At 55.3% G+C, this 115,343-nt stretch carries 81 protein-coding genes and 1 pseudogene (1 of these 82 only partly in view); 41 read left to right on the top strand and 41 right to left on the bottom strand.

What is annotated here, in order from left to right; genetic code table 11:
- The 7 genes from SV7mr_RS10620 to SV7mr_RS10590 all read right to left on the bottom strand — a co-directional run.
- Window positions 1–948, bottom strand: partial view of an alpha/beta hydrolase gene (locus SV7mr_RS10620; protein ID WP_145271796.1) — the 5' portion only. Its footprint begins 126 nt before the window's first position; only the first 948 of its 1,074 coding nucleotides appear in the window; the start codon lies at window positions 946–948; its stop codon lies off the left edge, out of view.
- Between the two features lie 45 nt (window positions 949–993).
- Window positions 994–1,212 (bottom strand): hypothetical protein, encoded by a 219-nt coding sequence (locus tag SV7mr_RS10615; RefSeq protein ID WP_145271793.1) that lies wholly within the window; start codon window positions 1,210–1,212, stop codon window positions 994–996.
- 104 nt (window positions 1,213–1,316) lie between these two features.
- Window positions 1,317–1,670: a hypothetical protein gene (locus SV7mr_RS10610; protein ID WP_145271791.1), complete on the bottom strand. Its 354-nt coding sequence runs from the start codon at window positions 1,668–1,670 to the stop codon at window positions 1,317–1,319.
- Between the two features lie 139 nt (window positions 1,671–1,809).
- Window positions 1,810–2,055 carry a twin-arginine translocation signal domain-containing protein gene (locus SV7mr_RS10605; protein WP_145271789.1) on the bottom strand — a complete coding sequence of 82 codons (246 nt, stop codon included), beginning with the start codon at window positions 2,053–2,055 and terminating at the stop codon, window positions 1,810–1,812.
- Between the two features lie 56 nt (window positions 2,056–2,111).
- On the bottom strand, window positions 2,112–3,311 hold the full coding sequence (locus SV7mr_RS10600) for an alpha/beta hydrolase fold domain-containing protein (protein ID WP_145271787.1): 1,200 nt from the start codon (window positions 3,309–3,311) through the stop codon (window positions 2,112–2,114).
- Between the two features lie 78 nt (window positions 3,312–3,389).
- Complete coding sequence (locus tag SV7mr_RS10595; protein ID WP_145271785.1) at window positions 3,390–4,433, bottom strand: hypothetical protein; 1,044 nt, start codon at window positions 4,431–4,433, stop codon at window positions 3,390–3,392.
- Complete coding sequence (locus SV7mr_RS10590; protein ID WP_145271783.1) at window positions 4,433–4,969, bottom strand: sigma-70 family RNA polymerase sigma factor; 537 nt, start codon at window positions 4,967–4,969, stop codon at window positions 4,433–4,435. The genes SV7mr_RS10595 and SV7mr_RS10590 overlap by 1 nt, the downstream gene beginning before the upstream one ends.
- Before the next feature lie 713 nt (window positions 4,970–5,682).
- On the opposite strand from SV7mr_RS10590, the gene tmk reads away from it, so the two are divergent.
- On the top strand, window positions 5,683–6,345 hold the full coding sequence (gene tmk, locus SV7mr_RS10585) for a dTMP kinase (protein WP_419188376.1): 663 nt from the start codon (window positions 5,683–5,685) through the stop codon (window positions 6,343–6,345).
- Here the strand turns inward: tmk and SV7mr_RS10580 are convergent.
- Window positions 6,318–8,396 carry a hypothetical protein gene (locus tag SV7mr_RS10580; protein WP_145271779.1) on the bottom strand — a complete coding sequence of 693 codons (2,079 nt, stop codon included), beginning with the start codon at window positions 8,394–8,396 and terminating at the stop codon, window positions 6,318–6,320. The two genes, tmk and SV7mr_RS10580, sit on opposite strands and share 28 nt — an antisense overlap.
- A 196-nt stretch (window positions 8,397–8,592) precedes the next feature.
- On the opposite strand from SV7mr_RS10580, the gene SV7mr_RS10575 reads away from it, so the two are divergent.
- Entirely contained in the window at window positions 8,593–9,261 is a 669-nt protein-coding gene (locus SV7mr_RS10575; RefSeq protein ID WP_145271778.1) for a PEP-CTERM sorting domain-containing protein, read from the top strand.
- 37 nt (window positions 9,262–9,298) lie between these two features.
- Here the strand turns inward: SV7mr_RS10575 and SV7mr_RS10570 are convergent, their stop codons facing one another.
- Window positions 9,299–10,102: a metallophosphoesterase family protein gene (locus tag SV7mr_RS10570; protein WP_419188375.1), complete on the bottom strand. Its 804-nt coding sequence runs from the start codon at window positions 10,100–10,102 to the stop codon at window positions 9,299–9,301.
- 575 nt (window positions 10,103–10,677) lie between these two features.
- Between SV7mr_RS10570 and SV7mr_RS10565 the strand changes: the two genes are divergently transcribed.
- Window positions 10,678–12,840 (top strand): vWA domain-containing protein, encoded by a 2,163-nt coding sequence (locus SV7mr_RS10565; RefSeq protein WP_419188374.1) that lies wholly within the window; start codon window positions 10,678–10,680, stop codon window positions 12,838–12,840.
- A gap of 168 nt (window positions 12,841–13,008) precedes the next feature.
- Here the strand turns inward: SV7mr_RS10565 and SV7mr_RS10560 are convergent, their stop codons facing one another.
- From SV7mr_RS10560 to SV7mr_RS10545, 4 genes are read right to left on the bottom strand one after another with little or no spacing between them, the layout of a single operon-like run.
- Entirely contained in the window at window positions 13,009–14,016 is a 1,008-nt protein-coding gene (locus SV7mr_RS10560) for a sigma-54 interaction domain-containing protein (RefSeq protein ID WP_145271775.1), read from the bottom strand.
- Window positions 14,017–14,051: 35 nt separating this feature from the next.
- Window positions 14,052–14,504, bottom strand: a complete 453-nt coding sequence (locus SV7mr_RS10555; protein ID WP_145271773.1) for a hypothetical protein — start codon at window positions 14,502–14,504, stop codon at window positions 14,052–14,054.
- The gene (locus tag SV7mr_RS10550; RefSeq protein WP_145271771.1) at window positions 14,494–15,693 is read right to left on the bottom strand and encodes a tetratricopeptide repeat protein; all 1,200 of its coding nucleotides are present in this window, start codon (window positions 15,691–15,693) and stop codon (window positions 14,494–14,496) included. Before SV7mr_RS10550 ends, SV7mr_RS10555 begins: the two co-directional genes overlap by 11 nt.
- Window positions 15,694–15,731: 38 nt before the next feature.
- Window positions 15,732–18,185, bottom strand: a complete 2,454-nt coding sequence (locus SV7mr_RS10545) for a tetratricopeptide repeat protein (RefSeq protein ID WP_145271769.1) — start codon at window positions 18,183–18,185, stop codon at window positions 15,732–15,734.
- A 213-nt stretch (window positions 18,186–18,398) separates the two neighbouring features.
- Here SV7mr_RS10545 and SV7mr_RS10540 point away from each other — a divergent pair, with 213 nt between their 5' ends.
- The 6 genes from SV7mr_RS10540 to SV7mr_RS10515 all read left to right on the top strand — a co-directional run bounded on the left by SV7mr_RS10540 (window position 18,399) and on the right by SV7mr_RS10515 (window position 26,564).
- The gene (locus SV7mr_RS10540) at window positions 18,399–18,674 is read left to right on the top strand and encodes a flagellar biosynthesis anti-sigma factor FlgM (RefSeq protein WP_145271767.1); all 276 of its coding nucleotides are present in this window, start codon (window positions 18,399–18,401) and stop codon (window positions 18,672–18,674) included.
- A 93-nt stretch (window positions 18,675–18,767) separates the two neighbouring features.
- On the top strand, window positions 18,768–20,180 hold the full coding sequence (locus SV7mr_RS10535; RefSeq protein ID WP_145271765.1) for a flagellin N-terminal helical domain-containing protein: 1,413 nt from the start codon (window positions 18,768–18,770) through the stop codon (window positions 20,178–20,180).
- 240 nt (window positions 20,181–20,420) lie between these two features.
- Window positions 20,421–21,842, top strand: a complete 1,422-nt coding sequence (locus SV7mr_RS10530) for a flagellin N-terminal helical domain-containing protein (RefSeq protein ID WP_145271763.1) — start codon at window positions 20,421–20,423, stop codon at window positions 21,840–21,842.
- A gap of 287 nt (window positions 21,843–22,129) precedes the next feature.
- Window positions 22,130–23,548 (top strand): flagellin N-terminal helical domain-containing protein, encoded by a 1,419-nt coding sequence (locus tag SV7mr_RS10525; RefSeq protein ID WP_145271761.1) that lies wholly within the window; start codon window positions 22,130–22,132, stop codon window positions 23,546–23,548.
- Window positions 23,549–23,904: 356 nt separating this feature from the next.
- Window positions 23,905–25,911, top strand: a complete 2,007-nt coding sequence (gene fliD, locus SV7mr_RS10520) for a flagellar filament capping protein FliD (RefSeq protein WP_145271758.1) — start codon at window positions 23,905–23,907, stop codon at window positions 25,909–25,911.
- A gap of 242 nt (window positions 25,912–26,153) precedes the next feature.
- The gene (locus SV7mr_RS10515; protein WP_145271757.1) at window positions 26,154–26,564 is read left to right on the top strand and encodes a DEAD/DEAH box helicase family protein; all 411 of its coding nucleotides are present in this window, start codon (window positions 26,154–26,156) and stop codon (window positions 26,562–26,564) included.
- Between the two features lie 126 nt (window positions 26,565–26,690).
- On the opposite strand, the gene SV7mr_RS10510 is transcribed toward SV7mr_RS10515, so the two are convergent.
- Entirely contained in the window at window positions 26,691–28,352 is a 1,662-nt protein-coding gene (locus SV7mr_RS10510; protein WP_145271755.1) for an SHD1 domain-containing protein, read from the bottom strand.
- Between the two features lie 825 nt (window positions 28,353–29,177).
- On the opposite strand from SV7mr_RS10510, the gene SV7mr_RS10505 reads away from it, so the two are divergent.
- Both SV7mr_RS10505 and SV7mr_RS10500 read left to right on the top strand, forming a co-directional pair.
- Window positions 29,178–29,879 (top strand): ATP-binding protein, encoded by a 702-nt coding sequence (locus tag SV7mr_RS10505; protein ID WP_145271753.1) that lies wholly within the window; start codon window positions 29,178–29,180, stop codon window positions 29,877–29,879.
- 35 nt (window positions 29,880–29,914) lie between these two features.
- Window positions 29,915–30,511, top strand: a complete 597-nt coding sequence (locus SV7mr_RS10500) for a hypothetical protein (RefSeq protein ID WP_145271750.1) — start codon at window positions 29,915–29,917, stop codon at window positions 30,509–30,511.
- A gap of 27 nt (window positions 30,512–30,538) precedes the next feature.
- Here the strand turns inward: SV7mr_RS10500 and SV7mr_RS10495 are convergent, their stop codons facing one another.
- From SV7mr_RS10495 to SV7mr_RS10485, 3 genes are all read right to left on the bottom strand, one after another.
- Window positions 30,539–31,807, bottom strand: coding sequence for a PQQ-binding-like beta-propeller repeat protein (locus tag SV7mr_RS10495; RefSeq protein WP_145271748.1), 1,269 nt, complete (start codon window positions 31,805–31,807; stop codon window positions 30,539–30,541).
- A 229-nt stretch (window positions 31,808–32,036) separates the two neighbouring features.
- Window positions 32,037–33,797 (bottom strand): divalent metal cation transporter, encoded by a 1,761-nt coding sequence (locus SV7mr_RS10490; RefSeq protein ID WP_145271746.1) that lies wholly within the window; start codon window positions 33,795–33,797, stop codon window positions 32,037–32,039.
- Between the two features lie 359 nt (window positions 33,798–34,156).
- A complete protein-coding gene (locus SV7mr_RS10485; RefSeq protein WP_145271744.1) occupies window positions 34,157–35,224 on the bottom strand; it encodes an NAD(P)/FAD-dependent oxidoreductase in 1,068 nt (355 codons plus the stop codon).
- A 427-nt stretch (window positions 35,225–35,651) separates the two neighbouring features.
- Here SV7mr_RS10485 and SV7mr_RS10480 point away from each other — a divergent pair, with 427 nt between their 5' ends.
- Complete coding sequence (locus SV7mr_RS10480) at window positions 35,652–37,499, top strand: carbon starvation CstA family protein (RefSeq protein WP_145271742.1); 1,848 nt, start codon at window positions 35,652–35,654, stop codon at window positions 37,497–37,499.
- Between the two features lie 46 nt (window positions 37,500–37,545).
- Here SV7mr_RS10480 and SV7mr_RS10475 read toward each other — a convergent pair whose 3' ends face one another.
- Complete coding sequence (locus tag SV7mr_RS10475) at window positions 37,546–38,448, bottom strand: carbonic anhydrase (RefSeq protein WP_419188373.1); 903 nt, start codon at window positions 38,446–38,448, stop codon at window positions 37,546–37,548.
- Between the two features lie 512 nt (window positions 38,449–38,960).
- On the opposite strand from SV7mr_RS10475, the gene SV7mr_RS10470 reads away from it, so the two are divergent.
- The 4 genes from SV7mr_RS10470 (at window position 38,961) to SV7mr_RS10455 (ending at window position 44,711) form a co-directional block, all read left to right on the top strand.
- Window positions 38,961–40,001 carry a hypothetical protein gene (locus SV7mr_RS10470; RefSeq protein ID WP_419188372.1) on the top strand — a complete coding sequence of 347 codons (1,041 nt, stop codon included), beginning with the start codon at window positions 38,961–38,963 and terminating at the stop codon, window positions 39,999–40,001.
- A 169-nt stretch (window positions 40,002–40,170) separates the two neighbouring features.
- Window positions 40,171–41,757: a sulfatase family protein gene (locus tag SV7mr_RS10465; protein WP_145271740.1), complete on the top strand. Its 1,587-nt coding sequence runs from the start codon at window positions 40,171–40,173 to the stop codon at window positions 41,755–41,757.
- Window positions 41,729–42,976, top strand: coding sequence for a sialidase family protein (locus SV7mr_RS10460; RefSeq protein WP_473163685.1), 1,248 nt, complete (start codon window positions 41,729–41,731; stop codon window positions 42,974–42,976). The genes SV7mr_RS10465 and SV7mr_RS10460 overlap by 29 nt, the downstream gene beginning before the upstream one ends.
- Window positions 42,977–43,481: 505 nt before the next feature.
- Window positions 43,482–44,711 (top strand): DUF1015 domain-containing protein, encoded by a 1,230-nt coding sequence (locus tag SV7mr_RS10455; protein WP_145271738.1) that lies wholly within the window; start codon window positions 43,482–43,484, stop codon window positions 44,709–44,711.
- A gap of 55 nt (window positions 44,712–44,766) precedes the next feature.
- On the opposite strand, the gene SV7mr_RS10450 is transcribed toward SV7mr_RS10455, so the two are convergent.
- Together SV7mr_RS10450 and rimI are read right to left on the bottom strand one after the other, a co-directional pair.
- Window positions 44,767–45,825: an exonuclease domain-containing protein gene (locus tag SV7mr_RS10450; RefSeq protein ID WP_145271736.1), complete on the bottom strand. Its 1,059-nt coding sequence runs from the start codon at window positions 45,823–45,825 to the stop codon at window positions 44,767–44,769.
- A gap of 338 nt (window positions 45,826–46,163) precedes the next feature.
- Window positions 46,164–46,637, bottom strand: a complete 474-nt coding sequence (rimI, locus tag SV7mr_RS10445; protein WP_419188463.1) for a ribosomal protein S18-alanine N-acetyltransferase — start codon at window positions 46,635–46,637, stop codon at window positions 46,164–46,166.
- Window positions 46,638–47,079: 442 nt separating this feature from the next.
- Between rimI and SV7mr_RS10440 the strand changes: the two genes are divergently transcribed.
- From SV7mr_RS10440 to SV7mr_RS25285, 3 genes are all read left to right on the top strand, one after another.
- Window positions 47,080–47,766, top strand: a complete 687-nt coding sequence (locus SV7mr_RS10440) for a response regulator (protein ID WP_419188371.1) — start codon at window positions 47,080–47,082, stop codon at window positions 47,764–47,766.
- A 97-nt stretch (window positions 47,767–47,863) separates the two neighbouring features.
- Window positions 47,864–48,274 (top strand): response regulator, encoded by a 411-nt coding sequence (locus tag SV7mr_RS10435; RefSeq protein WP_419188370.1) that lies wholly within the window; start codon window positions 47,864–47,866, stop codon window positions 48,272–48,274.
- Window positions 48,275–48,595: 321 nt separating this feature from the next.
- Complete coding sequence (locus tag SV7mr_RS25285; protein WP_419188369.1) at window positions 48,596–48,766, top strand: hypothetical protein; 171 nt, start codon at window positions 48,596–48,598, stop codon at window positions 48,764–48,766.
- A gap of 503 nt (window positions 48,767–49,269) precedes the next feature.
- Here SV7mr_RS25285 and SV7mr_RS10430 read toward each other — a convergent pair.
- Together SV7mr_RS10430 and SV7mr_RS10425 are read right to left on the bottom strand one after the other, a co-directional pair.
- Window positions 49,270–50,517 (bottom strand): DUF1559 family PulG-like putative transporter, encoded by a 1,248-nt coding sequence (locus tag SV7mr_RS10430; protein ID WP_419188368.1) that lies wholly within the window; start codon window positions 50,515–50,517, stop codon window positions 49,270–49,272.
- A gap of 130 nt (window positions 50,518–50,647) precedes the next feature.
- Window positions 50,648–53,659: an FG-GAP-like repeat-containing protein gene (locus SV7mr_RS10425; protein WP_145271728.1), complete on the bottom strand. Its 3,012-nt coding sequence runs from the start codon at window positions 53,657–53,659 to the stop codon at window positions 50,648–50,650.
- 427 nt (window positions 53,660–54,086) lie between these two features.
- On the opposite strand from SV7mr_RS10425, the gene SV7mr_RS10420 reads away from it, so the two are divergent.
- From SV7mr_RS10420 to SV7mr_RS10405, 4 genes and pseudogenes are all read left to right on the top strand, one after another.
- On the top strand, window positions 54,087–55,541 hold the full coding sequence (locus SV7mr_RS10420; RefSeq protein WP_419188367.1) for an FG-GAP repeat domain-containing protein: 1,455 nt from the start codon (window positions 54,087–54,089) through the stop codon (window positions 55,539–55,541).
- 453 nt (window positions 55,542–55,994) lie between these two features.
- Entirely contained in the window at window positions 55,995–56,780 is a 786-nt protein-coding gene (locus SV7mr_RS10415; RefSeq protein ID WP_145271724.1) for a sulfotransferase family 2 domain-containing protein, read from the top strand.
- Between the two features lie 224 nt (window positions 56,781–57,004).
- The gene (locus tag SV7mr_RS10410) at window positions 57,005–58,111 is read left to right on the top strand and encodes a hypothetical protein (protein WP_419188366.1); all 1,107 of its coding nucleotides are present in this window, start codon (window positions 57,005–57,007) and stop codon (window positions 58,109–58,111) included.
- Window positions 58,112–58,599: 488 nt separating this feature from the next.
- Window positions 58,600–58,821: pseudogene (locus SV7mr_RS10405) on the top strand (IS256 family transposase); the annotation flags it as partial.
- Between the two features lie 39 nt (window positions 58,822–58,860).
- On the opposite strand, the gene SV7mr_RS10400 reads toward SV7mr_RS10405, so the two are convergent.
- The 3 genes from SV7mr_RS10400 to SV7mr_RS10390 all read right to left on the bottom strand — a co-directional run bounded on the left by SV7mr_RS10400 (window position 58,861) and on the right by SV7mr_RS10390 (window position 63,193).
- A complete protein-coding gene (locus tag SV7mr_RS10400) occupies window positions 58,861–59,313 on the bottom strand; it encodes a DUF6985 domain-containing protein (protein WP_145271718.1) in 453 nt (150 codons plus the stop codon).
- Window positions 59,314–59,335: 22 nt separating this feature from the next.
- Window positions 59,336–60,883, bottom strand: coding sequence for a polymorphic toxin-type HINT domain-containing protein (locus SV7mr_RS10395; RefSeq protein ID WP_145271716.1), 1,548 nt, complete (start codon window positions 60,881–60,883; stop codon window positions 59,336–59,338).
- 729 nt (window positions 60,884–61,612) lie between these two features.
- On the bottom strand, window positions 61,613–63,193 hold the full coding sequence (locus tag SV7mr_RS10390) for a hypothetical protein (protein ID WP_145271714.1): 1,581 nt from the start codon (window positions 63,191–63,193) through the stop codon (window positions 61,613–61,615).
- Between the two features lie 42 nt (window positions 63,194–63,235).
- Here SV7mr_RS10390 and SV7mr_RS10385 point away from each other — a divergent pair, with 42 nt between their 5' ends.
- The 6 genes from SV7mr_RS10385 (at window position 63,236) to SV7mr_RS10360 (ending at window position 71,580) form a co-directional block, all read left to right on the top strand.
- On the top strand, window positions 63,236–63,901 hold the full coding sequence (locus SV7mr_RS10385; RefSeq protein WP_419188365.1) for a pentapeptide repeat-containing protein: 666 nt from the start codon (window positions 63,236–63,238) through the stop codon (window positions 63,899–63,901).
- Between the two features lie 219 nt (window positions 63,902–64,120).
- Window positions 64,121–64,936 carry a hypothetical protein gene (locus tag SV7mr_RS10380; RefSeq protein WP_145271711.1) on the top strand — a complete coding sequence of 272 codons (816 nt, stop codon included), beginning with the start codon at window positions 64,121–64,123 and terminating at the stop codon, window positions 64,934–64,936.
- 166 nt (window positions 64,937–65,102) lie between these two features.
- On the top strand, window positions 65,103–67,202 hold the full coding sequence (locus SV7mr_RS10375; RefSeq protein WP_145271709.1) for a sensor histidine kinase: 2,100 nt from the start codon (window positions 65,103–65,105) through the stop codon (window positions 67,200–67,202).
- Complete coding sequence (locus SV7mr_RS10370) at window positions 67,202–68,404, top strand: S1C family serine protease (protein WP_145271707.1); 1,203 nt, start codon at window positions 67,202–67,204, stop codon at window positions 68,402–68,404. The genes SV7mr_RS10375 and SV7mr_RS10370 overlap by 1 nt, the downstream gene beginning before the upstream one ends.
- 117 nt (window positions 68,405–68,521) lie before the next feature.
- The gene (locus SV7mr_RS10365) at window positions 68,522–69,403 is read left to right on the top strand and encodes a DUF4261 domain-containing protein (RefSeq protein WP_145271705.1); all 882 of its coding nucleotides are present in this window, start codon (window positions 68,522–68,524) and stop codon (window positions 69,401–69,403) included.
- A 590-nt stretch (window positions 69,404–69,993) separates the two neighbouring features.
- Window positions 69,994–71,580 carry an outer membrane protein assembly factor BamB family protein gene (locus SV7mr_RS10360; protein ID WP_419188364.1) on the top strand — a complete coding sequence of 529 codons (1,587 nt, stop codon included), beginning with the start codon at window positions 69,994–69,996 and terminating at the stop codon, window positions 71,578–71,580.
- A 186-nt stretch (window positions 71,581–71,766) separates the two neighbouring features.
- Here SV7mr_RS10360 and SV7mr_RS10355 read toward each other — a convergent pair whose 3' ends face one another.
- The 8 genes from SV7mr_RS10355 to SV7mr_RS10320 form a co-directional block, all read right to left on the bottom strand.
- Window positions 71,767–74,067 (bottom strand): hypothetical protein, encoded by a 2,301-nt coding sequence (locus tag SV7mr_RS10355; RefSeq protein ID WP_145271701.1) that lies wholly within the window; start codon window positions 74,065–74,067, stop codon window positions 71,767–71,769.
- A 393-nt stretch (window positions 74,068–74,460) separates the two neighbouring features.
- Window positions 74,461–75,948: a hypothetical protein gene (locus SV7mr_RS10350; RefSeq protein ID WP_419188363.1), complete on the bottom strand. Its 1,488-nt coding sequence runs from the start codon at window positions 75,946–75,948 to the stop codon at window positions 74,461–74,463.
- Window positions 75,949–76,009: 61 nt separating this feature from the next.
- Window positions 76,010–76,960, bottom strand: coding sequence for a TIGR00266 family protein (locus SV7mr_RS10345; protein ID WP_145271699.1), 951 nt, complete (start codon window positions 76,958–76,960; stop codon window positions 76,010–76,012).
- 21 nt (window positions 76,961–76,981) lie between these two features.
- Window positions 76,982–77,665: a TIGR00266 family protein gene (locus SV7mr_RS10340; RefSeq protein WP_145271698.1), complete on the bottom strand. Its 684-nt coding sequence runs from the start codon at window positions 77,663–77,665 to the stop codon at window positions 76,982–76,984.
- A gap of 133 nt (window positions 77,666–77,798) precedes the next feature.
- Window positions 77,799–78,455, bottom strand: a complete 657-nt coding sequence (locus tag SV7mr_RS10335; protein WP_145271696.1) for a TIGR00266 family protein — start codon at window positions 78,453–78,455, stop codon at window positions 77,799–77,801.
- Between the two features lie 318 nt (window positions 78,456–78,773).
- Window positions 78,774–79,898 carry a M48 family metallopeptidase gene (locus SV7mr_RS10330; RefSeq protein ID WP_145271694.1) on the bottom strand — a complete coding sequence of 375 codons (1,125 nt, stop codon included), beginning with the start codon at window positions 79,896–79,898 and terminating at the stop codon, window positions 78,774–78,776.
- A gap of 333 nt (window positions 79,899–80,231) precedes the next feature.
- A complete protein-coding gene (locus SV7mr_RS10325; RefSeq protein ID WP_145271692.1) occupies window positions 80,232–81,809 on the bottom strand; it encodes an aldehyde dehydrogenase (NADP(+)) in 1,578 nt (525 codons plus the stop codon).
- 15 nt (window positions 81,810–81,824) lie between these two features.
- Window positions 81,825–82,679, bottom strand: a complete 855-nt coding sequence (locus tag SV7mr_RS10320; RefSeq protein ID WP_145271690.1) for a fumarylacetoacetate hydrolase family protein — start codon at window positions 82,677–82,679, stop codon at window positions 81,825–81,827.
- A 37-nt stretch (window positions 82,680–82,716) separates the two neighbouring features.
- On the opposite strand from SV7mr_RS10320, the gene SV7mr_RS10315 reads away from it, so the two are divergent.
- The 3 genes from SV7mr_RS10315 (at window position 82,717) to SV7mr_RS10305 (ending at window position 91,747) form a co-directional block, all read left to right on the top strand.
- A complete protein-coding gene (locus SV7mr_RS10315; RefSeq protein ID WP_419188362.1) occupies window positions 82,717–86,619 on the top strand; it encodes an FG-GAP-like repeat-containing protein in 3,903 nt (1,300 codons plus the stop codon).
- A gap of 361 nt (window positions 86,620–86,980) precedes the next feature.
- Complete coding sequence (locus SV7mr_RS10310; protein ID WP_145271686.1) at window positions 86,981–89,788, top strand: multiheme c-type cytochrome; 2,808 nt, start codon at window positions 86,981–86,983, stop codon at window positions 89,786–89,788.
- 96 nt (window positions 89,789–89,884) lie between these two features.
- Window positions 89,885–91,747, top strand: a complete 1,863-nt coding sequence (locus SV7mr_RS10305) for a CRTAC1 family protein (protein WP_145271684.1) — start codon at window positions 89,885–89,887, stop codon at window positions 91,745–91,747.
- Between the two features lie 47 nt (window positions 91,748–91,794).
- On the opposite strand, the gene xseA is transcribed toward SV7mr_RS10305, so the two are convergent.
- The 4 genes from xseA to SV7mr_RS10285 form a co-directional block, all read right to left on the bottom strand.
- Window positions 91,795–93,045, bottom strand: a complete 1,251-nt coding sequence (gene xseA, locus SV7mr_RS10300; protein WP_145271682.1) for an exodeoxyribonuclease VII large subunit — start codon at window positions 93,043–93,045, stop codon at window positions 91,795–91,797.
- 162 nt (window positions 93,046–93,207) lie between these two features.
- Window positions 93,208–93,957: a TVP38/TMEM64 family protein gene (locus SV7mr_RS10295; RefSeq protein WP_419188361.1), complete on the bottom strand. Its 750-nt coding sequence runs from the start codon at window positions 93,955–93,957 to the stop codon at window positions 93,208–93,210.
- A gap of 114 nt (window positions 93,958–94,071) precedes the next feature.
- Window positions 94,072–94,287, bottom strand: coding sequence for a hypothetical protein (locus SV7mr_RS10290; protein WP_145271678.1), 216 nt, complete (start codon window positions 94,285–94,287; stop codon window positions 94,072–94,074).
- A 60-nt stretch (window positions 94,288–94,347) separates the two neighbouring features.
- Window positions 94,348–95,334 (bottom strand): D-2-hydroxyacid dehydrogenase, encoded by a 987-nt coding sequence (locus SV7mr_RS10285; protein WP_145271676.1) that lies wholly within the window; start codon window positions 95,332–95,334, stop codon window positions 94,348–94,350.
- A gap of 351 nt (window positions 95,335–95,685) precedes the next feature.
- On the opposite strand from SV7mr_RS10285, the gene SV7mr_RS10280 reads away from it, so the two are divergent.
- The 7 genes from SV7mr_RS10280 to SV7mr_RS10250 all read left to right on the top strand — a co-directional run bounded on the left by SV7mr_RS10280 (window position 95,686) and on the right by SV7mr_RS10250 (window position 107,736).
- Window positions 95,686–97,191, top strand: a complete 1,506-nt coding sequence (locus tag SV7mr_RS10280) for a sulfatase family protein (protein ID WP_419188360.1) — start codon at window positions 95,686–95,688, stop codon at window positions 97,189–97,191.
- Window positions 97,192–97,515: 324 nt separating this feature from the next.
- On the top strand, window positions 97,516–98,991 hold the full coding sequence (locus SV7mr_RS10275) for a hypothetical protein (RefSeq protein ID WP_145271674.1): 1,476 nt from the start codon (window positions 97,516–97,518) through the stop codon (window positions 98,989–98,991).
- Between the two features lie 260 nt (window positions 98,992–99,251).
- On the top strand, window positions 99,252–102,293 hold the full coding sequence (locus SV7mr_RS10270) for a DUF1588 domain-containing protein (protein ID WP_145271672.1): 3,042 nt from the start codon (window positions 99,252–99,254) through the stop codon (window positions 102,291–102,293).
- Entirely contained in the window at window positions 102,290–103,702 is a 1,413-nt protein-coding gene (locus SV7mr_RS10265) for a DUF1552 domain-containing protein (protein WP_145271670.1), read from the top strand. The genes SV7mr_RS10270 and SV7mr_RS10265 overlap by 4 nt, the downstream gene beginning before the upstream one ends.
- A 323-nt stretch (window positions 103,703–104,025) precedes the next feature.
- Complete coding sequence (locus SV7mr_RS10260) at window positions 104,026–105,597, top strand: flagellar hook-length control protein FliK (protein ID WP_145271668.1); 1,572 nt, start codon at window positions 104,026–104,028, stop codon at window positions 105,595–105,597.
- A 24-nt stretch (window positions 105,598–105,621) separates the two neighbouring features.
- Window positions 105,622–105,990, top strand: a complete 369-nt coding sequence (locus tag SV7mr_RS10255; protein ID WP_145271666.1) for a flagellar hook capping FlgD N-terminal domain-containing protein — start codon at window positions 105,622–105,624, stop codon at window positions 105,988–105,990.
- A gap of 99 nt (window positions 105,991–106,089) precedes the next feature.
- Window positions 106,090–107,736 (top strand): flagellar hook-basal body complex protein, encoded by a 1,647-nt coding sequence (locus SV7mr_RS10250; RefSeq protein WP_145271664.1) that lies wholly within the window; start codon window positions 106,090–106,092, stop codon window positions 107,734–107,736.
- Window positions 107,737–107,768: 32 nt separating this feature from the next.
- Here SV7mr_RS10250 and SV7mr_RS10245 read toward each other — a convergent pair whose 3' ends face one another.
- On the bottom strand, window positions 107,769–108,827 hold the full coding sequence (locus SV7mr_RS10245) for a hypothetical protein (RefSeq protein ID WP_145271662.1): 1,059 nt from the start codon (window positions 108,825–108,827) through the stop codon (window positions 107,769–107,771).
- A complete protein-coding gene (locus SV7mr_RS10240; RefSeq protein WP_419188359.1) occupies window positions 108,824–109,564 on the bottom strand; it encodes a hypothetical protein in 741 nt (246 codons plus the stop codon). Before SV7mr_RS10240 ends, SV7mr_RS10245 begins: the two co-directional genes overlap by 4 nt.
- A gap of 676 nt (window positions 109,565–110,240) precedes the next feature.
- Between SV7mr_RS10240 and SV7mr_RS10235 the strand changes: the two genes are divergently transcribed.
- Window positions 110,241–112,157 (top strand): DUF1549 and DUF1553 domain-containing protein, encoded by a 1,917-nt coding sequence (locus tag SV7mr_RS10235; RefSeq protein WP_145278289.1) that lies wholly within the window; start codon window positions 110,241–110,243, stop codon window positions 112,155–112,157.
- Between the two features lie 82 nt (window positions 112,158–112,239).
- Window positions 112,240–113,532 carry a DUF1501 domain-containing protein gene (locus tag SV7mr_RS10230; RefSeq protein WP_145271659.1) on the top strand — a complete coding sequence of 431 codons (1,293 nt, stop codon included), beginning with the start codon at window positions 112,240–112,242 and terminating at the stop codon, window positions 113,530–113,532.
- 182 nt (window positions 113,533–113,714) lie between these two features.
- Here SV7mr_RS10230 and SV7mr_RS10225 read toward each other — a convergent pair whose 3' ends face one another.
- Complete coding sequence (locus tag SV7mr_RS10225) at window positions 113,715–114,668, bottom strand: alpha/beta hydrolase (RefSeq protein ID WP_145271657.1); 954 nt, start codon at window positions 114,666–114,668, stop codon at window positions 113,715–113,717.
- A 65-nt stretch (window positions 114,669–114,733) separates the two neighbouring features.
- Window positions 114,734–115,318: a hypothetical protein gene (locus tag SV7mr_RS10220; protein WP_419188358.1), complete on the bottom strand. Its 585-nt coding sequence runs from the start codon at window positions 115,316–115,318 to the stop codon at window positions 114,734–114,736.
- Between the last annotated feature and the right edge of the window lie 25 nt (window positions 115,319–115,343).

Here is a 115,343-nt window from a genome sequence, read left to right as displayed (position 1 = left end):
ATTGAAAAAGGCGTGCGTTTGCCCTTGAGCAATTTGCATCTCGACGGAGGTGACGCCGAGCGACTTCATTTTCGCGGCTGCCGGCATCCAGCCATTACGCAACCACTTGTCTTCACTGCCGAAAAAGACGATGGCTGGCCCAAAGTCGGATTTCAGATGCTGCATGAAGTCCACATCGGGATCTTTGGCGTCACTCTTTGAGAGCGCGGGATTGAACAAGACGTAAGCGGCCACTGAGGTATCGATTCCTTGGGGGTCGCTGGGATCATTGAGGCCGGGGTTGGTGGTGCCCAAAAGGCAGAGATGCCCACCGGCCGAACCGCCGCCGGCAACGATGCGATCGGGATCGACGCCCAGTTCATTGGCATGTTGTTTGAACCAACGAATCGCGCTCTTCACATCGGGAAGACAAACACGCTTGGTCGATTGCCCAACGGGCAATTTGGCGCGATCTTCTTTGGTTCGCAAGCGATAGGTGACCGTCGCGGCCACCATTCCTCGGCTGGCAAAATAGTCGCACTGATCACTGAATGCCACACGACTGCCAGCCCCCCAGCCGCCACCATGAAACAGTATGATGCCTGGGACGGTCTGTTTCGAAGCGTCATGCCCCTTGGGAAAGTAAATCTCCATTTCCCGGTTCACGCCATCGACTTGCTTGTAGACGTAAACTTTTCCCTTGGGAATGTCCGCTTGCCGAATCGCGGCCTGTTGTTCTGTGACAGAAAGCTCGCCGTCGCCATCTTTGTCTGCCTGAGGAAAGCGTTTCAGGATCTCCTTGCTGACGGTTGCTTTCTCTGCCCCGGACGACACTCCGTCCCCGTTATTGTCAGCCTGAGGATGCAGCCTCAGGATCTGTTTCTCTAACGGCGTGTCTGCGGCATTAGATGGGGAAATCGCCCACGCCAGCGTGACGGCGGTGACCAGGGCCAGGTGGGTTGGTTTCATTCGTCTTCTCTGTGGATGGATGAGCGTTTTATCTTAGACACGTCCTCACCGCTTTTGCGTCCCAAGCGAACGGACAAATTTGGGCAGGAATTGCATGACTTCACTGTTCTTGGTGTCGCTAAGGCTGTGGACTAATTCGGCGCGGCTCCCCAGTCCCAGCTCTTTGTATTTCTGCACGACCTTCTGACCGTGCGCTGGGTCATGATTATCCCCGACTACTCCAGGTTCTTTGCGGTAGGCGAGGAAAATGGGAGGGGCCTGCATTGTAATCGGTTCCAGTAAGCGTTCATTAAAGGACCTCCCTGGCAAAGCTTGGCCCATATAAATTCCGACAATACTCTTGTCCTGAGAGTGAGCGAGTTGCCAGCTCACAAAACTTCCCCGCGACTGCCCCCGATGATAATCCTGTCGCTATCCAAGTGATAGGTTGCTGCATGCTTCTTTACCCATGCGTACATCACTTTCGCGTCCGCAGCGCATTTCTGGAAGTCTGACATGCCTTTTACCTTTGCAATCGATTCCCAGCTAACGATCGCGGTTCCCTGTGCGAGGGTCGGATCTGCCCAAGAACTTTTTACGTCATCTGCCGTCGAGCCGTTGTGGTGGGCATAGATGAAGACCGGGGCAGGCTTGTTGCCCGACGGCAAATACAGATTCAGCCATTGCCTTTCCTCCGGCCCATAAGAGACATGCCGGTGAGTCGGCGTCTTTTCCTGTGCCACAAGCACAGTTGGCAAGAGGCACAACGCGCACACGGTTGTGAATAAGCATGTTGCAAGATGCCTGGAGCTTGTATTCATCATCTTCGTCCTAAGTCTTGGGGTAATTACGGGATGCAAGGTTCAAATAACGGAACGTCCGTCAGCAGCGACCGTTGTAGAGAATCCGATTGATTTTCCCGGGGAGCTGGCGTGTCTTTGTCAGCATCCAGTCACGCGTTCCTGGCTGAGCATTTTCTCGCTGGATCGCATCGCGGTCTGCCGTAAGACTTTCAGCGGAGTGAACCAATCGATGGGCTCCGGCTGCGGCAACCAATCCCGTCGCAGCGGCCCCTTTGATTGCGTCACGACGATCAACCTTTGGTTTGTCGCTGTCTCTACTGGTCATAAACTTATCCTTTCTTGTCTATGGCATGCAATTTGCCTTTCGATATGCTTTACTTCTCATTGCTCGTTCACCAGTTTGTCAACAAAAAACTCAACCAGCGAATCGTACTTCACATCGGCACCTGGGTACTTCAGGTGCGCTTCGACGTTCAACTGGTCCGTTTTTTCCTTTAGTGCAAGACCAAGGTTCACGTGATGGATCAGCCAGCCGCGAAGTTTGGCGGGATCAGTTGGTGGCTTGTCTGTTGGCTTCATTCCGTAGCTCATGAAGATCGGTGGATCGTCGGCGGAAATTGTGTTCAAGGCAGCGTGGCGTGAAGAGATTTCCTTCGCTTCCTCAACCGTGCTGGCTCCCCATTGTTTCAAAGCAATTTTTTGAGCCTCCGTTTCTCCGTTCAATGGCTTTGCCAACGACTCGATCGATTTGCCACCTAAAAATGGCCCAATCATCGCCTGCCAGAATTCGGGACTGTTTCCAGTTTGGCCGCCCGCTGATGCGACGCAGGTTAATCGCGTTGATTCTCGCTCGATCGGATCGGAGCTTTCGGGCTGGGCCATTTCATCGGTGAACGCCAGCCACATGCAAATCTGTGCGCCGGCTGAACCGCCGAACGCAGCAACTCTTTCCTTGTCAATGTTCCAATCGCCCGCTTTCGCACGCATGAACTGTAACGCTCGCCGAGCATCGTGATGCGCCGTGGGCAACGGGTGCGTCGTAAGAAGTCGATAGTTGATGGCCGCGACGGAGATACCGGAATTCAGCAACTGTGACAGGTTTTCGGACTTCAACTTCTCTTTGCTGCCGGACTTGAAGCCTCCGCCATGAATGTAAATTGCCAGCGGTGTAGGGTTCGATGAATCGGCCAGCCAAATGTCAAAGACCTGACGTTCGTGTTCGCCATATTGAACATTGGCGTGAGTCGGTTGTTTTGACCCGTTGGTTGGTGACGTGCGGGGCTTCGGATTGTTCTTCCCGGCTCGCCTGGCGGCTTGTCGTAGCACCGCTTTCGCTTCTCCATCTGAAAGCACGCCGTCTCCGTCCTTGTCGGCTTGTGGGTATCGTTTGAGAACCTGCTGACGGAGTGCTGCGACTTCCGTCTCGGAAATCGTTCCGTCTTTGTCAATGTCGGCTTGCGGGAAAAGCTTGAGGACTTGTTGCTTGATCGCATCATCCCCACAGGCTGTAGACGACAGAAGCAGCAATGTGAGCGCTGTGAGAAACGGTACGGCGTGCTTGTAGTGAAAAGAGTTGTTCATAGGCTCGTTGTAAGAATCGCAAGCGGATTCGTTTGGTAAAGGTTTGGGGACGGGAATCAAAATGGTTTGCTGACCTGTTCAGCGAACGTCTCTGTTCGCGGGTAAATGCCGGACCTCGCGATCATTGGCGTGTTGAGAGTGGTGGTACCATTGTTCGGAAAACGGCGCTGATTCCATCAATTCAAATCTCACGCGTCTTCCGTCTGACCATTGGACTTCAGTTCGCAAACCGACGCCGCTTTTGGCGTCTGCCCAAAAGTCAATTCTATCCGGGGCATGGACCAGTGCCTTGCGTCGTTCGTTTTTCAGCGTGGCGCGGAGGTGATGCTCGGCGGGATTGTCTGAAACAATCAGTTCAACATTGTGCCGACGCTCGATCAGTGAAAGCACACCGTGGATATCCAGCAACAAAGGCTCTTTTGGGGACGCTGTCATCCAGAACAGCCACATGTTTGGCATCACTCGCTTGACTTTGGGGGCCAGCCTGCGAGCCTCGTGGGTGACCCAGACTGGACCGCCATCTCGACTCATCCAGTACTCCGTCCCATCACTTCCAAACACAAAGTTTTCATCAACCGATCGCATCAGGAAGCGGCCGCCACCGCGCATATCGATTGTCAGCTGAGTCTCCGGAGAATCCTCCCCAGCACCTGAGACGACCACGTGGTAGGTGCGATCAACCAGCTCTGCGGCTGCTGCTTGCGCTCGCTGCAAGACGCTGCTGGCATTCACCGAGGATGGCCAGGGAATCCCGACCAACAGCATCAACATCACCGCCGCGCAGACCGCCAAGGAAGACACAGCGAACCAACGCCGGTGTTGACGCTGGGACTGAGCCAGATGCTGACGGCCGCCTGGTTCGGCAGACACGACTTCACTCAATGGCGCCAGCGGGCTTGTGACACTGGCGGCGGGTTGACTGACCGGCTCGCGAAGAAAACCGTCTCGACCAAGCGAGTGCAAGCGTCCCTCTATTCGCATGTAGGACAGAAAACGCCGCTTCGACTCAGCACAGGTGGTCAATTCCGCTGCAAGCTGCTTCTCTTGTTCCTCGTTCAGCGTGCCGTCGAAATGGCCGACAATCAGAGCCTCGATTTCGAGGCGTTTAATTGGCTCGTTCATCAAGGCGTTCCCTCGGCGAGTTGCATTCGTTTTTGGACGCATCCGTGTAGCTGTTTTCTGATCCGACTGAGAGCACGCTGAATGGCGGTCGGCGTCGAACTGAGCTGTTTGGAGATCTGTTCAAAACTTGAATCACGCTCATAGCGCAAAGCAACCAATTCGCGTTTGTCCTTTGACAGCCCACCGAGGCACTGCTTGAGAGCCAGTGTCTCATCGAAGACAACACCGGCATCCGATTCATCGTGGACAAACACATCGGCGATGGCCTCCAGAAGCTCGGGCGACATCGATCGACCGTGTCGTTCAGCAGTCGCCCTGGCACGAATGGCGTGAAGTGCCTGCCGGCGAACCACCTCTTTCGCCCACGCACGGAAGTTTCGAATCACTTCCGGCTGATCCGCCTTTTCAATCACCACCACCGCAGCGTTCTGATAGATTTCTTCGGCCAGTTCAGCATCCCGAGTCATGGCATACAGATAGCCCATGAATTCGCTGCGAAGCTGCATGTACTGCTGAATCAGTGGTTTTTCATCCATTTCAAGATCTCCTAGAAACCAAGTACGCCCACAGCAAATTCCAGACAAAAAATTCTTCAAGTAAGGTTCGCACACCTAGCGTTGCCACCTTCGAATGACCGCTGGCACTGCCCTTTGCCAGAGGAATCGCAGCAGTTCCACCGCAAGAAAAAGGGGCACAGACGGCCTGCCGAAAGACTCGCATCAGTAGATGCCGATTGCAAATCAACCTAAACGGGGCGCGATGCATCATCGATGCATTGCAACAGCACGAGGCCCCAGCAAACTGAAGAGAGCCAAGCCCCCTGGCCAGTTTTAGCAGGTCCCACACGGCGGAGGCAAATCGGCTGATATTTCATTGGTGCGTGCAAGCACGGCATCCTACGAACCCAGCCCCGGTTCGATGAAATCGCGATTGCCCAGAGAATCCCCGAGGAAACGCAACATCAACCAGAATGACACCATTCTTTGTACGGTGCCGAGCTTGCACGCACCACCTCTTCGCCGCTGCAGGCTTGTTCATCGTCCTCACGGTGTGACCCCTGAAGTTTTTGGAATCGTCGTTCGAATCAAGGCCAGCGACTGCAGTGCAGGCACGGTGCGTCTGATCGCAGCCAGTTCCGCAACCCTCTGACGCCGGGTATAGTGTCGGCTGTAGAGCAAGACCCACCGCTAACGAAGGGGCTGGCGACGCAGGCCGAACGGCTGTCTTGCCTCAAGATGGCATTACACTTGTGCAGGAACATTCAGTGATCATAGCGGTTGATGGAATTGATGGTGTTGGCAAGAGCTCGCAAATCGCGACGATCCAGCATTGGCTAGAGGCTCGCGGCCACCACTGTCTGTGCACGCGAGACCCCGGCTCCACTGCGATCGGACTGCGTTTACGCGAACTGTTGCTCGACAGCGATTTAACCATGCATCGGCGCACCGAAGCATTGCTGTTCATGTCCAGTCGCTGCGAAATGGTTGAGTCCATCATTCGCCCAGCATTAGCCAATCAACAAACCGTGATCACTGACCGGTTCTTGCTATCCAACGTGGTCTACCAAAGCATTCCACCGCGCAGCAGCGAACAAGCGACAACCGACAACACTGTCAGCCCGGAACTCTTGTGGCAACTGGGACGCCTGGCCAACAATGGTCTCCAGCCAGCGTTGACGATCCTGTTAGACATGCCGGCCGCCAAAGCCATGACACGCATCAGTGGCCCCGGCGATCGCATGGAATCGCGCGGCGTCGAATACATGGAAAAGGTGCGTCAGGCCTTTTTGAAACAACTCCCCAACAGTGGCGGCGCAACAGCGGTGATCAATGCCGACCAACCGATCGAACAGGTGACCCTTGATGTCCAGCGTCAACTGGCAACTCACTTTGCTGACGACGCAACACCTTGATCGGTGACAGGACTGCCGGGCACCTTTTTCTCTCCAAACGAGGCAACCGGCTGAATCACCAACGGGCCAGCCCCAAGGGCTTTGGTGTCGATAACGAACGTGACTTCATCGCCATTTTGCGAGGCAATTTCTTGCCCGAAAGCTTGGATTGCCAGTGAATCAGCCCCTGGTGCTTTGACCAAGACCTTTAGTTTGCCGGCCAAGGAACCATCATCACCGGCTTGGGTCACACCCGAACGCGGTTGAGTGATGGTTGCCACCGGGGACGGCAGTTTGCCATTGCTATCCAACCACTGGCTGAACGAAACACGTGGCTCGCTGCAATCAAATCCAACCAGAGTGGTGCGAAATTCAAAAGCTCCTGAAAGGTCGTCTGGCAGGTTCACCGTGACGTTGTTTAGCGGCGGAGAAACCTTTAACAGTCGGCCGTTAATCGAATACTCGATACGCTGCACAATCACGGTGGGAGTGTTTAAGCCTAGCGACTTAACGTTGACGTTGATTTTGTTGCCAGCGGTTTGATCAAATTGAATTTGCACGAGTTTCCCAACGGATTTGGCAAACGGTTGCGCCATCGGGTCTCCCACGATCAGCAGCTGATAGGGAGACGCAACGGTTAGATAGTAGGCTTCGATTGCGCTGACGCCACGAGCATAGTAAGCCCATAACATCGGCGTGGCGAATTTGGGCTGCAACGCATAGGGTTCTGCAACGGTGCCACTACTGATTGCGGCCCCTGCGTCCAGAAACCGAGTCAGTTTGGTTTGTCCATCGCGTCCAAAGACGCCACCAAAGCTGGTCAAGTTATCCACGATGGCGCCATTGGCCAAATTCATGCGTCCGGCATCTGGATTGACACTGGCCGTTCCCAGCATCACGCCCAAGCTTTGTGCGTCACCTTTTTCCGGCAGCGATGACTTGAAGGTCCTGGTCTGGAATCCCGTCTCATTTAAATACAGCAGGGCATCGGCAAGGATTGGCAACCGAGTTTTGGCTCGCACATCGCCGCCCATCGTAAAATCAAAGGTCCCCACTGGGAAACGCCGATCACACTCCGCGGTTCGCTCAAGATTTTGCACGGCGGATTGCAAAGACGATCCGCGAGCATGCACAACGGCCAACATGCAGGAAAACAGATAACGCACGCCACCGGCATTGGCTGGGACACGTTCGCCCGAAGCCGACCAGCCGGTTGCGGAGGTCAATGCGATGGGCGGTTGCCAGGCGATCGGACTGTTGTCCAGCAGAGGCAGAATCTTGGCGATGGCTTGCTGATCAAGCAGCCCCTGGAGCGACTCCGACTGTTCCAGATAGCGCCGAGACGTCCACCCAGCCTTGATGGCTTTGGCTAGCATCTGCAGCGCCTGTTGTTTGTCATCAGCTTGGCTAGACGCTTCGGCGGCACGAATGGCCAGGGCCGACTGCAGCGTGTGCTTTTCAAAAAGCTGTTGCCAGAGCTTCGCGGATTCGGCGAAGTCTTCGTTATCAGCCTTGCTCTGTGCATCGTCGAACAGCTCTTTGTCTTCGCCACGAAAGGGGTTCACAAAGTAGCGTTTGAACGGACCGCGAGCGTACAAATTCGAACCGAACGTCAGGTACTCTGGTTTGTCAGCCAGCACAAACTGATAGAAATAGGTCATGCCGGTGATCGATGCGGTCGCGGACTGGTACTTCTTGACCGCCTCGTTCTCGATCTGCTTTTTGTGCTCGGTGACTTTGACGGAGGTCGGGAAGTCGGCCGAGTAGGCGATCACGCGAGCTGTCGCGGTCAGTCCACGGGCTTGGATCCCCGCCAGCACGGGCTTCAAAATCCGGTCGCGAAAGACCTCCAATTCAATGGTCAAGTCCTCGGGAATGTCCTTTAGCACCAAGACGTTGGCGAGCGGAATCTCTCGCGCAGCGACATAGTGGTTGGCAACCGTCCGAGAGACATTCGAATCACCGTTGACGACCACGATGACATTTTCAGGGCTGATGCCTGCGTCGGCGTCTTGGCTGGGAAGACAGAAAAAGACAAACGCGAGCCAAGCAACAAGAATTCTGAAAATCATCAAGACACGGCCAAAGAATGGGGGGCAACAACACAACGACAGCGGGGACGGATGAGTGCAATCAGTGGATTTTATACCGTTTTCTAAACCTCGGCGCGTTTGATCAATTAGCATAAGCAACTTCTTTCCGCATTCTTGTCATTGTCCTTGACCAACGTCATCCCCACCGCGCAAGCGATCCCGGGAGCGAGCCGCCATGAAAGTGAAACGAACGATTCTTGTCGCGATTGCCTGCTTGTTTTGCTGGACGAGTGTTCTGCAAGCAGAAGTAACGGTGACCATTCAAGACACGACTGTTTCTCCCGGTGGCATGGTGGATCTGGACATTCTGATTGAAGGTGACGGGGCCGACGTTGGGCTGAATAATTTCGTCATGGTGATCGGCGTGACCGAGATTGTGCCCGACGGGACCAGCTCGCTTACCTTTATTGATCCCGACACAAACGCTTACCTAGAAGATGCAGACTACATCTTCGCTGGCGTCAGCGAGTCCTTCATCGACTTTGATGGCGACAGCACAAACGGTGATGCTGACGCGGTGTTGATCCAAGACGCGCACATTGATCTTGATGAGAATGTGACGCTCGTCGATGGCACGCCTGCATTGTTGGCGAAACTGCGATTTGAGCACGATCTTGCAGGATTCGCTCCCAACGAGACCGTTGGCACCGTGTTTCGCCTGGAGGCAGATCTGATTGATACAGAGTTTAATAATGCGGACGGAGACCTGCTGATCGTCAACGATGACAACGATGTGTTTGGCTTCATCACCGTCTCTGCTTCTGCAGTGCCTGAACCCGGAACCTTTGGGATGCTGGCTCTGATGACGGGGACGTTGGCCTGCCGCCGTCGGCGTCGCAAATAAACCCCAAACGCGGACAAGTCGGCTCAGCGGCTCTGGCTCAGCGGCTCTGGCCTTGCTGATTGGCTTGCCAAGTTTGACGCGTCCGCAGATCCATTGCGGTCAGCCAGCCACCGCCGTAGCACCACGTATCCAAGCAGATCAGATAGTCTGCATCGAGCACTTCACCTTCCTCGGAAGCCGTGTGTCCAACGACGGCCGTTTTCCCACTTTGGTGCGGACCGGGAATGCCAGATCGCAGGGAATGCCAGCGTAGGAGCTCCGGCGGCTGGTCTTCGAGCGGCAATTCCGGATCGTAAGCGGCGTGGGTGAAGAAGAATTCGTCCTGGACGTAGTAGTCTCCCAGCGAATCAAAGAACCGTTTGTGGTCGTCAGGCAGGAAATCCAGGTCCCCTGAAAAGCCATAGCTGTCCAGGGTTTCAACGCCCCCATGCTGTAACCAGCCTTGATGCCCTTGTCCGCTTTGCAGGACGTGCAGCATCATTTCTTCGTGGTTGCCAAGAATTGCGACCAAATTGGTGTAGCGTGAAAGGCACAGCAAGGTCTCGATCACACCTCGCGAGTCTGGGCCTCGGTCGACATAGTCGCCCAGAGTGACCAGCGTGTCCTCCGTCGTCGGATTCACGTCATCCAGGAGGGCTTCAAGGGCTGTGCGACAGCCATGAATATCTCCGATTGCTAATAAGCGACCAGCCACAGAAACCTCGCGAATTCCGATTCCGACCAGCAAACCCTGCGATTTCTCGCCGAATGCTGCATTGTGTGTCTGAAAATGGGTACGAAACGTTCCACCAAGGCGTTCCAAAAGCAGGAAACTCGCGCCAAAACTGGGTGCGGACCGCATTTAAGTTGCAAGTCTGCCACGGTTTAGCGAAACTGTCTAGTTGTCGAAGGTGGCAAAATACCTTTGACAGGGCGGCCAGACCCCAAGACGGACCATCGATCCAGCGATTCGCGTGCTGGCAGATTGTGTCGGCTGGGCTCACTGAACCGCCTGACTGGCCAAATTCGTGACGTGAATTCCTCGGCGATTGCCAGCAGCGGTAGGTGTTTTCCCGTATACTGTGAGGGGGAGATTCCTAACAGTCAACGGAAGTCGCCGCCGGAGCCGATCAATCCCTTGTTCCATTGAGGACATTGTTCCATTGAGGACATTGTTCGGTTGAGGACCTCATCACAGCGAGTTCCTGCGAGTAGCGAAACGCTTATCAAAAACCATTTTTTTTAAGCAACAATCCACGGTGGTCAATTCACGGGTCACCAATCACTGACGTGGAAACACGTCAAACAAACGGTTAGATATCAGCTTGACACCGTCCAGTGCTTATCAGCATTCGGCGGATCGGGCAGCCACTTGTCTCCACCAGCGATCAAGTCGATCGAACTCATTGCACGAACGGATTATCGGTAGGAACGGCCATGACAACCAGCCAAACACCATCAGAAAAGCCACCCGTGGCAGATGAGCCACAGTTGACTCCGGCATTGGCCGCAGCTGACCAGGCAGACGCATCAGCCCTCGATTCCTCCGCTGGCGTCGATCATGTCGATGCCTGGGACGAGGATGAACTGGAAGAGCAGGGTGTGCTCGAAACCGACGAGTCAACTGCCTTGATCGGCACCTTGGGCTTTCACATTCTGATTCTGTTGGCGCTGTTTGTTGTTCCCAAGCAGTTTTTTGAGCCCGAAAAAGAAGCCGTTGTCATCGTGTCGCCTCACAACGACAAAGACGACCAAGAGACCATCATCGAGGAAGTCATTCCCAGCGAAGTTCCCGAGTTGGAAATCGGCTCCAACGCTAGCGACCAGGAAGAAATGGCCGAAGCATCGGCTGAGATGTTTGCACCGATCGCCGAGATTCCCAGCCCCGTCTCGCTAGAAGACAGCGACATGGGCGATATCGAAGTCAATAACATTTTCTCGCAACCCATGGCGCCGGTTGATCGCTTGGTCAACCAGAAAGGCACCGTCGGCCAAGGCACCAGCGGTGCGGCAGGCGCCGTCGACCGACTGACCTTCGAGATCCTGCAGTCAATGGAAGAACGCCCCACCTTGGTCGTGTGGCTGTTCGACCAAAGTGCCTCGCTGCACCGCCAACGTCGCGAAATCCGTGATCGCTTTGATCGCATCTACGACGAACTCGGCATCGTCGCGAAAAACAAAGCTGACCTCCCCGAAGAAGAACAAAAAGCCATCGCGATGCGAGAGCATCGTGGCATCATGGATCACAGTGCACCGCTGCTGACATCCGTGATCGGCTTTGGCGACAAGTTTAACCTGTACACCGAAGTGCCTTCGGCCGACATCCAGCAAATCAAAGAAGTCGTTGATGGCATCCAAGTCGACACATCGGGCGTCGAGAAAGTCTTTAGTGCCGTCCAGAAGGCCGCCGAAGAGTACAGCTACCTGCGAGCCAACCGCGCCGGCCAAGGTCCCGCGCGAAACGTCATGCTGGTCGTAGTAACCGACGAACGCGGTGACGACGAAATTCAAGTCGAACGAGCAATCAGCACCTGCCGTAAACGCGGCATGCCTGTTCACGTGATCGGTGTTCCCGCTCCCTTTGGTCGTGCGGAAACCTTGGTCAAATACGTCGACCCCGATCCAAAGTACGACCAAACTCCGCAGTGGGCCTCAGTTGACCAAGGCCCCGAATCGTTCATGTCAGAACGTGTGCGTCTGCCTTTCACAGCGAACTTCACCGAAGAGCCCGTGATCGACAGCGGATTCGGCCCTTACTCGCTGACCCGGTTGAGCTACGAAACCGGCGGCATCTACTTCACCGTTCACCCGAACCGCAATGTTGCTCGTCGAGTCCAACGACGCGAAGTGGCCGCCTATGCTTCCAACTTGGAATACTTCTTTGACCCTAACACGATGAGCCGGTATCGACCTGATTACTTGGCTCCATCAGATTACAAAAGCAAAGTGGAATCCAGCCCGCTGCGCAAAGCACTGGTCACCGCAGCACAACTGAAACCCGCCACCGGAATCTCGCGTCCTCGTCTGCGATTCTCCGGCATCGACCAAGCCCGTCTTTCCGGAGACCTGACCTTGGCACAGCGCGATGCAGCCAAACTGGAAATGCCCTTGGCACAAATGTCTCGCGTGCTGGAACCAGGACTGAAGTTCCGTGACAAAGAAACCAGCCCACGCTGGCAAGCTGGCTACGACCTAGCAATGGGTCGCGTTCTGGCTCAAAAGGTCCGAACCGAAACCTACAACGCAATGCTGGCCAAAGCCAAACTCGGCATGGCATTCGAAAAGAAAGACAGCAACACCTGGTTGCTTGAAGCCGCTGACGAAGTCTCCGTCGGAAGTAAATGGAAACGTGAAGCCGAAACCGCTCGCGAACTGCTGACCAACGTGGTCGAGAACCACGCCGGAACGCCTTGGGCGCTGTTAGCCCAGAAAGAGCTTGATGTGCCAATCGGATGGCGCTGGCAAGAGGAATTCACGCCTCCGCCACCACCGCGTCAGCCTGGCACCAACAACAATAACAACAACACCCCTCGGCCACCTCAAGACCCTCAAAAGCGCATGATCAAAATGGCCCCCAAGCGTCCGATTCCAAAGCTGTAATCGCCCGGCAACCATCGATTCATCATCAGACCGCAGTCAGCCATGACTGCGGTCTTTTTGTTTACCTCCGGCGTGGCTGCCAAAGCCGAGCGTGCCGTTGCAGACATGCCGCATTGCAGACGAGACGTCTTCTCTACACGCGATGGACAAGCGAACCTGCCAGAGGCGTCAGGCGGCTTCGTTGCGATCGTTGTATCGTTTCAGCTTATTCGTTAGCGTTCTCAACGAGACGCCTAGCTTCTCCGAGACAAGCTTGCGGTTACCAAAATGATCAATCGCGGCAAGAATGATCTGCCGCTCGGTCTCTTCCAGATCGCGATGCAACCACTCGGTGGGCAGTGGACGCTGTTTGCCGTCTGCCGTCGCTGAATCAACGTCGGCATCTTTAAACACCTGATAGATCGGCGGGCCGTCACTGGAATGCTGCATTCGTGCCGACTGCAAGTGCAACACTTCTTCACCGATTTGCGGCGATGCTGTCAGCACGCAAGCACGATGCACGACGTTTCTAAGCTCTCGCACGTTTCCCGGCCAAGAATACCTGGACAGGCTCTGCATGGCCTGGGACTGAAAACCAGTGATTGCGAATTCACTTTCACCGCGAAACTGATCCAAGAAGTGCATTGCCAACAGCGGGATGTCCGATGGACGCTCGCGTAGAGGCGGTATGTTAATCTCGATGACATTGATGCGATGCAACAAGTCCAAGCGGAAGGTTCCCTCATCGGTCGCTTGTCGCAGATCACGATTGGAGGCACTGATGATGCGCACGTCGTGCTGCAAGGACTGACTGCTGCCAACGCGTTCGTAGTGTTTGGATTCAAGCACCCGCAACAGTTTTGCCTGGGCAGGCAAGGGCAGTTCCGTGATTTCATCCAGGAAGAGCGTTCCGTCGCCGGCGACTTCGAATCTGCCTTGGCGCTCACTGACAGCCCCCGAGAAAGCGCCTCGCTCGTGCCCGAACAATTCGCTCTCGACCAGATTCTCGGGTAACGCTGCACAGTTCACTGCGGCCAGCGGTCGGGCATTGCGAGCACTGGATTGATGCACCAGTTGTGCAAAGAGCTCTTTTCCTGTCCCACTTTCCCCGGTTAACAGAATCGGTGCGGACGAACGAGCGGCGCGTTCAGCGAGTCGAATCCGACTCAGCATCACTGACGATTGGGTAACAATCATGACACACGCCCTCCCTGCGCTGCAGCTTGATTGGCCTAGGAGCGACTTCCACGCAAATACGCCTTCTGCATGTCAACGGCGCGCACGCTGTTTTTCACCTGCGGATAAAGACGCTCCAGTGACGCCGCTGATCGCTTTTCCAGCTGTCCCAGATCGTCAAGCAAACGTTCCGCTAATCCGATCGTCTGTTGATTGACATCGAGCACTTCACTGGGGAAGTGTCCAAATTGTTCCTGGTAAGACTGCCGCAGTGGTTGCAGGATTTCCTCCAGGCGTTTGATGACAATCATTTGAGTTTGAATGTCCTGCTGCAACAACGTCCAGCGCTGCGCCGCAGCCCCCGGCTTCGCGTTCGACGAATCGGGCGAATCAGCTTCAGCGTCCATGGTTTCCAGCGCATGCTGGATGGTGCCAGAAAGCTGCTGGTAAAACGTCAGTAGTCGCTGCGATTGCTCAAGCAGTTGAGACTCAGGTGATTCAGTTTGCATTGGCGGCTGTGGGATTGAGGCGTTCCATGAGAACCGTTGCTTGCTGCATTTGTGCCTTTGCGTCGCTGGTCTCTTGTACATGTTCCAACCACCACTGAGCGGTTGCCAACATGGGGTCACTTGACTTGGTATTGACAATCTCACGCAGCAAGGACTCGGCTTTTCCATGATTACCCGTTCGGTAGTGGCACATTGCCACCATGAACCCGACCCATGTCGAGTCTTCTGGGGCAAGTTGACGCGAGTCCAATTGAGACAAAGACAGCAAGGCGGTTTCGTAGCTTCCGGTTTGATACAAGCTTTCGCCAAGTGCCAGATGATCGACTGGTCCATCGAGCATCTGCGTCGCGCTCACGTGTTGTTCTTGCTTGGCGTCCGACATTTCGATGGCTGAGTCATTGTCTCCAGGACCCTGTGGGTTGGTGATTGAACGACGCAGCAGCGCCTGTTGCTCATTCCCACCGTTATCCAGCGGCCCTCGCTCCAACACCGGTGGCGTGATGCCTTGTCGATTTTCGGAGCCGATCCTGGCGCTCATTTGATCACGCCAGCGGCGGATCATGCGAATTCGTTCGCGGATTTCATTCACGGATGCTTGCGTATCAACTGGATCGACAAACGTGTCATCGATAGAACGGGTACTGGAATCGGCCAAGTCGCTCGGCCCGCTATCCGCTGTCGTTTCGGCGCCGGTTGCATCGGTGGCGAAGGAACCGCCATCACGCAGCTGGCGCGACTGGCGAAGTTTCTTCAAGAGCTCGCTCAAACGAGACTCGGCGATTTCCGCTGAATCTCCGTCTGCCTGAAACAAGGCCAAGAAGGTTGGGTCATTCGCAGCCGGCTGCAACGAACCGCTGGATTCCGGCTGACCGGCCTGATCTGGCTGGCGCCGGGCAGAGTTCAATCGACTGAGGTGCTTCGCTGACAATGGATTCGTTTGCGACAAATCCAGATTGCTGGGCGGCGTTAACTGCTGACCATCAGCTGGCCAATGGATGTCAGCCATGACTTTCGTGCCATCCAAGTCCTCCGGTTGTCCGGAGGGCAATGGCGGCTGAGCATCAGCAAGCGGTGCCAAGCCTGTGCAACACAGCAACGCAGCTGCGATCGCGATCAAGGTCCTTAACTGATCCGCGGACGGCAAGCACTTGCCAACCGACAGCAGACCCTTGTGGGATGAATTTGACACGGCAGATTTGGATGAAAGTAAGAACTGCATCTCACAGATCATTGTGGCGGGTTGGGCAACGGGGTAACGGGCACAATCGGGTCTGGAACGGGTTCAGGAAGCAAGCCGGCGAAGCACAAGGCAGCCGAATAGTGCTGGCCTTGTGAACGCAGTGTATTGCCGAGCACCCCCAAGACATCAGCTTGTTGCTGACGCGTTAGCGGTGACTCCAGTAGGGTTCGGCAGATCGTTTCACTGGCATCTGCGTTCCCGCTGTCTAAAAGGATTCTGGCTTGCAGGTTCAACACCTTGGGGTACAGGTCAGGGGAAACCTTCCTAAATTCGTTGATCACCGCTGCGGCCTCTCGCAGTTGCGACGCTTGATACAGGGTATCAGCGAGTGCGTAGCGGATACGTTCTTGCCAGTAACCGGTTGGGGCTTCTTGCAAGGCAAACTTCAGTTGTTCGACAGACCGGTTGCGAATCCCGATGGCGCTGTAAGCACGCGCCGCGATCAACGCGTCAGCAAAGTTCTGGATGTCCTGATCTCGCGTTGCGGCAAGAGCCAGGACGAGACGCTGCCCCTCGTCTTGCAACCCGGGCTTATCGACATGCTTTTGATACCTGCAGTAAGAACCAAAAAGCGAGGCCAATCGCTGAGGGATATCCCCCAACACGCGATCTTTGTTTTGAAACAAAGCCCGGTTTGCATCGTCAAATTGCTCCTGCAGTAGATACGCTCTTGCCAGCGCCAGAACGGCTTTGGAAACCACCTCCGGGTCGTCGCTATGTCGCGTCGCGCTCGAGGCAGCGCGGACGGCCTTTTCCATGTTGCCGACCTCGATTTCCAGATCTGCAATCATGCCGTGGATTTCGCCTTGCAGTTCCGCCTGCAACGTCTGATCCAGCGCCATGTAGCTATTGTGCAGCGCTTCAATTTTCTCGCCCTCGGCCATTTGCAACGAAGCTTCGTTGAAATGCAACACAGCGTTGAGTTCACCGTTGGGTTCGCTTTTTCGCGCGGCGCGGTACTGGTCCCGTGCGTTTTCCCAGATGCCTGCCAGCCGAGCATTATTGCCAGCGTGCATGACGGCAACGGCTTGCTCCTGGCCTTTGGGATACAACAACTGCAACTGCTGTAGAAGCCGCGCCAGCCGATCGTAATCATAAGCCGCCAGGTCTTTCTTCTGCAGTTCGGCCCGCGTAGCGACAGTGATCTGGGCGTCCTCTTGCTGCCAAACCAAATCCATCGGTTGCAACGCCATGTCCAAAAACGTTGCCAAGGACATCGCGGAGGTCTGCACGTTTAGCAAACGCCCAACCAATTCACGATTCGCCCGATCACTGACCACAAACGTCAGCTCCGTCATCCCTTGGAGTTCATTGATCAGGTCCAGGTAGGCACGTCCAGCTAGCTGAGCTTTGATTAACACCACGCCGGCCATCGGGCTGGGCTGCTGCAAGACTTCTAGTCCAACGTGCGGTGACGCCAAACCCTGATCGGCCCCGACGGAGTCAAGCAATTGCAACAAGTAAGTGAACGGAGGCTCAGTGTAGTGATACTGCAAACGTTTATTTTCGATCAATTCACTGACGATGGGCGATTCATTAAACTGCTGCTGCAAGCCATTGGCCAGCTGACGAGCAATCTCTTGTCGCAACAGTTCCGGCACAGCGGCATCGGAATACATCAGATACATTTCGCTAAGCAGTGCCAGTGATTCGCGTCGATGCCCGGCCTTGTTCAGTGTTCTTGCCATGCCTTCCAGAGCCAGCAACTGCACCGTGGCCCCCGGAGCAGAGCGTTTGATCGCCAGTCGATAGTGATCATTTGCCAAATCAAATCGCTGTGACAATTCGGCCGCCATCGCCATGCGAACCAGCTGCCAGGGGGCCAGGCGATCCATTTCCAACGACCACAACCGCTGGCAATGATCGTAAGCGCCTTCAGCGTTACCGCCCAGCAGCAGTCGATCGCCAAGCTGGACAGCCTCCGGCACGACACCTTGATTGGTCGGCACTGCGTTTGACGCACCACCTGCAGCATTTCCATTGTCCGCCGAAGGAACTTGCGTGGAAGCATCTTCAGTCAACTGCCCCCAAACCGACTCGCCTTGTTTGGGCGGTTGCTTGAGGCCGGTCGCGTTTGGATCATTCGGTGAACCAGAATCGTCTGGCATCGCATCTGAGTTTTGCGGCCGCGGCGTTGGGTTCACAGACGGTGGTTGCTGTCGACTCTCGGCACCCGCCATGTTCGGCGCCGACGAAGCGGCACTGCCCACGGAGACCGCGCCAGTGGTCAGCGCAGTTGCAGGATCTTGATACGGGGTCAGAGGGAAGTTTCCGGTCCCTGGAGAGCCAGGCAAATAAGGGGAAACCCTCGGCGACAAGTTGCTTGAATCGACGGTGCTCGCCCCCGGAAGGCTGTCCGCTGACGGCCAGTTGACAATCACACCCCCTGCGAAGGAAGCGGCCAACAGTCCGGTAATCCACATGGCTTCGGTACGAATCACAGTCTGAGTTCTCCGTAAATTGCGGGGCCAAATCTCGATAGACACCTGCGTCGGCAATTCCGTAGAACCGAGCAATCAAGCAAATGCATCGTGGCCCCTGCATTCGTTAAGACATTATCGTCTAGAAAAACTCTGCGGCTTACAGGTTTTATACGCAAGCATGCAAGCCCAGAGACGACAACTTTCTCAGTCACCCAATGCGGAGTAAAAGACATGCGAATCAATCAAGTTGGCAATCCCTCCCCGCCGGAGTATCGGCGTCTTGACTCACCAGCAGTCAACCAACACAACGATACCTCGTCATCACAGGCGCAGCCCTCTTCGACCAAGATTCAATTGGACTCCCTTCGTGATCTGCTTCAATCGACGAAGCAAGCCTCGGAGATTCGACAAGCAGTTGTCGATGACGTGAGGTCGAAACTAGACAACGGAGAATACAACACACGACAAGCCGCGATCGACACAGCGAGTTCGATTCTGGACTCGTAAGCAAGATCGTCACCGTTCACACAAATTGCGTGAACAATAAGCGCTACAGCGATAACGGATGTCGCTTTTTGACTAACAGGAGGTTAGGAAACGATGGCACTGACCATTGCAAATAATGTCGGAGCTCTAAACGCCCGCAATAACTTGAATCGTTCCCAAGCAAAACTGGAACGATCCATTGAGCGTCTTTCAACGGGATTGAAAATCAACCGCGGAGCCGACGGCCCTGCGGCGCTGGTGATCTCAGAAAAACAGCGTTCACAAATTGCCGGCCTCAGAACCGCCATCGACAACACTCGAAAAGGTGTCGCAGTCGTGCAAACGGCCGAGGGCGCCTTAAACGAAATCAACAGCATCCTTATCACAGTCAGATCACTGGCATTGGATTCCGCCAACAGCGGAGTCAACGATGCCGATGCCCTGGCCGCAAACCAAGCAGAGATTAACGGCGCTTTGGATACGATCACCCGCATCGCAGAAAACACGCAGTTTGGCGAAAAGCAACTGCTGCAAGGCTCAGCTGGAATCTCCGGCACCGCCAGCGATGCCGATGTCACGTTCCTACGCGGATCTGGCAGCACCAGCGATGGGACCTACACCATTGACGTCACCACAGCCGCTGAACGCGCCAACATTGCTGCTGGGACCGCGCAGACAACGACCTTGGCGGCCAACGAAGTCCTGTTTATTAACGGAGTCAGCATCAACTTGAATCTGGGACTGGACCAAAACGGCGTGGTCGCGAGGATCAATGAATTCACCGACCAAACGGGTGTGATCGCCGACATCAGCGGCGGCGCCACGCGACTATACTCACTCCAGTATGGCTCCAATGCGGAAATCAGCGTCGCGTCGGACACCGTCGCGGCTGTCGACTCATCAGGTTTTGGCACCACGAAAATTACGGACATTGGTCTGAACATCGCTGGCGAAATTGACGGTATCCCCGCATCTGGCAACGGAAACGTGCTTACCAGCATCGCGGGCGCTTCAACAGGAGCCGTGGTACGCATCGCGGAATCTGCTGCTGACCCCGTTTTGTCCGAAAACGGTCTCCAAGGAACGATATCTACACAAAATAATGCACTAGTGTTTCAGATCGGACCCAATCAGAACCAAACCGCTCAGATCGCCATCCAATCCGTCCGTGCTGATGCCTTGGCACTCAACACGACTGGATCGGTGTTCACCAGTTTGGACGAGATTGATGTGACAAGCTTCAAGAATGCCCAGGACTCGTTGACAGTCATTGATGCAGCGATCGACGAACTTTCAAGCATTCGAGGAGAACTCGGAGCCTTTCAGGCGAGCACGCTGGAGTCGGTGGCCAACAACATGCTTTCCACGTTGGAAAACACGGTCAACGCCGAATCCGTTATTCGCGACACAGACTTTGCAGAAGAGGTTTCCACCTTTACCAATTCACAAATCTTGGTTGAAGCAGGGACATCCGTATTGTCCTCTGCCAACCAAACCACCCAGGCAATCCTGGCACTGCTTCAGTGAGTCAAACGGGGCCACAGCACATGGCTCCGGGAGAAAGGAGAAGCAATTAAACGTTCGATCATGTGGACCAATGCCCGCCAGCGCGGCGTGAGTCTGACAGGCGGCACGGGGGTGCCCATGATCAAACAAACTGTCCACCGACGTCCGGCTTCCTTGTGAAGCGGCGCGGTCCAATAACGCCATGGAAGAACTCAACGGTCAAGGAAGATGAAATGATCTCACGTCCGGAGTTTATGAAAGATGGCTTTGGTAATTTCATCCAATGTCCCTGCTCTTAATGCCCAAAACAACTTGAATCGATCAACCAATGCGTTGAATAAATCGATCGAGCGGTTATCAACGGGCTTCAAAATCAACCGAGGTGCAGATGGCCCTGCTGCCTTGGTGATTTCAGAGAAGCAACGTGCTCAAATCGCGGGCCTTCGTACCGCGATTGAAAACACGGAAAAAGCAGCTAGCGTGATTCAAACGGCTGAAGGCGCGCTAAACGAAATCAATACGATCTTGGTCAAGATGCGTTCACTGGCATTGGACTCCGCGAACACCGGTGTCAACGATGCCGATGCGATCGCTGCCAACCAAGCCGAAATCAACAATTCGATTGATACCATCGATCGAATTGCACGCAACACCCAGTTCGGCACCAAGCAGCTTCTCGATGGAAGCGTTGGTGTGAGTGGGTCAACCAGTGACACCGACGTCACCTTCATCAAGGGCGGTCCGAACACTTACTCGGGCGTCTACGATGTTGCGGTCACCGGTGTTGCTGAGCAAGCCTACATCTCGTCTGGCTTCACAACCACCACTCTGGCCGCCGACGAAGTCCTGACCATTAACGGCGTGAACATCACGCTCAATGGTGGAACGGACAAGGCCGGTGTGATTACGCGAATCAACGAATTCACGGAGCAAACAGGTGTGATTGCTGATGACCCAGCGGGTGCCGAAATCCGTCTGCGTACAGAGGCCTTCGGTTCGGATGCGGACATCACGATCGTCAGTGACACCACCGGTGCGGCAAGTTCAACCGGTTTTGGAACGGCACAACAAACCGATGTCGGTGCTAACATCTCCGGTACGATCAACTCGCTTGCTGCCGCCGGCAAAGGCAATACGCTGACCAGCACCGAGGGCGCCTCTAAAGGGACCATCGTGCGACTCGGTGAGGACACTACCTCAGCCACCACGTTGACTTCGACCGTCACCGGTGCTCAGGGGACAGTTGCGGTTCAGAACCAGGCGCTGCAGTTCCAAATTGGACCCAACCGATTCCAAACGGCCGAAATCGCAATCAATAACATCCAAACGGATGCCTTGGGTGTTGCGATGTCGGGCAACGTGTTCAACAGCCTCTCTGAAATTAACGTCAACTCCTTCAATAATGCACAAGATGCTCTGGAAGTGATTGACAATGCGATTGATGAGATCTCCACGCTGCGTGGTGATTTGGGAGCGTTCCAAAAGAACACTCTCGAATCGGTTGCCAACAACATGCGATCGACTCTGGAAAACACTGTCGCTGCCGAATCCGTGATTCGCGATACCGACTTTGCCGAAACCGTCGCCGAGTTCACCAACAATCAGACGTTGGTGCAGGTTGGCACATCGGTCTTGTCGAGTGCAACTCAGACGACGCAGTCAATTCTATCCTTGTTGCAGTAGGTTAATGAACCTTGTTTGACCTTCGACATTCTCAGGTCAACGCAACGTAACAAAGTAGCAATGCCAACCGGCCGCTGGACTCCAGCGGCCGGTTTTCTTTTGCCCCAACTGCAGATCTCAATTCCTATACCCTTTGGGCTGGCATTCTACGTGAGGCTAAACACCTGACAAATCTGAGCAAGTTTATCATTTCTATTTAAGTCCGGCTCCATGTTCGCAAGCTAGGGTTCAGCATGAACGTACTTGTTCATGCAACTGAAATAATCTCTTAGCCGGAGAATTTTGAAATGGCGTTAACCATTGCCAGTAATGTGAGCGCGTTGAACGCTCAAAACAATCTGAACCGTTCCACAAACAGTCTGAACAAGTCGATCGAACGACTTTCCACCGGTTTCAAAATCAACCGAGGATCGGACGGACCTGCGGCGCTGGTCATCTCGGAAAAACAGCGTGCTCAAATCGCTGGTCTGCAGTCAGCAATCCAAAACTCTGAAAAGGCTGCGTCGGTCGTCCAGACTGCTGAAGGTGCTCTATCAGAGATCAACAGCATCTTGGTCAAGATGCGTTCGTTGGCACTTGATTCAGCTAACACCGGCGTCAATGACTCAGCGGCCATCGCGGCCAACCAAGCTGAAATTGACAACGCGCTGGACACCATTGATCGGATTGCCAACAACACCCAGTTCGGCACGAAGAATCTGTTGGACGGATCATCAGGCGTGTCGGGTTCCGCCACCAGTGATGTCACCTTTGTCAAAGGTGGGGAGAATGCGACAGGCGGCACATACGCCGTTGCTGTCACCACTGTCGCTGAACGAGCCTTCGTGACAGCCGGTGCGACGACGACCACGACTGCCGCCGACGAAGTGTTGACCATCAACGATGTCAACATCACGGTCAATGCGGGCAGTACTAAAGCGGCGGTCATCACACGGATCAACGAATTCACCACGCAGACGGGTGTTGTCGCTGAGGACACGGGTGCGATCCGACTTCGAACCGAAGCCTTTGGCTCGGATGCTGACATCAGTGTCGTTTCAGACACCGCGAGCGCCGCGACCAGCACTGGCTTTGGTACGACGCTGACAACCGATACCGGTGTCAATGTCGCTGGTACGATCGGCACCTTGGCTGCGACCGGCAAGGGTGATGTGCTAACGAGTACCGAAGGCGCTTCCAAAGGAACTGTCGTTCGTATCGCCGAAGACACTACCAGCACGACAACCTTGACGCAATCGGTCACCGGTGCGGCGGGTGATGTCTCCGTGGTCACAAGCCGTCTGAAATTCCAGATTGGCGCGAACCGCAATCAAATGGCAGAAATTGCCATCAACGACGTCCGTACAGATGCACTTGGCACGGCACAGTCAGGCAACGGTTTCAACAGCTTGGCTGAGATCGATGTCAATTCTTACGACAACGCTCAGGACGCGCTGGAAGTCATTGATGCCGCCATCGATGAAATCTCCAGCTCTCGTGGGACCTTGGGTGCCTTCCAGGCCAACACTCTGGAATCGGTCGCTAACAACATGCGATCGACTCTAGAAAATACCGTTGCTGCAGAATCGATTATCCGTGAAACCGACTTCGCCGAAGAAGTTGCCAACTTCACAGCCAATCAGATTCTGGTTCAGACCGGTACTCAGGTACTGTCCAGTGCGACTCAGACGACTCAGTCAATCTTGGCCTTGTTGTCAAGCGTCTAAGGCACGCCATTCCGCTTAGCGGATTCCAATCAATCAAGCACATCAGGGATATCGTTACGATATCCCTGATCGTCGTCTGCAAGGCAAATCAAATTCATTCTTCTCACGACTTGCCAGCCGTTCGCTGTCCGTTGTCGGCCAACGCATAATCAACACAACAAGTCAAACCCAACACGTTGCTTGCGGGTACTTCCGTCACCGCGGACGCAAACACCCTGTGTCCGCTGCAAACCGAATCCCAAGCACCGATAACGAAAGAACCGGCAAGTGCTGTTTCCCGCTGGAAACGACTGGCCTCAAAACGGATCAGACACCGAACTGCAGCCAACCTGCAAGCCAAACCCCAGATCACAGCCATGTTTAATATCGACGGACTTGTCTCTGGTATCGATACAACATCGATCATCGAAAGCCTGCTTTCATTTCAGCAGCGCCAAGTCGATCAGCTGGAGGTTCGCAAATCCGAGATCACCACCAAGCAAACGTCTCTCGCAGGCGTTGAAGCACAGCTGGTGACTTTGAATTCGTCGCTGTTCGCGCTCAACCGAACCACGAACTCTGTGTTTGATGCTCGTCTGGCATCGTCTAGCGACACCGACATCATTGAAGCCACTGCCGACAGTGGCGCCATCGAAGCTCGATATCAGCTAAGCGTTCAGCAAACCGCGACCGCAGAACAACTGGCATCCCAGGGATTCGCTAACACCGGTGACACGATCGGCACTGGGGACATCGCCATTCGGGTTGGCTCACGCCCAGAGCAAACGGTCACCATCAGCACCACCAACAATACGCTTGAAGGCTTTGTCAATGCAGTCAACGAGCAATTGGATGACGTCAATGCGAGCATCATCTTTGATCAGGGAGCGGGGGCCTACAAAGTCCTGATGACCTCGCGGCACACGGGAGCCGACAACACGATCGCGATCACCAACAGCCAAGATCCATTGACGGGCACCGTGATTTCATTTGCCGGAACCCCCGTCCAATCCGCAGAGAATGCGGTCATTCAGCTGGGTAGCGGAGCGGGAGCCATTCTGGCCGAATATGATTCAAACATCATCGATGGGCTGATCGAAAACGTTACCCTCGATCTAAAGTCTGCCGACCCGGGGACCGTCGTCACCATTGGCGTTGAGAACGACAACGAATCGGTCGTCAATGCGGTGACAACCTTCACCCAGAACTTCAACGGCTTGATGGAGTTCATTGACCAACAGACCGCCTACAACCCAGAGACGGACGAAGCCAGTCCACTGCTGGGCGAACGAGCCGTGACCACGCTGCAAACCGAACTACTCACAACCGTGACCAGCACCATCAGCGGTTCGACGGTGACTCGATTAAGCCAAGTCGGGATCGACATCAACTTGCAAGGCCGACTGACGTTTAACTCCTCGACCCTTGAAGATGCTCTCAATGGAGACATTCAGGGCATTGATCCAGAAGACGTTCGCAAGCTGTTCGGTGTCGCGGGTGATTCCACCAATCCAGGGATCAAGTACCTTGGCGGCAGCACGCGAACGCAGGCCACTGGCACTGCGTTTGATATCGACATCACGCAAGCGGCCGAGCAAGCCGTCGCAACCGCCACCAACGCCTTGGTCGGTCCCATCACGATCGATAATACCAGCGATCAAATTCAACTGTCACTTAACGGAGTGACCAGCGAAACCCTGACCCTGAACTCGGGGACCTACACCGAAGCAGAACTGGCTGCTGAAGTAGAAAATGTCATCAACAACTCCAGCGAACTTGGGGCCAACGACGTGACGGTTTCCGTCGATGGCACCAACCGATTAGTCATTCGCACCATCGGCTATGGAAACGATGCTTCCATTGCGTCGATCTCTGGCACCGCGTTGGCAAAACTGGGCTTGGATGGCACCGAAACCGGGACAGGCCAAGACGTCGAAGGCAGTTTCATTGTTGATGGCGTGACCGAAGAGGCCGCTGGGCTGGGGCGATCCCTGGTCGGCGACAGTGAAAATGAAACCACTGCCGACCTCCGACTCAATGTCTCGCTATCATCCAGCCAAGTCGTCGCTGGCGTCGATGGACAATTGACTCTGACGCAAGGTCTGACAAGCCGGTTGCGTGAAATTCTTGACGGCGCATTGAATTCAGAAACCGGCGTGCTGAAGTTTGAAAATGACGCCCTGGACGATCAGATCGCGTCAATTGATGCGTCTATCGAGCGAACACTCGAGATCACTGAAATTCGGCGTCAATCATTGCTTGATGAATTTAGCGCCCTGGAATCGGTGATTGCTGAACTCCAAAACACCGGGTCCTTTGTTACATCGCAGCTCTCTGCGCTAAACGCGAGTGCTCGAAACGCCAACAACAATAACAATGGCTAACCCCACTCGATCGACGGTGCATCATGGCCGCACAGAGGACTCACCATGATGCTCGCCGCAACAGACCCCTGAAAGGCTCCTTCCCACTCGCTCCTTCCCACTCGCTCCTTCCCACTCGCTCCTTCCCACTCGCTCCTTCCCACTCGCTCCTTCCCACTCGCTCCTTCCCACTCGCTCCTCCCCACTCGCCCCTCCCGACTCGCCCCTTAGACTTCCCTCCTCCCTCCTAGACTTGACCTTGTATGGAACCTCTGAAACAGTATCAACGCAGAAAGTTTGATTCCGGACTGACTCGGATTGAGATTCTACTGAAACTGTATGATCGCCTGATTGGCGACCTCGAAATGTGCCGCGACGCACAGCGAGAGAAAAATGACAGTTTGCTTGTCAAACATCAACTTGACACCCACAAAGCGATGACGGCGATTCTGTCAGGCTTGCGGCCCGAGGAGAACGAAATCGCATTCAACATTGCCCGACTGCTGCACTTCATCATGCAGAAGATTGATCAAGACGATTACGAACCGGCAATCAAAATTGCTAACTCGATCCAATCTGGATTTCGCCAGATTGCCGACCAAGCCATCGAAATGGAACACAATGGTGAGATCGAACCACTGCCCATGACCGATTCCTACGAATCAGTGGGCTGATCCAGCGTCTGCTGGCAGGAACGATTCAATTCACAACGTTCAGTGGATTGAACGCCAAGACTGACAAGACGTTGGCACCTGATGACCAACCAATGGCCAACGTCTTGATCCATTCAGCGATCCGAGCTACTCAACTCGGAACGGATTATCATCTTCCGCCTGCTGTTGCTCGACGAAGGCGCGGTCAGCAGCACTCAGTTTCTCTAAGGGCAACGGTGCAAGCAGCTTGCCGTCCGCTCTTCGCAAACGGACTTTTCCGTCTTCCAGGCTGTCGAACTCTGCTTGAATTTTGAATCGCCCTGTCACGTCACTCCAAGTCCGCATTGCCGCGTTAGCAGGGTTTGCTGCCGGCAAAACAGCAGGCGCCGCTGGTTGGGCCAATTCTGGAGGCGCCAACTGGATCATTCGGCGTGACACTGCAACCGTGTCACGATCGTTCTCCTTGCCCCACGTCAGAAAGGCCAGTTTCACCTGCCCATCGGCCAGGAGTTCTTTGACACGAGCCGCACGCCAGAAGGATCCCCGGCGAGGCCGCTGAGCCTGAACGAGCTGGCCGACGTACAACGGCGTCGTTGATTCAACAACCAGACCTGTCGAACCAACTGGCGAGGGTCCTTGATAACTCTTGGCCAACTTCATGCGTTTCGCATAGTCGGGGGACCACTGGCGCAAGGCCTTGTCGGCGGCAATGGCCGTTCCTTTCTGTGGATGATTGATCAACTTACTGATGGCCGCCACGATCTCTGGATCCCGATCAGCCGGAGTTTTTAGCGCCAACTGGTTCAGCACCTCGACCCGCTGCACTTCCATCCCCGTTTCCAGAGCCGCCAACGTCTTTGCCTTTTCGGCGGCTGTCAGTGGTTTCTCGGCGAAAGCCTTTTTCTCGGCCGCCATTCGAGCAGCTTCGGCGGCTCGCTTATCCGCGTCTGCCTTCATCTCCGCCAGAATTTCCGCAGAGACACGGCTGTATTGAATCGCGATCGGAATTCGATTGGTCTGATTACCAGATGCAACGCTCAACACCATCTGCATGGAAGAGGATTGAGGAACGTTTTCATCGCAATCAAACGTCCACGTGCCCTTTCCCTGAATCAAGTACGTCCGATTCTCGTTACTTTTGGGGGTGCTGAGCTGATAGCTCTTGTTCACCAGCGCCAGTTTGCCGGTCCGTTTGCCCAGTTGATAGGTGCTCCGTTCACCAGCTGTTTGAACACTTTCTTTATTGTCCTGACCGAAGGGGCCAAACGCACCGCGGGGGCCAAACGAACCAAAGGGCGAATTTGACTGTTCGCGTTTTGTGATCGCGATCCCTGAATCATCCTCCCAGGTACGCTTTGGGCCGTCGGGCAGCAGCTCAAACGGCAGCAAAGAAACATTTCCCAGCAGATAAGGCAGCTGTGAATCGCCTTCCATCGCCAAAACCTCGCCACGCGTGGTGATCGTGATTTTATTACTGGTCTGCGTCTTCCCGGCGAAGGTGGGCCGCGAAAAAGGACTTGGTGGACCACCAAAGCCGGGGGGGCCAAACGGCACTCGATTGCCGCCGGCATTCTTTTGACGTTTGGACTCTGTCAAGCCGCCTCGATACGTCACGGTGCTCTGATCGGGGCCAAGAGTCACGACCGTATAGTGAGTCATCCCTTGATAGGTCACGACTTCGTCAACGGCGTCAACGACGATTTTGACGTCGTAAGAAAACTTCTGACCGGGCTTCCAACGATATTCCAACTGTTGCCCGAAGGCAGAGTTCACAAAGCATAAGCAAAGAAGAATAATGCAAGTTCTCACGGGTCATTCCGTAGGTGGGAAAGAATCAACGGCACCGTGTCGCGCTAACGCGGTCGAGCTGTCTTTACCAGTCCATTATGCCCCTTCATCGATCAGATGGCAACTTGCCGTCAACTCAGCGAAGACAAATTGCACAGACAGTCGCATGCTGTCCGTGCATTCAATCACAGGTGATCGATCTCGACTGCCAATGTTAATCAAGCCGTTACTAGAGTTGTTCCTCGATGGGTTCACTGGACGCTTGCGTGCCCCAAGATTCCAAAAATCCGTATGTCCTTTGCGAGCCTGGCATGCGCGGGCAAAGCCCTGTGCACCCAAACAAAGCCCTGTGCACCCAAACAAAGCCCTGTGCACCCAAACAAAGCCCTGTGCACCCAAACAAAGCCCTGTGCAGCCAAACAAAGCCCTGGCAGCCAATCGACAATGGCCGGCAACAATGATGAAAAGGATGCCGAGCGAATTGAAAAAGGCATTCGGCATGCCGCTGAGGTTCGTTTGAAGTCCGTACCTCGATCAGCTCACTCCACCGATTGTCTCGCTTGATCACGGAAGATAAGACCTGGCGGTGAGTCCGAAGAGGGGGCCCCAAGAATTACCCCTGCCCCGGCCAAGGAACAGGTATCCCAATCACGCCCCAATCGCGTATAATCTGGCGACAAACTGTCCCGATGAAGTTCTATGGTGATACCACCCGACTCTAGGCACGCAGTCCAAACGGTCATTGAGGCACGCAGTGATTAGCGGCGGTCTTCCATCGCCTGGCTGTTGGAAGGCACGGGCTATTCGGCGGGACACGGGCAACATCGGCATGCAGAGGGGCTACACATGAGATCGCCGTATGAACTGCAAAATCCGTTTCGTACTGACGCGATTGCTCCCTCCCGCGTCCGGTACCGATTCACTCCTGGGCGAAACGGCAGCAGCTCCCACCACATCAATCAGTTTCTCGACGCAATGATGCTGTCGCTAAAGTCTCACCTGCGGTCTCAGGTTGTGGGCGCTCATGGAACTGGCAAGAGCACGCTGCTGCATACACTGCTACCGAGACTGCAGGACAGCTATCAACCTGTGGTCTTTAAACAACTGACAAATGATCCACGCCGCAGCTGGTCCCAACGACTGTTGCAGCGCAAGCGATCGGGCCAGCAGGTGATCACGGATCTTCGTGCATTGCCCACTGGCAGCATGCTGGTGATTGATGGCTGGGAACAAATGCTCGGTTTCCACCAGCGTCGAGCGGTGAAGCTTTCGCAGTCCAAACAGGTTGCCTTGCTGGCCACCAGCCACCAGCCAATCAGTGGATTTGACACCTTACACCACTCCAGCATGTCCCCCACGCTAGCGTGCAGCCTAGCGGACGACCTGCTAACAGACAGTCCCTATGAAGTCCGACAGCGAGTGCTCAAAGAAGTCAAAGGTCGGCAGATTACTTCACAAACCAATCTTCGCGATTTATGGTTTGAACTTTACGACGTCGTCGAAGATGCTCATGCCCAGTTGGCGAGCGGTCCACAGATGTTGGACTAAACCAATCGACCTGACTTACAGCCCTGGTTCACAAGATGCGACTGCCTGTCATTCTGATTCAAAATCCTCCCGCTAGCGGTGTCGCTTTAGCCGAACAACTTGTGGGAAATTTGATCGGGCGCCCTGGCCTGGATCTGACCTTGATCGATCGCCTTGATTCACTTGGCAAAGAATCGACCGATCGAATGACCTTGGAAGGGATCACCGTTCCAGCGGCCGTTTTAGATTGGCGCGACGCCAGCAATCTGTACGATGCCTTGCAAGCGATTGACTTCAACGGCTATCGATGTGCCCATCAGATGGATCCCACTCCGCCAACGGAGCAACGCTCTAGCTCGCGACGGTTGTTCCTGTTTGATCTAAAACAGAGCACCGATCCGATCGCGATCATGCAGGAACTGAATCGACTAAAGGATTCGCTGGCGGTGAAGACCATTTCGATCGGTGGCCTGACACCACCCAGCAAGCAGGGAACGCAACAGAGCAGCGAATCGGTTCATCAAGCGGTTTCAACACCACCGCCTGCTAGCCCAAGCGTTCCGGCAGTGGACACCGCACCGCCGCAAGGTGTGTCTCGCAGCGATGACAATCTAGACGCGTTGATCGATCACCTGGACGAGCTGGACGTCTAAGCAGGCGAACCACTCGCAACTCGCAAGTTACTTGGCGACAGGAACCTTTGCGGCTTCAAGCGTGCTGCGTACAAACACACTGCCATCGCTGTAGGCTGGTGTTGACCAGCATTTGCCTTCCAAGACATCGCTGCGTGACAGTTCGTTGTATTCACTGGGATCGGCATCAACCAGAACGACTTCACCTGCGTCAGAGAGCACGACCAAGGTCTCGCCGACCAGAATGCAATTGCCGGGACCAAACCCGCGTTCCTTCCACTTGATTTCACCGGTGGCGAGTTCAACGCATTGCAGGGGCGCCGTGCCGTATTTTTTGAACTCGAACAAGCCGTATAAGTGTCCGTTATGCAGGACGGGGGTACTCCAGTGATTCATCAGTTCATTGGATTTGAACCAACGCTGCTTGACCTGCGGTTCGCTGCCGGACAGGTCAACCTCAAACAGGGACGCCCCCACACCGTAGCCAGCCGAGCAATAAATGAAATTGCCATCGATGACCGGCGACGCTGCGGTTGAAACGCTGAATGGAAACTTGCCGCGCCACAATTCTTTGCCGGTCTTGTAATCCACTCCGACTAAACCGGATTGCACGAAGAACACCACTTGGTCTTTTCCGCCCAGGTTCCCAATCACAGGCGTCGCATGAGTGATGGTTTCATCACCGGACGCCCAGGCCTGTTCGCCCGTCGCTTTGTTGAAGGCCAAGAATGATTTGCCTTTACCGCCACCACTGACAATCACAATGTCGTCAATGATCACAGGGCTGGAGGCGTTCAACCAACGGATTTGCCGGCCGAAGTAGTCTTCCAGAATGTCTTGCTTCCATTGCAGCTTTCCAGTCTTGGCATTCAAGCAATGCAACACCATGTACGAATCATAGACATAGACTTTGTCTCCATCGATCGCCGGCGTGCTGCGTGGCCCATCGCCGCCGCCATTGCCTCTGGCACCGGCGTTGCCACCTCCCTGTTTGTACTTGCTGCTGCCCATTGGAAACTCCCAAAGGGTCTTGCCGGTGTCGGCATCCAGAGCAAGCGTGACTTCGCTGTCCTCCTTGGCAATCACTGTAAACGCCCGTCCATCAGCAATCGCGAACGAGCTGAATCCTAACGGCGTCTCTGATTTCCAGTCCGCCGCCAGCGTGGCTGCCTTGGCTTGATGGGTGTCGACCGATTCAGCTGAGATTCCGGTCCCTGCAGGTCCGCGGTACTGACTCCAGTCCGCAGCAGGCAAATCCATGGTGAACGAAGTGGCCAGCAGACCAGTTGCAAAAGCGTTGAAGAACATGCGATTCATAGCAGTGGATCATCCATCAATTCAATGGGTGGGCGAAGTGCGTTCCGCGGCGGCCACGAAACGGCGAAGGTGGGGCTGATACTATAACCGGAACCGGCAAAAAATGCCTGCCCGTTTGTGGGCGTGGCTTTGTGAAACATACCGGCAGAACGCACTCGCTGGGGCCAGCAAGCGATTCCAGCTTGCTCGGGCGAGTCCAGATGACGTCACTGCCGTGCCCTGGAAACGCCTACGATTCCAAGGCTCGCTTGCGGCGATTTCCGTTCCAGATGAATCCGGCAATGATCAGCAACGAGTAGACGATCAGCACGCCCACGATGATTTGGAACACCATTGGATGCTGCTTATCCATCATTTTGGTGTAGATCGCCGAACCGGCCGCGACGGTGGCCCCGACCAAGGCAAACAGCATCAAAACGTTCCAGACGATCATCCGGAAACCCGTTGGTTTTTCGTCGCCCAGAATCCGTTTACTGTTCATCATCAGGAAGAACGATCCATAGGCAACTGGCAAGAGCATCGATCCCAACACGCTGGCCACGATCACAAACCAAAACTTGGTGTCGCCGCCCCAGAAGACCCACCACTGGCTGCCAAACAGCCCCGCCAACAGGCATCCAATCACGAAGGGGACGGGAGAATCGCCACCGCCAAACATTTCGCGGATGGCATAGCCGTTGATCAGCATCAGAATCACAATCGTACTGAATCCCATGCCGAGCACACCGATCCCGAACACAAAGTTTGCAGGACCTTCGCCCAGCAATGGCTCGAGGGTTTTTGAAAGCTGAAAGGCGTTGGGTTTGACCAGCGACATCGCTGCGCGTTTTTCGTTTTCACCAAGCACGGCGATCATCGGCAATGCAAGCGCATCGACTTCTTCCGGGCTCAGTCCGTCGAACTGGCCCGTTTTATCCAGACTGACGACGCGTTTTTGCAGGATCGGTTTGATGGCAGAGAAGTATTCACTTTTCTCCATCTGCGCGATGTCAGTGCTTTTTAAGTGATCATCCAGTTGGTTATGGAGCGTTGCGGAAGTCGCAATGACCACGCAACTGGTGACCAAGAGATAGGGGATCGCCATCCCGGTGGCCAAGTCAAAGCGAGCCAGACCGCGGAACGGTTTATCCCAGCCACGAACCAACATTGAAAACGGCAACAGAAACGTCATGTTGATTCCCACTGCGGTGGCTGCAGCAGCAATCATGACATTCCGCTGCGCTGTGACGATGGTGTCCGTCCAATAGGCGCCAACCTCTTGCTCGGTCATCCCGGCAATGACTTCACGAATTTCTCCGGCAGGGTGATTCCACTGAGTCAAATCAGGGATAAAGCCGGCCAATAAGGCCCCCGGATCAATGCCGCCTTTGGTGAACAGCAAAATCACCACACCAAAAAAGCAAATCACAACCGTGCCGACCATGACCTTTAGGATGATGTCAAACAGCTTCGCCGCGCGACCTTGTTTCATGTTCAACAACACGACCGCACTGGCGACCATGAACATCGCCAGCGAAACCAAGTTTTTGGCCTGCGGGGTCTTTTGGAACTGGTAATCAAACATTCCCAGAAAGTTGCGATCCAGTGCTTCAAACGACAGTGCGAACTGAGGCATACACCAGATCACATTGGCAGCAACCGCTGCAATCAACCAGCCCCAACCGAGTGCCGGGTTGATCTCTTGGTTCATTGACTTGAAGGGACTCTTGCCAGTTGACAAAGTCACATAACTGATCGCCGACAACATGATCACACCCATGATGATGGCGAACAATTGGATCCACAGCATGCTGGTTCCACCGAGTACACCTAAGAACAGTGCACCACCGAGTGATCCGCCTCCCAACGTGATCGCTGCTTGCAACCAACCCGGCCCAGAGAGTTTCATGAAGGCGCGTAGCGTCTTGCCATTCTTTTGGGCCTCCAACAACACCTCACGATCGGCTTGAACTTTGGAATGAGTGTTGCTGTCGGAGCTTTTCTGAGTCATCGGCGGAGGCGGGCGTTGGTGTCAAAGAGGCACTGAAACTCGAAGCAGTGCGAATGAATTGCATGGCAGACTATAGTCAATCGACTGCCAAACATGTTACTCACAGGCCCCAGAAACCGCGAATCACGGCCATTTTTCAGCCATTGTCGCCGATTCAGCTGCCAGAATCAGCAACACGGTGCACCCGGGGTTTGTCGCCCTGCTGACCGGGCCAGCTAGGCGACATGATCCGCCGTGGCCGATGCACCGACCATGAAAAAACACGGACACGAAGAAGTTCGCGCCCGTGTTTGAATTGGTAGTACCGTGTTTGAATCGGTGGTACCGTGTTTGAATCGGTGGTACCGTCCTGGGGATGGCTATTCCATCTCCGCGAGCAAGCGTTCGGCATCGAGTGCTGCCATACAGCCGGTTCCTGCCGAAGTGATGGCCTGGCGATAGTAATCGTCTGCGACATCGCCGGCGGCAAAGACGCCATCAACGCTGGTGTTGGTGCGAAACGCCTTGGTCCATTGGATGTACCCCGCCTCGTTCATCTGCACTGCGTCGCCAAGGAACGTGGTATTGGGCGTGTGACCGATGGCGACAAACATGCCTCCGACGGGCAAGTCACGCACCGAGTCATCGAGCGTGCTTTTGACTTTCAGGTTGTTGACAACGTTGCCGTCACCTTCGACCGTGTCAACGACCGTGTTCCAAAGCACTTCAATGTTTGGATGATTGAGAGCGCGATTCTGCATGACTTTGCTGGCACGCATCTCGTCGCGACGCACCAACATGTAGATCGTATCGGCACCTTCCAGGTTGGCCAGATAGGATGCTTCTTCGACCGCCGTGTCACCGCCGCCGACAACGGCCAGCGGCCTGCGTCGATACAGTGGCAGCGCACCATCGCAGACCGCACAGGCACTGACGCCTTTGTTTTTGTATTCTTCTTCGCTTTCGAGCCCCAGGTAATTTGCTCGTGCACCGGTCGCGATGATCACGGTGTGTGCATGAACGACGTCACCTTCGCTGGTTGTCAATTTCTTGATCGGCTCAGAGAAGTCGACACTGACGATGTCTTGACCGACCACGCGAGTGCCGAAGTTCAGCGCCTGCTGCTTCATCAACTCCATCAATTCAACGCCCTGGACCGCGTAGTGCGGCTGGCCGTCTTTCTCGTGCCCCTGTGGGACCGGTGGCAAGTTCCAGTGACGATCTTTATCGACCGCAGACTCGATAAACGCACGGACGTTGCCCGCAGGAAAACCGGCGAAGTTTTCAACTTCGGTTGTAAAGGCAAGCTGCCCCAAAGGGATCATTTCAGGCTTGACGGTCCCTTCGTAGACGACGGGGTTCAGATTAGCACGAGCGGCATAAATCGCCGCCGACCAACCAGCAGGTCCACTTCCAATGATGATTGTTTTTTCGACTGTCTCAGCCACGATATTCTAAACTCCTAAACGAAGAACCACTCTCTGATCGATCCAGCAGATTATAGGACTGTTGGCCAGTTTCTACTATGGCCATCTGCAGCCAAACCCGTGGACGTTTTCCACGATCGAACCCTGTGACGACAAGGTCCGGTGCCGCCACCCGCGGCGAGCCCGATCCACATTGCCGCAAATCAATTGTTTGGCGCGGCCCAATTTGCAGGGATTTACGTTGCCACTGCTTCGATCGCCGACACCGCCACGACAACCTGACGCCGTTACGATAGAATGTCTTACCCTCGTTTTAGAGCGTTGACATCACCATGATCAAAAACGCGAGCGTCCAGTCAATGGGCGCCGAATCCTCGCCAGACGCTTTCCTGGCAATGGCTCAATCCATTTGAGCAGAGTTAGTCCTCCCTTCCCCCCGCCGGCCTTCATGAGCACCCTAATCGTCGCCGTTTTATCCATGATTGGATTCATTGTCGCCTACAACACGTATGGGCGATGGCTGGCCAAGAAGCTCTTTGCGCTGACCGCCGACACCCCCATGCCCAGCAAGGAATTGCGTGACGACATCGATTACGTGCCCACCAAAAAGTCGGTGGTGTTTGGTCACCATTTCACCAGCATCGCGGGTACCGGGCCAATCGTCGGACCGGCGCTGGCCGTGTTCTGGGGCTGGCTACCAGCCCTGCTGTGGGTGATTTTTGGTTCGATTCTGATCGGCGGTGTGCACGATTTGTCGGCCTTGGTCATTTCGATTCGCAACCGTGGTCAAACCATTGGACAAGCTGCTGGCCGATTGATCTCACCACGGGCCAAAATCCTGTTCCTGATTGTTTTAGCACTGGCGTTGTCGATCGTGCTGGCGATTTTTGGACTCGTGATCGCGGTCATCTTCAACGTTTATCCCGAATCAGTGCTCAGTGTCTGGATTGCGATGCCGATCGCGGTCGTGATCGGCCTGCGTTACCGCAAAGGTGGCAGCCTGGTCATCTCCAGCCTGATCGGATTGGGATTGCTCTACGTGGCGGTGTATCTGGGAGCCTATTATCTGCCGCTGGACCTGTCTAAGCTCTTGCCGTCGGATTCAATGTATCTGACGCCGGTGGTCGTCTGGACAGTGCTGTTGCTGATTTACGCTTACATCGCATCCGTGCTGCCGGTCTGGTTGCTGTTGCAGCCGCGCGATTACATCAATAGCTTGCAGCTCTTTGTCGCCTTGGCCTTGCTGATTGGCGGACTGGCCGTTGCCTCGTTAACCGGCCAGGCAGACCTCGCAACGTCGGCACCGATGGTGGCCAAAGAAGTTCCCGCGGATGCACCAAGCATGTTGCCATTCCTGTTCATCACCATTGCCTGCGGTGCTTGCAGCGGATTCCACTGCTTGGTCAGTAGCGGCACGACCAGTAAACAATTGGAGTGCGCCACCGATGCCCAAGCCGTTGGTTACGGGGGCATGCTACTGGAAGGCATGTTGGCGGTCCTGGTGATCCTGGCCTGTTCGGCCGGTGTTGGCATGGGTGCCTTGAATCACAGCAGCGCCCCGACGGTTGCCAATGGTCCCGTCACAACGCAGATCGAGCGTTCTACGGTGACCGGGACTGCGGCATGGCGTGAATACTATCGCACCGGTCTAGACGGGCAACAGAACGCAGGCTGGAAGGGGCAAAAACTGCCCCAGAAACTTAGAGCCTTTGTGGATGGCGGTGCCAACTTCTTGTCCACCCTTGGCATTCCGCTCAAACTGGCGGTCGCGATCATGGCCGTGCTAGTCGCCTGCTTTGCAGCAACAACGCTCGACACAGCCACTCGGCTTCAGCGTTATGTGATTACGGAATTGGCAGAATCCGCGAAGCTGAAACCAGCGACCAATAAGTATGTGGCCACTGGGATCGCGGTCAGCATCGGACTGGCAATCGCGGTGTTCGCCGGTGAAAAGCCCGGCGCAGGTGGCATGCTGCTGTGGCCACTGTTTGGAGCCACCAATCAGCTCCTGGCGGGCCTCGCCTTGATGGTTGCCTTTGTCTACTTAGCACGACGCAGCAAGCCGCTGGCATTTGTCATGATTCCGATGCTGATGATGTTGACCATGCCTGCTTGGGCGATGACGCACAACCTGATCTATGACTGGCTGCCAGCGGGCAATATCCCTCTGTCCCTCTTCGGATTTTTTATCTTGGCCTTACAAGCCTGGATGGTTGTCGAGGGTGCAATTGCCTACAAACGCTGGCGTGGAATCGAAGAACCACCGTTGCCGGCGACCGGCAGCGCAACGACCTAACGCATCGACTCATGCCAAAACGCAACGCCACGCAGACGATCAACGGCTACCGCGTGGTCAACGGGGTTCGCCGCGAACGAGAGGGTTCGTCTTGAAAGTCAATTTTGCCGCTGTGCATGTCATAGACGGCACCGACGATTTTGATTTTGCCTGCGTCAATGCTGCGGCGCAAATCGGGGACCCGCGAAAGTCGGCGCACCGCCAGTTCAACGTTCTTCTTGACCGCACAGTCGATGCGCTGATCGCGTGTTAACGCTGGATCAATGCCCAGGATCGCGGGCTCGATGCGATACAACAACGAAACCACCTCCGCTGGCTCATCATCGATGTTGGTCAAGTGATCCAACGTTGCCGTCACGGCACCACAATGCGAATGCCCCATCACGACGATCAACTGTGTGTCCAAGTGATCGATCGCATATTCCACGCTCGCAGTGACGTCGGTGTCAACCACGTTGCCAGCCACGCGGACGACGAACAAGTCTCCAAAACCCTGATCGAAAATCAGCTCTGGCGGGACACGCGAGTCGCTGCAACCAAGCACCACTGCAAACGGATGCTGGCCGCTTTCCAAAAGATGCCGCCACGCGGTCGTTTCGTGAGGGTGCCGTGGCTTGCCACTGACAAAGCGCTCGTTGCCGTCCTTTAACCGCTTCAGAGCATCAAGCACATCGACGACGCGAGTCGCTTGCCCCTGATGCTGGGTGTCACTCTTGACCAAGCCTGTGTCCAGCGACACTTTCCGCACCGAAAGATTTTGCACAGGAACGTTCCTGTCCGGTATCGCTGAATCTTCAGGCTGCTGGGCAATCGCTTGCCCAGCCCCAATTAGAAGACCAAAGACACCGCACAGGCAAACGGCAATTCGTCGCATCACGATTTGATTTGATGCCCGCTCCATCGCTTCATCACAGCGACCAAACCGAGCACGTTGAAGACAAACAGGCATTGCGAAAGTGATTGAGGTTGTGAAGTACAAGAAGCAGCCAGCACTCGTCGAGTGGCTGCGGCGAGAAAGCATCATGATGCTTCCGAAGGCGGGGAGTAGCGAATTTAGCCGCTTCGAATCGAAGCACAAGCCAAGAACACAAAACGCGACCAATCGCCATCGCAAAGCGCGCTCATCCGCGCAGCGGGATCCTACATCGTGTGCCAATCAGTCCCTTCGGGCTGATGTGCACCGCCCGCTCCCGGTTCGTCACTGGCTTGTATTCCCAGCCAACACGCTCTGCCAGCCAACACGCTCTGCCAGCCAACACGCTCTGCCAGCCAGCGCGAGAAGCTGGGCAAAGTTTGCGGCCTGCGATTCGTTAAACAGACGCGAATGCGTCAAAACCCGTACAGGCCGCATAATCTGCTGCCGAGAAAGGTTGATGCAGGCTTAGGCGGCGAGTGTTTCGTCGTTTCATCCTGCCCTGATCTCGCATCAAACTCGATTGTCACCAACAGACGGGTCCTGAAATGAAACGCCCTCATTTTGCATTCACAAATAGCTGTCCGACCAACGCGCTGCGTTTGGTTGCCGCTTTGCTGGTTTCGCTGGGCGCTTTGAACAGCCTTGCCCAGGCCCAACGGCCGGTGGTTCCAGGGACTGGCACCGAAATCATCGGCGTTGCCGACGACTTTGAAGCTCCCGACTGGAACTACGTTCCTCAGAACCCCAAGAGCACCGAAGACATCGATGAAGATCAGCGCGCCCCGCTGGGACAAAGCACCAATGGACGTTGGTACGAAGGTATCAAGCGTGGCCATCCCGACGTGATCAAACGCGTGAAAACTCCAGAAGGCGGTTTGCCTGGCAGCCAGGGTTCCATGTTGATGCGCAGCATGTACACCGGCATTCCGGGAAAGCCCAGCAACAAAATGCACCAAGACGACTTCATTGCCAACGTCCAATATCGCCTGAAACGGCGAATGTCGGTCGCAGAGGTCCCCAGCGTCACCACTCGCGTGTTCCTGCCATCGGTTGACACCTGGGAAAACCGCAGCGGACCACACTTTGGGTTCCGACTTGCCCTGGAAACCACCGCAATGGTCGACAAAGAAGTGGGCATGGGGCTCTTCAAACGGACCGTCGAAGAGATGGGCAACGAAGTTTACTGGCCCGGCATGTTCATTGAATTTGAAAGCAAAGGCAGCAAAGGAAAGCAAGACGACTACGCCTTCCTGCGAATTCGCGGCAACAGTCGCGGCGGTGACTTCCGCGGAGTCCAGATCACGACCACCGGTTGGTGGACCCTGGGCATGAGCGTGACCCCTGATGGCATGGTGCACTATTACGCGTCACCCGGCGTCGACGATCTGACCGAAGACGACTATATCACCAGCCAGTATCCATACGGCTACAAAGCCGAACGCTTCCGCACCTTCTTCTACAACGTGTGTAGCGCTGACGATGGGCGTCGCTGGAGCACCACTTGGATCGTCGACGATCCCAAAGTGTACGTGCTGCGACCCATGGGCCGCGTCGCTGTGGCACCGACGACGACGACAAAGCAATAGCGTCCGTGATTCGTGGGCGTTCATCACCGAAGCGTGGTGATTGAGCGGCGGACGGCTTCCGTCGCCGGGCCGGATTTCAGACATCTCCCGGCGCCCGGTCCCTAAACTGATTCTGGTGGTTTATGATGGGGGATGAATCTGCCCTCATTCCCCACCAAGAATCACCGCTATGAAAACGTTCTTATCGCCCAAACGTTCATGGGCTTGTGTGATGATCCTGATTGCCACTGCACAGTTGGCGATCACGGGCCATTGCGATGAACCATCACAGGCAGCCGTTACGCTGCCACCAACGCCGGCCATTTCTGGATCCAAACCGCGCAACGTGGTGTTCATTTTGACCGACGACCATCGCTACGATGCGATGGGTTTCGCCGGACACCCGTTCTTGGAAACACCGCACCTGGATTCACTGGCCTCCAACGGTGTTCACGTCAAGAACGCCTTTGTCACCACCAGCCTTTGCTCACCCAGCCGCGCCTCGATCCTGACCGGACTGTACACGCACAAGCACCGCGTGATCGACAATAACCGGACCGTTCCCGAGGGCACACTCTTCTTTCCGCAATACTTGCAGCGCGCGGGCTATGACACGGCTTTCATTGGCAAGTGGCACATGGGCGGGCATCATGATGACCCGCGTCCCGGTTTTGATCACTGGATCAGTTTTCGCGGCCAAGGGAACTACTTGCCACCTTCACCGCGCTACACGCTTAACGTCAACGGTCAGCGCATCAAACAGAAAGGCTATATCACCGACGAATTGACGGATTACGCGGTCGACTGGCTCAAAGAACGCGACGATGACAAACCGTTCTTCTTGTACTTGTCACACAAAGCTGTCCATGCCAACTTCACGCCAGCCAAACGCCATGAAGGGCGATATGCTGATGCTGACTTGAGCTTCCTGCCACGGGGCAAGGACATTAAAGCAGAAAACGATGCACCTCGTTGGGTGCGTGACCAACGCAACAGCTGGCACGGTATCGATTTCTCCTATCACAGCGACAAAGGTTTGGACTGGCTCTACCGCCGGTACTGCGAATCGATCTTGGCTGTCGACGACAGCGTGGGGCGAGTGTTGGATCAACTTAAAGAAATGGGCATCCATGATGACACACTGATTATCTACATGGGCGACAATGGCTTCATGTGGGGCGAACACGGCTTGATCGACAAACGCGTTTCGTATGAAGCGTCGATTCGAGTGCCGATGATGATGCAGTGCCCCAATCTGTACAAAGGCGGCACTGTCGTCGAAAACGTGATCGGCAACCTAGACGTCGGTCCGACGATCCTGCATGCGGCTGGCCTGGAAACACCCAAGTACATGGACGGCCAAAGCTTCTTGCAGGTCCCCAACAAACCCGACATGCCGTGGCGAGACTACTTCTTGTACGTCTACTACTGGGAGAAAAATTTCCCACAGTCGCCGACGCAATTTGCACTTCGCGGTGATCGCTTCAAGTACATCACCTATTATGGCTTGTGGGACGTTGATGAACTGTATGACCTGACCACTGATCCTGGTGAAACCAAAAACCTGATCAACAATCCGGATTACAAGAACATCGCCAAGGAAATGGAAAACAAGCTTTTCGAAATGCTTAGCGACGCGGGCGGAATGGACATTCCGATGAACCAGCCACGCGGCAATTCGCAAAACAAGCGTTGGGATGATCGCGGCGGCAACGAAGCGGCAGCATTCCCCAAGTCGATTGTTGTTGATGAGCCAATCAACAAAAACGCTAAGTAATCGCTTCTTGCAAACGCAGGTGGGACACCCGGCGTCCCAATTGGCGCTTGCTTTCTTTGTCAACGTTCAAAGGGTCTTCCAAACGATGATGCCGTTACGCTTTTCCGCCTGCGTTTTCCTGTTCGCATGGATTGCTGTCGCGCAAGCCGACGGCCCCGATCTACCGACCCTCGACCTCTCCGATCAAATGCAGCGTCATGTGGTGATCGCCGAAGGGACCGAAACGGTTTATCAAGGGCATCCGACGACCCTATCACTGCCGGATGGAAAAACCGTTTTTTGCGTTTGGTGTATCAACCACGGCGGAGCCGCCGGGCCCATGGCTCGCAGCACTGACGGTGGCAAAACATGGACTCGCCTCGATAGCCGATTGCCAGCGGAATTCAAAAAGCATCTCAATTGCCCCAGTATTTATCGCCTGCAAGGTCCAGACGGCAAATGGCGGCTCTGGGTGTTTTCAGCTGCAAAGGGGACGCGGTCCGGACCCGGCATGCCAAGCATCATGAGCGAAGACGAGGGCGAGACCTGGAAAGAGATGCCGCCGCTGGGATTCAAATGCGTGATGACCTTTAGCAGCATTGCCCGACTGAAGGACGGTCGCTACTTGGGCCTGTATCACGCGGGCCCAGAAGGCCACGATCGCCCGCCGCTCAAGGTCTACCAAACGATCACTGCCGATGGTGGATTCACCTGGAGCACACCACGTTTGGTCGCTGCGGTCGAAGGCAAGAATCCCTGCGAGCCATTTGTCTTTCGATCTCCCGATGGAGATGAACTGTGCTGCCTCTTGCGCGAGAACACTCATCGCGGTCGCAGCCTGATGATGTTCTCCAAAGACGATGGCCAGACGTGGAGCCAACCGGTGGACACCCCTTGGGGGCTTTCCGGCGATCGCCACATGGGAGTCTACAGCGAAGACGGTCGCTTGGTGGTTTCCTTTCGCGATCAGGCTCCAAACAGCCCCACCCGCGGTCACTTCGTCGCCTGGGTCGGAACCTATGATGACATTCGGCAGGGCAAGGCAGGGCAGTATCGCGTCAAACTGCTACACAGCCATGCCAAGAATGTTCGCGACTGTGGATACCCCGGCATGGAACGTTTACAAGATGGCAGCATTCTGGCCACCACCTATCTCAAGTATCGCCCCGGTCCGGAAAAACACTCCGTCGTCTGCACGCGGTTCACGCTAGAGGAACTCGACAAGCTTGCTTCCCCGTGATAGGCAAGACTTCTAGAGAGCCCAAGCACTTCGTTTAGCGAAGCAACGCGCCGTCCAAAGCATCAAGCGATTCGCTGGCGACAAGACGACCGGCACAGCAAGCGGTTCGTCGGAGTCAACATCAACGCACCGACGTGACGACAGAACAGCTCGTTTGATTCAAACTCGGCAGAGCGGAAACGGCGTGGAATCTCAAGGCCGTCCGGGGAGGGCTTCGCTGCAGAGCCTTGCCGTTGGCGTTGCCAACCGCGTCACCCTCACCTCGCTTAGGCTCGACTCTGTCGCAAACGGGAGAGTTCAGTCAAGGATCCGATCAGCCGCTTGGGCGTTCGCCACGGTTGGGTCAGGCGCGACTGCAACACCCAAAAACCGGCCTGCGGCTCATGCGGACCGTCGCAAATGCGGGCCGTGTTGCCGGCACCTTGCAGATGGATCCTGCCCTGGGGTATTCTTCCGGCTTGCGTTGACGAACACTGTTCCCTCCCGCTAGCCAAGATCTCCCAAGATGCCTCGCGTAAAATCGTTTCGTGCCGTCCGCCCGCCCGTTGAAAAAGCTGCCACCGTGGCCAGCGTTCCTTACGATGTCATCAATCGCGAGGAAGCGGTTGCCATGGCCGAGGGAAATGCGGCGTCTTTTCTGCACGTGATTCGTCCCGACATTGACCTGCCGGCGGATACCAACCCTTACGATGACAGCATCTATGCCAAAGCGGGAGAGAACTTCAAAGAGTTCCTGGCCGATGGCACCTTGGTCCAAGACGACCAGGACAGCATCTTTCTGTACCGTCAAATCATGGATGGCAAGGGCCAGATCGGCGTCGTCTGCTGCTGCCACGTCGACGATTACGAAAATAACCGGATCTTAAAACACGAGTTCACTCGGCCTGCCAAGGAAGACGACCGGACCCGCCACGTCATGACGCTTGGCGCACACGCCGGACCAGTCTTCTTGACCTATCGCGATGACGCCACGGTCAACTCGTTGGTTGATGCGGCGATCAAGGAAGCACCACTTTACGACTTTGTCGCTGAAGACGGCGTGCAGCACACGGTCTGGAAAGTGGATCAAACCGATCCCTACGTTCAAGCTCTCACGGCTTCCCCGGAATTCTATATCGCTGATGGACACCACCGCGCCGCAAGCGCTTGGCGTGCCGGCAAGGCTCGCCGTGAAGCCAATCCGGATCACACCGGCAACGAAGAGTACAACTGGTTCCTCACCGTGCTGTTCCCAGCTCAGCAGCTCAACATTCTGGCTTACAATCGCATCATCGCTGACCTCAACGGCAAGACGTCCGAACAGGTTCTTGAAGAGCTCAAGCAGGTTGGCAATCTGGAAAAAACAGATCAACCGGTGCCGGAATCGGCCGGATCGTTCTGTGTCTATGTTGACAAGCAATGGTGGCGACTGACCGTGCCAGCGGATTCAATCGACCAGGATGATGCGATCAACTGTCTGGACGTGGCCTTATTGGAGCAGCGTGTGATTGGCCCCATCTTTGGGATCGATGATGTTCGCACCGACCCCCGCATCGATTTTGTCGGCGGCATTCGCGGCACCAAGGAACTTGAACAACGCGTTGATAGCGGCAAGTGGGCCTTGGCTGTCTCAATGTACCCCACCTCCATCGCTCAACTGATGGCGGTCTCCGATGCCGATGAAGTCATGCCACCGAAAAGCACTTGGTTTGAACCCAAGCTGCGAAGCGGTTTGCTCACTCACCTGCTAGATTAGGGCAGGGGCCTGAAGACCACAGACGCTTGCTCTGGCCGCCGTACCTGCATGCAGCCTACGGTGTCCCCAGCCCTAACAAGCGATAAAGGTCTACTGCGGAGAGTGTCTGGCAATCACTCGATGGCATGACGCCCGCCGCACTTGGATCCGCAGGAGACTCTCCGTTGGTCTCTGCAATGATGATTTGATTGACGTCCGCGTTCATGGCCGAGCAACATTCCCCGCCGGCTCGGGCAATCAGATCCAGCACCTCCTGGTGCGGATGGTGCTGAAACGTGCCGACGACAAGCAATCGCTTTCCGGCCAACGGACGAATCAATTCCGCACGCACCAGCAACCGCTGCCAATCCGGCTTGGAAATCAGCGGCTCGCTGCTAGTTTCCTTGACAAGCTGCCCAGAGAGCGGATCGATTTGTTGATAGCCTGGCAATGGCAGCGGCCGGTTCTTGCGCCGCATGGGCAGCTTTGGATCACTGCGTTTGCTAGCCAATTGACTGCGTGATGCTTTCTTTTTACTGCGTTTTGATGCTGCGTGACGAACGCCCCAGTCACCCGCGGCGCCGCGTTTCAGTTGCAGCTTCGTTTCCAAGTCCTCAAGACTCTTCGCACCACAAGCGATACCGGCAGCCAGCAAGACCTTTGCGCAGGCAACGGAGTCCTCCAGGGCATCGTGATGCCGAAACTCCACCCCCAACCAGGACGCCAAGGCCTTAAGCCCGTATCGGCGGCGGTCCGGCCAAGCCTGACTGGCAATCAAACGTGTGCAGGTAAATTGCAACGCAGGCACATCGCAGTGATGTCGATTGAGACAACTGATTAACACACCAATGTCGAACGGTGCGTTATGGGCAACGATACAGTCGTCCACCAAATAAGGAGCGATCTGGTCCCAAAGCTGACCAAAATTCGGCTCCTCTTCAACCGCTTCGGGACGAATGCCATGAATCCTGATGTTGATGGCAGAAAAGAAAAAAGGCTCGGGGCGAATCATCCACATGTTGCGATCGACGACCTGACCGTCGCGCACGACCACGGCGGCTAACTGACACGCACTATCACTGCGTTTGTTGGCCGTTTCAAAATCAATCGCGGTAAAGTTCGCCTGAAAACCCATTCCCGCAGTTTACCCTGCAAAGAGGTTTCCGACGAGTGATCTAGCAACCGGCCAACAGCGAACGACATCGACCGCAACACACACCCGCGTGAGTCTCCAGGTCGCAGCGAACCACGGTGCCGAACTGGTCTGAGTTGCCGGAGAGAAATCCAACGCCACACTTGCTCTCGATCCAGCAATCAGATCAAGCCCAACAACCAGGCAGGAAAGGTCGTAAGGCGCGGTCGCGGAAGCGCTGCTCTCGCCTAGGACACCCACTGGTCGTTGCCCAACGGCAAGATCGTACTGACAAGACCAGGAGCCAAAGATTGCAAGCGCACTTGGCTTAGCAAGCAAGCTTAACCAGCCATGCGAATTCGACTGCTGGGCTTGGCGATTTCCGAAGCGGTGGGACGATAGCGGAATTGCATCAGGTAGGCGTCTTCGACGGTATCGTCATAGAAATCATGCAACACGCTGATCGCTCGGAAGCCAACTGACTTGAAGAACAACTGAGCGTCCAAGTTGGTCTCACGAATCTCCAACATGATTCGGTTGCGGCGTTCGTGAGACAGCTTGCCGATCAGCTTGCTGCACATTGACTGGCCCACACCTGATCGCCGACACCCTTCGCGAACGGCGAAGTTCAAGATATGCAAGCGGTTCTTGTGCAACTCGTAGATCATGAAACCGACAATCTGATTGTCTTGCTCGGCCACCATGCCGATACAGTTCCGTTGACGCAGACAGCGAATGAAGTCTTCTTCCGTCCAGGAAAACTCGAAACAACTTTGCTCGATTGACAACACATCTGGCATGTCTCGGCGAATCATCCAACGAATGTGGACGCCGACGCTAGCTTCCTTGATTTGCTTCACTTCTGGTGCTCCTTTCCAGCGTGGCGAAGCGTCAGCAACCAGTGCAGGGCGACGATTCGCAACAGCAGTCCGCACAAGCAAAATGCTGCGGGACCAATGTACGGAAAAATTAATAAGTGCAGTGACTCGGGAGCCGATCCATCGACAAGCCCGCTGCCACTGATCGCGAAAATAGCAGACCATCCTTTTTGAACCAAGACAGATTAGGGGCGGATTTTTTTCTTACGGCAAACCCGTTGATTTCTTTGATTTTTCGTCCTTGCCTCGGCTGAACCCCCACGCAAGCTGGCTAGGTGAGGGAAAACCGGCGAGGCACCCTCTGGCAATCACAGCCACGTGACTGCCAAACGCTTGACTCAACAAACACCGGCCCTAGCGTTACAGTGGCATCGAATCGGTGCAGCAACAATCGCTTGCCCGCTGTTTCGCTTGCCAACAAACTGCTCCGCCGCCAGCACTGCGGCCAGCAAAATCCACTGTGACCAGCCACCTGGGGCTGCTGCCACTCACGCATCGCAATCCAACGCATCGCAATCCAACGCATCGCAATCCAGCGAAGAGCCAACACATGCCCAGCAGCCTCACACCAACAGCACACCCAGCGCTCATCGCACCGCAGATCAACCCGGACGCGGTACCGGTTTCCAGCCAAGAACAAGGGCAGCGCAAACCTCGGATTTTGTGCATTGACGATGACCCCGACATCTCTCGCACCATCACACTGCGACTCCAGGATTATGACGTCACCGTCGACTCGGCTCTGTATGGCACGCAAGGTTTCTGGCAAGCAGCACAAACGCGACCTGACCTGATCCTGCTGGATTATTCCATGCCCAATGGCAACGGCAGCTTTGTGCTGGACTCGCTTCGTCAAAAGCCAGACACCCGGGAAATTCCCGTGATCATGCTTACCGGCCACCGAGACGCCCAATTGAGACAAACGATCGCTGCGCGAGGCGTCGCCGGGTTCCTGCTCAAGCCGATCCTCTTTGAAGACCTCGTGTCCGAGATCAAGAAACACATTGAATTGTCGCACCTGCCCGCCGAGCGCTGGTCGGATGTCTCGATGGACCATTGGACGTGAACTGACGCCCTGAACGCCTGCGTGCCGACGACGACGCAGCGATTCTGCAAACACATCTCGCCAAGACCGCTTGCCCATCAACCACGAAGACAACGTTGTGAGCACCCCCACTGTCCTGATCGCCGACGACGACCCCGACCTTCTGGAAGCACTCGCCACTCGAATCTCAAGCCATGGATGTCATGTTGTCACGGCGACGGACGGATTAACAGCCCTGTCATGCATTGACATCACCGAACCCGACCTAATCATTCTGGACATCGAAATGCCAGGAGGGAACGGCTTAGCAGTCTGCGAAATGGTCGCCACCAACGAAAAACTGGCTCACACGCCCGTCATCTTGTTCTCTGGCCAGGACAGCGTGCCGATCCGAAACCGCTGCCGCCAACTGGGAGCGACTTGGATTCCAAAATCTCCACACGCATGGCTAGAACTTCAACCACACATCGAATCGCTCCACAAGCGTCTTGATTCAACGGAAACTCAAAACTTTCATCCAGCAAGCTGAGCCAACTGTTGGTTCCCTAACACCTCCAAGCAACCTGTGCCAATCGTCCATTCAACCGGTCGCAGCTCCCTTGGCTGATGCTGGACTCATCTTTGGAAACAGCCTTCGATCGAAGGGACATTTTCCAGCTTGGAAAGGGAGCGCGGCACCCTTAAACTGTGTCCAGTACCGTCGCCTTGCAATACGTGAACAACACGGAATGTGATCGCGAGTGGCTGGCACTGGTGTTTCCGGGAGCCGCCATCAACTAACATGCTGTGCTCCAGAAGCGGGGCGTGTTGTCCCACATTTTCTTCAGATGTTTTTCTATAGGATCGAGATATGTTACGTCAGCTATTTTCATTGACACTTGTCGGCGCCCTGCTAACTCTCAGCATCGGTTGTGGCTCCAGCAAAGCAACCAGCACTGTGGACAAAGACGATCAAGATGCGATCGCAGCTTACGAGAAGTCCTTGGCGGAAGAATCCAAGTCGATGGAAAACGAAGAATAAGCGTAAGTTCATCTGGCTAGTGATTCACCGTGGAGTGAATCAACAAAGCCCCGATGCGCTCGATCGAACCAACAGAAACAGACATGGATCCGTTATCCATGTCTGTTTTTTTATTCGCCCAGCGGAGCTGTAGAACCGAAACCGGCACCTCTACCGAGCCCTGTTAATGCGGAATTGAATCCAAGCCGCAAAGGCCTTGCTGACCGGCGGTAAGCCCTGAAGTCAACGATCGAAAGAGGATGGAGTGCCGCAAAAGCAAAACCGATTCGCGAACCATCGTCAAGAGCGAAGGGGGACACAACCGTCGCCGGAGATCCAGCCTGCTAGCTGAATCTCCCAAGTCCAAGGAGCGTCCCGATAGCCGCTAGGTCAGAAACGAGTAAGGAGAATTCGGAGAAGGCACAATCAAGAAGCCCGCTGCTCAACTGACTCGTTTTTCTCATCTCATGATGCCTCTGGCACTGAATGGATCAATGCCAGAGTTTTCTATCCGCTTCAACGGATCACTGGTTTTCCAGGCTCTCTGTCTCACGTGCGGCACGTGAGCCCAAAGCACCCCAGATCCCATAAGGGCTCTGCTCACCAGGCATGTTATTGTTGGCCGCAGTGCCACCACGGTAGATGACTGGATTGTTCTGGTTGCCAGCTTCAATCGAGTCGGTGACGAAGGTCACCGCACCATCACCCATCACCACGTGAGCACCGCCAGGGTGACGACTGGAGGCGGTCATGATGGAAGGACCATTCGAGTCATGCGGGATACACAGAGGCTTGTTCGGAGGCGCGATCGTGTGGAACTGAGTTTGCATCGCCTGCGCGTCTGCCCAGCGGAATCCACGTCCCTTCGTTACAGGTTCGATGCCACCTGAGACCCAAAAGAGAGGCCGATCGGGGTCGAGCATGCCGATTTCCTGGCAGGTGTTTGGATTCATTCGAATCGTGTCTTGTCCCGGTTGCCCGCTAGGGTGACGCTTGGCACGGGTGCGTGAATCTAAATCACCTAGGTCAGTGGCAATTTCACCGATCGCAATGGTATTGGACAAACCATCTAGCACGTCACGGAACTTCATTCCCTTGTGCTGAACAAACACCCCACGGTTGGCAGCATTCGAATGCGTCGCATAATCTTGCTGTTCGCCGCTGTTATTGCTTCCGGGACGCTGGGAACCATGCTGAGACCTCCAGTGAGAATCGCCCATGCACATGGCGTAATTGGTCCGTCCCAGTGATGGCAGACCGGATCCAGGATCACTTGGGCAACGTAGCGTGGGAATTTCAATCGTCCATGGCACGTATTCAATGCGGTCAGGCGATGGCCCCATCGCTGGCCAGAAACCAGAAGGCGTGGGAGGTGGGTTGCCTGAGGTGGTTTCCTGGCTTGGAGTGCTGATCTTATCCCAAACAGCACCCTGCTCCATAAAGGGGGTCATGCCGACCAAGGCGCTCAATCGCCAGTAATTGAAGGTATTGTACCCGCTCCACCAGTTGGGGGCAGTTCCATTTCCAGGGGCGGTGTTCCAACCAATGTCGGTTCCTGCACCTTGCATGGGAAGCTGTTTGTAAGCTGACTCGTAGTTGTGTAGAGCAATCCCGATTTGCTTGAGATTGTTTCCACAGCTCATGCGGCGAGCTGCTTCACGAGCGGCCTGAACCGCTGGCAACAAAAGACCAACCAAGATCCCGATGATGGCAATGACTACCAGCAACTCAACCAAGGTAAAACCTTGACTGCGCATTTTGTGATTACTCACAGATGACTCCTTAGTAATAAAACAACTGCACCCCAAAACGGGCATGACGACCTTTCAAGATAGCGTAGAGTCAAGCTGCTGTCATGTATCCGCCCCATTAATCGTCAAAGATAACACCACATGCTGTCGGCTATAGGACATATGTGGAATGTTGCACCACAATGTACCGGTGGTTTAATAAAAAAGGGGCCAATTCTTGCCTTGCCCCATCGGGCCACTCAATGACTACCCGACAGAACCTAGCCTTCCGTGGCTTTGCGTCTTCCGACCCGCTATCGGTCTCGATGGCCATCCGCACAACCCTGTCATTACTGCAGAGGTATCCAGAACCACCCGTCACGCGATGAGATTTAGACTGACCACCGTATTCCAGGTGCACAGCAGCTCCAATGGGGTCACGAGAGCAACTCCGACCATAAAGCTCCAATTCGATCCAGTCACCCGTCGGCTGTGAATGATTGATCAGCAAAGCGACGGGTTCCGTTTGATGCGTCACGACGAGGTCACATCGGTGGTCCCGATTGGCATCAATGGTCCATAAGGAACGCCCAACATGGGGAGCCCCTAAATACTTCCCCGGCATCCTCTGGTGCACTTCGTTGTACTGGCCTCCATGCCTCTGAAAGATCTGCATGGGCTGTGCATAGAGGGATTGCTCCCCCCCGCGAGAAAACAGATCGACGTGACCATTGGTGACAACCAGCTCGCGTTGACCGTCCCGATCCAGATCGACTGCTTGAGTGCCAAAGCCCACCAGCGGAACGGTTGGCTGCAGCAGCCCCAAGCTTGCTGTTTGATCCAACCAGGTGCCACCAGGCTGCTGCATGTAGAAACTGTTGTATTCCTTCTCAAAATTCGTGACATAGAGATCGAAGTCGCCATCCTGGTCCAAATCACCACCCGCAATCCCCATCGATCCCTGAGCATTGGCGCGATCATCTGCAGCCACGCCCCGCAGCATGGCCGACTCCGCTAGGCGAAAGGCTTGGCTGCCGCTGTCACGACTCCAGTAATGATTGTTGGTCATGTCATTGGCAATGTAGAGATCAATGCCGGGTCGCTGGTCCAACTGCCCCGCCAAAATGCCCAACCCACGGCCTCGGATCTCGGGGGTCGCCCCCCAGTCCTGGAGCTGATCAGAAAAGGTGCCATCCCCTTGGCTGCGCAAAAAGAAGTCCAGCGATCCCTTAAACCGCATCGGTGAACAAGAACGAACCACGTCGCTCTCACCGGTCGAACAAGCGTACGTTGATGGCTCCAAGCCATCGCAATAATTAACAACAATGATGTCGCTGAGACCATCACCATCGAGATCGACAATGGCGGCGCTGGTTGACCATGCCTGGCTGTCTTGATTGTTTGGCAGGGCATCGCTCTGGTCGCTGAAACTGCCATCCCCGTTGTTGATGTAAAGCCGGTTGGGGCCGTAGTTCAGCACCAGCAAGTCTGGAAAGCCATCTTCATTCACATCGCCCACCGCAACGCCTTGGCCGAATCCTGTCTCCGCGGTTTGAGTCCGATCAGTGACCGCTTGAAAGGAACCCAACTGATTGCGAAACAGGGCATTGGGTTGCGATTGATTCTGTGCTGGCTTGCCTCCTGCCCCCACCAAGTACAGGTCGGTCCAACCATCCAGGTCATAGTCGATCGATGCACCACCGCAACCAAGCGTCTCATGCAGCATGATGCCGGCCTGATCGAGGGTGTCACTTGTCTTGCCAAAGAAAGCCAGCCCGCGCTGTTCTGCTTCATTGACCAAACGCAGTTCGCTGGATGGATGCATTTCAAGCGAACTTGCATCGGACGGCAGAGCTGCGTCTTCTTGCTGACTGACAATTTCTGGCAGCGGCAAATAGGACAGGTCCACTGACAAGGCTGGGTTTCCCGCAGTGATCTGCCAAGGAGTGTCGGCCTTCAGTTGCTTAAGAAGACGCTGGCGAGCGTCTTCAATGGACACCGAATCATCTTCTGGAAGCCTGGCAGCCACAACCGTCCAGGCTTCGGCCTCCCAAGGCCTTCCCAGCGCAGAAAGTGTTTCCACGATCTGAAGCACAATTTGTCGAGAGATGCCACCGGAGCGTTCGAAGCGGCTCTTATGCTGTTCAAATTTGCTGAGCAGACTGGCACGCTGCTGGATTGACTGGACAACCTGCTCAGAAACCTGGCCGGTTTCCTGGGAAAGCTGAGCGGCACTGGTCGCTAGCTTGGTCCAAGCTTCCGAGTTGTCGACGTCCAACGTCGCGGCTTCCCAATACGCACGCACGGCTTGCTCCGTCTTGCTTTGGGAGCGAGCCCAATCAGCGACTGCAATCCAGTAACCCGAGTAGCCGTTGAGCCTCTGCTTTTGCTTGCTAGCCCATGGCCTGACTTGGTCGTCCATGCCCGCCGCGACATAGCTGCGTCCCACTAACACTTGGGCCGGTAGAAACTCTGGATAGCGCTCAAGAATCTGATTCAATGTCTCAATGGCTTTCTCGTTGTCGCCAGCGTCGAAATCAATTTTGGCACTCCCCACCAAGGGGCGAGTGTCGTCGGGATTGCGATCGACCATCTGCTGAAGTGGACTGACATCTAGCGATCTTCGCTGCGTATTGCTGAGCGACTTAAGCAGTTCGACATCAAACCGCCTGGCCAGAACCAAAACTCTTCCATGCGGAACGGCCGAGGGACGATCCTCGGTGCCCCCATAAAAGTCATAGAGCCAGCGACGAGTCTGATACTGCTTGGGCCGCTCAGCAACTGCCTCTTCCAGGAACCCCAGCCCGTCCATTAAACGCCCCACCGAGATCATAGCGATCATGGCTTGCTGGACCCGCGACTCTCGTTTGAAGCTTTCTGCTCGACACGATTGCATCAACAAATCGGCCGTTTCTCCAGGAAGGTTGTTTGCATGGGCGACCTTTGCCAAAGTTGCCAAGGTGGCCGAGTCTTCTCCGTGAGTCCTGAGCACCGCCTCGCGATAGGACCAGGCTTCTTCCCACTGCTGCATGCGAACAGCTGCCTTCATCTTCGCGCGTGCCTCCTGATCGGAAACAGCAGATCCAGTGTCTTTGCTGCAACCGCAAAACAACAAGCAAGACGCAAGCAGGCCAACTGAGGCCGCCAATCGAACAACGGAAAAGAACGGAGCGATGCGATTCATCAAAAGGACGCTCTGCGGGTGTAGGTTGAAACGGGGCGGGGACGGGCAAAGCGAGCCCAATGTGATGATTGATTCTGGCACACACCTTTCATTGGCGTGCTCAAAACGCACAGCGGCGATCAGCAACGTCGATCAATTTCAGCATCACGGTGACACTTTGCGAGCTCCGTTTAGGGTTTTAAGGCTCTGCGGTTGGAATTGTAGCGTCGGGCGTGAATAATCCTGGTGTGTTCACTCGGAAATCCCCTCAACCGTTGGCAAATCGATGTTACACCGTCGTGTCGTAGGAATCATCTTTATCTGCGTTGTCTCGCTTGCGACAGGCTGCCCCGAGCCCGCTAACCAGAGGGGGTCGGAACTGGAGGCACGCCAGCAGGCCAGCGACCAGCAACCTACCATGCGGGCCACGCCAAAAGCGGAACCTGAAATGAGCGAAAGCGAAAGGCTGGCCTTCATTTCCAAAATGAAACCTCAGGTCGACGCGTTCTGCGGGGATTGCCATGCCACTTCTCCGCCCAGCAGTTCAACGAAGGAAGATTGGATCGCTGAAGTGAAGCAAGGATTCCTGCTGTATCGGACCAGCGGGCGCAACGACTTAGAGGTTCCGAATCAAGACCTCGTGCTGAAGTACTTTCAGTGCCAGGCGCCGACAACGTTTGACCTCACACGTTCAATCGACAACTACCCCGCGACTCCCGTCACCTTAGATCAAACAAGCCCCCCCATTGCTTCAGGACGCTCTCCCGCCGTGACCAACGTTCAGTGGGTTGAATCAGGCATCGGCGATGCCTCTGCACTGATCTATTGCGATATTGCGACCGGTGGCATCAAGGCGTACTGGCCAAGCAAACCTGAACAGCCACCACAGACACTGGGAACCGTCTTCCAACCGGTGCATGTACAGCCTTATGATTTAAATCAGGATCAGGCTCTCGATCTGATCGTCGCGGACATCGGTGAATTCAATGCCAATGAAAGTGATCTCGGCCAAGTGGTTTGGTTGCGTCAAAAGCCAGACGCCGGCGAGTTCGAACGAGTGATCTTGCTGGAGGGACTGAGCCGGATTGCAGATGTCAGGGAGGGTGACTTTGACAGTGACGGTGATACGGATCTACTAGTCGCCGCCTTTGGATGGCGAAAGACCGGACGCATCTTCTTGATGGTCAATCAGGGAACGCAAACGAATGATGTCCCTGATTTTGAAATCCGCGAAGTGGATCCCAGACATGGTGCGGTTCATGTGCCGCCGGCTGATCTCAACGCGGATGGGCACCTTGATTTTGTTGCCTTAATCAGTCAAGAGCACGAAGTGGTCGAAGCCTTTCTCAACGACGGCACAGGAAACTTTCAACGCCAAGAAATCTGGAACGCTCCCGATCCGGCCTACGGATCCAGCGGGATCGAGTTAGTGGATTTAGATGGGGACAACGATTTAGATGTCTTGATGACCAACGGAGACTCGTTCGATCGAGGCGCCAAACCCTATCACAGCGTGCAATGGCTGGAGAATCAAGGAGCCTACCCGTTTGTTCACCATCATCTGTGCACCATGCCTGGCGTGATGAGTGCTCGTGCAGCAGACTTCGACGCAGACGGGGACCTGGATGTCGTGGCAACGGCACTGCTGGTCGGCACCAGTCGAACTCAGCTGGATAGCATCAATTCATCCTCGGTGGTGATGTTGATGCAAGAAGCTCCCGGCGAATTCCGCGCGACGCAAGTCGAGGCCAAGAGCCCTCAACACCTCGCCATTACCGTGGGCGATTTCGATCACGATGGAAAACCAGACTTTGCTGCCGGCAACTTTCTCCGCCAAAGCATGCAGCCTGCTTCCGACCTCCTGCTTTGGTGGAATCGATCGAAGTCGACCGACGGGAATTGAAAGCACCCTCAATCGAATCGATGGCAGCCACGATCCCATCGTCGATCGTGATTGCCTGCACACCACTCTCCTGGCCAACCCGAGAGACCGAGCCTTGACCCGGTAAAGCCCGGCCAGCGACATCTGCTTTGGGAATGCCAGACACCAAAGCTTGCTGCGGTCTCCTCGCAGACGCCAATCCAAGTGCCATCGCCGGACCATTAAAGCGGCGTGAACCAAGACAGGGACAAACCAAGACAGGGACCAACCAAGACAGGGACCAACCAAGACAGGGACCAACCAAGACAGGGACCAACCAAGACAGGGACCAACCAAGACAGGGGTCTGCCCCCACCGCCCCGAATTCGTCTAGCTCCACGCTGTTACAAAGGCGTATCCCTGGCATTCGCCGCCACCGCAACCAGATGATTTCGGCGAGCAACCCAGACCGGGCAACCACGCGAGGCACGGAGCATGATCCGCAAACTGCAACAATTGATCATTGAAAATCGCTATCAGCGAAACACTCCAGCGGCGATCCTGTTTGACCATCTGCCCAAGTGCGCTGGTTCCACGCTGACTTCGTACCTCCTGAAGCAGTACCCGCGACGACTGACGTTTCAAATCAACGGGCATCAAACCCATCAGTCGGTTCGCAAGTTCTGTGATTCACCTCAGGATCAGCGTCATCAATACAGCCTGATCGTAGGCCACTTCGCACACCAGACGATTGATTACGCCCGCCCTGACATGCTGCGCGCAACCTACTTGCGACACCCAGTGGACCGCATTGTTTCCCATTACTACTTTGTGAAATCGCAGCCCCATCACTACCTTCATCAGGCAGTGATGGAGCAAAACATGTCGCTGGAGGATTACGCGTTTTCGGGGATCAGCAGCGAACTTGAGAATCACTACACAGCGCACTTCAGCAACCTGACCCCAGATCAAGTCAAAGCGGCCCCACAGGCTGCACTGGAAAAAGCATTCCACTGCCTAAGCAACGACTACCACGTCGTTGGCTTTCAAGACCAATACGCAGCCGGGGTTGAAGCACTTCGACAGGCAGCGGGCCTGAAACTGCCGTTTCGAAACACGCAGCACAACCGAAACAAACGCCGCACGGCGAGCGCCGACATTCCCATCGCGGCCCGAAAAGCCATTCGGCAAAGAAACGCCATCGACATCGAACTCTTCGAGCTTCTTAAGCGCCATCGCCGCGACGGCCTGTACCGGGCACCACAAGCTGCCGCTGCTTAAAGCCAGCGTTTTCGCTGCCAACAGCCTGCCACCTGCAGCCGCACACCTCCAGACGAATGCAAGCCGCAGTTTGCTAGCAAAATGCATGCATTTGCTGGTCTGAAGCGACCAGAAAAACGCATCTCCGAAATCGCAAGTTGCTGGACGGCAAAATTCAATCTTTCCTTGCCCGGCGATGATTTGATATGCACTCGCTTTCGGTCTGTTTCGCACCTTCCCTTCCGATGAGAACCATTCCAATGCAACGCCCGACACGTCGTGTTTTTGCAAGTCTCTGTGCAGCATCCTTGCTGGCCAGCACCACCAGTCACGCTGCACCGCCCAGCATTCGGAATCTATTCGGTGGCGCCAAAACCATCGCCGATGCGGACTCATTGGTTTTGGAACAGAAGGATGGCCCGTGGCTACTGCTAGCCAACACCTACGTTGGCACCGACTCCAAACGACTGGCAGAGAAAACGGCCCTGGAAATCCGCCAGGACTTACGAATGCCAGCGTTCATCCACAAGCAATCATTCAACTTTACCGGCGAAGCGGGACGCGACCCGAGCACGGGCAAGACCATGCGGTACGCCAACCCGCACAGCTACGAAGCGTACGCCGTGCTGGTCGGTGAATACGATTCGCCAAAACACAAAGCCATTGAATCAGATCGAGCCAAACTGGCCAAGGCGCAACTCGACATCTTCAAAAACCCTGAAGAAATGGCCAAGGAGTACAACACCAACACACCGGCAGCGACCATCAAAACCTTTGGCGCCCACCTCTTCCGCTCTCGCAAAGGCCGCGACCGCAACCCACTGGCGAACGCTTTCATCACGCGCAACCCGCTGCTGAAAGACGACTACTTCAAACGACCAACCGTCGACACTTTCGTTCGCCAACTGAACGAAGACGTTGACTACAGCCTGCTAGATGCCCCAGGCAACTTCACTGTTGTCGTGCGAACCTTCAGCGGCTGCAGCACCATCGAAGGCGCCAGCAATCATGACAAATTTGCCCCCAACGCAACACGCATGGAAATCATGGCCCTGATGGCCGACAAGATGACCAAGGCGCTGCGGAAAAAAGGCGTCGAGGCCTACCAGTACCACGATCGCGAAAAATCCATCGTGACCGTAGGAACGTTTGAACAGCTGGGCGAAAGCCTGCCAGACAACGGGTTCCGCTACGCTCCACAGATCCGCAAACTGATGACTGACTACAGCGCCCTGAACTCTCCCTACCGGCACATCAACCCGGGCAAAGCAGGCACGCAGTACGCTCACCACATCGCCGACATCCCGTTTGACGTCAAGCCAAAACCCGTCGCCATCCCCGGCAAACGGTAGACGCACCACTCGATAGAGTGCCGCACTTGCACGCACCAAAAATCGTAGCGCGCCGCACTTGCACGGACCAATGCCTTGAACCCACGTAGGGTGCCGTACTTGCCTTGGTTCGTTCGGCAACGAGTGCAGAACGCCTACCGCGTTCGGAACTCTGGATGCGACTGCGAAAGCCACCGCCTTGGATTTCACAGGTTACTTGGGCGTGTTTCTCTGATCATGTGTTCGCAGGAATGTCAGGCTGGCCTTCCGAACGCCGTAGGTGTTCCATTTTCACAGCCCAAGGTCGCGAAGCGCACCTTGGGTCATTGGAACCATCAAACCTCCGAACGCCGTAGGTGTTCTACATGCGGTTTGGGGCAAATCGAGCGGAAAGCAAACATTATCTGCTGCACAACGTCGCTTCGGGGACAGTCCCCGTTGGATGATTGTGACTCCCTCCTTCGTGCTCTTCGTGTCCTTCGTGGTTTATTCCCACCTACGCGACGATTGCAAGTTTCAGCGGACTGTCCCCGCAGGTTTCCATTGAGGAGATCAAGCCAAATTCTCCAGGCGTCAAACGATCAAGGGCTTCGCGCCTCTGGAAAGCATCTGGCAGCAAGTTCGTCGAACAACTGCGAAGCAAAAATCTCGGTGAGTCCACTTGGTGTGCCCTCATGCTCGACGGGATCCGCTTAAGCAAGGAACAGACCATCTTTCAAGTTTTAACAATCTGATGGGACATCCTCTCCGGGATTCGCTTGAAGCATGAATTAGAGCAGAATGTTCTGCGTACCTATCGCTGCAAGAGCATGCTTTTCAAATCGCACTGCAAGTCCGTTATCAATATCCCAAACGCAGTCGCATAGCATGCCAAAGGTTTCGAACGGTTCCGCATAGGGAAATAGAATCGACAAAGGTGTTACCGTCTGGGCGGACGCGCATATTTTTGTGTCGGAGCCACTGATAGCTTGCACTTCCTCGCTCTCGCTGTACTCGCGTATTGCTCGCTCGCAGATTGCGATGACCTTGGGCTGGTTGGCGGTGTAGTATTGGTGAGCTGAAATTTGTTCAGGTTCAAGGCCTTCATCTATGTCAATTTGAAATTGATGTTTTATTGAGAACCTCTTTCCGAAAAGTGTGCATGAATCATCCATTTGCCACAGATCACCTGCAACCCACTGAAGTGTGCCGACAGGAAATTCAAGTTTTGGTTTGCTTGTCATAACGTTTAGTGGATAGATGTTCTCATCGGTTTAATAAGTTTATCTCACCAATTCCTCCAAGATGCTTGAAGAAATCGTTGATTTCAGTAGGCACGAGTTCCATCGTTCGCATGTTGTTCCACTCGTGCCAAGAGAGCTTGTTTGCCCTTCGGTATCTTACGACGTCTTTTGTTTTTACATTCCATTGACGAGCGAGCAACTCGTCAGCTCTTGCATGGATTGCAGTACGATTTGCGGTCATCCCTGTGACAGTGACCTTCCCATGTGCGAATGGCGAAAGATTGACTTTTCCCATTCGGTAGGTCACCCCATCAACGTTGTACAGACTTAGAAGCGATCTAATGTGAGCGTTTGCAATTGTATCTGAAGGGATGAATTTTGATCGTCCTCTTTGTCCAGTCCATCTCCCGCGAGACGCTTGGTACTCATTTCCGAATTGGCCCTTCCTAGTATGAACGACTCTTTGATTGAGTGTGCTACTGGGCTTTGGTGTTACTGCATATTGCCCTGCATTATGAACCAGCGTCCCAAACTCGCCGACGTAGTAGACGTGTTCGGCGTGGACTTCTAGATTGTAAACTTCTTGCGGCCCGGGGCGTGCTAGCAGTGAGATGACTTGTTTTTGGTCACCTAAATACGTCCTCACACGCTCGCCGCTCTTCAACGAGCCCGCTTGCACGAACGCTTGACGGTCCTCTGACCAGAACGGGTGATTGCTAGTTGTGCCAATGGTTTCACGTTCAACCGCATCTTCAATCGTCAAATCAATGACGTCCGCGTTCGTGTGCTGAAACGTTGCCGTGACCACTCGACCTTGACCCGCCTTGATCAACGGAGCCGTCTGCATGTCTACCAGCAACGCAGGCCCGGTGATCGCCAGTTCCGGCAAGTCCATTTCTATCGCCACGCCAATCAGTTCCCGATCGAATGCTTCGAGCATGACCTGCTGAAAAACGAGTTCGCGAAACACTGGACGAAGTGGCGAGAGCGGAACGTCAGGGACGTCTCCGGGATTTTGCGATGCAACTTTCGGGTGAAGCTCGTTCTGCGATGTCGGGGCGTCGCTTGAGCTCTTGTCAGCAAAAGGTGCATGGATCGGAACCAACTGGCGGCGCACCCAGTCCTCGCTGCGCAGCAGTTCGATGTTCAGTTCACTGCCGTCCTCTTTGAGCATCACAAGCGAAAGCTGCAGCCACTGGTTCCAATCGGGCTCGCGGTAAGCAGTTCGCTGAGCCTGATGGAGCTCTGGATTTTCCGCCAATACACGCTCGCCGACTTGAATGTCTTTGATCGCTTTGGTGGCGCTGTGTGGTTGTTGAGATGAATCGACCGGAGTCACGGCGGATGGCGATAAGTCTGGCGATGAATCACTGCGCATCGATTCGATCAACAGCCATCCAGCACAAATGACCATCACAAGAGCAGCGCACAGCCGAAGCAAACGCCGCGGCACAGGGGCTTCATTTGGCGCGTTCTCTGTATCGGGGTCAGAGGATTGATCGGTATGCCGTATCACGCGAAGTTCTTGCATGGTGGTGGTCAACTTTGAGAGAGCTGATCGGGAGTCCATCGGAGCCAGTATCGTACAGCCCCGCAAACCGGGATGCAACAAGACGGCCAATAGAGCGGGCGAGAAGAGTCGACGACTGCGAGACAATGTTGGAGTGTTACTTCGTTCATCGGCCAGGTCTTGAAGCCTCGTTGTAGTCCCGCTTGGCGTTCGTTAACGCGTTCAAAATTGCGTTGCGAAAATGATCAAAACACAGAGGCACCGAGAACACGGAGCTTTTCTTCGAATCTCGGCTCTATGGTCCGGGGCCGATAGGGCTTCAACTTGGTTGCTGTCACACTGAAACGCTCCCAGTCGCGCGGCGGCGATATTAAACGGGACGCAGGCAGCTGCCTCGCCCGCGAGGTCGTTCCATGACTTATCCCTTCGTGCTCATCGTGTCCTTCGTGGTTCCATTGCCGAGGCTTGGCGAGTTGGGACAGAGTCGTCTGGAGTTCAAACGACGATAGGGTGCCGTGCTTGTCTTGGCCCGTTCGGCAACGAGTGTAGAACACCTACGGCGTTCGGCAGATGGATCGCGACGCTCACCCAGGGTGCGCTGCGCGACCCTGGGCTGTGAGTATGGAACACCTACGGCGTTCGACACAGACGTAGCGTGCGTGCAAGCACGCTCCCTACGAACCCAGCCTCGGTTCGATGGAATCGCGATTGCCCAGAGCCCCACAAAGAAACGGGGTTAAGGGCCGGCGGATAATGGGGACACACCGAACACGGCTCTTACTGCCAGGCTTAACGCCGCAGACCTTGTTCGGCTGAAACCATGCGAGTTTCAGCATGCGACTTCTGCGTCAGCAATTCCTGCCGCTGCTGATAGCTGGCGACCTCGGCCACGCCCGAACCGGCTACTTCACGCGACATCGCCATCGCTGCAGCGGCCTGCCAGTAACACCGGGCCGCCAACTCATGCGTCTCCGCCCGCTGGGCATATGACTCCCAGCGATCTGCAAGCCACAAAAGATCACTCAGCTTTAGCTCCGCCTGACGCTCACCCAACGCGGTGACCGATTCAGCAAACTGCCGCAAAGCGATCTCGCTCAGAAGCTCTTGTTGCTCAAAGCCCTTGGCCAAGGACAATGGAACCGCCAATAAATCCTGGGACAACAAGCCGCCCGAATCGGCATTGGCCTTTTCGATGTTCGCCTGTTCAATTTCGGAACTGGATTCAATCGATTCCACGGCAGTCTCAATGACACCAACGGGCACCACCGCAGGCACCGCTGTCGAGTCCAACTCGGGAGACCAAGCAACCAAGGCCTCCTTCCCAGACTTCGCATCAGCGCCGACGACGCGTTTGTCCTCAACAGAGCGGATCGGATCCACGCGCAATGGCTCGGCGGCCATCAACGGGATTCGATACCCCTGTTCCGTGGAAGCAACCGTGCCAGCGTGCCGATCCCACAACAGCGCGACCGCTGTCAGCGAGAGCGCGCCGGTCGCCAAAACACCTAACCCCCACTGACGCCAAGTCCAACCTCGGACCATCGCGTCAGCGCTGGAGACATCTTTCGCGACATCACCAGAGACGATCGCCACCGCATTCGCCGTTGCCTGATCAAATGAACCAGACACGGCTGGAACGGTAAACATTCGCAGATCAGGCCCTGGTACCGCCCCTGTACGATCGATGGCAATCGGCTGAAACGGAACAAGATTGTATTGCATCAGCTCATCCAGAACGCCCAACGCGGCGTCTGGAAACTGCTGACCACAACGACAGGTGAACTGCCGGCCGGCAAGATCCGCCGAGTGACTAAGTCCGCAACCAGGACAGAGCATGACATCAGCATCAACCAATTTCTGACGGGGAATCCGAGACTGGCGATCAAGCAATTTTTCTGGGACAGCAATCTGATACAGTTCGGGCACAGCCGTCACTGGTAAGCGAATCGGCTCGGCAACAGGTTCGGGCTGGGAAACCTCTGGCGGAACCGGAATCTGGATCGAGTACAGATCGGGAAAAGCTGTCACCGGCAAGCGAATCGGTTCGGGCTGGGCAACCACTGGCGGAACCGGAATCTCGATCGAGTACAGATCGGGAAAAGCTGTCACCGGCAAGCGAATCGGTTCGAGCTGGGAAACCTCTGGCGGAACCGGAATCTGGATCGAGTACAGATCGGGAAAAGCTGTCACCGGCAAGCGAATCGGCTCGGGCTGGGCAACCACTGGCGGAACCGGAATCTCGATCGAGTACAGCTCGGGAAAAGCTGTCACCGGCAAGCGAATCGGCTCGGCAACTTGCTCTGACGCTGGAACCGCTGGCGGAACCTCAATCGAATAAAGTTCAGGGAACGCAGTGATCGGCAGTCGCAACGCAGGCCGGGCAATGGCCTCGCTATCTTGGTCAACAGCATCATGATGAGCGACCGGCGGCGGCGGAATTTCGATCGAATACAGCTGGGGCAGGGCAGCGACCGGCAGTCGAACACTGGCCGCTGGAACACTGGCCGCTGGAACACTGGCCGCTGGAACACTGGCCGCTGGAACACTGGCCGCTGGAACACTGGCCGCTGGAACACTGGCCGCTGGAATTTCGGCAGCCACCTGCGGCGACTCATCCAGCGACGGGGAAGCTTCAGCGACTGGCTCTGGCTCGGCCTGTTGTGGCTCGGCGGCAATCGGCTCGGCTGGCCCAGCGAGCTCCAGAATCAGATCTGGCACCTGCACCAAACTGCCGCAGGCGCAACTGAGTTGCATCCCCGCGGCGGCGGCTCCCAAGACAAAGCCGCCGCTACAGGTCTGGCATTTGGCTGTAATTTGGGCGGCCGGCCCCTGCTTAGGCACGCACAATGCCTGCCCACACTGGCAGTGAAGCTGACCAGCGGAGTCAAACTGGGCAAGCGTCATCCCTTGCTCTGCATCAGACGCTTCGGCTTGGGCAGCCCGTGCTGGCGCAGCAGAATCGGTCGCTTGATAAAAAGCGAGATTGCGGCAGCAAGCAGGACACTGGCCTGTAACGACTTTCACGGCAACGATTATGATAGGATAGAGACAGCAAGTCGGGCGAGTCTAGCAAGCTAGAGGCTTCCAGCCCAAGATTGTTTTCGCCTAAATCTTGGAGTGAATTGATGGCAATATTGGACGATTGGGCAACTAGCCAACGGGGCTACACCCGATCAGCGTCTCCTGTCACTGGGCGAATGCACCGGCAGCAGCCCCGATCGATGCAGCGAACGCTTCTCGAATGCCAAATTCGCGGCTCTCATTGATATTCAATCACGCCCAAACTCCCACCGAACCATGCACGGCACACCATCACCAATCCGGAGCACTGCGGCGCTGTCCAACCCGCGTCGCAGAGCGCTGCGAACGTTCGTCGTCAGCACAACCGGGTTCCTGGCCATCCTTTGCTGCCCCAGCCCCACCGTTGTGGCTCAACAAGTTCCCACCAAGACTCCGGACAATCGGCCCGCGTCCCAACCCGAGAGCCCCGCGACGCCCCGCCCCAGGCTGCCGAAACTCGGCCCGGACATCAAGCAGCGAATCGCACAAGCGATCGATGAACTGGAAAGCCCCAATTACGTGACTCGCAGGCGTGCGAGACAGCGTTTGCTGAACCTGGGTCGATTGGCAGAACCCGCACTCAAGGACGCCGCTGATAACGGACCGGTGGAAACCAAGCAGGTGGCCAAAGATGCGTTGGAGCGACTGAACCCTCAACCGAAACCACAGCAAATCGCTCAGAGTGCCAACGGCATTCCAATCCGTGCCTTTCCTGGCGGTGCTCCCTTTGCACCAAGAATCCAGATCCGTGTCGGTGGCGGTCAAATCAAACCCATCCAACTGCCCGTGATGCCCATCAATGGCCCGGGGATCAATCGCCTCTCGATCTCACGCAGCAGCAGCAACGGCAAGCAGTCTGCGAAAGTCCAGATCAATGGCAAGACCCATCAGTACAAACAGGTCGACGGCGGCATCGAGGTGGAGCGGCCTGGCGAGAAGAACCCCATCATCAAAACCTACAAGACGCTTAAAGAGCTCAAGCAAGACGCCCCCGAGGCCTACAAGGCGTTGCAGCGTGCGGGATTTCCCAAAGACATGACACCCGCGCCCTAGTTGTGAATTCTTCGATGCTGAAACGCTTTACGCTTCGATGCTGAAACGCTCTACGCTTCGCTCAACCCCTCGACTCCGTCCCCTTTTTGTCATCCTGCCCGTTTAGCAACATCGTTCTCGCCATCCGCGCTGGAAGCATCGGCATCATTGACTGGATACAGATCATATGTTTGAACATCATGACCAGTCCTCTGGTCCCGCAAGTGGCCGCGCCGGTTCTGAAGAACCCGGGCCAATGGAAACCAATGCGGGACGGACGCCAGCCTTAGACGGTTCGCTGGCCAGCTTTTTAGTTCGCTGGGATGAAACCTTACGCTTGATCGCCTGGCCACCTTCGGCCAGCCAAACACTGCAATGGCCCAGCGACGCGCTGCCCCAGTTAGCCATCACGGACCAACCCTGGATCGTTGAATCCGACCGCAGGAGCGCTCAACAGCATTTGCAGCAGTTACTGTGCCGGTCAACCGATCACGTTCAGTTCTATTGCCGATGCCAGACATCGACCGGCAAAACGGTGCTGACGCGTTGGGTCAGTCTCTTGACGACTGAACAGACAATCCAATCGGTCATCACGGTTGAACCTTCCGCGACAAGCGCTTCCCATTCAACGGGACTGGCCCATTCAACGGGACTGGCGCACCTAGCGACAGCGCAGCGAGCCGGCGGTCTCACTCTTTTGGAACAAGCGTTGGCCAGCGTGGCCGCCGAGGTCCCCAACGAAACGGCGGAGCAATTGTTTGCTCGCCTAGGCCGTTCGATCTCCGACGTTTTGAAACTGGAACAGGTGACCGTGGTTCGTTTTGAGGCCATTCCTGGTTCTCATTGTGGGACAGCGGTGGTTTACAATCGAACGCAAGACCGCAACTTGTTGTTCACCATTGACACCACCGATGAAGTCTGGAGAACGGTTCAGTCTGGATCCTCAGACTTGATTTTCCGTAGCAGTTCCAGTGACGATCCAAGTCCCTTGATCTGTACCACCGGCGCCCCCCGCTGTGAAGACTGCCATCAGGGTCTACTACCGGTGCTTGACGTCGATTCAACCGTGATCGGTGCGTTGGTCCTGCAAGATCGAGACTGTTCAAAGCTCCAAGAGAACCTCGCCTTGGTCTCTGTCTTTCAGAATCGACTTTGTTTGGAGATGCGACGTTTGGTTTCCGAAGATCGCCGCGTGACCAGTGAAGCCTGGTTACAGCTGCTGACCGAGCAAGCGCCAGCAATCCTTTGGACCACCGACATCCAATTGCGAATGAACTACATTACCGGGACAGGACTGGAAGCCTTTCATGCAGACCAGGAAGAATTGATTGGGCGGACGCCAACCGAGCTGCTCGGCGATGGTGAAAACGGACAGCGCGCGTTGCTGTATCACAAGCGCGCCCTCCAAGGCGAATCGGGACATTACGAATTGCCGGTGAGTGACCATATTTTGCAAGTTCATGTGCAACCAGTCCATGACCGCCAAGGCAAGATTGTTGGCGTCGTCGGTGTCTCGCTGGATATCACACAACTGGTCAACGCTCAAAAGTCGATTCGCCAAATGGAAGATGAGCTAACCCATGTGGCGCGGATTTCAGTGATTGCGGAGATGATCGGCGGCATTGCCCACGAACTCAATCAACCTCTGTATGCGATGCAAAACTACTCAAAAGCTTGCGTCAACCTGATCCAAAACACACCGAACTTTGATCAAGAACTGGTCTTACAATGGTTGTCGCAAGTAGGTTCGGCGGCTGAGTTTGCCGGCAGCGTGATCTCTCGGCTTCGCCAATTCGTCTCGCGTCGCCCCATTCAAAAACAGATGGCCGACACACAAGAGATCATCGACACAGCGCTCATGCTGACCGACCATCGACAGGCTCGCAAACGAATTGAAATTGACGTTGATCTGAAGCAAGATGCTTCCCGCGTGTTTGCCGACCCCGTTCAGATCAAGCAAGTCCTCGTCAATCTGTTGCGCAACGCCTTTGACTCATTGCATTCTAACGCCGTAGAATCACCGAAAGTCACCTTGTTGGTTGACCGACTTGATTCGATGGTACGATTTACTGTGGCTGACAATGGGATGGGTTTTAGCGACGACGAAAATGCGCGGTTCACGGCATTTCAGTCCACAAAGACCGACGGCATGGGGCTTGGTTTACCCATCGCGAGAACCATTGTGGAAGCCCACGGTGGCGAGATCTGGGCCGAGAACCTCCCGGGTGGTGGAGCCGCGGTCACCTTTTCGCTGCCAGTTCCGAACTCCCAAGATCATTCAGTCTAGTGCCAACCGATTACGACTTTAAGCGTTTGGAAAAGCAGTATCGCCGCAACGTTCTCTTGTTGGGATTGGTGATTCTGGTCTTCGTTGTGCCCAACATTGTGATCGGCATGCGTTCACTGCTGGGGCAGTCAGAACCCGCCAACGGAGGCGCGCCAGCAGCCCTGCAAAAGGCGACCGCCGACACGACAGAAACGTTCAATAAGCCCGATCCATTGCCAATCACAGCGCGCGGCGACTTGGCTGACTTTGAGCGGACGAGTGTTGAACTGTTTCAACGCGTCAGTCCAGCGGTGGTTTACCTGAACACACGTTCACGGGTCTATAGCCCGTTCATGCGCCGAAGTGTTGAAGTCGAAACCGGCAGCGGCAGCGGATTCTTCTGGGACGATCAAGGCCACGTGGTGACCAACTTTCACGTGACCCGTGGAGAGGCGGCGACGATTGTGTTGCACGATCAAAGCCAGTATGAAGCCCGTCCCATCGGTCAGTCACCGGGCCATGACTTAGCCGTCTTGAAAATCGACGCGCCACCAGAGAAGTTAACAGGCATCACTGCCGGCGACAGTGCCGGCCTGTTAGTCGGTCAAGCCGTCTTTGCGATTGGCAATCCGTTTGGGCTGAGTCAAACCCTGACCACCGGGGTGGTCTCTGCCAAGAGTCGAACGATTGAAAGCCCCAGCGGTCGAACCATTGACGATGTGATTCAGATTGATGCCGCGATCAACCCTGGCAATTCCGGCGGTCCGCTGCTCGATAGTGCAGGGCGGCTGATCGGAGTCAACACGGCAATTTACAGTCCATCGGGCGCTTCGGCTGGAGTGGGCTTCGCCATTCCGGTGGACACCGTCAATCGAGTGGTCCCAGAGATCATTGCGACGGGCAGTTTTAAGCCCGCGGATATGGGCATCCGCGTGAATCAAGAACTCAGCAGCATTGCACAGCGCCAGCTGGGAATTGAAGGCGTCATGATCTACGCCACGCAGTCAGACGGCCCTGCCGAGCAAGCGGGATTGCGCGGTGTCCGCGAGGTTCGCCCGGGCGTCATCGACGCTGGTGACATCATTGTCGCCATTGGCAAGACGCCGATCAAAAAACTCTCCGACCTCCTGGACGCTCTGCTAGAATTTCGCCCCGGCGACCAAGTCATTGTCACCTTTTATCGCAATGACGAGCAACGGCAAATGACCGTTACGCTGCAGTGACAAAACGACTGCGTTGACAACTCGATTGTGATAAGCTGTTTGTACAGGCATTCTTCCTCACTGGTCACTGAAGAATGCTAGACCAACCCTTTCTTCCTTCTTCAGACGTTCGACTCCATGTCTTTCCTTACCCCACTTCGAAAACTGCTCGGCAAAAACGACTCTGCACCGAATGCCCCTCAGTCCATCGATTCCCAATCGTCGGCAAACGAGTCGCCCAACGACACGGAGTCAGAATTCAGCGGCAATACTCAACATTGCTTTGTGCTTTGCAAAAACGTCAGCCCTGGCGACCTTGGCAATGCGACGCAAGTGGTGAACGATGTCTTTGGTGCCGGTTATACGATCGATGCGCATGAAGACAAGGTTGTCACAATCAGCCATGGTGACAACACGGTCGGTTTTTTAGCTCATCTGCCAGCGCCCATCCCGGAGGGCGAGGCCGAAGATCACGCGGAAGGCAATTTTCTATGGCCAGATGGACGTGAGCAGGCAGCAAGCCATCAATCGCATGTGATTGTGACAAACGTGGGGGCTGGCGACCTGACTCCAGTTCAGTCAGCAAGCAGCGTTTCCAAACTGGCACTCGTAGCGCTGAAGCTGTTTGATGGAATCGGCGTCTACTGGGGCAACGCCAATGTCTGCAACTCGCGTGAATTGTTTGAAGATTTCTGTGAGGACATGTCCGAAGAACGTTTCCCTGTCCCGCTTTGGCTGCGGTTTCAATTGGTTCGTCCCTCGGAATCCAGCATTGGCATCTACACGCTAGGCATGCAGCAATTTGACTTGATGGAGATCGAAGTCGACGAGACCGAGTTGGATCCCAGCGATTTGTTTGACTTCGTGTCCAACATCGCCCACTACTTGATCCAGAGTGGCCCGGTCATCGCTGACGGCAACACCGTCGGCGGCTCGGCGGAGGAACGGATCGTGGTCAGGCACATGCCTAGCATGGTCGACGAATCACGAACGGTTTACAAGATTGTCTATGACGCCTAACGCAAGACCGCGTCCCCGTTTTTTTCAACACGTTTGGAAACATGCCCAGAGGGACGTTGGCTCAAGACCTTTGTACGCCGCAGCCGCCTAACTGCCAGATAGGCCGAAGCACTCTGCGGATTAAGCAGCGGTTGGGGAGACGGTCCATTGGGCTCAAAACGGAGTCGATTCGCCGGGTTCGGCTAAGCGTCAATCAGTGCGAACCGGTGGCCTGAAAAACCACCCGGTCGCCGGATCAAATCGGCGATTCGGTCCCGCTGGTTGATACATGTCGTACAATCGCCCCGTTCAACCCGCCAAATCGGCTTAAAAAAGCATCTGAATCGTCCCTGGGTGGCAAATCTGCAGGATTCATTGGTCAAACGCCGATGATTGAGTAGAATCTAGCGGTGGTGCCCGGAATTGCGGCAATTCTCCTTTGCCGGACCGGTCGTTCACCGGCCTTTGCAGGTGATTAGGCCTCAGCAGCTGATCTGCCGCGGTACCACCGATTCAAAGCCAAATTGCTCGTCACCGATTGCTGATCGATCGCAATGCAGCCCTCTAGCAGGCTGCGATGCTCGTCGGCGATCACTTATCACAAGAACACGATGAAACGATCATTCTCGCTTCGCCCCTTTTTGCCCCTTCTGAAGCTGTCGACTGCACTGTTGCTGGCGGCTTCCCTGACACTGGTAGGGCAATCGGCATGCTTTGGCCAACGACTGATGTCGTCCCAAACCGTCCAACGCTTGGGATTGGAACAGGCTTGGCAGCGGCAGCTACGCGTCGCTGATGGCGCATCGTCGATTGTTGATCAGAAATTGCACGTTCACACCGATCGGCCGATTGAGTACGTCGAACTGGTCGAGAAAACCGATGAAGGTGAAGGCGAAGTTTTCTTCCGGATCAATGTGCAGCAACAGGGCAGCAACGGGAAACCGATTGGCGAAGAGGAAGCGAAGCGTTTGGCGCGACGCGAGCAACGCTTCATGGCTCGGACCAAGATCCCAACAGAGATCACGAAACGGAGCGTTCCACGGATTTATCTTTACACCCTTGCCAACAACGGAACCGTCGAATGCCGTGACGCGGAAACCGGTGCACCGGTTTGGCTGTCCCAGCATGGCACCCCTTCACTGGGCTACGGTGGATTGGGTGTCGACAATGAGTACCTGACATTCACCAATGGGGCGAACATCATTCAGATCGATGTTCTCAATGGTGAACCGATGGTGACCGACCGAACCAAAAACACGCCTTTATTTGGATCAATGATCGCGGGCGACTACGTTGTCTACCCTACCGTTCGTGACGGGATCGCTGGCGAACCTTTGCGTGACATCACCGAAGTAGGCTTTTCCGATATTGTCCAGGGCCTTGCAAACCACATGCCTAGCAAGTCGCCACACTCGGCCCTGATTGCTTGGGGCACCGATGCGGGCTACGTCTATGTGATGGAATTGTCTGGAAAACGCAACATGCAGTTTCGACTGGATACCGACGGTGTCGTTTCGGGTCAGCCCGTCTCAGCCCAAGGCAATCGCTTCTTCTTCGCGTCCAGCGTCGGCCAAGTCTACTGCCTTCGCGCCACGCGATCGGGAGACGTGGTTTGGAACCGCCCTTACGGTGTGCCATTCTTCAAGCCTGGCTACCTGTTTGATGATGCTGCTTTCTTTGTTTCGGACTACGGTCAACTGTTCGCTTTGGAACAAAACAACGGGATCAGCCGCTGGGAATCCAGCGTTGGTGGCATCGATCGCGTTTTGGGCGGCCTTGGCCAGCATCTGTATGTCCGCAAGACGGACCAGTCATTTGCAGTCATCGACAGCAAGACCGGCGAGCTTGTCCTGAGCGACCCTGGCTTGCGAGTCGGTAAAATGCTGGTCAACACAGTGACCAATCGATTCTACTTGGTTAGCAACCAAGGCTCCGTCCAATGCTTGCGTCCCGCTGGCAGCAAATTGCCTACGCTGGTCGAATTCAAAGACAGTGCTGACGAAAGCAAGAAGAAACCTGAGTTCACCAAGCCACCGGTCAACAATACCGATCCCTTCGGCCTGTCAACTCCCGCCCCGGCTAAACCGATGGCCAATCCCACCGATCCCTTCGGCGCACCAATGGATGACCCGTTCGGAGCACCCGCCGGTGGAGACGACAAAGATCCCTTTGGTGATGCCGATCCGTTCGGTAACTAAGCTCCTGAAAACCTCGACTCGGTGACTGTTCTTTAATCAGTCACCTCGTGATCTCTTTGCCCCATGAACCGCTTGCAGAGCGAACGCTCAGCGTTCCGTCATTGAGAGGCGCAACGCGAGGCGCAAAACCTCCTGTGCCGCGCTGCTCCACCGTGCCATTCTGTTGTCGAGCTCATTGACGATTCGCTAGCGTCGTGTTTCTAACGTCAGGCTAGCGCTGGGATAACGCATTGAATACTGGTCGATGCCTTCGATGTTGACGTTGGTGTCACGCAGCCGCATCCAGCGAAGCGATTCTCCACAACGAATGCGATTGAGGTCCAAGTTCCCAAACTCACTGGAACCGATAGTCAATTGTTCGACCTTGGAGACCTGCGGCGCTTCATCAACGCCGATGGTGCATTTGCAGTCAACGACTTGTAGCGTCTCTGCCACGGCGCCAAGCAATTCAAACGCTTGACCATCGAGCGACGCGAACTGCACATGCAACTCTTCGATGTACTGATCGAATGCAGGCGGCTGGTCCGTCGGATCGAAGACCGGTTTGATCAAATTCACTACCTGCAGACATTCCATTTGAGCTAAACACGAGAGCAATGCCGCGTCGACGGTCGCATGCGTCAAAGTCAACCGCTCGAGCGACTTGAGCTCTGTAATCGACTCTGGCATGTCTTGCTGTTCGCAATCGATGCTTAAATCAACCAACCGGGGAAAACGCTTGAGCTTTTCGATGCCATCATCGGTCAGCCCGCCTTGTTGGAGCTTCAACGTCCACAGATTCTCAGAGGACGGCATCCGATTGATCAAGCTGGCATCTAATACGAATCCATCCTCCGTCGGACTGGCGATCCCCAACCAACGCACCTCGTCCAAGGACCAATGCTCGGGACGCCCATGTTGCAATGAGTTAACCATCACCACAGCCTGGCTGGTCTTTCCACGCCAAGCAGGTCCGACCAAGGGCTCAAGCTGGGGAGGCAAAAACAGACGATCATCGTCATACAACCAAGCGCCTGTCACGACTTTGCCACCACCTTTCTGAAGATCGGCAATAAAATTTGAACGTGGCGCGACGCGGCGATGACCGACGGACAAACCTGAAAAGATCAAAGCACAGGTCACAGACAGTGCCAGCGACATGCGCATCGTAATGCGATACTGCCCTGACACAAACATCACCAACCCCATCCACACCAGCAAGAATGCGCCCGTGATGATCAGCGTCAAACCATGAGAAGACCAACCCAATGGCTGGCTCGCCCAATAAGCCAATGGAAGCGCCAACAATAGCCCGCCGCAACAAAAGGCCGACGGATGGTCCGCCACGCAGTTTCTTATCCAACGCCCAATGCCCGTGTATCGAATGAAGCAAACCAACATCGCAAACATGACGATCAGGTACACCAGAACCCAAATCCAGAACCTCTGAAACTCTTCCATGCTGGAATAGTACAGCGGCAAGATGTTCCCCGGCATCTCGTCCAACAAGGACTGTGGCGTGAAGGCAGCAACCGTTGCTTTGACGGGCTTTTTCAGCGCTGCTTCGGACACTGGCAGGTCGCTAAACTGTTCAAGATCGGCGAACGAATCGTTCCAAGCGTAGGTCGCTTCAAAGACATCCACTTCGTCGTTTCTCTTCGCCCGCGTCCCAATCACGCGTTTTGGATACCAAAGCCCATCGTGCTCAGAACGCTGAAACTGGTCGGCATAGATCTGCACCAGTTCCCGAACCTCACCGCTTTCAATCAATTGATAACGCTGAAAAACCGGCAACGCGCTGTACTTTGAAGCCAAGAATGCCTCGCATCGATACACCAAATGCGAATCGCTACCGAATTGAGCAAGCCAACGGACACGCCAGCCATCAGAACCCCTGTAACTGTCGGGCTCACATTCAAAGTCGGACCCTCGCCCGCCTTCATACGCCGATCTTTGCATCGGAACTGTGCTTCCAAAGACCCAGCCCATCGAAGGCAAATCAAGGCCAACATTCAGTAAGCAATGCGGCAAAAGGTTGGCAATTGTATCACCTGACCCCGTTCGTAAGCCCGCCGCTGGTTGATTGATCGCCAACGCGTTGATTCGCTGGCGCGCTACCTTCCCATCGAAACCCTGATAGCTGCGCACCTTGTTCTGCAAAATGCGATCCATGCGAAACCGCTCGCCGTGGCGCAGAAACAGTTCGTTGACCGTTGTGCTAGGAGCATGCTCGGACCAATCGACCGTGGCACTGATGACGGGATCTTTATCGACTCGCATCTCGGAATACATCCGAACCCGCCGCGAGAGACCAAACTGCTGGTAGGCATTCGCAGCCGCTTGGACTTCAGCTTGACAGCGCTGCAGCGACGCAACGCTTTCCGCCGTCACAGTGCCCGAAGAAACGCACAGCCCAAAATCATGCTGAAACGCAACGAGCCCCCACAAGAAAAAAAAGAACGTGACGCGAACGGCAGACCAGCAAACTGGTGACGTCTCAGTGCGCATCGAATGACTCCATTAAATCGGCCATGAGATTGCCTGATCAACACCAAGCCCTCACGGAACGAAGGAGCATCCCCGTCCCATTATGACTCGCGTACCACATTGACTCCGTGATCACACCCGCTGCACGCCGAAACGTTGCTGCTACTGACACGCAATGCTCGGCTCCCACAGGGACACAAAGCATCGCCATCAGCGATGGTGTTGAACAAAACCAATCTCAGTTGTCACTCTGCCCAGCCAATGAAACTGAAGCAGAGCAGATAAGAAATGAATAGCTGACTCAGTCTATCAGAAACGCACCTCATGGTGTTGCTTCAGTCTCTGGCTCATCGAGTCGGTTGCAGATCCATTGAGTCAAAAAACGAGGCACGAAACGCCTTCCACCGAGGTTTTTCACCTTAATCGCAGGCGATTCCGGCCTACCTGTAGGTTTAGGCAAAAGAAAGCACGTCCATCTTGCACGGTGAACGTCTCGGCTTGCAAACTGGCACACTGACCCACTTTGCGGACATCACCCCGAAACGCTCCCTCTCGCTGCGGCTTGCCGCGAACAAACTCTGCGGGCAGCGAGAACGTAAACTCAGCACATTCCATCGGCGAATCAATCTGCACTGTGCCCTCTGGCAAACACTCCATCGTCACGAGCTCACGCGTCGCATAATAACGCGCCATTTCACTCGGCTTCATCCAGATCGTGCTCGCGGAGAACCGGGAATGCAATGATTCGACCACACGTTGAAACGCCTTAAACCCAACCAAGCTACCGTTGCAGTACATTCCCGGCCAATGGCACAGCATCACTGCGGGCTCGTTTCGCAAGATCAAGTCAACCATCCGACCGGCGGAAGCATCTTGATTGCAGTACAGGTCGGGCCGCGGAACGTTGATTCCTTCCCAGCTGCCAAACCAGTCGCCTGTGCCAGCGGGTACATTCACCGTTAGCTGCGACAAGTCAAGATTCTCGGTGCTGATTTCGGCGGGCGCGTTGGCCAAATCACCAGCCCATTCGAGACGCGGCAAAGTCGATTGATCGTCACCGATCACGTACTTAAAATAATGTGACAGAGACACAGAGTACACATCACTGACTGACTGCGCCACCGCAACGGGCAACTTGTGTTTGACACGATTCCCAAATCCGCCTGGAGTGGTAATGCCTTCGCAAGGCAAATCACAGTTGCGCAAGATCCGCAGCGCGTAGGCCAAATAGCTTGCCAGGTGATCAACGCTGATGTCGGTCTGTGGATAGCTATTTTCCATGGTCGCGGAACCTGGATTGTCCAGCGGCCGTCCCGTTTTCAGATCGATCACTCGAGTATGCGTGATCATCTCCGGATGGATATCCCAGTTGGATAACAGGTCCGTACGAACCAAACGCAGACTGTTCTGCAGATCCGTCCTGGACCAACCGGGCAGTTCGCGATCCAGCCAACCAACGCAGGCGGGGAAGGGCACAATGCTGTACTTGCCTTTAACGCCGTGCTCCCCGCACCACTGAGCGAACGCGGCAACGAAGGAATCGGGAATCTCTCTCGGCCACTTCTGCCAGGGCTGACGATAGATCTCGCGTTGCGGCCAAGCAGAGGCGAACTGAGGCATGCAAAAGTGGCCCATATTCACCAAGCAGGTCGAGTCATCGATGATGAACGACAATGGCACGCGGTGCCGAGGATGCAAGAGCGTGACGCCGGCGGGCAAGTTCCGCTTGACCCCCAGCGGCTTGATCGGCGGCGCGGCGTCAGCGGACGATGGACCGAGTTGCCCGGTAAACGAAGCCGCCACCGAGGCGGCCAAACCGCGTTTTAGAATGGTTCGACGATTGAACAGGAACCGTTCATTTGCGGCAGGCACGGATTGCCGGAAATTGCTTGTGCGTCGCATTGGAAACCTCGATCGTAACGCCATGACGAGGCATCGATCGAGGGCTCCAGGAGCCTTCGAATTAGCCTTTATCTTTGACTGGTCGAAACGGATGCACCCAACTCAAGAACGATGTGACTTGACGGGTCTGCACCCAAACCTTTCCGCTTCCACTGAACCGAGCCACCAACCCTTCACCACCAAAGAAGAAGGACTTGATTTTTCCGCCGGCACGCAAACCGGGAAGCACGCTAATATTGTACTGCAGCGATTCTTCAAACGCGACAATGTAGCCGGTATCGACGATGAACTGATCTTGGACATCAATTTCCATGATCGCTCCATAGGAATTGAAGAACAAGTCTCCCGTCCCGCTGGCCTTCAGCAACACCAGGCCTTCACCGCTAAAGAAGCCTTTGGCGCCTTGCCACTTGCCGGTCAGTTCAATGCCCTCGGTACACAGCATGTAAGCACCACGCTGCAGGTACATCGTTTGATTGTTGAGCCGCTGATACATCACATCACCGGCAGCACCACTGGCAAACAAGACTTCTCCACCAGAGCTTTCTGCGGTGAAGGTATTGGTGATCATACTTTCACCGCCGAGCATTTTGCCCAGGGTGCGACCAAGACCACCGCGAAATCCGGCGACCATGTTAATGTTCGGCGACATCGACATCATGACCGAGGGTTCGGCAAGGATCTTTCCGCCGGGTGGAAGATCGACCTTGACCATTGAAAAGTCAGGCCGCTGCGAAATCTCGTAGCCGAGGTTTTCGGTGCTTCCGGTTAACGTCTCGCTGGATGTCGCTTTGGCATTGGCAGCAGCTGCCGCCTGTGCGGCGGAGGCCTCCTGGGAGGCTTGTTGTGCAATCGAGCCAAAGTCAGGTCCGTCATCGGCAAGCGGTGCAACGGGCACAGCATCAGGAATCAACATCGCTTGGCCACAAGCCTGACAGTTGGCCTGTTTCCCGGCGTGCTCATCACCCACGGTGTACTGTTTTTGACATGCTGGACAAGCAAACTGAATCATTATCTTTGTCCGTATTGTGAACTAGCGCGGTTTAAGTTTAGGACCAAGTGCTTGACCAAAGCTGGGTGGATTGTGCGATTGAACGTAAAGCTTCCCTTGCCCGCTGAACTTACAGACAAGCCCTTCACCACCCAGGAAACTGCCAATCAAGCTTTGACCCGCCTTACCAATGCGGAACTGCAACGTGTCTTCAAAGGCCACGATGTGCCCTGTGTCCACGACGTATTCGCTCTGAACATCGATCTCGTGAATCGCACCAAAACTGTTTAGGAACAAATCGCCTGTCCCCGAACATTTGACCCAGAACATGGATTCGCCGCTAAAGAGCGCCTTGCCAAATCCCTGCCAAGTGGAATCGATTTCGATGTCAGTGCTCGATGCCATCCAACTGGAGCCTTGCACGATCAAGCTACCGCCGGTCAGTCGGTGATGCATCACGTCACCCAACAGGCTGGGGCCAATGATCAGTTTCTGCCCCGGCTCGGTCGATGTGAAATGGTTCAGGAAGAAGCTTTCGCCGCTAAACATCCGTTTAACGCCTTTCAGCAATCCGCCTTTGCCACCTTTCTTCCGAGAAGTGGTTTCAACATGAAACCCGGTCGACATGGCGACCATCGCCCCGACCTCGCAGGTTACCGATTCATGCTGCTGCAGCGTCAACTGAGCAACAGTCATCGCCGGGCGATACATCAGTTCAAATTGCATAGCGTCTGTCGCAAACGTGGTTTGATTCGCAAAAGGAAAATGCGTGGGAAAGGAACATCAATCTCAGGGCGCCCCACAAGCGTCACAAACGGGTCCGGTTGTGGAAGCCGCGTGAGGCAGGTTGGCGTGTGCATTAATACAGGTGAGCGTTGGTCCAAGCCGCCAAGCCGTCAAAGGATCGCGACTGCATGTATATCTTGCCCGGACCATAGACACGCGTGACCAAGCCTTCACCGCTGAAGAAGCTAGAGAAGATTCCGCCGGCCATCCCCACCTTGATTCCGATGGTTGGTTCATAAGCGACGAGGTGGCCGCTATCGACCACATACTCGTCTTGGATTTCGCGTTCAAAGATGCCGCCATAGGCTCCAAACCACACGCGGCCTTTTCCGGAAACCTTCAGCCGAAACAGACCTTCGCGAGCGATGAACATTCGGATCCCGGCCCAAGACAATCCCAGCTTGACGCCCGGTTCACACGCGATGAACGCCCCCGGTTGCAAGTACATGGTGTTGCCGTTGAGCTCAATGCATTCCATGTCACCAGGAAACGCTTGCGTCAGCGTGAGCTCACCGCCAGTCTTGGTGGTAAACGAGTTGACGAACATGCTTTCGCCACCAAAAAGTCGCTTCAAGATGCCCTGAACCACACCACCGCTCCAGCGAGTTGACATCTCGATGGTGCCACTCATGGCCGCCATTGCATCCGCTTCGGCAATGATCTCTTCACCGGGTTGCAACTGAACGTGAATATTAGAAAACGATGGCTTATCTCGAATCTCGGCCTGCATCCTGAATCATCCAACTTCAATTGGGAATGAACCGCATCACTTAACTGTCAATTTCTATCAACGTTGCTCTGCCACACAGTCGCTTAAGCCAGACATTGTTGTCGAAAACAATCCATCCGTCGTTGCGTCTGTGCAGTCAGCTAACGTTAGGCCACATCATAACAAAATCAGGGCGCGCGGGATGCATGCCAGAAAGAATTCTTTTCCGCCTGCGGTTACCTCAACCCAAACGTCTGTCTGTACATGGGATGGTGCCAAAGATCGCACGTCGCAATCCTTGCCAACGATCTGCCAGCGAGGCTTCGATCAAGCGACAAGCTACTTGATCGCTTGCTTTAACTGATCCAAGTCCGTCGCCAAGGGCTGATACTCGGACTCAGGAAGATCGCTGACGAGTTGCTGCAGCAAACGAATCCGTTCTTCATGCGAAGGATGGGTGCTGATCCAGTTCAACGCCCCTGGCATATCAGGATGCTCATGCTGCATGATTTCAAAGAACTCAGCCATCGCCGACGGATCAATTCCCGACTCATGAAGCATTCGTAGTCCTTCCGCGTCCGCCTCGTTTTCCTGGCCTCGACTGTAGCTATTGACCGTCGCAAACTGAAACACCTCCGCTCCAATCGCCAGCAATCCCGTACCATCGCCAACCAGCACAGCCAACGCAGCGCCTACGCCGAGCGCCTGAGCGGTGCGTTCCATTCCATGCCGCAACGTCGCGTGCGCCATCTCGTGGCCCAGCACACCGGCCAACTGCTCGGGCCGTTCAGCAGCATCGATTAACCCCGTGAAAACAACGATCGTCCCACCGGGCAAACAAAACGCATTGATTTGGGGCGACCGCACGACGTGCACCTTAAACTCCAAGCCCTCCAGAGAGGCCTGGGGTGCCAACTGATCAACAATCGCCTGAATCGGCTCCAGCACTTCAGGTTTATCGATTTCTTCTTGCTTCAGGTCCATGGACTTGTAAGCGACATCGCCAAGCTGTTGATCAATCGAGACCGGCAACGCTTTGACAGCGACCTTTGCACCAAACCGAAGTGCAAAGTAACCGCCGACCAACAGCAGCAAGCAAACCACCAGCGAGACCAGACCGATTGAAAGCGAACGACGGGAGTCTTTGCGTCGCTTCTTGTGCCCCAGATTCAGAGACTCATCGAGCGTTCCCGAGGAGGCCTGCGAAAGCGCCCTCGCAAACCGTTTGCCTTCGCAGAAGATCGTCACCATCCCCTCTGGGTCACGGCAAAACACCATCTTGCCGTTGTAGCCGCCCATCTCCACTTTGCAATCGCGAAACGGAATCTCAAACACATCGCCGTCTGGCGAAACCGCTCTCACAGCGCCAGGCCCGAAGGTGATCTCCGCCCCACAACGTCCGCCCTTGACCCGATCGCTCATCACGCCACCGGTGAAGGTCGCATAAGCCTCTTGAAACGACATGGACTGGTTTCCTTTCGATTTCTGTTAGTGGAGCCAAACAAACCCGGCTGCAGAAACAATGCTCAAACAGCTGACGTGCTCTGTCCAATCATACCCCACCGCCACCTGGAAGTGGCCATTGGCGTTAAATCCACACTGCGCCAACCGTACGGTGCCGTGCTTGCACGCAACAATCAATACGGTGCCGTGCCTGCACGCAACAATGCACCAGAAACGATGCGGATCTGATTGGCAAAATGGTGGTGCAAGCACGGCACCCTACGAACACAACTCCGGTTCGATGACATCGCGATTGCCCAGAGAAAAACCAGAGATCGAAACCGGAACCGCGGTTTACACCACGTCGGCAGTGGTCCAATCACCATCAATGCGGCGCGGAGTGTTGCCCGTCGGGTTTTGATCCGCCAGCAGTTTCGGCAACCGCGCCGGACGCACGTTGTCGTAACTGGTCAGTTTGCCAAATCGCAGCATGGCCCCGGGGATTCCAACGGCAGTGAAGCCTGGATGTCCGGTCGCCGGGTAGGGACCACCGTGGTTCATTGCAGCACTCACTGCAACGCCGGTTGGCATTTTGTCGTTCAGCAAACGACCAACTTTTGGTGTCAAGGCTGCGGCCACTTGATCGTAAACCGGATCGTCGCCGCCTTCGCTATCGCTATAGATGCAACCGGTCAGGTTACCTTCCAACTGGCTCAGGATGTTGACAACTTGGTCGACGTCATCCGCTAACACGACGAGCGAAGCATTACCAAAGGCCTCGGTTTGATAGCCTTCGGGGTCACTCAAGAACTGAGTTCCGGTGCAGGTCATCAGCGTATTCGCCAACGCACAGCGGTCAGTTTCCAGTTCACCGCCGCCGACCTTTAAGTCAACGCCCAGGTCGCACAGCGTCCCGATACTGGCGCGTAAACTTTTGCCGACCGCTGGCGACAGAAGCGTGCCAGGCGCGGCGTCTGCATATCGCTCTGCGACTCGGCTGACGAAGTCATCCGCATCACTGCCCTTGACCAAAATCACCACACCGGGATTGGTACAAAACTGGCCCGCTCCCATCAGAGCGCTGCCGACGAATTGATCAACAATCTCATCTCGTTGCTTGGCCAATGCCTGCGGCAGGACGACGACGGGGTTGACGCTGGAAAGTTCCAGATAGATCGGCTTGCCAGCTTGGTCGGCAGAGGACTTTAGCTTTAGCCCCGCCGATCGACTGCCGGTGTAACCGGTCGCGCCAACTCGCGGGTCACTGACCAAACGCTCGCCGTCGGCGTGACTGGTGCGGTAGATCAGTTGCACAATGGCGTCGGGAACCTCGGTTTGCTGGGCAGCCTGGAAAGCCAGTTCGGCAAGCAGCCGAGTGGTTTCCGGATGCGAGCTGTTGGCTTTACCAATCACCGGGTTGCCGGCCGCGATCGCAGCCGCAAAATCCCCGCCAGAGACCGATCCAAAGGCATAGGGAAAGTTGTTTGGTCCGAACACACAGACCGGCCCCAAGGGTTCATAGCAACTGCGAATGCCGGCGGCGGTATCGATCGTCGCCAGCGCCCAGTCACCACTGCGACAGGAGTCAGCCGCGGCGCGCAATTGATTGCTGGTTCGCGGCAATTCACCATCAGCCAGCCGCGGTGACTTGGCCAAACCGGTCTCACGGTGAGCCGCTTCAACCAAGGCATCCTTGTTGGCTTCAATCAGGTCGGCATAGGTCTCCAGAAACACAGCGATTGCTTGCGGTGACAGGCCACGCATCACCTTCGCTGCTTCGACGGCAGCATCCAGTGCAGCATCACAATCCTGCCAAGAGCTGACGGGAAACGTTTCTGGCAGCAAAGCATTGGTATTGGGATCAGTGGCCTGGAACGTGCCCGTTGCATCGGCGTCTTGCCATTGTCCGTTGATCAGAACTTGAGCGGTCATCTTGCCTTATCCTTGTTAGTTTTGAATCACTGGGTTACTTAACGTTCCGATTCCATCGATGGTGATATGAATCATGTCATCGGGGTTCAATGTAAACTCGCTGGTTGGCACGATCCCAGTCCCGGTCATCAAGAAAGCGCCGGTGGGGAAGTCATTGTCGCGAGCCAACCACTGCACTAAGTCTTCGAACGAACGAGCCATTTCGGTCGCTCCGGTGTCACCGTGGAAAACCACTTGCCCCTGACGTTCAATTCTCAGGTGCACACCGATCTCTTCTGCTGGCGGAAGTTCTCGATAGAGTGTGATCCACGGTCCTAATCCTGCACACTGGCGATAGCACTTCGCCTGCGGCAAATACAATGGATTCTCACCTTCGATGTCTCGCGAACTCATGTCATTGCCAACGGTGAGTCCGACGATCTTCATCGCTGGGCTTAAGACCAACGTGATTTCAGGCTCGGGCACATTCCAAGTCGCATCTTGTCGAATGCGTAGCGGTTGCAGGTGCCCCGCAACACGATGTGGAGTGGCCTTAAAAAACAATTCTGGCCGATCCGCTTGGTAAACTCGATCGTAGCAACTTGCGGCAGCTTCACTTTCTTCCATGCGCGCGGTCTGGCTACGCTTGTAGGTGACCCCCGCAGCCCAAACTTCCTGTGCATCGATCGGCGGCAAAAACGTGATGTCGCCGGAGATCGGCAGGGCCGCTTCTTGCTCCAGGGACTCCGCCGCTTGAATCGGATCGTCTGCGGCCAGAATGTCCGAAAGTGTTGCCAATCGCTCGCTAGCCACGAGCGGAACGAATTGGTTATCCTTTACGGTCGCAATCCGGGCGTTGCCCGAAGCGTCTTGGTACTTTGCTATTTGCATGCCTAAATTTTTCCTAATCATCACGGCTTTGGCAACGATGAATCAGCACCCCCAGCGGTCCGCCCACACCGATCAACCGTCCACTGCTGCCGGCAACTCAGGCACACAGCTCTGTTGGACGGGGGCTGGCTTTGGAAGCAGACAACACGCTGCTGGCCGAATGCAAGTTTGCTCGCTGGTTCTGATCTGTCTGTTGTTGCCAATTCTGGTGGGTTGTCCCAGTGGTGACAAGAAGGGCCCCCCAACTAAAAACGGTAACAACCCTCCGCCATCCGGTGAATCGCTGGAAAAGTCGCTGGAACCAATTTTGAACGAAATGAGCCAAGCGCTCGCGTTGACCGAAAACGGCGACTGCTCCACGGCCATTCCGATCTGGGAAAAACTCGTTAAACAACGCCCCGATGACGTGCCCACTTCGCTGAACGGTGCCTTGACACACGTCTTTGGCGTCGAACAATTGACCAAAATCGCCAACAACAACTCCGAAAGCAAAGACAACCGCAAAGCCGCCAGAGCCCAGTTGAGCAACGCCATCACGCAGGCTCGAACGGCAATCACCCGGTATGCAACACTCAGCGACGATGCGCTGACCAAGCAATGGCTGCAGGGCCTGATTGAATTGCGCGAAGCCGAATTGCTGCCTCCCCCACTGAACGAGAGCATTCGCGACGAAACCTTCAAGACACTGACGCAATTCATCCAGCAGAGTGCAGACGATACACCGGGCATTCGTCTTCTGGGCGGAACCCTGGAAGACCTGAACGCACTGATGAGCCGTGGCGAAGGCATGAGCGACAGTGAACTGAAGCAATCCTTTCAAGCTTGGCAACGGCTTTCGGACCAAGACCCCGACAATGTGTTTTTGGCCAAAGAGGCAATGCAATACGCCATCGAAACAGAGTCTCCGGCGGCCAAGCAAATGGTCCAGCGAGTCGCATTGTTGACTCAAGCCATTGAGCCCACGCTGGTCAAAGTGCTGCGGCCGACCGGTTTGACGCCGGATCAATTTCCCGATCAACTCAGCCAGCTAATCGACGCCAACGACTGGAACAAAACCTACGACCTGTCAGCAAAGTGGACCAACCCGATGGGGCCCTCGGAATTGCTGAAGCTGGATTACCGACGCGCCGCGCCACACCCATTGGACCGACTCGATTTTCGCTCCGTTCGCCAACTGGCCACCGAAATCGCCAAAAAGAAGGCACTGAAAACATCCTCCGCGACCATCAAATTTGCCGAAACAACGGTTCACAAAAACACCAAACTGACAACGGCTATCGATTTCAATCTGGATCTGCAAACGGACTTGGTTGCCCTCGGTGACGACAACACGTTGCACCTTTTACGAAACGACAACGAAAATCAATGGTCGGACGTCGCACAACTTGAGCTTGCGTTTAGCCCCGCAGGGATTCGAGCGGTGGACTTGTTCATGGTTGACGCCAGCAATCCGCTGCGACTGGAGGTCAACTCCAACCAGACGCGGCGTCACGACACGATTCAATCCGTGATGCTGTTTGGAGCCTTCGGCATTCGCTTTGTACAAGTCGATGGTCGCCCACAACCCGGCCCGGCGGGACTTCTCAGCTTGATTGACACCGAAACCGGCTTGGAAGAACTGACAAACGTGACCGATGTTGTCTCCGGTGACATGGACGGCGACGGAGACCTGGATCTGATTGCCGCGTTGCAATCTGGAGCATTGAAAGTCCTTGTCAATCGCGGCAACCGGACTTTCTTTGAAGCCCCGGTCGGTTCTGTCACCGTTGACGCAGATGACCCGATCGCCTGCATGAGCATTGGCGACTTGGATCGAGACCTTGATCTTGATGTGCTGACGCTGCACGCCAAAAGTGGCCGAGTGGGACTGCTGGAGAACCTGCTGCACCTGCAAACCCGTCACCGCTACCTGGACCAACTGCCCGCCATCGATGTTAGCAAGCAGAACGGCACCGCCAACGGAATGTTCCTTTCCATGGAAGACGTTGACGGCAACATTGGCTGGGACATTGTTGCCAGTTCTGCCGCGCAAAGTATGGTGGCTTTTGCCAATTCCAGCGATGTCGGCGTCTGGACCGTTGATCATGTCGAAACAAACGATGGCTTCGCGTCAGAATCGATCGCACGTCCCGTGCTGGGAGATTTTGACAATGACTCGTATTTAGAATGGCTGGGGCCGGAAAACGCCTATCGGATCGGCCCCTGGGGAATCCAATCCATGGACCAAGCACCGGTTGTCGCGCTGGCTGATTCGATCCTACCGACGGACATGAACGGGGACGGACGACTGGACTTGGCAGGCATTGCCAACGGCATTCTGTCTGCCACCACCAACGCCACCGAATCCGATGACCATTACCTCACCTTTCGCTTCAAGGGAATCGCCGACAATGGCAATAACAGCGGTCGCGTCAACCAATATGCCATCGGCTCGACGCTAGAACTTCGCTTCGGCCCCCATTATCGCAGTCGAGTCATTCGCACCCCCGCGACTCATTTTGGAGTCGATGGAGCTGAATCCGTGGACAGCATTCGTATCATCATGCCCAACGGTTTCACGCAATCGGTGATCAAACCGGCGATCGACTTAGTGGTCGAAGAAGAACAAACACTCAAGGGTTCCTGCCCCTACCTGTACACCTGGGATGGTCAGCAGTTTGCCTTCCAAACCGATTGCCTGTGGGCTGCACCGCTGGGCCTGCAAGTGGCAGCAGGCATTGTCCAAAAAGATCGCCCCTGGGAATACCTCTTGATCGATGGCGACAAAGTCGCGCCAAATGCCAAGGGCGACTATGAATTCCGCCTGACCGAAGAGCTCTGGGAAGTTGCCTATGTCGACCATGTCAAAGTGACCGCAATCGACCATCCCGCAGAGGTGACCGTGCTGACGAATGAAAAGGTCGGCCCACCGTCGATCGCGCAGCAACGCGTCTTCACTTATCGAGACGATCAACTGTTCCAACCACAGTCCGCAACCGATACTCAAGGGGACGATATCACCGCACGGTTGTCGCAGAACGACGGACAATTCGTCAAAGGATTCGACTACCGCATTCGTCAGGGGCTTTGTCCGCCGCACTGGATCGACGTTGATTTTGGGGACAAAGCCACGCAAGCGATTGCAAACGATCCAGATGCCGAAGTGACCATGATTCTGCGCGGCTGGATCCTGCCCACGGACACGTCGCTGAATATCCAAATTGATCAAAATCCCGAACTACCAGCCATCGAGTTCCCGTCCGTTTGGGTTCCAGATTCGAATTCTGAAGGGGGCTGGAAACAGGTGATTCCCTTCATGGGCTTTCCCGGTGGCAAGACCAAAGACATCGTGGTGGACCTGACCGAGCACATCAATGCACAGGATCCTCGAATCCGCGTGCGAACGAGTGCACAAATTTACTGGGACAGTGCCAAACTCGCCATCCAGGATAAAGCATCGGTTCCCCAGACACGAGCTCACGAATTGACCATGACCGCCGCCGAAGTGGCTTACCATGGTTTCTCGACGCTTGTCGAAGGCACCGGAAACGGCCCATCGGGTTACGACTACAGTCGCCCGAAACAGCGTGCCAAGTGGCCGCCTCTGAAAGGATTCGTCAGCGACTTTGGTCCCGCGTTAGCACCGTTGCAGCAATGGGACGATGACATGCTGGTGATCAGTGGTGGCGACGAGATTCGGATGACGTTCACCGTGCCCAGCGAGCCACTGCCGGCGGGCTGGAAACGCGACTTTATCTTTCACTGTGTTGGCTGGGACAAGGACGCCGACCTAAACACCCTGACCGGCCAGTCGATCGGACCTCTGCCCAGTCGGCACATGCCTGGGTATCCCCCGACGGCTGAGACGCGCGAGATCTTTGATACCGTTCAGGAGAAGAACCAACCGCGTCTCAATCGCCGCCAGAACTTCCGCGAGTTTTGGTATCGGCCGGGACGTTGACCTGATTCCACGCGGTGATTTGGTCGCAGAACTTCAAGAACTTCGGCCAGAAACTGGCCAACCAGGTGCACACGGTAATGGAGGGGCGTTGCCTTCTGTTCGCTTGCGTTCAGATCGATGTTTTTGGGTGGTTTTGCGTGATTCCCTTGCCCCATTGTGCGGATTGACCTCTGTTGAACTCGATTGGCTGGACGCGTTGCAAATGCTCCTGCGTCCAATAGCCGCCACCGAAATGGCGTGTTCCGTCGTCGATTTCTTCAAAATCCCCTCATTCCATCAAACCCTTTGGCCGCGGAATGCGTCCTAAATAGAAGCGCCAAAGTGGGCTTTGATCGCACTCTTCTCTTTCCCGCCGCTTCCCATGCCCGACGCCAAATCACCCGCCCCAAAAAAAGCTCGCCGCGTCATCACACCACGACTGCGGCTCGTGCTGTATGTCGTGTTGACTCTGTTTGGCGCGTTATCAGCCAATGGACTGTATCTGGCCGGCGTGACCGCACTGCAGTTCTTCACCGGCGAAACGTACGAATCGCATTCCTATCAGTTGATGTTCTTGGGACATATTGGTTTGGGGCTGTTGTTGATTGTGCCCGTGGTCGTGTTCGGGTTCGCACACATGATGCGTGGCAAGGATCGTCGCAATCGGCGAGCGGTCAAAATTGGCTACGCTTTATTGATCGTCGCTCTCGTGATCCTGATCAGCGGCGTGCTACTGACTCGAATGGGATCGATCAGCATCGTCGATCCCTCCACGCGACGGATTGTCTATTGGAGTCACCTGCTGGCACCGGCCGCGGCAGTCTGGCTGTACTGGCTACATCGCTTGGTGGGTCCAAAGATCAAATGGCAAATTGGTAAACGTGTTGGCGTGGCGATCGCTGGCTTTGTGGTGATCATGGTAGCTTTCCAGGCAAGTGATTCAAAGATCAGCGGCGATAAAGCTCCTGCCGATGGCGATCAGTACTTTAAGCCCTCATTGGCCAAAACGACGACCGGCAAGTTCATCTCCGAGAAGGTCTTGATGAACGACGAGTACTGTCTGCGCTGTCATAGCGACATTCACAATGATTGGATTCACAGTGCTCATAAGCTAAGCAGCTTTAACAACCCGGCCTATCGCGCCAGTGTTCGCGAAACTCGAAAGGTGTCGGCACAGCGTGACGGCAGCGTCCAAGCATCGCGATGGTGTGCCGGGTGCCACGATCCGGCGCCCTTCTTCTCTGGCAAGTTTGACGACCCCAACTACGACGACGTGGACGATCCAACGGCACACGCCGGTCTGACTTGCACGGCCTGCCACGCGATCCAGTTCATTGATTCCAACATTGGAAATGCAGACTACACGATCGACGAGCCACATCATTATCCGTTTACATACAGCCAAAACAAGCTGCTGCAGACGCTGAATGAACTGATGGTCAAGGCAAAACCAGCCTTCCATCAATCCGAGATGCTGAAACCCTTTCATCGCACAACTGAGTTCTGTGGCACCTGCCATAAGGTTTCCTTACCGGGTGAACTGACCCATTACAAACCCTGGCTACGCGGGCAAAATCACTACGACAGCTTCTTGCTCAGTGGAGTCTCAGGGCACGGGGCGCGCAGCTTTTACTATCCTCCGGTGGCGCAAACAAACTGCAATGGCTGTCACATGCCACCGATCGCCAGCGATCAGTTTGGTGCCAAATATGACGAATCGCTGGGCACGACCGCCAGCCTTGGACACCGCTTCGCGAGTGCCAATTCTGCGATCTCCCACTGGATGGGTGATCCGCAGGGCGTTGAGGCGCATCGAAAGATTCTTGAAGGCTGCATGAGAATCGATTTATTTGGTCTGCGCCGTGAGGCAGAGGTTGACGGCGAATTGATCGCCCCGCTGCCCAACGAAGGGGCGACCGTTGTGGCTGGTCAGAGTTACTTGCTGGAAACCGTTCTGCGCACCTTGACGCTGGGACACCACTTCACGCAAGGAACCACCGACAGCAACCAGGTCTGGGTCGAGCTTACCGTCAAACAAGCTGGCAAAGTCATCGGTCGCAGCGGGCACCAGGACCAGCGCAATGCCGTCGATCCTTGGTCACACTTCGTCAGTAACTTTGTCGTCGACCGCGAAGGCAATCGGATCAATCGCCGGAACGCGCAAGACATCTACACGGTGCTTTACAACAATCAGATCCCCCCAGGCGCCGGGCAGATCATCCACTACTTGCTGGACGTGCCAGAGGATTCGATGGAAGACATCGAGGTCGAGGCAAGGCTGCTGTATCGTAAGTTCGACACCGAGTACTTGGACTTCGTGCGTGCCGATCGCGATCCGCACCGCGACCCGCTGAACCTGGGGCAAGTCGGTGAGCCGAATGACCTGCCAATCATCGAAATCGCCAGTGATCGAATCACGTTGTCGGTCTCGTCAGCAGCCGACTCGGACCTGGCCGACCCCGCTTGGTTGCAAGCGGACACGTCCGACGATCAGCAGCCGATTCCGACCTGGCAGCGCTACAATGACTATGGAATCGGTTTGCTGCTCAATGGCACCGCAGAACTGAAACAGGCGGCCGAGGCATTCCGAGTGGTGCAATCACTGGGGCGATACGATGGCCCGCTCAACTTGGCTCGTGTGCATGTTGCTGAAGCCGATTTGGTTTCCGCCAAAACAGCTTTGGACAAGGCATTGGAATTCGATCCTGCACCGCCGTCCTGGACGCACGCGTGGCTAAGCGGGACCGTCAATCGACAAAACGGCAACTTTGAAGCCGCCGAAGAACTTTACCGAGGCGTCTTGAACACCAAGGTCGAAGAACGTGGCTTTGATTTCTCGAAAGACTACATCGTTCGCAACAGCTTAGGTGGGACGCTGTTCGACTTGGCACGCAAGTATCAGGATCGTGACGAAGCGCGCTTTGAACGCTACTTACAGGCTGCGAACCGTGAATTCCTGACCGTACTGGAAACCGATTCTGAAAACGCGACCGCCTACTTGAACTTAACTCAGATCGCTGATCTGATGGGCGACAAGCAGGCGCGTGACCGGTATGCCGCAAAACACCAACGCTATAAACTCGACGAAAACGCGGCCGAAATCGCCTTGCCAAAGGCCAAGCGAAAGTACCCCGCCGCCAACCATGCTGCTGAATCGGTCGTGATTTTTGATCTCAAACGCGATCTCTAACCACAACCTATCCTTTCAGCGATCCTGCTGTCCGGGAACGAAACTCTGTTGCCCGGGCGAACAAATTTTCTGCTCGCTTCGGAACCAAGTACCAAGATGTCTGATCCGTCTCAAACCGATCACGATCCGGCCCCTGATGAGACCTTAGAAGAGGACGTTCAGAATGATGCCGTCATTGGATCAGCGCTGCGAAACTCGCTGATTGTCTTTTGCGTTGCGATGTTCCCGATCATGATCTTTTTGATCTATCTGAATGTGACCAAGAAGGACGATCAGACGGTTGAAGTAGAGCCCCAGGCGCCTGAAGCTCGCGTGATCGACGATGAAAGTTTGCCGACCATTCAGATGACCGACGTGACAGCCGAATCGGGTGTTCAGTTCAAACATCACGCTGGCAAGGCCGGCGAAAAATTGCTGCCCGAAACCATGGGCAGTGGCGTTGCTGTCTTCGACTACAACAACGATGGCAATCAGGATTTGCTGTTCATCAATTCCACCGACTGGCCGTGGACAGACAATGGCAAGCAGGCCACCTGCCAGCTTTATCAAGGTGATGGCCAATTCCACTTTACCGATGTCAGCCAAGAAACCGGACTGGACATCAGTCTTTACGGCATGGGAACCGCAATCGGCGACTATGACAACGACGGCGACCAAGATGTCTTCATCAGCGCCGTTGGCGGCAACCGCCTGCTGAGGAATGACGATGGAAAGTTCACCGACGTCACTGAAGACAGCGGCGTCGCGGGAGACGAACAGACCTGGAGCACAAGCTGTGGTTTCTTTGACTATGACAACGACGGATTGCTGGATTTATTCGTCTGCAACTACGTCAACTGGTCTCGCGACTTAGATCTGTCCCAATTTTCAACGATCGACGGCAAGAACCGCGCCTACGGACAGCCCAAAGACTTCACCAGCACCTACAGTTATCTGTATCACAACGACGGTGATGGAAAATTCACCGACGTTTCCAAACAATCAGGCATCCAGATCAACAACGATGAAACGGGTGTCATGGTCGGAAAAGCGATGGGGGTTGTGTTCACTGACACGAACCGAGATGGATACCTGGATATCGTCGTTGCCAACGACACGGTCAGGAATTTCCTGTTCGAAAACAACCATGATGGCACGTTTAGCGAAACCGGACGGTTAGCAGGCATTGCGTTTGATCTTTCCTCGGGCCAAGCACGCGGTGCGATGGGCATTGATGCGTCACATTTTCGTCCCGGTGGTGCACTGGCGATCGGGATTGGCAACTTTGCCAATGAACCCAGTGCGTTGTATATGTCGACGCCAAAACGCCCGTCGTTCAATGACGCGGCGATGTACACCGGATTTGGCCCCCCGACGCGTCTGGCACTGACGTTTGGGCTGTTTTTCTTTGACGCCGATCTCGATTCAAGGCCTGACGTGTTTGGTGCCAATGGACACCTGGAAGAAGAAATTGAAAAGGTCCAAACCGCGCTGCAGTACGCGCAGCCGCCCCAGCTGTTCTGGAATGCCGGCGCAGACGCCGCTTCGGAGCTGATCCTCTTGGAACAAGACTGCACCGGTGAATCGTTTTGCGAACCGATTGTGGGACGCGGAGCTGCCTATGGTGACTTTGATAACGATGGCGATTGCGACATCGTGGTCACCGCCAGCAATGGTCCGGCCAAACTCTTTCGCAATGATCAGGCAACCGAACATCATTTCGTTCGCTTACGCCTTGTGGGAACATCCAGTAACAGAGACGCAATTGGGACACAGGTTTCCGTCACCGCTGATGGCACCACGCGAACTCAAACGGTCATGCCAACTCGGAGCTACCTGAGTCGCAGCGAGAACGTGCTGACGTTCGGCCTGGGAGACAACACTGAAATCGACGAGATTGAAGTGACTTGGCCGGGCCAGCAACCAACCGTCGTGACCGTTGACGGCATCGATGATGAGTTTGTCATTCAGCAGGACTAAGGTTACTAGTTGACCGAATAGTTGATGTCACACAAGCGGCGCCCAGGCTAGCTGGCCTCTTGTTCGGGCTGAACATCGGTCACATGCGACCAAACCTTACCGCTTGCCAGTCGCGTCACGATTTCATCGCCCAGCTTGACGGAATCAGCGTTGGCCAACACTTGGCCGTCAGGGTCGGTGGTCACGCTGTAACCGCGCGACAGGGTATTCAAGGGAGATAACGCCTGCAACTGAGCGGACAACGCCGCGATCTGCTGCGCGCTGGTCTGTAGCTGACGCTTGATGGCCATCTGCAAACGGCTGTCCAAGTCGTCGATCAGTTGAGCCCGCCAGTGCACGATCTCCAGCGGTTTGGCCAGAGCAGGGTGGTTGGCCAGTTGCTCTAGACGGTTGTAACGCGACTGGACCTGCAGTCGCATCGCCCGGTGCAAGCGCTGCTGTAGTTCCTGGACTTGCTGGCGATGATTGCTGCGATCGGCGAACACCTTGACGGCGGCATCTGTGGGTGTCAACGCACGTAAGTCCGCAGCGAAATCGGAAAGCGTCACGTCGACTTCGTGGCCAACGGCGGAGACGGTTGGCACATCGCATTGTGCAATCGCACGGACAACCGCTTCCTCATTGAAACACCACAGGTCTTCCAGACTACCGCCGCCGCGCGTGAGCACAACGACATCGGGTTGAGGCGACATGATTTGGACGGCTTTAAACGCTTTGCGAATCGATGCGGCAGCGGGCTTGCCTTGGACCTGGGCGGGGATCACCATGATTTCAGCATCGAGCATCCGATTGACCGCCGTCACCAAAAAGTCATGCACCGCCGCTCCACTGGGACTGGTGATCACGGCAACGCGTTTGGGATGGTCTGGCAACAGCTTCTTCCGTGACTCGTCGAAGAGCCCTTCCGCAGTCAACCGCTTCTTGAGTTGCTCGAACGCTTGCTGCAGCGTGCCTAAGCCCTGCGGCTGGATTTTACGAACAACGATCTGGTAGGTCCCGCGGACGGTGTAGACCTCCAATGCGCCGCGACAAAGAACGCTCTGTCCGTTTTGTAAATCGAAGTCAATCTTGGCTGCAGCACTTCGCCAGATGACCGCCCGCACTTGGGACTGGTCGTCTTTGAGTGAGAAATAGATGTGTCCACTGCGCGCACGCACCAAGTCCGTGACTTCACCGACCATCCACAGCGGCGGAAAGGTTTCCTCGACGACCATCTTCAGCTGCTGATTGACTTCACTGACCGTTAGCGGCCGAGCGTCATGCATCGCAGATTCGTTATCAAGCAGAATATCGTCCATCAAAATGTCAGCCGTGAGTCAGCAAGGGAGTGCGGGATGTCTGATTGTAAGCCAATTGCAGCGGGCAACAAATCCCTCCCGATGCCGCAACCTATGTGGCCTGTTGCTGTGTAAGCGATCGCCGTTCCGCCCAAGCAGCAAAGCCGCCTGCCATTGGGCCCGTCACTCCACACTTTGATTCTGGAAGCGGTTTCGAATCAGCTTCATGAGCAGTGGAAACAGCCCCAACAACGCAAACGCGATTGTCAACAGGATCAATCGCTGCGGATCGATCACCGCGGTCACACCGTCATCCGCCAAGGTTTGCAGATTGGGCACCCGAGAGCCAGCGAACACATAAACCGCCGTCCCGGCCAGCATCCCGATCTGGCTGACCCACCAAAACGTCCACACGGGAATCCTGGTCAGCCCCATCGCCAGGTTGATCAGAAAGAACGGCACGGCGGGAATCAAACGCAGTGAAAACAAATAGTAACCACCTTCCTGCTCGCTTCGCTGCATGACCTTATTGAGCCGAACGCCGTATTTTCTGATCACCCAATCACGCAACAGGTACCGACTGCTCAGCATCGACAAGGTGGCCCCTGCGGTGGAAGCAAAACTAACGAGCACCAACGCAGTGACGAATCCAAAGAACCATCCATAAACCAGCGTCAGCGGACCTGCGCCGGGCAAGGACAATCCAGTGATCCCAACATAAAACGCGATGGCCGCGAAATAGCAGATCCATGGCGAATCGGATTGGTAACGCCGCAGCTGTTGCTCATGTTCAGCCAATCGTTCCAGCGTAAACGATTCTCGAAACAAGCTGCCGCCGATCAGAATGCCCAGCCCAAGGCAAACGAACAGGATCAGTTTTCGGTTGCCGCGCCCCGCCTCAGGCGTGGGATCAACGGACACTGAATCTGGCACTGAATCAGACCCTGGGGATTCATCTGTTGTTATGCCCACGATCGTACCACCGGAATTTGTTCAGACGCAATGGAACGCAAACAAGGCTGCCTCGTCTGCATTGACAATCAACGCTCAGTCCGCTGACGGTTCAGACGGTTTCAACGGCTCTTCATCGGGCTGCGGGTCGACCGGGACTAATCGGATGCCATAGGCCTGATAGAGTTGATTGAATTGTTGCACAAACTGAGCTTGATGTTTGGCTGGCAAGCGAATCGGTCCGAGCGTTGCTTCATCGCGAAATAGAACTCCCTCTGGATCCGCCATCGTTCCGGTTATGGTGCTTGTCATGTTTCCCGCATCCTTTGGAGAGATCCCAAACACCTTGCGTTGCTGGCCTTTGCGGCGATTCTATTCGGATTGGCCGCGATAAAGATCTGCAGGTTTCGGAAAGCCCAGTGTCTTGTCCACCAAATTGTATGGCGTCAGACCTCTTTGATAACGTTTCAAGTTGATGGCCGCCATTGCAGTTGAGTCATCCACGCGACGAAACGACTGGGCGCCCACATGCGGCGAAATCATGACTTTGGGATCATCCCACAGCAAGCTTTCAGGTGGCAGCGGCTCAACTTCGGTGACATCCAATCCGGCGCCCGCCAGCTGTCCGCTTTGCAAGGCATCACACAGCGCTGCTTCTTGCACCACCGCCCCCCGAGCGACATTGACCAAGTACGAACCACGCTTCATTTGCTCGAAGCGCTGCTGGCCGAACAAGCCGCGAGTCGAGGCATTCAAAGGCAGTGTCAAGATCACGTAGTCGCTGCACTGGAGCAGTTGGTCCAAGTGACCAGCAGGCCAAAGCTCGGCAACTTCTGGAGGTTTCTGTTCAGGAAAATAGTCCGTGCCCACGATTTTCACGTCCCAGGGAGCGAGCATTTTGGCAATCATTCGACCATTGCCGCCCATGCCGACAATCCCCACCGTCTTGCCCCGCAGGTCGTCGGTTGGCAAACGCATGAACTGTCGCTTGGCTTCGGCACGGAAAAACAATGGGGCACGACGAATCAATCCGAACAGCAGCGAAAAGGTTTGCTCGGCAACCTGCGGAGCGAACAGCCCCGAGGCGCTGCTGACCACGATCCGGTCTTCGGCAATCACGCCCGGGACCAAGCAGTGGTCCATGCCAGCGGCGGACGACTGAATCCAGCGTAACTTGCCCGCATCAAGCACTCGATCCCAGTTCACGGGAACTTTGGCGTGCCCGATAAAAATCTCCGCCGTCGGGAGCAGCTCGTCGATCCGCTCTTGGCCGGCATTGATGATTTCGAAATCAGGCGCCGCAGCCTGCAGCTGAGCAATGTGTTTTTCGCCAACGGGATAACAGAGAACGATACGCATGGCAGCAAATTCTGGGAAAACAAAGGCAGTGGTGCGTCGATCATAGACATCTGGCCAAGCTCAATCGAGAAAGCCCGTGAATTGTGACAACAAAAGCAAGAACGCTCAATGGTCAGCCCCGTGCAAGACCAGCGGATCGACAGCAGCCGCAACTTGGCCTCGCCGAGACTAGCGACCTGCACTCGCCCACTAATCCGGCATCTTGCACCGCCAACCGAGTGCACCGCCAACCGACATCATTTCCGCACAAAAACCCGCCACACCGAACCGGTTCTGGCGAATAGAATACGGCTGCACTCGCATAGCGAACTGCATTCGCACGCTGATTCGGATTCCCCAGGCAATTCAAACATGAAACGCTTCTCGTATTCCCAGGCGAACTGCCGACCTTTTCAACTTCTCGTCGTTCTCGGGGCGATGTTATGGCTGGCTGCGAGTTCCGCCGTCGCCGCGCGTCCCAACGTATTGTTGATCATCACCGACGAGCACAACTTTCGCACCCTAGGCTGCTATCGCGAACGGTTGCCGCAAGAACAGGCCGAGATGTGGGGCAAAGGCGCTGTCGTTCCCACGCCCAACTTGGATCGCATTGCCCAAGAGGGAGTCTTGTGCACGCGGGCCTACGCCACCGCACCGGTGTGTTCACCCTGTCGAGCAGCAATGATTACGGGGCGATATCCCCAGAACACCGATGTCATCACCAATGACATTCCCCTGGACCGTTCCATCCCCTCGCTGGCCGATCGTCTGAATAAAGCTGGATACCGCACGACATTCATTGGCAAGTGGCACCTGGGGGGCACAGGCAAACCAGAGTGGGCACCGAAGGTTGATGGGGGCTTTCAAGACAAACAGTTTATGTTCAATCGCGGCCACTGGAAAAACTTTGCGATTGACAATGGCCTGCCAAAGGTTGGTGCTCGGGACAAAAAGAACAAACCCAGCTACGCCTTGGCCGACGCCGACAACCAAAGCTTTTCCACCGACTGGTTAACCGATCGCGCGATTGACTATGTCAGTCAAGACAGCGACAAACCGTTTCTCGCAGTGGTTAGCTATCCCGATCCTCATGGCCCCAATACAGTTCGTCCTCCCTACGATCATCGCTTTGATGGATTGAACTTTCAGCCGCCAAGAACTTACCAGCTTGATGCCTCCAAACCAGGCTGGCTAGGTGCACCGAAAAAGCATCCCGTGTTTCGCGGCCAGGACATGTCAAAGTACTTTGGAATGGTCCAGTGCATTGATGACAACTTGGGTCGCCTAGTCAAACAGTTGCGTGAGAACCAACAACTCGACAACACCTTGATCGTCATGACCAGTGATCATGGGGATCTATGCTACGAGCACGATCGGCAAAACAAAGGCAATCCTTATGAAGGATCAGCGCGCGTACCAATGATGTTGCGTCTGCCGGGCAAAATCCCCGGCGGCCAAGTCTACAAACATCCCATGGGCACCGTGGACATCACACCAACCATCATGGGCCTGCTGGGGTTAGCGGGGGATCCAGACGACGAAGGGCGCAACTTGACCGCTGACTTTGACGCCGTGGATCAACAAACTGCCCAACCAGCGGCACAGCAAGTCACATTCCTGCGCAACGCCGGCCGGGCCGCAGGCTGGGTTGCCGTTGTGGACGATCGCTACAAGCTGATCCTGTCGGTCAATGATTCCCCCTGGCTGCTAGACAATCGGGAAGATCCCGACGAGATATTGAACTTCTATCTCCGGCCCGGCACAGCTGGCGTCGCGGAACGTCTGGCAAAACAAATGCAGCAGTATGCCAAGCGGACCAATGACCCTTGGTACGATCACCCCAAGATCAAGTCAGCACTGGATGACATGCTGCGATAGTTCAACGTCGCCGAGGAAAAGCCTCATCGCGGCGCTGACTTCAGCGAATTGCTAGCACGACTGGGGAACCCTTAAAGTCATTAGAATTGACGCAACTGTCCAGGTTGCGGCGGGCCGAGAGGGCAATTTCATGAGCAACCGTTCCGCTTAGGCAATTTGGCAAAGTTTGTCGGAAGGCGAACAGTCAAAAAACATCTTTTTAAGTCCTTTTCGCCCATATTCCCTAAAGTCTTGCGTACTCTTTAAGCGGTGGCTCACCTAGTCACACTGTCAAATGTTTGCTTTGCTGTTCCCTCGCTTTTATTGTCATAGGTTTTTCCGGCCATGTCACGCTCGCTTGTCCTCGCAATCGTCGCGCTATCCAGTCTCTCCCTGACTGCCGGCAATTCTCAGGTCGCTTCGGCCCAGTGCTGTGGCCCTACTTACCGGCTTAAAACGACCACCATCATGGAACGCCAGGTGGTCACTGAAAAACGACCTGTCACCAAGACTCGCTGGGAGCCCACTGCGGTGACCACGCGACGCCCGGTCACCAAGACTCGTGAAGTCGTTCGTGACGTCACGGTCGCGGTTCCCTATACCGAGACCAGCTATCGGGACGAAAAGTACACCGTCTGGAAACAGATCGAAGAAACGACCATGCAACAGCAGCAGTACCAACAGACGGAATACGTCCAGGAAACTGCTGAACGCGAGCAATCGGTCACGACCTATCGCCCCGTGACTGAAACCACGATGGTCAACCGGCAATACACGGTCCAGCGTCCTGTCACCGAAACCAAGATGGTCAATCGCCAGTACACCGTCCAGCGTCCAGTGGTTGAGACTCACATGCAGACCCAGTACCGCACGACCTACCAACCAGAAGTCACCACCAGCAGTCGCACCGTTGACCAAGGCGGCTACGTCCCCCAGACCACGGTCACTCCCGGTAGCGTCAGCTACCAGACTCAGTACCAACGAGCGATGTATGCAACGCCTGGACCGCTGGGCATTTTCGCCCGTGTCCACGGTGGCAACGTTGTCGCTCCGGTCTACAAACCACCAACGGCTTCGACCCAGATGGTGTACAAGCCAAACTACGTTCAACAGCAGGTCGCGCAAACGTCGTACAAACCTGTCACCGAACAATTGCAAATTCCAGTGCAAGTGCAACGCACGCAGACCGAAGTTGTCACTCAGCAGGTTCCCGTGCAAACCACACGCCTGCAAACCGAAGTGGTCACCCAGCAAGTCCCCGTGCAAACCACGCGGATGGTTCCAGAAACAGTGGTCCAGAAGATCCCCTACACCGTTCAGAAACCTGTGACCAAAACGTACACACGGCAAATCCCAGTCACCTCCAAGCGGTGGGTCAGTGAAGAACGCGTGCGACGCATCCCTGTGCAAACCACCAAGACACGCTATGAGTCGCGAAAGGAAACGGTGCAGGTTCCCTACACCGATTACGTTGTCGAAACCAAGACGGTCTACAAGCCCGTCAAGGTCACCGAATGGGAATCCTATCAAGTGACCAAGTGTGTGCCCCGGCAAGTTGTCCAGCGTGTACCGATCGAGTACTACGACCCGTTCAGCCCAGCGATCAGCAGTGGTTATTCATCCTTCGGATCGTCGGTTGTTGAAACCACAGACGCTCCGCCGGCTCCCGTCCCCGCTCCGGCTCCTGTGGAAAGCAAGAAACCCGCTGTCGATGAAGGTTCAGCTGCCAACGAAACCGAAGGCGAAGCAGAAACCGACGGCAAAGGCAAAAGCGAAGCATCTGAAGAATCACTTCAACTGCTTGGCCCGAACGACGCGTAATCCGCGTCATTGGCGTGGCGAGTTTCGTCGTTTGCCAGATACCGTAGCACATTCATTCTGAACGCCGGCAGCGATCAACTGTCGGCGTTTTTTGTTGGCGACTCGGGTCAATGCGAACCCGCAGCCATTCGCGCCGCGGCCGCTCATCGCTCAATTTCTTGGCCAGAATTCGCTCGCTGGGGAGAGCGCCGGACCACGTGGGGCCGGTGAGGATCTAAACTATTTGCTCCCACCGATTCACCTTTCGCTTCAACCGGCCAATGCTGATCCTTCGACAACTCTCTGCACTGGCGATGCTGGTCTTTGTTTCCAGCCACACTCTGTTTGCCTCCCAGCCGGTGACGATTCCGCCAGCGATGACAGACCTGCTGCAGCAGCATTGTGCTGACTGCCATAGCGGCTCTTCACCTGAGGCTGAGATTTCACTTGATGATCTGCATGAGCTAAAACTCGATGATCAACTGACCGTTCTCAACGCTGCACTGGAGCAACTGCACTTCGGAATGATGCCGCCGGCGGACGCCGATCAACCCAGTTCGCAGGATCATCAAGCGCTTCTGCACTGGCTCACCGAGCAGCTCGATCAGCAGAACGCCAATCAACTTCGGGACAAGCTACGCAGGCCCGAATACGGCAACCACGTCGACCACGACGCATTGTTCTCCGGTGAACATGTCAATCGACCGGGGTTCACCGAGAACCGACGCTGGCTGATCAGTGAGTACATCTTCGATGCAAAATTCAATCGCATTCTCAACCATCAAGTCCACGTCAACATCGACGGCAAACGCCAATTCGTCACCGGCAGCAACAAACGTCGTGTGAACCTGACCAACCCCTTCTTGCTGCCAAATCATTCCGGTGTTCGCTATTACGCGAACGAAACGCTCAACGGTGGCCACTTGCTGACCATGTTGACCAATGCCAAGGAAGCTGGAGCTTACATGTTGTACTTGGCTGGACGCGATCAACGCTATCTGCCAGCGGTCACACAACTCCTTGCCTTGGAAACTCAACATGCCAAAACGTTAGCGGCTCGCGAACGATTTCTAAACCAGCATCTTGAAACGGTCTTGGTAAACCAATTTGGCAACCAACATGCAAAATTACTGCCCGCGTTTCAGCCCGTTGACGTGCCTGCACCGATCCCAAACGACGGCAGCGTCAAGAAGGCACCGTTTCATGCTGCGAACCCTGGCAACAAAGAACTGGAACTGGTCTTTCGCTCCATGCAGCGCCATCAGGCGGACGGCTTGAGCGATCAACAATTAGTCGAGCGATGTGAACGCGAATGGTTTTACCATGGCCATAATCCAAGAACAATCCAGGCCCGAATCACGTTCTTGAATAACTACATGGAAGAGTTTCGCGGGCAGATCAAACAGCATCGGTATGCTGAAAAATACAAGCCTGTTGAATACCGGCCGCTCAGCGAGTCGGAAATGCAAACGATCCAAACCACGATCGGCAAACATCGCTCCGCTGGCGATCGCTATGACGCCATCATTCAGAAATGCATGGAACAATGGCAACAAGAATTCAAACAAGCCCGAATCGATGCCGGACCGGCGGATCCAGCACTGGTAACGGAACTGGTCCAGCAATTGTTTGAAAAGATTCTCGAACGACCGCCAAGCGAAGGTGAGCAAGAGAAACACGTTGCCTTGGCAACCCACTTCCTGAACGGACTGGGAAACCAAGAAGGCGTCAAGAAACTGATCCAAACGTTGATCTTGAACACGGACTTTGTTTATCGCAGCGAGTTCGGCCAGGGAGACGCCGATCAATACGGACGCCGGATGCTGTCGCCGCGCGACGCCAGCTACGCATTATCCTACGCGCTGACAGACAATGGCCCCGATAATGAACTTCAAACCGCTGCGCGTGAAGGCCGTTTAAAGTCACGCGAAGATTACGAACGCGAAGTGCGTCGAATGCTCGCTAGACGCGACCTGTACTCGATCATCGATGAATCGGTTCACCGGCCCAACGACCTGTCTAGCTTTACCCGCATGCCGATTCGCGAGCACCGATTCATTCGCGAGTATTTTGGCTATCAACGCCTCTTGCCAATCTTCAAGGACAACAAACGATTTGGTGCCAGCTACGATGCTGCCAAACTGCGTCTGGTCTCGGAAACCGATCGCCTGGTGGATCATCTTCTGGAACAGGACCAAAACGTCTTCTATGAATTGCTAACGACTGACAAGTTTTATGTTTTCCATTCCGGAGACAACGAAGTCATGCAAGCATCGGCGGATCGCATTCGCCGCATCTACGACTACTTTAAAGACAAGAACTGGAATGAATTCGAAGTCGAGGATCTGGGGAACCACAAAGAGTTCATCGCGGCGGAAAAGATGCGTGGCATCGACGTCAGTCGCCTTTTCAAGGACCGCCGTTACAACCCACTGAACGCATTCAAGTCACAACTTGCGAGCTTTACGCTGCGACTGGATAAAGGACAGACGGCCGCGGCGCCCTACAACTCCTTTCCCGCCCATGGCATGGCCAACGCGGCCTCGCGTTACGGCGGCCGTTTCCAAAGTCCCGAAGTCGCCCGGTTCTATAACATTGACATGGCTGATTGGGATTACCAAGCCATTCAACCAGCGACCGTCCGGCATCGCAAGGGCTTGTTGACTTCGCCCGCTTGGCTGATTGCACACGCCAAGAACACAGAAACCGACCCGATTCAGCGTGGCAAATGGATCCGCGAAAAGCTGCTTGCCGGGACGATCCCTGATGTTCCTATCACCGTCGATGCCGTGATCCCAGAAGACCCGCACAAAACGCTGCGACAACGCATGGAAGCGAAGACTGGCGATCAATCCTGTTGGAAATGCCATCAACACATGAACCCGTTGGGACTGCCGTTTGAAAGCTTTGACGATTTCGGACGGTATCGCTCCGAAGAACGCTTGGAATACCCGGAAAACTTGCTCAAGAAAGTCCAAGACAAAGGTGCTCCACACGAAGACCTTCGCGACATCTACAAGACACTGCCCGTCGTCACAGCGGGGGCTCTTAGCGGAACAGGTGACAACAGGCTTGATGGCGACGTCGAGAACGCTTTTGATCTGATCGATCGACTGGCGCAAAGTGATCGCGCCAGGCAGACCATGATTCGTTATGCTTTCCGTTACTTTATGGGACGCAACGAAACGCTCTCGGATTCCAAAACGCTGATCGATGCGGACCATGCCTACCTAGAAAGCGGCGGCAGTTTTGACGAACTGATTGTCTCCCTGCTCACATCAGACTCCTTCATTTACCGCAAACCCAACCCGGACACGCTATGAGCATTCATCGACGTCAAGTATTGCAAGCGGCAGGAATCAGCCTGGGTGGCATGTCGTTGGCACAATCGCTGGCGCCCGCCCTGGCGACGGCAACCAGCCCCATCGCTGCCGGCCTTGGCCCACGAAGGTTTGTCTTCATCCGCAAATCAAATGGGGTGCGGCCCAAGGAAGTGACCCTGCCGAGCTTTTCGGATGCCCAGAAAAAGGCAGACAATGATCGTCAGCCGCTGGATGTTGATCTCGCCAATCATGACTTACCAGAATGGCTCCAGCAGCTTGAAACGCACAAGCAACATTTGTGCATCCTGCAGGGACTTTCATGCAAGATGAGCGAAAATGGGCACTGGTCGTATTCATCCGTTTTAGGAGCTTACAAATCCGGTCGCAATTCGCTGAGCGGCATTAAACGCGCCACCATTGACTTCGAGCTTGCCAAACTGTTTCCTTCGCCATTCGGACATGTTGAACTGTCGTTGACCGGCAACTACAGCACATTCCGCACCGGGATTGTCTCTGGCTATTCGGCGCCCGCTCCGCATCAACGCAATTACTGCTATGCCGATCCACAAACGGCATACAACGAACTGTTCAAGTCTGTCACCCATCCGGAGGCTGTCGATTCAGACAACCAAATGCTGGCCTTTCTGCAAGGAGAAGAGAACTTCAAAGCCGAAATGTTGGCCGGCTATGAAAAGCAAAAGCTCAGCAACCATGTGCAGTCCATTGAACAGATTCAAGAACGCAATAAGCAGCTGACTGGACTCGCTGATGTGATCAAACAGCACCTACCGGAGCTCGACGCGGTCCACGCCAATGGAGGCCAGAATGCCTCGACGCCAGAGAAGCAGCAAGCGATGACGGACATCTTGGTGGCCGCCCTGGCAACGGGCTTAACCAACGTCGTGACCTACACCATTGATGAACTTTCGACGCCAATCAAAGGACTGCCCGGAAACGAAAGTGATCACATCTCGATCCACGAACTGGGACACAATGGCGGCTATAGCGGCGTCCCAGCGGATGAGATTCGTGAAACCATTCGCGTTGGCCATGTCAGCCAAGTCGCGACCATCGTGAATAAGCTCAAGAAGATTCCCGAAGGAAACGGGACGCTGTTTGACAACACCGTGATCCTGTACTTTCCAGAAAACGGCGAAGGTCACCATAGCCATGGCACCGAAGCTCCATTTGTCATTCTGGCTGGAGACCACTGCCGCCTAGACCTGCTCGGTCGCTACATTCGCTTGCCGTACCATGGCACCGAAGGCCACAAAACCATCGGCAACTGGTACACCACACTGCTGAACGCGTATGGAAACCCCATCCAGCATTACGGGGACATGGACCTGGAAATGTCGCGGAAGAAACTTGATCAAATCGGCGCGATCAAACAGTTCATGCCCGCATAGAACACGCTGCGGTTCAACGCGTCTGACGCCCCACCGGCTCGTGTCCACTGGGCAGGCGGTGATTGGCATCGGAGATGCGACGCCAAACAACGACCGCTCCAAATAGCGATAGGCAAGATTTTCCATTGCCAAGGCAAAATCTGCCTGCTGGCGACTTGAGCTTTTCTGAAAGGATTCCGTTTGGTGATGATGCGTGATTGACTCACTGCGCTCGCTTGAAAAAAACGGTCATCCAGCGCTTTGGCACGCTAGTTGCCAAAGGATTGCCCTGCGTTCCCGCCACGCACTTTCTGCATCCCGCAACGCAGCCAGGCAATCACTTTATGGACACGACCCAATTAATCGCTGCGCAGTTAACGCTGCAGAGCCTGAGTCCGGCACGGTCACCGGGGCAAACCCTCAGCCAATCGTTTGCTGGTCGCAGCAACGATGTCTCGCAGCAAATCAGCTTTGCAGAGTTTTCCCAGCAGTTACTGCAGCAAGGCCGCTCGGAGCGACAGCCTGAACGAGCGTCGCCGACCCCAGCGGATCACCGAGAGACCCACCGCAGCGAATCTCATCCCACCAAACGCAACGACACTCCGGACGAATCACAGACGGTCCAGCACAACTCCCAACGCGTTGAACAACAACGCGAGCCCGAGCGTGAACCCCGGATCGATGAAACCGAGACCGCGCCGGAATCAGATCAGGAAACAGCCACACCGATTGGAACGCCAGGCAACCAGCCCAGCGACCCAGCGGCGGCACAACTGCCCACGGTGGTCAATGCAACGCTCTCCGTCGGTGCGGAAGTCAGTCCAAAGTCGACCGTGTCACCAGATGCTTTGCAGGTCGTCGTCGCTTCGGCGCCGAACCAGCAGGCAGCCAACCTGGACTTGCAGCCAGTCGATGTCAATCCAACCCCAACCGCTGATGGTGTTGCTGGATCTGGGGCACAGAACACGAACGGTGTCACTGACCAAGTGGCTCCGCCGCCCGCAACAACGCCACAGACTCTGACGGCTGAAACGGCAGGGGCGTTACCAACTGAAGCGACGTCTGACGCTCAGGCAACACCTGGCAGCACCACTGCGGCACCGCTGGAGTCCAATCAACAGCAGACACAGCCAACGATCACGCAACAGACTCAGGCAATGGCCAGCGCCGACGCTGCCGATCAGCAGGCACTGCAGAACGACGACAATGAACTGGCCGGCACCGGGAACGCCGGTTCGGATGCCGCCACCAGTAGCGAACGCTCCGAGAACGGAAACAACCTTAGCTTTGGATCGGGCCAGCAGCAGGGAGCCAACAACGCCGCAGCAGGCTCCGCTGGCCAAGCAGGCAGCAACTCCAGTTCAGCACAGGCCTCCTTTGCTGACAACATCACACTGCCGATGACGGCCGCCAGCAGCCAAGCGACAAATACCAGCGCAGGTGGCAAGCCAGTCCCGGGGGCGGCGACTCTCCACCTCGACTCGCTGCTCTCAGGATCGCCTACCAACCAAGCGGTCGATCAAGCGATGAAGACCCTGCGCCATTCCGCTTTGGAAAGCATTCGCAATGAAGGCAAAGAGGTGCAACTAGAGATCGCGCCCAAACATCTCGGTGCGTTGAAGGTTCAGGTCAGACAAACGAGCGAAGGCCTCGAAACGCAGATCATTGCCACCGAACGAATGGCCAGCGAGTTGCTTAACGGTAACCGAGATCAACTGGCTCAGGCACTCCAAGAACTGGGCTATGACTCAGTGGAAGTTGACATTCGCCATCAGGGAAGCCAGGCCGAGGATGCTTGGCAAGACACATCCGGCGGCGATCAACCAAGCGCATTGCAAACCCATTCAATCGACCAACCCAAACGTTCCCCTCAAGATCGCCCCGACGAAGCGGGCGGCCTGAACATTGTTGCCTAACCCTTAAGACGGAGAAAAATCGCCATGGAAGGCATTACCTCTCAAGCAGCATCGATCGACTACTTTCAGCTGCTGACCGTTCAATTACAGAACCAAGATCCGATTGATCCGGTCGATCAAGAAGGATTCATCAACGACCTGACCCAGTTTTCGATGCTAGAAGGCATTGAAGGACTGAACGCCTCATTTGGCGAGTTTCTAAAGCTCGGCCAATTGACACAAGGCGTTGACCTGATTGGCAAAACCGTGGACTTCCATGATCCAGCGACTGGGCTGACAGGATCCGGGACGGCAAGCGAAATCTTTACCGTCGGCAATGAAATTCAGGTCCTGGTCGATGGTCAAACCGTCGGGCTCGATCAGATCACTCGCATCGCAGAAAACGGTGCCTAAACCTCTGTCAAACAACGAACGAGCCGCGATTCAATCCCGCCGAATCTGGCTCGTTCTCTTCCGATTCCGTTCGTCAACATTTAACCCAAAGACCCAGAAATGACCCGAGCACTGATGACCGGTATTACCGGACTGCGCGCACACCAACAAAAACTTGACGTGGTGGCGAATAACCTCGCCAACATGAACACCGTTGGCTTCAAGCAACAAAGCACGGTGTTTTCCGACATGCTTTATCAACAACTTCGCTCCGGTAGCGAAGGGGACGCAAACTCCGGTGGCATCAACCCTAAAGCCATCGGATCAGGTGTCAAGGTTGCTCAGATCACGCGAAACTTTAATCAAGGCGCCCTGGAAACCACTTCACAGCCCTTTGATTACGCCATGAACGGAGAAGGGTTCTTTGTGCTGAGCTCTCCCGTCGGCGGTCAAGACGTTTACACACGAGCAGGTGCCTTTGGCGTTGACTCTGAAGGACGGCTCGTCGATCCAGGAACAGGATTCTTGGTCCAGCGTATCGGGGACATGGGAGAAGGGATTAACGGCGGATTGCAGTTCCAAACCGCCGGTGATGACTCCATCCGTGTGCCGATCGGTGAAACCATCTCTGGCGCGGTCACGGAACTGATGCAAATCAATGGTAACCTACCAGCGAACGCTTCAGAACCGATCGCCGGAGTGATTTCTCTAAGCGCTCCACTGGAAGTCGGCGCCGTTGCCGCCACAGGTGCCGACACTCTGGCCTCGCTTGACATCAGCACCGTTGCCTACGTCCCCGGAGACACCATCGAATTCTCAGGAACCAATCCCGATGGAACAGCCTTCGCTGGCTCGGTTGCCGCCGATACAGCGACGGTTCAAGACTTAGTGGACTCCATCAATGCTGCGGTCACCGACGCCACCGCTGCCCTGCTTGCCGATGGCACTATCTCACTGACGTCTGATAACACGGGCGAGAACCTGATGAGCATCACGCTCACCGACGGCGTCGCCAACACAGGGCTGAGCAACTTTGGTGCCGTCGGTTTCATTGAAACCATCGAAGGATACAACGGCGATTCATTTGAACTCATCTCCGAGGTGGTTGGCCCGCAGGGTGAAGCACACGAGTTAGCGCTGCTGTTCACCAAGGACACGCCCAACACTTGGACAGTGACTGCCAACATCGATCCGTCCGTCGGAACCATGGTCGATGACACCGTCGGCAGTCTAACGTTCAATGAGGATGGCTCGTTTAACTTTGCCGGTGGCCTTGGGACCGATGACGCAAACTTGGTCGTCCTGTTTAACGGCTCATCGGTCAACCAAACGGTGTCGATGGACCTGTCTAGCCTCAGTCACTACGCTTCAGCCTATAACGTCAATGTCGATCAAGATGGAATCCCCGCAGGTGTGATCACGACCGTCAACGTGACGACACGCGGTGAATTGATGGGGATTGCGTCCAACGGTCGAATCGTCCCAGTGGCCCAATTAGCAGTCGCCAACTTTGACAACGTTCGCGGCTTGGTTGCAGAAGGCGACAACTATTACACCCGCGGACTCGCCAGTGGCGAACCGATGGTCGGTAGCGGCGAAACAGGTGGTCGCGGCCAGATCATTGGCGGTCAACTGGAGCAGTCCAACGTGGATATCGCGCAAGAGTTCACTCAGCTGATCATCGCCCAGCGTGGCTTCAGTGCCAATGCTCGTACGATCACCGTCTCTGACGAAGTCCTGGAAGAACTCACCAACATCGTGCGTTAGTCCAGTTAGCTAACCTCACCACAAACAGGAATCTATTGGTTCCTGTAGTGTGTGGGCCCTAGTTGCACTGCCGGTGAATTGGCAGGCTGACCGATCGGGCGAAAACGCGATGACGTGCCAGCCTGCAGCGGAGCAGAGTAGGCCGGCAATGCGTCCTGTGGCACCGTTTTCTCGATCGAAACGCCCGGCGCGGGACTCATGGGCTGGTTGGTAATCTGTGCGATGTTGACAACCTGAGCAGCATCCTGAGGCATCACGAACAAATTGGGATCTCCGCCAAGGATTTGATTGACCATGTAGCGTCCCACCTCGATCCGCAACGAGAGCGGTGGACCGCCAACGGGGGCCAAGATCAAATCAACTTGATGCGGCAGCGCACAACCAATGTCGTCGAAGTACTCATGCCGAGCCGAGTGACTCTCCGCCACCAACGCTCCGCTGGCCGAATACACATACTGATCGGTCACATAACCCAACGCAGAATCGATCCAGTAGACGCGGCGCATCGTGCCCGCCGGTTGGACCAGTTGGCAGTGTATCTCTAGCTTGCCATCACCACGGACCGTTGGACCAGAGATCACGGTGTTGGGATCAATTTCAGCCAAGCCAAAAGCATCGGCAATCCACATCGGCTCGATGGGCAACACAGAACGCTGAGCAACATGCTGATACGATTCATGATCAGCGAAATACAGCGTGCGTTTCATCATCATCCCTTCAGGGACTTCAAACCAAAAGACCTGGTCGTTGCTGCCAATGTCGACCATGTCTGTCACCATTAATGGCGGCGAAGCCTTAAGCCGAAATTGACGAGGACGTTGGAGCGCGATCGATGCGGTCAGTTTTGGCAAGGAAGGCATTGAACGCACTTCCATGAACCCTTGATTGGTGGACAGCTGAGTGATCGCTCCGGTTCGGTTGACTGCCGCAATGACATCGCTCAATGCGGGAGCCACCGGGGCGTTCCAAACCACTGGCGATTGCTGGAACGTCGTGGCTGGACGGTTCAAGCAGGTTGCCCCACCGCCACAAAACGTGGCCATGACCATCAAAATCACTGCGGAGGCTCGCATCCTTGCAGAGCAATTCATTCCAATGGCTCCTGTTGCGTGTCCGCTAACTCAGCCTCGTCGGGCTGTTCTTCAACTTGTTCGTCTAGTTGTTCTTTGGGCGTGGTGTCAGAGAGAGACTCGCCAGATTCTGATGCTTCCATTTTGTCGCCTTCGGAATCAGCTTGCTCTGTGACGTCTTCGGGTGCGACGATCGACTCGCGAGGCTTTGCCGCCCCAGCATTCTCTACAGCGGGCTCCTGCAAGGCTTCGATCTGTGATTGCTCGCAATACAGCAACTCGGAGAGCGCTTCGCTGAGCAATTCTGATTCATCGCGAGAAATTTGGCACTCAGGAATCTCGATCAGCGTTCCCTCGCTATCCACGATGATCGCCAACATTTTAGGCTCAGCGTCGGATGCTGAACTGTCCGCTAATCGAACCATCCGCCGGCGCAACAAGTTCAGTGCCAGCAGGTAGCGTAGTTTGTTGTGCTCACCTTCGTGATGCGCCGAATCCTCCATCTGATGCAGGAGGTTGACCAGAACTGCTTTTGGGGCGGCAACCAGCTTCTGCTGCCCCTTTTCCGGGATGCGGCATTTCCAATAGCCGATACAGCCCTCCGGCGGCCCTTCCCAGGCGGAGTCGCTGATATCGATTCGCTGGACATTCTCGTCACCATCGACCACAGCGCTGTAATACCACTCGCCCTCGTTCAAGGGGCGATTTTGCAGTGAGCACTGCCGCGTCGAGCGAGAAACTTTGTAATCTCCAATCATGGTTTGGCTTGTAGCAAACCCCCGGCGGCAACGCAAAGCCGAGTCGCACAGATTTGCTCAGCTGTTCCACAAAAAGCCGCACTCAATTCAGCGATCGAACTCCACCGCAATCCGCCCCGCCGGCGCGATTGGAACGCCAACCGGCAGAGGGCCCAGGCGACCCTCTCGACTTCCCCAGCGCTGCCCAGACTAAGTGCCAGCATGACCCACCCAGATGGCGAAATAGCGACCGGGAACGTCGGAGAACACGCCCAATCGGCATGGATTGAATCCGTTTTCATCGACAACGGGAAACTCCACAACTGTTTCGTGTCTTTGACCAGGGTGGTAAGTACTTTGGGGCTGCGTCAAACGTTCCGAAAATGGCATGATGCTGACGACTTTCCGCCTGCCACGGAGCGTCGGCTGGCCGCCAATCCAGCAATTCTTAACACCGCGATGAATGCCCTCAGGTTGCCACAGCGGTCTAATCGACGACAATAACATGGCGTGATTTGCAACTTGGTGTTCGCACCGACAGCTTTTCAACTTCTCTTCTCTCCCTCGGCTCTGGTCAATGATGACATCTGCATTGAAACCACGATTTGCCTCCAGCTTTCGATCTGTGTTCGGCATTCGATCTGCATTCAGACTTCGCCCCTTCACGCGTCCCGGGATCCTGGGATTGGCTAGCGTGATGACGACCTGTTTGATACTGACGGCAAGTCCTGTGCTGGCTCAGAACGCCAAGAAGAAACCACCGCCGAAGCAGGCCCCGCCAAAGATCAGACTTCCCGAGAGTGTTCGCACCAAGCCTGGCAAGCTGATGAATGTCCCTCCGGTTGACCGCAAAAGTCGCTCGGAACTGGAACTGGCGGCTTCCAAACTGGACGATCTGATTGAATCTAAATTGGCTCAGAAAGGTCAGACCCCAAATCGGCTGGCGTCGGACGAAGTCTTTTTGCGCCGTGTGTATCTGGATGTTGCTGGACGCATTCCAACGCTTGCCGAAACGACACGCTTTCTTGATTCGACCAATCCCGAAAAACGCGTTGAGTTGATTGATCGCCTGTTAAGTAGCCCAGACTACGTCAGCAATAATTACAACTTCTGGGCGGACACGTTGCGGTTGGTCAATCGACCACAACCGAACATCGTGGCCGAGCCGTTCATGGGCTATGTCAAAGAGGCGATTCGCAGCAACAAGCCCTACGATAAATGGGTTTATGAGATGCTGACGGCCGAGGGCAAAATCTGGGACAACCCAGCAACCGGGTACCAGCTTCGCGACGATGGCATGCCGTTACCGTACATCGACAACACCGTGCGTGTCTTTTTGGGGACACAGATTGGTTGTGCTCAATGCCATGACCATCCCTTTGACCAATGGTCTCAGTACCAGTTCTACGAATTGGCAGCGTTCACGGCTGGCACACGCACGCGAATCAAACGCGGTGATCCAGGGTTTGAAAAAACCAATCCCGCAAACGCGATGATCAATGAAGCCAGAAAGCATTATCCACAGGGTCGAGTTCCGGGCGCGTTCCAGCGAATGATTCGCGCCAACTCGTACAAGGTCTCCGAGGTCAAAGCCAATCTGAAATTGCCTCATGATTATGCCTACGGTGACGCCAAACCCAACTCCATTGTCGAGCCAGAAGTGCTTTGGGGTGAGGTTCCCTCCAAGGCCAAGAACGCGATGCCAAGAACGCAGTTCGCCGCCTGGGTCACCAGTCCAGAGAATGAGCGATTCCACAACACCATTGTTAATCGGATGTGGAAACGCTTCATGGGCGTGGGGATGGTGGAACCGATCGATGACTTCCGTGACGAGAACATCAACGCCAACGAAGAGGCAATGGCACACTTGGGCGAGGAACTGATTCGATCCGGCTACAACCTGCGTGATTTGACTCGCATCATCCTGTACTCGCGCACCTATCAGCGGATTGCGACCGATTACTCGCTGACCAGTGGCGAACCCTACTATTTTCCCGGTCCAACCATTCGCCGCATGACCGCAGAACAACTGTGGGACTCGTTGCTGACAATGTCGATCCGCAACACCATGCCGTTCCAGCGACCGACAGCACAGCAAATGAAGCCCTACCTGGATGTTGACTTCACCAAGTTGACCTTTGCCAGCGCAAAAGCTCAGAGCGAGAAATTCGGCGAGACTTACTTCCTTGGCAAGTACAACCGTGAAATCCTAAAGAAGCATGGTTACAAAAGCCGTGTGCTGTGCCGAGCCAGTGAACTGCCATCGCCCTCCAAAGCGGATTCGTTCCTGCGTCAGTTTGGCCAAAGTGATCGAGAGACCATCAATGGTTCTGCTGAGGAAGCGACGGTTCCGCAAATCTTGTCGATGTTCAACGGTCCTATCACACACGTCATGCTGGAACCCGGTTCGGTCATGGTCGACACGGTGCTGGGAATTGACGATGTTCGCGGCCGGGTCGAGGCAGTGTTCCTGTCCGTTCTAACCCGTAAGCCAACGGCGAAAGATCGGATCGCTGTTGCCGGCGAGTTCAATAAGGTGCGAAATCGAAATGTTGCTTATGGCAACATCATTTGGGCGCTTCTGAACACTCGCGAATTCTTATTCATTCAATAGTCATCCACTCGCAATGTGCCCGCCAATTGTTGGCGGGCGACTGATTGCCAAACGAAACTTCCACGCCTCATCAAACAGTCCTATGTCACGAATTGAATACACCGGTGAAGATCGACGTAGCTTCATGCGTAGCGTCGCCTCGCAATGCCTGGGCGTTACCTTTGCAGGCGGATTGGGCAGCAGCCTGGCGATGAACCAAGCTGCCGCAGCGCCCACCGCCAGCGGAAAAGCCAAGCACATCATTTATCTGTTCATGGAAGGTGCGATGACGCACCTGGACACCTTCGACCCCAAGCAAGGCGTTGCCGAAGCCGGGGAGACGAAACCGATCCAAACACGCGTTCCCGGCGTCATGTTTGGCAACCTGTTTCCCAAGCTGTCATACCTGGCCGGCGCGATCGCTTGCGTTCGGTCTCTGAATACCGAAACCGGCGCGCACGACAAAGGCCAGTACCTTATGCGGACGGCCTACAAGAAACTCAACAGCATTCAGCACCCCAGCATGGGCGGCTGGATGCTGAATGATAAAGGCAGACTGAATCGCGAACTGCCCGGCAATTACGTGATCGGAAATACCAACCGCCACCCCGGCGCTGGATTCCTAGAGCCCTCGCTGTCGCCGGTCCCGATCGCCAACCCAGCCAACGGCATTCAAAACATCAAGCTACCGGCGTACCTGCCCGACCAGCTGTTCCAACGCCGCCTGGAACTGGCCGATAAGTTTGATACGGCATTCCAAACGCGGCACCGCAAGAATCCCAAAATCGAAGCCTACAATCAGCTTTACGACGAAGCCCGTACGTTGATGGGAAGCGATCAGCTGAAGGTCTTCGATATCAAAGAGGAAGACCAAAAGGTCCGCGATGCGTATGGCAATAATCCGTTGGGCCAAGGTTGCTTGCTGGCGCGACGACTGGTGGAAAAAGGAGCTCGCTTTGTCGAGGTCAGCTATGGTGGCTGGGACATGCACCAGGACATTTATGGTCGCTTGCCAGAGAAAGCCAAGATTTTGGACGATGCGCTGGGAATCCTGCTCAAGGACCTTCATCGCACCGGATTACTCTCTGAAACACTGGTCGTGCTGACGACTGAGTTTGGCCGTAAACCAAACATCAATGCGAACGTTGGCCGCGACCATCACCCGGGCGTGTTCAGTTCGCTGTTGGCCGGTGCCGGGATTCAAGGGGGACAGGTCTACGGGGAAAGCGACGCCAAAGGCTCCTACGTCAAGAAAGACGGTGTTTCGGTCAGCGATTTCAACCGAACCATCGCCGCCGCTGCCGACCTGCCCTTGGATAGTGAGCAAGTCGCTCCCAATGGCCGGCCATTTAAAATTGGTGGTGACGGGGACCCCATCGCAGCACTGCTTGCCTAGCACGATGCAGCAAGTCGCTGTAACCGCGACTCAGTGCAGGTGTCCAGAGCCATCGCCCTGGACACCAATGATGCTGGCACTTCATCAAACGCCACTCAGACTCCGAAGCAAAGCACGCCAGGGCGCAGGTCAAAACTGCGCCGTAACCTGTGCCCGCTTGCCTTCGTTCGAACCCCTGCGTTTCACTGCTTTAAATAGCCCAGCGAGACCAAGAATTCGTCCAATTGCTTGATGGTCTGGTGATAACGACGATTGGCTTCGGCCCGTTTTTCACCTTGCCCACGCCCGGCGTTGAAGAAGCCATGTGGCTGCCCTTGATACGTCATCAACTGGCAGCGATTGCCGTTGTCCTTCATCAACTTCTGATACTCTACCACGGTCCAGTAGGGCACTGCACTGTCATTGGTTCCATGAAAGATGACGGTCGGAGCAACGCCCTTGGCGACATGATGAAAGGGCGAAAGCTGTTTGGCCAGACCGTCGCAACGTCGATCGATGTCGGCCAACTTTTCTGCAGGAAACTCGTTTTCTTGGCCGTCGATCGCAGCCAGGGCCACCGCGGGATTGAACAGCAACATCGCGTCTGGCGTTGATCGGTAATCCAGAAAGTCTCCATCTTCAAAGCCCTTTACCGTTCCAGTCGCTGCGGCCAAGTGACCGCCGGCAGAGCCGCCTCCTGCAGCGACTTGTTTGGGATTGACCCCCAATCGCTTGGCGTTGGCACGCACCCAGCGCAGTGCGGCTTTCGCGTCCGCCAGGCATTGCTGAGGCAACACCTGATGGCGGGTTTTAACTCGGTAATCAACCGTGATCGCTACCATGCCGCGTTTGGCAAGATGAACGCAGTGTGGATAGAACTGTCCAGGCGTGCCAGCATTCCAGCCACCGCCAAAGAAAAACACTGCCGCGGCGCGAGAGTCTGTGGGCTGATGATTCGGCGGCGTAAAGATCCACGCTTTTAATTCGACATCGCCAACGGTGCGATACACCTCGACCGCGGACGCATTCATCTGTGGCGGATAAGTCCAGCTGGTCGGGGGCTCTGGTGGATCCGATGCCAACACTGGATCCGCTGCCAACACAGGGTTCGCAAGGCAAACCAAAGCCAACAGGACAAGCGACAGAAAACGCACCATGATCAAACTCCATTGAATCGTTCAGGGAAGGAAAGGGAGGGGAGGGAAACTGGACCAGCGCTGTGTCAAACCCGAGTCATGACACGAAACAGAAAGCGGACCAATAAGATTAACGAGGCATAGATCAGCAGAACGAAGTTCAAGATGAATCCTTGGATCAGGGTCGTCACGGTTGCTCCGATGTAGGTTTGAACAGCCAAGTCCCCGCTGTACCCGAACTCGCCCAAGAATGCCTGTGAAAGCACCACCGCTCCCATGCCACACACCAAATCCAGATAAGCCGCGACCGGCACCAAGATCGTGATAATGATCCGTGTCCCATAGACCACCTTCAATGTCGATGAGATGGTTGGATTCTTCCGGAATTCGCGGAACCGGGTCCCATAATCCAGCGCGGTGTATCCGATGGCAAACAGAAGGACTCCGGTGATCATGCCCAAAAGCGCCGCATCCAGCCCCATCAAACCCCAGAAGAAACTGGGCAGGCAACTGATCCCACAGATCAAGAACCAGCGGGTGGCGGTGCGCGGTAACGAGGCGGGCGCGTACTGCTGACTTGCCTGAGCGGTGGAAAAGGGATCCTGGCCGACGGCGTCATCACCGGTTGTCAACGGCGCCTGATATGGATTGATTGCTTCGCTATCAGACACAATGCCACTCTCATTCTTCATTGAT

The sequence above is a fragment of the Stieleria bergensis genome, from assembly GCA_007745635.1.
In the GTDB taxonomy this organism is placed as follows: domain Bacteria; phylum Planctomycetota; class Planctomycetia; order Pirellulales; family Pirellulaceae; genus Stieleria; species Stieleria bergensis.
The sequence above is the reverse complement of the archived record's forward strand: the minus strand, read 5'-3'. Positions and strand labels throughout refer to the sequence as shown.

What these genes read in the sequence shown, in the direction of transcription:
- SV7mr_RS10235 (WP_145278289.1), top strand. Translation starts at nt 110,241, where the DNA reads ATGACGACCTGTTTGATACTGACGGCAAGTCCTGTGCTGGCTCAGAAC.
- SV7mr_RS10255 (WP_145271666.1), top strand. Translation starts at nt 105,622, where the DNA reads ATGGAAGGCATTACCTCTCAAGCAGCATCGATCGACTACTTTCAGCTG.
- SV7mr_RS10615 (WP_145271793.1), bottom strand. Translation starts at nt 1,212, where the DNA reads ATGCAGGCCCCTCCCATTTTCCTCGCCTACCGCAAAGAACCTGGAGTA.
- SV7mr_RS10345 (WP_145271699.1), bottom strand. Translation starts at nt 76,960, where the DNA reads ATGATTCAGTTTGCTTGTCCAGCATGTCAAAAACAGTACACCGTGGGT.
- SV7mr_RS25285 (WP_419188369.1), top strand. Translation starts at nt 48,596, where the DNA reads ATGTTACGTCAGCTATTTTCATTGACACTTGTCGGCGCCCTGCTAACT.
- SV7mr_RS10450 (WP_145271736.1), bottom strand. Translation starts at nt 45,825, where the DNA reads ATGGGTTTTCAGGCGAACTTTACCGCGATTGATTTTGAAACGGCCAAC.
- SV7mr_RS10320 (WP_145271690.1), bottom strand. Translation starts at nt 82,679, where the DNA reads ATGCAAATAGCAAAGTACCAAGACGCTTCGGGCAACGCCCGGATTGCG.
- SV7mr_RS10515 (WP_145271757.1), top strand. Translation starts at nt 26,154, where the DNA reads ATGGAACCTCTGAAACAGTATCAACGCAGAAAGTTTGATTCCGGACTG.
- SV7mr_RS10275 (WP_145271674.1), top strand. Translation starts at nt 97,516, where the DNA reads ATGTCACGCTCGCTTGTCCTCGCAATCGTCGCGCTATCCAGTCTCTCC.
- SV7mr_RS10315 (WP_419188362.1), top strand. Translation starts at nt 82,717, where the DNA reads ATGAATCAGCACCCCCAGCGGTCCGCCCACACCGATCAACCGTCCACT.
- SV7mr_RS10280 (WP_419188360.1), top strand. Translation starts at nt 95,686, where the DNA reads ATGAAACGCTTCTCGTATTCCCAGGCGAACTGCCGACCTTTTCAACTT.
- SV7mr_RS10230 (WP_145271659.1), top strand. Translation starts at nt 112,240, where the DNA reads ATGTCACGAATTGAATACACCGGTGAAGATCGACGTAGCTTCATGCGT.
- SV7mr_RS10325 (WP_145271692.1), bottom strand. Translation starts at nt 81,809, where the DNA reads ATGACCGCTCAAGTTCTGATCAACGGACAATGGCAAGACGCCGATGCA.
- SV7mr_RS10285 (WP_145271676.1), bottom strand. Translation starts at nt 95,334, where the DNA reads ATGCGTATCGTTCTCTGTTATCCCGTTGGCGAAAAACACATTGCTCAG.
- SV7mr_RS10355 (WP_145271701.1), bottom strand. Translation starts at nt 74,067, where the DNA reads ATGCGCACTGAGACGTCACCAGTTTGCTGGTCTGCCGTTCGCGTCACG.
- SV7mr_RS10535 (WP_145271765.1), top strand. Translation starts at nt 18,768, where the DNA reads ATGGCACTGACCATTGCAAATAATGTCGGAGCTCTAAACGCCCGCAAT.
- SV7mr_RS10415 (WP_145271724.1), top strand. Translation starts at nt 55,995, where the DNA reads ATGATCCGCAAACTGCAACAATTGATCATTGAAAATCGCTATCAGCGA.
- SV7mr_RS10465 (WP_145271740.1), top strand. Translation starts at nt 40,171, where the DNA reads ATGAAAACGTTCTTATCGCCCAAACGTTCATGGGCTTGTGTGATGATC.
- fliD (WP_145271758.1), top strand. Translation starts at nt 23,905, where the DNA reads ATGTTTAATATCGACGGACTTGTCTCTGGTATCGATACAACATCGATC.
- xseA (WP_145271682.1), bottom strand. Translation starts at nt 93,045, where the DNA reads ATGGACGATATTCTGCTTGATAACGAATCTGCGATGCATGACGCTCGG.
- SV7mr_RS10330 (WP_145271694.1), bottom strand. Translation starts at nt 79,898, where the DNA reads ATGTCGTTTCAAGAGGCTTATGCGACCTTCACCGGTGGCGTGATGAGC.
- SV7mr_RS10305 (WP_145271684.1), top strand. Translation starts at nt 89,885, where the DNA reads ATGTCTGATCCGTCTCAAACCGATCACGATCCGGCCCCTGATGAGACC.
- SV7mr_RS10540 (WP_145271767.1), top strand. Translation starts at nt 18,399, where the DNA reads ATGCGAATCAATCAAGTTGGCAATCCCTCCCCGCCGGAGTATCGGCGT.
- SV7mr_RS10350 (WP_419188363.1), bottom strand. Translation starts at nt 75,948, where the DNA reads ATGCGACGCACAAGCAATTTCCGGCAATCCGTGCCTGCCGCAAATGAA.
- SV7mr_RS10410 (WP_419188366.1), top strand. Translation starts at nt 57,005, where the DNA reads ATGAGAACCATTCCAATGCAACGCCCGACACGTCGTGTTTTTGCAAGT.
- SV7mr_RS10455 (WP_145271738.1), top strand. Translation starts at nt 43,482, where the DNA reads ATGCCTCGCGTAAAATCGTTTCGTGCCGTCCGCCCGCCCGTTGAAAAA.
- SV7mr_RS10400 (WP_145271718.1), bottom strand. Translation starts at nt 59,313, where the DNA reads ATGACAAGCAAACCAAAACTTGAATTTCCTGTCGGCACACTTCAGTGG.
- SV7mr_RS10240 (WP_419188359.1), bottom strand. Translation starts at nt 109,564, where the DNA reads ATGATTGGAGATTACAAAGTTTCTCGCTCGACGCGGCAGTGCTCACTG.
- SV7mr_RS10570 (WP_419188375.1), bottom strand. Translation starts at nt 10,102, where the DNA reads ATGCGGTCCGCACCCAGTTTTGGCGCGAGTTTCCTGCTTTTGGAACGC.
- rimI (WP_419188463.1), bottom strand. Translation starts at nt 46,637, where the DNA reads ATGATTCGCCGAGACATGCCAGATGTGTTGTCAATCGAGCAAAGTTGT.
- SV7mr_RS10270 (WP_145271672.1), top strand. Translation starts at nt 99,252, where the DNA reads ATGCTGATCCTTCGACAACTCTCTGCACTGGCGATGCTGGTCTTTGTT.
- SV7mr_RS10530 (WP_145271763.1), top strand. Translation starts at nt 20,421, where the DNA reads ATGGCTTTGGTAATTTCATCCAATGTCCCTGCTCTTAATGCCCAAAAC.
- SV7mr_RS10395 (WP_145271716.1), bottom strand. Translation starts at nt 60,883, where the DNA reads ATGGACTCCCGATCAGCTCTCTCAAAGTTGACCACCACCATGCAAGAA.
- SV7mr_RS10365 (WP_145271705.1), top strand. Translation starts at nt 68,522, where the DNA reads ATGTCTTTCCTTACCCCACTTCGAAAACTGCTCGGCAAAAACGACTCT.
- SV7mr_RS10525 (WP_145271761.1), top strand. Translation starts at nt 22,130, where the DNA reads ATGGCGTTAACCATTGCCAGTAATGTGAGCGCGTTGAACGCTCAAAAC.
- SV7mr_RS10590 (WP_145271783.1), bottom strand. Translation starts at nt 4,969, where the DNA reads ATGGATGAAAAACCACTGATTCAGCAGTACATGCAGCTTCGCAGCGAA.
- SV7mr_RS10290 (WP_145271678.1), bottom strand. Translation starts at nt 94,287, where the DNA reads ATGACAAGCACCATAACCGGAACGATGGCGGATCCAGAGGGAGTTCTA.
- SV7mr_RS10565 (WP_419188374.1), top strand. Translation starts at nt 10,678, where the DNA reads ATGACAACCAGCCAAACACCATCAGAAAAGCCACCCGTGGCAGATGAG.
- SV7mr_RS10480 (WP_145271742.1), top strand. Translation starts at nt 35,652, where the DNA reads ATGAGCACCCTAATCGTCGCCGTTTTATCCATGATTGGATTCATTGTC.
- SV7mr_RS10260 (WP_145271668.1), top strand. Translation starts at nt 104,026, where the DNA reads ATGGACACGACCCAATTAATCGCTGCGCAGTTAACGCTGCAGAGCCTG.
- SV7mr_RS10595 (WP_145271785.1), bottom strand. Translation starts at nt 4,433, where the DNA reads ATGAACGAGCCAATTAAACGCCTCGAAATCGAGGCTCTGATTGTCGGC.
- SV7mr_RS10360 (WP_419188364.1), top strand. Translation starts at nt 69,994, where the DNA reads ATGAAACGATCATTCTCGCTTCGCCCCTTTTTGCCCCTTCTGAAGCTG.
- SV7mr_RS10500 (WP_145271750.1), top strand. Translation starts at nt 29,915, where the DNA reads ATGCGACTGCCTGTCATTCTGATTCAAAATCCTCCCGCTAGCGGTGTC.
- SV7mr_RS10605 (WP_145271789.1), bottom strand. Translation starts at nt 2,055, where the DNA reads ATGACCAGTAGAGACAGCGACAAACCAAAGGTTGATCGTCGTGACGCA.
- SV7mr_RS10385 (WP_419188365.1), top strand. Translation starts at nt 63,236, where the DNA reads ATGATGAGCGACCGGCGGCGGCGGAATTTCGATCGAATACAGCTGGGG.
- SV7mr_RS10460 (WP_473163685.1), top strand. Translation starts at nt 41,729, where the DNA reads ATGAGCCAATCAACAAAAACGCTAAGTAATCGCTTCTTGCAAACGCAG.
- SV7mr_RS10475 (WP_419188373.1), bottom strand. Translation starts at nt 38,448, where the DNA reads ATGCCTGTTTGTCTTCAACGTGCTCGGTTTGGTCGCTGTGATGAAGCG.
- SV7mr_RS10340 (WP_145271698.1), bottom strand. Translation starts at nt 77,665, where the DNA reads ATGCAATTTGAACTGATGTATCGCCCGGCGATGACTGTTGCTCAGTTG.
- SV7mr_RS10425 (WP_145271728.1), bottom strand. Translation starts at nt 53,659, where the DNA reads ATGAATCGCATCGCTCCGTTCTTTTCCGTTGTTCGATTGGCGGCCTCA.
- SV7mr_RS10225 (WP_145271657.1), bottom strand. Translation starts at nt 114,668, where the DNA reads ATGGTGCGTTTTCTGTCGCTTGTCCTGTTGGCTTTGGTTTGCCTTGCG.
- SV7mr_RS10245 (WP_145271662.1), bottom strand. Translation starts at nt 108,827, where the DNA reads ATGAATTGCTCTGCAAGGATGCGAGCCTCCGCAGTGATTTTGATGGTC.
- SV7mr_RS10495 (WP_145271748.1), bottom strand. Translation starts at nt 31,807, where the DNA reads ATGAATCGCATGTTCTTCAACGCTTTTGCAACTGGTCTGCTGGCCACT.
- SV7mr_RS10560 (WP_145271775.1), bottom strand. Translation starts at nt 14,016, where the DNA reads ATGATTGTTACCCAATCGTCAGTGATGCTGAGTCGGATTCGACTCGCT.
- SV7mr_RS10380 (WP_145271711.1), top strand. Translation starts at nt 64,121, where the DNA reads ATGCACGGCACACCATCACCAATCCGGAGCACTGCGGCGCTGTCCAAC.
- SV7mr_RS10265 (WP_145271670.1), top strand. Translation starts at nt 102,290, where the DNA reads ATGAGCATTCATCGACGTCAAGTATTGCAAGCGGCAGGAATCAGCCTG.
- SV7mr_RS10600 (WP_145271787.1), bottom strand. Translation starts at nt 3,311, where the DNA reads ATGAACAACTCTTTTCACTACAAGCACGCCGTACCGTTTCTCACAGCG.
- SV7mr_RS10310 (WP_145271686.1), top strand. Translation starts at nt 86,981, where the DNA reads ATGCCCGACGCCAAATCACCCGCCCCAAAAAAAGCTCGCCGCGTCATC.
- SV7mr_RS10505 (WP_145271753.1), top strand. Translation starts at nt 29,178, where the DNA reads ATGAGATCGCCGTATGAACTGCAAAATCCGTTTCGTACTGACGCGATT.
- SV7mr_RS10250 (WP_145271664.1), top strand. Translation starts at nt 106,090, where the DNA reads ATGACCCGAGCACTGATGACCGGTATTACCGGACTGCGCGCACACCAA.
- SV7mr_RS10490 (WP_145271746.1), bottom strand. Translation starts at nt 33,797, where the DNA reads ATGACTCAGAAAAGCTCCGACAGCAACACTCATTCCAAAGTTCAAGCC.
- SV7mr_RS10575 (WP_145271778.1), top strand. Translation starts at nt 8,593, where the DNA reads ATGAAAGTGAAACGAACGATTCTTGTCGCGATTGCCTGCTTGTTTTGC.
- SV7mr_RS10470 (WP_419188372.1), top strand. Translation starts at nt 38,961, where the DNA reads ATGAAACGCCCTCATTTTGCATTCACAAATAGCTGTCCGACCAACGCG.
- SV7mr_RS10335 (WP_145271696.1), bottom strand. Translation starts at nt 78,455, where the DNA reads ATGCAGGCCGAGATTCGAGATAAGCCATCGTTTTCTAATATTCACGTT.
- SV7mr_RS10555 (WP_145271773.1), bottom strand. Translation starts at nt 14,504, where the DNA reads ATGCAAACTGAATCACCTGAGTCTCAACTGCTTGAGCAATCGCAGCGA.
- SV7mr_RS10420 (WP_419188367.1), top strand. Translation starts at nt 54,087, where the DNA reads ATGAGCGAAAGCGAAAGGCTGGCCTTCATTTCCAAAATGAAACCTCAG.
- SV7mr_RS10375 (WP_145271709.1), top strand. Translation starts at nt 65,103, where the DNA reads ATGTTTGAACATCATGACCAGTCCTCTGGTCCCGCAAGTGGCCGCGCC.
- SV7mr_RS10580 (WP_145271779.1), bottom strand. Translation starts at nt 8,396, where the DNA reads ATGATTTTCAGAATTCTTGTTGCTTGGCTCGCGTTTGTCTTTTTCTGT.